102 protein-coding genes and 2 riboswitches are annotated in these 113,927 nt (G+C 71.5%); of the genes, 48 read left to right on the forward strand and 54 right to left on the reverse strand.

Going from position 1 to position 113,927, the window contains the following annotated elements:
* The 4 genes from AB0B57_RS27850 to AB0B57_RS27865 form a co-directional block, all read left to right on the forward strand.
* Positions 1 to 3,408: HNH/endonuclease VII fold putative polymorphic toxin (locus AB0B57_RS27850; protein WP_357075982.1), on the forward strand; the 3,408-nt coding region annotated here is incomplete at its 5' end.
* Positions 3,409 to 3,413: 5 nt separating this feature from the next.
* Positions 3,414 to 3,821: an Imm50 family immunity protein gene (locus AB0B57_RS27855; RefSeq protein ID WP_357075985.1), complete on the forward strand. Its 408-nt coding sequence runs from the start codon at positions 3,414 to 3,416 to the stop codon at positions 3,819 to 3,821.
* Between the two features lie 64 nt (positions 3,822 to 3,885).
* Entirely contained in the window at positions 3,886 to 4,158 is a 273-nt protein-coding gene (locus AB0B57_RS27860; protein ID WP_357075988.1) for a hypothetical protein, read from the forward strand.
* Positions 4,159 to 4,580: 422 nt separating this feature from the next.
* A complete protein-coding gene (locus AB0B57_RS27865; protein WP_357075991.1) occupies positions 4,581 to 5,057 on the forward strand; it encodes a hypothetical protein in 477 nt (158 codons plus the stop codon).
* Between the two features lie 18 nt (positions 5,058 to 5,075).
* Here AB0B57_RS27865 and AB0B57_RS27870 read toward each other — a convergent pair whose 3' ends face one another.
* Positions 5,076 to 6,170 (reverse strand): ROK family protein, encoded by a 1,095-nt coding sequence (locus AB0B57_RS27870; protein WP_357075994.1) that lies wholly within the window; start codon positions 6,168 to 6,170, stop codon positions 5,076 to 5,078.
* 50 nt (positions 6,171 to 6,220) lie between these two features.
* Between AB0B57_RS27870 and AB0B57_RS27875 the strand changes: the two genes are divergently transcribed.
* Positions 6,221 to 7,438, forward strand: coding sequence for an MFS transporter (locus AB0B57_RS27875; protein WP_357076289.1), 1,218 nt, complete (start codon positions 6,221 to 6,223; stop codon positions 7,436 to 7,438).
* A 69-nt stretch (positions 7,439 to 7,507) separates the two neighbouring features.
* On the opposite strand, the gene AB0B57_RS27880 is transcribed toward AB0B57_RS27875, so the two are convergent.
* Positions 7,508 to 8,893 (reverse strand): serine hydrolase domain-containing protein, encoded by a 1,386-nt coding sequence (locus tag AB0B57_RS27880; protein ID WP_357075997.1) that lies wholly within the window; start codon positions 8,891 to 8,893, stop codon positions 7,508 to 7,510.
* A 177-nt stretch (positions 8,894 to 9,070) separates the two neighbouring features.
* Here AB0B57_RS27880 and AB0B57_RS27885 point away from each other — a divergent pair, with 177 nt between their 5' ends.
* Positions 9,071 to 10,447 (forward strand): FAD-dependent oxidoreductase, encoded by a 1,377-nt coding sequence (locus AB0B57_RS27885; protein WP_357076000.1) that lies wholly within the window; start codon positions 9,071 to 9,073, stop codon positions 10,445 to 10,447.
* Here the strand turns inward: AB0B57_RS27885 and AB0B57_RS27890 are convergent, their stop codons facing one another.
* The 6 genes from AB0B57_RS27890 to AB0B57_RS27915 all read right to left on the reverse strand — a co-directional run bounded on the left by AB0B57_RS27890 (position 10,448) and on the right by AB0B57_RS27915 (position 17,443).
* Positions 10,448 to 10,924 (reverse strand): heme-degrading domain-containing protein, encoded by a 477-nt coding sequence (locus AB0B57_RS27890; RefSeq protein WP_357076003.1) that lies wholly within the window; start codon positions 10,922 to 10,924, stop codon positions 10,448 to 10,450.
* A 36-nt stretch (positions 10,925 to 10,960) separates the two neighbouring features.
* Positions 10,961 to 12,421: an SDR family NAD(P)-dependent oxidoreductase gene (locus AB0B57_RS27895; protein ID WP_357076006.1), complete on the reverse strand. Its 1,461-nt coding sequence runs from the start codon at positions 12,419 to 12,421 to the stop codon at positions 10,961 to 10,963.
* A 134-nt stretch (positions 12,422 to 12,555) separates the two neighbouring features.
* Entirely contained in the window at positions 12,556 to 13,461 is a 906-nt protein-coding gene (locus tag AB0B57_RS27900; RefSeq protein WP_357076009.1) for a siderophore-interacting protein, read from the reverse strand.
* Positions 13,462 to 13,488: 27 nt separating this feature from the next.
* Entirely contained in the window at positions 13,489 to 15,591 is a 2,103-nt protein-coding gene (locus AB0B57_RS27905) for an iron ABC transporter permease (RefSeq protein ID WP_357076012.1), read from the reverse strand.
* 2 nt (positions 15,592 to 15,593) lie between these two features.
* Positions 15,594 to 16,577, reverse strand: coding sequence for an iron-siderophore ABC transporter substrate-binding protein (locus AB0B57_RS27910; protein WP_357076015.1), 984 nt, complete (start codon positions 16,575 to 16,577; stop codon positions 15,594 to 15,596).
* A gap of 32 nt (positions 16,578 to 16,609) precedes the next feature.
* Positions 16,610 to 17,443 carry an ABC transporter ATP-binding protein gene (locus AB0B57_RS27915; protein ID WP_357076018.1) on the reverse strand — a complete coding sequence of 278 codons (834 nt, stop codon included), beginning with the start codon at positions 17,441 to 17,443 and terminating at the stop codon, positions 16,610 to 16,612.
* A 113-nt stretch (positions 17,444 to 17,556) separates the two neighbouring features.
* Here AB0B57_RS27915 and AB0B57_RS27920 point away from each other — a divergent pair, with 113 nt between their 5' ends.
* A complete protein-coding gene (locus tag AB0B57_RS27920) occupies positions 17,557 to 20,736 on the forward strand; it encodes a BTAD domain-containing putative transcriptional regulator (RefSeq protein WP_357076021.1) in 3,180 nt (1,059 codons plus the stop codon).
* Position 20,737: 1 nt separating this feature from the next.
* Here the strand turns inward: AB0B57_RS27920 and AB0B57_RS27925 are convergent, their stop codons facing one another.
* From AB0B57_RS27925 to AB0B57_RS27935, 3 genes are all read right to left on the reverse strand, one after another.
* Entirely contained in the window at positions 20,738 to 21,565 is an 828-nt protein-coding gene (locus tag AB0B57_RS27925) for an ABC transporter permease (protein ID WP_357076024.1), read from the reverse strand.
* Complete coding sequence (locus AB0B57_RS27930) at positions 21,562 to 22,542, reverse strand: ATP-binding cassette domain-containing protein (protein WP_357076027.1); 981 nt, start codon at positions 22,540 to 22,542, stop codon at positions 21,562 to 21,564. The genes AB0B57_RS27925 and AB0B57_RS27930 overlap by 4 nt, the downstream gene beginning before the upstream one ends.
* Positions 22,543 to 22,740: 198 nt before the next feature.
* Positions 22,741 to 23,208, reverse strand: coding sequence for a MarR family winged helix-turn-helix transcriptional regulator (locus AB0B57_RS27935; protein ID WP_357076030.1), 468 nt, complete (start codon positions 23,206 to 23,208; stop codon positions 22,741 to 22,743).
* A gap of 113 nt (positions 23,209 to 23,321) precedes the next feature.
* Here AB0B57_RS27935 and AB0B57_RS27940 point away from each other — a divergent pair, with 113 nt between their 5' ends.
* The 4 genes from AB0B57_RS27940 to AB0B57_RS27955 all read left to right on the forward strand — a co-directional run bounded on the left by AB0B57_RS27940 (position 23,322) and on the right by AB0B57_RS27955 (position 27,191).
* Positions 23,322 to 23,864, forward strand: a complete 543-nt coding sequence (locus AB0B57_RS27940; protein WP_357076033.1) for a DinB family protein — start codon at positions 23,322 to 23,324, stop codon at positions 23,862 to 23,864.
* Positions 23,865 to 23,904: 40 nt separating this feature from the next.
* On the forward strand, positions 23,905 to 24,516 hold the full coding sequence (locus AB0B57_RS27945; RefSeq protein WP_357076035.1) for a dihydrofolate reductase family protein: 612 nt from the start codon (positions 23,905 to 23,907) through the stop codon (positions 24,514 to 24,516).
* A 258-nt stretch (positions 24,517 to 24,774) separates the two neighbouring features.
* Positions 24,775 to 25,716, forward strand: a complete 942-nt coding sequence (locus AB0B57_RS27950) for a hypothetical protein (RefSeq protein ID WP_357076038.1) — start codon at positions 24,775 to 24,777, stop codon at positions 25,714 to 25,716.
* Positions 25,717 to 25,931: 215 nt separating this feature from the next.
* Positions 25,932 to 27,191 (forward strand): serpin family protein, encoded by a 1,260-nt coding sequence (locus AB0B57_RS27955; protein ID WP_357076292.1) that lies wholly within the window; start codon positions 25,932 to 25,934, stop codon positions 27,189 to 27,191.
* Between the two features lie 103 nt (positions 27,192 to 27,294).
* On the opposite strand, the gene AB0B57_RS27960 is transcribed toward AB0B57_RS27955, so the two are convergent.
* From AB0B57_RS27960 to AB0B57_RS28010, 11 genes are all read right to left on the reverse strand, one after another.
* Positions 27,295 to 28,104, reverse strand: a complete 810-nt coding sequence (locus AB0B57_RS27960; RefSeq protein WP_357076041.1) for a methyltransferase domain-containing protein — start codon at positions 28,102 to 28,104, stop codon at positions 27,295 to 27,297.
* A gap of 89 nt (positions 28,105 to 28,193) precedes the next feature.
* Positions 28,194 to 28,964 (reverse strand): ABC transporter ATP-binding protein, encoded by a 771-nt coding sequence (locus tag AB0B57_RS27965; protein ID WP_357076044.1) that lies wholly within the window; start codon positions 28,962 to 28,964, stop codon positions 28,194 to 28,196.
* On the reverse strand, positions 28,964 to 29,707 hold the full coding sequence (locus AB0B57_RS27970; RefSeq protein ID WP_357076047.1) for an ATP-binding cassette domain-containing protein: 744 nt from the start codon (positions 29,705 to 29,707) through the stop codon (positions 28,964 to 28,966). Before AB0B57_RS27970 ends, AB0B57_RS27965 begins: the two co-directional genes overlap by 1 nt.
* A complete protein-coding gene (locus tag AB0B57_RS27975; protein WP_357076050.1) occupies positions 29,704 to 30,723 on the reverse strand; it encodes a branched-chain amino acid ABC transporter permease in 1,020 nt (339 codons plus the stop codon). Before AB0B57_RS27975 ends, AB0B57_RS27970 begins: the two co-directional genes overlap by 4 nt.
* Positions 30,720 to 31,616, reverse strand: a complete 897-nt coding sequence (locus AB0B57_RS27980) for a branched-chain amino acid ABC transporter permease (protein WP_357076053.1) — start codon at positions 31,614 to 31,616, stop codon at positions 30,720 to 30,722. The genes AB0B57_RS27975 and AB0B57_RS27980 overlap by 4 nt, the downstream gene beginning before the upstream one ends.
* Positions 31,613 to 32,806 (reverse strand): ABC transporter substrate-binding protein, encoded by a 1,194-nt coding sequence (locus AB0B57_RS27985; protein ID WP_357076055.1) that lies wholly within the window; start codon positions 32,804 to 32,806, stop codon positions 31,613 to 31,615. The genes AB0B57_RS27980 and AB0B57_RS27985 overlap by 4 nt, the downstream gene beginning before the upstream one ends.
* A 48-nt stretch (positions 32,807 to 32,854) precedes the next feature.
* Complete coding sequence (locus AB0B57_RS27990; protein ID WP_088989969.1) at positions 32,855 to 33,259, reverse strand: roadblock/LC7 domain-containing protein; 405 nt, start codon at positions 33,257 to 33,259, stop codon at positions 32,855 to 32,857.
* 16 nt (positions 33,260 to 33,275) lie between these two features.
* Positions 33,276 to 35,666 carry a nitrate- and nitrite sensing domain-containing protein gene (locus AB0B57_RS27995; protein ID WP_357076059.1) on the reverse strand — a complete coding sequence of 797 codons (2,391 nt, stop codon included), beginning with the start codon at positions 35,664 to 35,666 and terminating at the stop codon, positions 33,276 to 33,278.
* 253 nt (positions 35,667 to 35,919) lie between these two features.
* Positions 35,920 to 36,402, reverse strand: a complete 483-nt coding sequence (locus AB0B57_RS28000) for a helix-turn-helix transcriptional regulator (RefSeq protein ID WP_357076061.1) — start codon at positions 36,400 to 36,402, stop codon at positions 35,920 to 35,922.
* 253 nt (positions 36,403 to 36,655) lie between these two features.
* Entirely contained in the window at positions 36,656 to 37,948 is a 1,293-nt protein-coding gene (locus AB0B57_RS28005; RefSeq protein ID WP_357076064.1) for a cytochrome P450, read from the reverse strand.
* 507 nt (positions 37,949 to 38,455) lie between these two features.
* Positions 38,456 to 40,810 carry an AbfB domain-containing protein gene (locus tag AB0B57_RS28010; RefSeq protein WP_357076067.1) on the reverse strand — a complete coding sequence of 785 codons (2,355 nt, stop codon included), beginning with the start codon at positions 40,808 to 40,810 and terminating at the stop codon, positions 38,456 to 38,458.
* A gap of 367 nt (positions 40,811 to 41,177) precedes the next feature.
* Here AB0B57_RS28010 and AB0B57_RS28015 point away from each other — a divergent pair, with 367 nt between their 5' ends.
* Together AB0B57_RS28015 and pdxY are read left to right on the forward strand one after the other, a co-directional pair.
* Positions 41,178 to 41,972, forward strand: coding sequence for a serine protease (locus tag AB0B57_RS28015; protein ID WP_357076070.1), 795 nt, complete (start codon positions 41,178 to 41,180; stop codon positions 41,970 to 41,972).
* A 137-nt stretch (positions 41,973 to 42,109) separates the two neighbouring features.
* On the forward strand, positions 42,110 to 42,961 hold the full coding sequence (pdxY, locus tag AB0B57_RS28020; RefSeq protein ID WP_357076073.1) for a pyridoxal kinase PdxY: 852 nt from the start codon (positions 42,110 to 42,112) through the stop codon (positions 42,959 to 42,961).
* A gap of 87 nt (positions 42,962 to 43,048) precedes the next feature.
* On the opposite strand, the gene AB0B57_RS28025 is transcribed toward pdxY, so the two are convergent.
* The 8 genes from AB0B57_RS28025 to AB0B57_RS28060 form a co-directional block, all read right to left on the reverse strand.
* Positions 43,049 to 46,387: a DUF87 domain-containing protein gene (locus tag AB0B57_RS28025; RefSeq protein ID WP_357076076.1), complete on the reverse strand. Its 3,339-nt coding sequence runs from the start codon at positions 46,385 to 46,387 to the stop codon at positions 43,049 to 43,051.
* A complete protein-coding gene (locus AB0B57_RS28030) occupies positions 46,384 to 47,097 on the reverse strand; it encodes a hypothetical protein (RefSeq protein WP_357076079.1) in 714 nt (237 codons plus the stop codon). Before AB0B57_RS28030 ends, AB0B57_RS28025 begins: the two co-directional genes overlap by 4 nt.
* On the reverse strand, positions 47,094 to 48,233 hold the full coding sequence (locus AB0B57_RS28035; RefSeq protein WP_357076082.1) for a DUF559 domain-containing protein: 1,140 nt from the start codon (positions 48,231 to 48,233) through the stop codon (positions 47,094 to 47,096). The genes AB0B57_RS28030 and AB0B57_RS28035 overlap by 4 nt, the downstream gene beginning before the upstream one ends.
* An 82-nt stretch (positions 48,234 to 48,315) precedes the next feature.
* The gene (locus AB0B57_RS28040) at positions 48,316 to 49,734 is read right to left on the reverse strand and encodes a PQQ-binding-like beta-propeller repeat protein (protein ID WP_357076085.1); all 1,419 of its coding nucleotides are present in this window, start codon (positions 49,732 to 49,734) and stop codon (positions 48,316 to 48,318) included.
* A gap of 143 nt (positions 49,735 to 49,877) precedes the next feature.
* Positions 49,878 to 50,924, reverse strand: a complete 1,047-nt coding sequence (locus AB0B57_RS28045) for a polysaccharide deacetylase family protein (protein ID WP_357076088.1) — start codon at positions 50,922 to 50,924, stop codon at positions 49,878 to 49,880.
* A gap of 470 nt (positions 50,925 to 51,394) precedes the next feature.
* Entirely contained in the window at positions 51,395 to 51,985 is a 591-nt protein-coding gene (locus AB0B57_RS28050; protein ID WP_357076091.1) for a histidine phosphatase family protein, read from the reverse strand.
* Positions 51,982 to 52,752: a CbtA family protein gene (locus AB0B57_RS28055; RefSeq protein ID WP_357076094.1), complete on the reverse strand. Its 771-nt coding sequence runs from the start codon at positions 52,750 to 52,752 to the stop codon at positions 51,982 to 51,984. The genes AB0B57_RS28050 and AB0B57_RS28055 overlap by 4 nt, the downstream gene beginning before the upstream one ends.
* A complete protein-coding gene (locus AB0B57_RS28060; protein ID WP_357076097.1) occupies positions 52,743 to 52,946 on the reverse strand; it encodes a CbtB domain-containing protein in 204 nt (67 codons plus the stop codon). Before AB0B57_RS28060 ends, AB0B57_RS28055 begins: the two co-directional genes overlap by 10 nt.
* Positions 52,947 to 53,003: 57 nt before the next feature.
* Positions 53,004 to 53,079, reverse strand: a riboswitch (cobalamin riboswitch).
* A gap of 289 nt (positions 53,080 to 53,368) precedes the next feature.
* Between AB0B57_RS28060 and AB0B57_RS28065 the strand changes: the two genes are divergently transcribed.
* The 4 genes from AB0B57_RS28065 to AB0B57_RS28080 all read left to right on the forward strand — a co-directional run bounded on the left by AB0B57_RS28065 (position 53,369) and on the right by AB0B57_RS28080 (position 57,467).
* Positions 53,369 to 54,247, forward strand: coding sequence for an amidohydrolase family protein (locus AB0B57_RS28065; protein WP_357076100.1), 879 nt, complete (start codon positions 53,369 to 53,371; stop codon positions 54,245 to 54,247).
* Between the two features lie 307 nt (positions 54,248 to 54,554).
* Entirely contained in the window at positions 54,555 to 55,562 is a 1,008-nt protein-coding gene (locus AB0B57_RS28070; RefSeq protein WP_357076103.1) for an ABC transporter permease, read from the forward strand.
* Positions 55,563 to 55,602: 40 nt separating this feature from the next.
* A complete protein-coding gene (locus AB0B57_RS28075) occupies positions 55,603 to 56,655 on the forward strand; it encodes an ABC transporter substrate-binding protein (protein ID WP_357076107.1) in 1,053 nt (350 codons plus the stop codon).
* Positions 56,655 to 57,467, forward strand: a complete 813-nt coding sequence (locus AB0B57_RS28080) for an ATP-binding cassette domain-containing protein (RefSeq protein WP_357076110.1) — start codon at positions 56,655 to 56,657, stop codon at positions 57,465 to 57,467. The genes AB0B57_RS28075 and AB0B57_RS28080 overlap by 1 nt, the downstream gene beginning before the upstream one ends.
* A 60-nt stretch (positions 57,468 to 57,527) precedes the next feature.
* On the opposite strand, the gene AB0B57_RS28085 is transcribed toward AB0B57_RS28080, so the two are convergent.
* Positions 57,528 to 58,250 (reverse strand): FadR/GntR family transcriptional regulator, encoded by a 723-nt coding sequence (locus AB0B57_RS28085; RefSeq protein WP_357076112.1) that lies wholly within the window; start codon positions 58,248 to 58,250, stop codon positions 57,528 to 57,530.
* Between the two features lie 8 nt (positions 58,251 to 58,258).
* On the reverse strand, positions 58,259 to 59,653 hold the full coding sequence (locus AB0B57_RS28090; protein ID WP_357076114.1) for an enolase C-terminal domain-like protein: 1,395 nt from the start codon (positions 59,651 to 59,653) through the stop codon (positions 58,259 to 58,261).
* A gap of 563 nt (positions 59,654 to 60,216) precedes the next feature.
* A riboswitch (cobalamin riboswitch) is annotated at positions 60,217 to 60,433 on the forward strand.
* A gap of 194 nt (positions 60,434 to 60,627) precedes the next feature.
* On the opposite strand from AB0B57_RS28090, the gene AB0B57_RS28095 reads away from it, so the two are divergent.
* Complete coding sequence (locus tag AB0B57_RS28095; RefSeq protein WP_357076295.1) at positions 60,628 to 62,946, forward strand: ribonucleoside-diphosphate reductase subunit alpha; 2,319 nt, start codon at positions 60,628 to 60,630, stop codon at positions 62,944 to 62,946.
* Positions 62,947 to 63,032: 86 nt separating this feature from the next.
* Positions 63,033 to 64,028, forward strand: a complete 996-nt coding sequence (locus tag AB0B57_RS28100) for a ribonucleotide-diphosphate reductase subunit beta (protein ID WP_357076298.1) — start codon at positions 63,033 to 63,035, stop codon at positions 64,026 to 64,028.
* A 350-nt stretch (positions 64,029 to 64,378) separates the two neighbouring features.
* Here the strand turns inward: AB0B57_RS28100 and AB0B57_RS28105 are convergent, their stop codons facing one another.
* On the reverse strand, positions 64,379 to 65,293 hold the full coding sequence (locus AB0B57_RS28105; protein WP_357076117.1) for a MerR family transcriptional regulator: 915 nt from the start codon (positions 65,291 to 65,293) through the stop codon (positions 64,379 to 64,381).
* 118 nt (positions 65,294 to 65,411) lie between these two features.
* On the opposite strand from AB0B57_RS28105, the gene eno reads away from it, so the two are divergent.
* Positions 65,412 to 66,677: a phosphopyruvate hydratase gene (gene eno / locus AB0B57_RS28110; RefSeq protein ID WP_357076120.1), complete on the forward strand. Its 1,266-nt coding sequence runs from the start codon at positions 65,412 to 65,414 to the stop codon at positions 66,675 to 66,677.
* Positions 66,678 to 66,807: 130 nt separating this feature from the next.
* Positions 66,808 to 67,305 carry an N-acetyltransferase family protein gene (locus tag AB0B57_RS28115; protein ID WP_357076123.1) on the forward strand — a complete coding sequence of 166 codons (498 nt, stop codon included), beginning with the start codon at positions 66,808 to 66,810 and terminating at the stop codon, positions 67,303 to 67,305.
* 111 nt (positions 67,306 to 67,416) lie between these two features.
* Here the strand turns inward: AB0B57_RS28115 and AB0B57_RS28120 are convergent, their stop codons facing one another.
* Positions 67,417 to 67,770, reverse strand: coding sequence for a TraR/DksA family transcriptional regulator (locus tag AB0B57_RS28120; RefSeq protein WP_357076126.1), 354 nt, complete (start codon positions 67,768 to 67,770; stop codon positions 67,417 to 67,419).
* A gap of 109 nt (positions 67,771 to 67,879) precedes the next feature.
* Between AB0B57_RS28120 and AB0B57_RS28125 the strand changes: the two genes are divergently transcribed.
* Together AB0B57_RS28125 and AB0B57_RS28130 are read left to right on the forward strand one after the other, a co-directional pair.
* Positions 67,880 to 68,470, forward strand: coding sequence for a TetR/AcrR family transcriptional regulator (locus AB0B57_RS28125; RefSeq protein ID WP_357076129.1), 591 nt, complete (start codon positions 67,880 to 67,882; stop codon positions 68,468 to 68,470).
* Between the two features lie 98 nt (positions 68,471 to 68,568).
* Complete coding sequence (locus AB0B57_RS28130) at positions 68,569 to 68,919, forward strand: DUF1330 domain-containing protein (RefSeq protein WP_357076132.1); 351 nt, start codon at positions 68,569 to 68,571, stop codon at positions 68,917 to 68,919.
* A 164-nt stretch (positions 68,920 to 69,083) separates the two neighbouring features.
* Here the strand turns inward: AB0B57_RS28130 and AB0B57_RS28135 are convergent, their stop codons facing one another.
* On the reverse strand, positions 69,084 to 70,031 hold the full coding sequence (locus AB0B57_RS28135; protein ID WP_357076135.1) for an ion transporter: 948 nt from the start codon (positions 70,029 to 70,031) through the stop codon (positions 69,084 to 69,086).
* A 50-nt stretch (positions 70,032 to 70,081) separates the two neighbouring features.
* Positions 70,082 to 70,918 carry an alpha/beta fold hydrolase gene (locus tag AB0B57_RS28140; protein ID WP_357076138.1) on the reverse strand — a complete coding sequence of 279 codons (837 nt, stop codon included), beginning with the start codon at positions 70,916 to 70,918 and terminating at the stop codon, positions 70,082 to 70,084.
* A 62-nt stretch (positions 70,919 to 70,980) separates the two neighbouring features.
* Here AB0B57_RS28140 and AB0B57_RS28145 point away from each other — a divergent pair, with 62 nt between their 5' ends.
* A complete protein-coding gene (locus tag AB0B57_RS28145) occupies positions 70,981 to 71,679 on the forward strand; it encodes a helix-turn-helix domain-containing protein (RefSeq protein WP_357076142.1) in 699 nt (232 codons plus the stop codon).
* Between the two features lie 94 nt (positions 71,680 to 71,773).
* Here AB0B57_RS28145 and AB0B57_RS28150 read toward each other — a convergent pair whose 3' ends face one another.
* The 3 genes from AB0B57_RS28150 to AB0B57_RS28160 form a co-directional block, all read right to left on the reverse strand.
* Entirely contained in the window at positions 71,774 to 72,631 is an 858-nt protein-coding gene (locus AB0B57_RS28150) for an NAD(P)H-binding protein (RefSeq protein WP_357076145.1), read from the reverse strand.
* 84 nt (positions 72,632 to 72,715) lie between these two features.
* Complete coding sequence (locus AB0B57_RS28155; RefSeq protein ID WP_357076148.1) at positions 72,716 to 73,432, reverse strand: methyltransferase domain-containing protein; 717 nt, start codon at positions 73,430 to 73,432, stop codon at positions 72,716 to 72,718.
* 126 nt (positions 73,433 to 73,558) lie between these two features.
* Positions 73,559 to 74,521: a helix-turn-helix transcriptional regulator gene (locus AB0B57_RS28160; protein WP_357076152.1), complete on the reverse strand. Its 963-nt coding sequence runs from the start codon at positions 74,519 to 74,521 to the stop codon at positions 73,559 to 73,561.
* Positions 74,522 to 74,941: 420 nt separating this feature from the next.
* Between AB0B57_RS28160 and AB0B57_RS28165 the strand changes: the two genes are divergently transcribed.
* The 3 genes from AB0B57_RS28165 (at position 74,942) to AB0B57_RS28175 (ending at position 79,407) form a co-directional block, all read left to right on the forward strand.
* On the forward strand, positions 74,942 to 75,604 hold the full coding sequence (locus tag AB0B57_RS28165; RefSeq protein WP_357076155.1) for a hypothetical protein: 663 nt from the start codon (positions 74,942 to 74,944) through the stop codon (positions 75,602 to 75,604).
* A gap of 119 nt (positions 75,605 to 75,723) precedes the next feature.
* Positions 75,724 to 77,721, forward strand: a complete 1,998-nt coding sequence (locus AB0B57_RS28170) for a Xaa-Pro dipeptidyl-peptidase (RefSeq protein ID WP_357076158.1) — start codon at positions 75,724 to 75,726, stop codon at positions 77,719 to 77,721.
* A 186-nt stretch (positions 77,722 to 77,907) separates the two neighbouring features.
* Positions 77,908 to 79,407 carry a phosphoesterase gene (locus AB0B57_RS28175; protein WP_357076161.1) on the forward strand — a complete coding sequence of 500 codons (1,500 nt, stop codon included), beginning with the start codon at positions 77,908 to 77,910 and terminating at the stop codon, positions 79,405 to 79,407.
* A gap of 106 nt (positions 79,408 to 79,513) precedes the next feature.
* On the opposite strand, the gene AB0B57_RS28180 is transcribed toward AB0B57_RS28175, so the two are convergent.
* Positions 79,514 to 80,095, reverse strand: coding sequence for a MarR family winged helix-turn-helix transcriptional regulator (locus AB0B57_RS28180; RefSeq protein WP_357076164.1), 582 nt, complete (start codon positions 80,093 to 80,095; stop codon positions 79,514 to 79,516).
* 114 nt (positions 80,096 to 80,209) lie between these two features.
* Between AB0B57_RS28180 and AB0B57_RS28185 the strand changes: the two genes are divergently transcribed.
* From AB0B57_RS28185 to AB0B57_RS28195, 3 genes are all read left to right on the forward strand, one after another.
* The gene (locus AB0B57_RS28185) at positions 80,210 to 81,835 is read left to right on the forward strand and encodes an LLM class flavin-dependent oxidoreductase (protein WP_357076167.1); all 1,626 of its coding nucleotides are present in this window, start codon (positions 80,210 to 80,212) and stop codon (positions 81,833 to 81,835) included.
* A 64-nt stretch (positions 81,836 to 81,899) separates the two neighbouring features.
* Entirely contained in the window at positions 81,900 to 82,517 is a 618-nt protein-coding gene (locus AB0B57_RS28190; RefSeq protein WP_357076170.1) for a helix-turn-helix domain-containing protein, read from the forward strand.
* A 44-nt stretch (positions 82,518 to 82,561) separates the two neighbouring features.
* On the forward strand, positions 82,562 to 83,890 hold the full coding sequence (locus AB0B57_RS28195; RefSeq protein ID WP_357076173.1) for an MFS transporter: 1,329 nt from the start codon (positions 82,562 to 82,564) through the stop codon (positions 83,888 to 83,890).
* Positions 83,891 to 84,317: 427 nt separating this feature from the next.
* Here the strand turns inward: AB0B57_RS28195 and AB0B57_RS28200 are convergent, their stop codons facing one another.
* Together AB0B57_RS28200 and AB0B57_RS28205 are read right to left on the reverse strand one after the other, a co-directional pair.
* Positions 84,318 to 85,013, reverse strand: a complete 696-nt coding sequence (locus AB0B57_RS28200; RefSeq protein ID WP_357076176.1) for an alpha/beta hydrolase — start codon at positions 85,011 to 85,013, stop codon at positions 84,318 to 84,320.
* Between the two features lie 81 nt (positions 85,014 to 85,094).
* Positions 85,095 to 85,517: an MmcQ/YjbR family DNA-binding protein gene (locus AB0B57_RS28205; RefSeq protein WP_357076179.1), complete on the reverse strand. Its 423-nt coding sequence runs from the start codon at positions 85,515 to 85,517 to the stop codon at positions 85,095 to 85,097.
* 153 nt (positions 85,518 to 85,670) lie between these two features.
* Between AB0B57_RS28205 and AB0B57_RS28210 the strand changes: the two genes are divergently transcribed.
* Positions 85,671 to 87,473 carry an acyl-CoA dehydrogenase gene (locus tag AB0B57_RS28210; RefSeq protein WP_357076182.1) on the forward strand — a complete coding sequence of 601 codons (1,803 nt, stop codon included), beginning with the start codon at positions 85,671 to 85,673 and terminating at the stop codon, positions 87,471 to 87,473.
* Positions 87,474 to 87,485: 12 nt separating this feature from the next.
* Here the strand turns inward: AB0B57_RS28210 and AB0B57_RS28215 are convergent, their stop codons facing one another.
* Together AB0B57_RS28215 and AB0B57_RS28220 are read right to left on the reverse strand one after the other, a co-directional pair.
* The gene (locus AB0B57_RS28215; RefSeq protein ID WP_357076185.1) at positions 87,486 to 87,659 is read right to left on the reverse strand and encodes a hypothetical protein; all 174 of its coding nucleotides are present in this window, start codon (positions 87,657 to 87,659) and stop codon (positions 87,486 to 87,488) included.
* 188 nt (positions 87,660 to 87,847) lie between these two features.
* Positions 87,848 to 88,567: a spermidine synthase gene (locus tag AB0B57_RS28220; RefSeq protein ID WP_357076188.1), complete on the reverse strand. Its 720-nt coding sequence runs from the start codon at positions 88,565 to 88,567 to the stop codon at positions 87,848 to 87,850.
* Positions 88,568 to 88,693: 126 nt separating this feature from the next.
* Here AB0B57_RS28220 and eccB point away from each other — a divergent pair, with 126 nt between their 5' ends.
* Positions 88,694 to 90,070, forward strand: coding sequence for a type VII secretion protein EccB (gene eccB, locus AB0B57_RS28225; RefSeq protein ID WP_357076191.1), 1,377 nt, complete (start codon positions 88,694 to 88,696; stop codon positions 90,068 to 90,070).
* A gap of 31 nt (positions 90,071 to 90,101) precedes the next feature.
* On the opposite strand, the gene AB0B57_RS28230 is transcribed toward eccB, so the two are convergent.
* The 4 genes from AB0B57_RS28230 to AB0B57_RS28245 are packed head-to-tail and all read right to left on the reverse strand — an operon-like array spanning position 90,102 to position 93,978.
* Positions 90,102 to 90,707 carry a class I SAM-dependent methyltransferase gene (locus AB0B57_RS28230; protein WP_357076194.1) on the reverse strand — a complete coding sequence of 202 codons (606 nt, stop codon included), beginning with the start codon at positions 90,705 to 90,707 and terminating at the stop codon, positions 90,102 to 90,104.
* Between the two features lie 54 nt (positions 90,708 to 90,761).
* The gene (locus AB0B57_RS28235) at positions 90,762 to 91,628 is read right to left on the reverse strand and encodes a carbohydrate ABC transporter permease (protein ID WP_357076197.1); all 867 of its coding nucleotides are present in this window, start codon (positions 91,626 to 91,628) and stop codon (positions 90,762 to 90,764) included.
* Positions 91,628 to 92,587 (reverse strand): sugar ABC transporter permease, encoded by a 960-nt coding sequence (locus tag AB0B57_RS28240; RefSeq protein WP_357076200.1) that lies wholly within the window; start codon positions 92,585 to 92,587, stop codon positions 91,628 to 91,630. Before AB0B57_RS28240 ends, AB0B57_RS28235 begins: the two co-directional genes overlap by 1 nt.
* Positions 92,584 to 93,978, reverse strand: a complete 1,395-nt coding sequence (locus AB0B57_RS28245) for an extracellular solute-binding protein (RefSeq protein ID WP_357076203.1) — start codon at positions 93,976 to 93,978, stop codon at positions 92,584 to 92,586. The genes AB0B57_RS28240 and AB0B57_RS28245 overlap by 4 nt, the downstream gene beginning before the upstream one ends.
* A gap of 116 nt (positions 93,979 to 94,094) precedes the next feature.
* On the opposite strand from AB0B57_RS28245, the gene AB0B57_RS28250 reads away from it, so the two are divergent.
* The 4 genes from AB0B57_RS28250 (at position 94,095) to AB0B57_RS28265 (ending at position 98,116) form a co-directional block, all read left to right on the forward strand.
* Entirely contained in the window at positions 94,095 to 95,132 is a 1,038-nt protein-coding gene (locus tag AB0B57_RS28250) for a zinc-binding dehydrogenase (protein WP_357076206.1), read from the forward strand.
* Between the two features lies 1 nt (position 95,133).
* Positions 95,134 to 95,955 carry a sugar phosphate isomerase/epimerase family protein gene (locus AB0B57_RS28255; protein ID WP_357076209.1) on the forward strand — a complete coding sequence of 274 codons (822 nt, stop codon included), beginning with the start codon at positions 95,134 to 95,136 and terminating at the stop codon, positions 95,953 to 95,955.
* The gene (locus tag AB0B57_RS28260) at positions 95,952 to 97,406 is read left to right on the forward strand and encodes a hypothetical protein (protein WP_357076212.1); all 1,455 of its coding nucleotides are present in this window, start codon (positions 95,952 to 95,954) and stop codon (positions 97,404 to 97,406) included. The genes AB0B57_RS28255 and AB0B57_RS28260 overlap by 4 nt, the downstream gene beginning before the upstream one ends.
* Positions 97,407 to 97,522: 116 nt before the next feature.
* Positions 97,523 to 98,116 carry a DUF2267 domain-containing protein gene (locus AB0B57_RS28265; protein WP_357076215.1) on the forward strand — a complete coding sequence of 198 codons (594 nt, stop codon included), beginning with the start codon at positions 97,523 to 97,525 and terminating at the stop codon, positions 98,114 to 98,116.
* A 227-nt stretch (positions 98,117 to 98,343) separates the two neighbouring features.
* Here AB0B57_RS28265 and AB0B57_RS28270 read toward each other — a convergent pair whose 3' ends face one another.
* On the reverse strand, positions 98,344 to 98,967 hold the full coding sequence (locus AB0B57_RS28270) for a helix-turn-helix domain-containing protein (protein ID WP_357076218.1): 624 nt from the start codon (positions 98,965 to 98,967) through the stop codon (positions 98,344 to 98,346).
* Between the two features lie 99 nt (positions 98,968 to 99,066).
* Between AB0B57_RS28270 and AB0B57_RS28275 the strand changes: the two genes are divergently transcribed.
* On the forward strand, positions 99,067 to 99,801 hold the full coding sequence (locus tag AB0B57_RS28275) for an SDR family oxidoreductase (RefSeq protein ID WP_357076221.1): 735 nt from the start codon (positions 99,067 to 99,069) through the stop codon (positions 99,799 to 99,801).
* Positions 99,802 to 99,861: 60 nt separating this feature from the next.
* Here the strand turns inward: AB0B57_RS28275 and AB0B57_RS28280 are convergent, their stop codons facing one another.
* Together AB0B57_RS28280 and AB0B57_RS28285 are read right to left on the reverse strand one after the other, a co-directional pair.
* On the reverse strand, positions 99,862 to 101,094 hold the full coding sequence (locus tag AB0B57_RS28280) for a hypothetical protein (protein WP_357076223.1): 1,233 nt from the start codon (positions 101,092 to 101,094) through the stop codon (positions 99,862 to 99,864).
* A 25-nt stretch (positions 101,095 to 101,119) separates the two neighbouring features.
* Positions 101,120 to 101,635: an NUDIX domain-containing protein gene (locus AB0B57_RS28285; RefSeq protein WP_357076226.1), complete on the reverse strand. Its 516-nt coding sequence runs from the start codon at positions 101,633 to 101,635 to the stop codon at positions 101,120 to 101,122.
* Positions 101,636 to 101,685: 50 nt separating this feature from the next.
* On the opposite strand from AB0B57_RS28285, the gene AB0B57_RS28290 reads away from it, so the two are divergent.
* On the forward strand, positions 101,686 to 102,177 hold the full coding sequence (locus AB0B57_RS28290; RefSeq protein ID WP_030336385.1) for a type II toxin-antitoxin system PemK/MazF family toxin: 492 nt from the start codon (positions 101,686 to 101,688) through the stop codon (positions 102,175 to 102,177).
* 83 nt (positions 102,178 to 102,260) lie between these two features.
* Here AB0B57_RS28290 and AB0B57_RS28295 read toward each other — a convergent pair whose 3' ends face one another.
* Entirely contained in the window at positions 102,261 to 102,902 is a 642-nt protein-coding gene (locus AB0B57_RS28295) for an NAD(P)H-dependent oxidoreductase (protein ID WP_357076229.1), read from the reverse strand.
* Positions 102,903 to 103,031: 129 nt separating this feature from the next.
* Here AB0B57_RS28295 and AB0B57_RS28300 point away from each other — a divergent pair, with 129 nt between their 5' ends.
* Together AB0B57_RS28300 and rox are read left to right on the forward strand one after the other, a co-directional pair.
* A complete protein-coding gene (locus AB0B57_RS28300; RefSeq protein ID WP_357076233.1) occupies positions 103,032 to 104,045 on the forward strand; it encodes an aminoglycoside phosphotransferase family protein in 1,014 nt (337 codons plus the stop codon).
* A 160-nt stretch (positions 104,046 to 104,205) separates the two neighbouring features.
* Positions 104,206 to 105,633 (forward strand): rifampin monooxygenase, encoded by a 1,428-nt coding sequence (rox, locus tag AB0B57_RS28305; RefSeq protein ID WP_357076236.1) that lies wholly within the window; start codon positions 104,206 to 104,208, stop codon positions 105,631 to 105,633.
* A 4-nt stretch (positions 105,634 to 105,637) separates the two neighbouring features.
* Here the strand turns inward: rox and AB0B57_RS28310 are convergent, their stop codons facing one another.
* On the reverse strand, positions 105,638 to 106,288 hold the full coding sequence (locus tag AB0B57_RS28310) for a GGDEF domain-containing protein (RefSeq protein ID WP_357076239.1): 651 nt from the start codon (positions 106,286 to 106,288) through the stop codon (positions 105,638 to 105,640).
* Between the two features lie 266 nt (positions 106,289 to 106,554).
* Between AB0B57_RS28310 and AB0B57_RS28315 the strand changes: the two genes are divergently transcribed.
* The 3 genes from AB0B57_RS28315 (at position 106,555) to AB0B57_RS28325 (ending at position 108,757) form a co-directional block, all read left to right on the forward strand.
* Positions 106,555 to 106,794: a DUF397 domain-containing protein gene (locus tag AB0B57_RS28315; protein ID WP_074309213.1), complete on the forward strand. Its 240-nt coding sequence runs from the start codon at positions 106,555 to 106,557 to the stop codon at positions 106,792 to 106,794.
* Positions 106,795 to 106,937: 143 nt separating this feature from the next.
* Entirely contained in the window at positions 106,938 to 107,825 is an 888-nt protein-coding gene (locus AB0B57_RS28320; protein ID WP_357076243.1) for a helix-turn-helix transcriptional regulator, read from the forward strand.
* Positions 107,826 to 107,914: 89 nt separating this feature from the next.
* On the forward strand, positions 107,915 to 108,757 hold the full coding sequence (locus AB0B57_RS28325; protein ID WP_357076245.1) for an SAM-dependent methyltransferase: 843 nt from the start codon (positions 107,915 to 107,917) through the stop codon (positions 108,755 to 108,757).
* A gap of 37 nt (positions 108,758 to 108,794) precedes the next feature.
* On the opposite strand, the gene AB0B57_RS28330 is transcribed toward AB0B57_RS28325, so the two are convergent.
* Positions 108,795 to 109,127 carry a helix-turn-helix domain-containing protein gene (locus tag AB0B57_RS28330; RefSeq protein WP_357076248.1) on the reverse strand — a complete coding sequence of 111 codons (333 nt, stop codon included), beginning with the start codon at positions 109,125 to 109,127 and terminating at the stop codon, positions 108,795 to 108,797.
* 145 nt (positions 109,128 to 109,272) lie between these two features.
* Between AB0B57_RS28330 and AB0B57_RS28335 the strand changes: the two genes are divergently transcribed.
* The 5 genes from AB0B57_RS28335 to AB0B57_RS28355 all read left to right on the forward strand — a co-directional run bounded on the left by AB0B57_RS28335 (position 109,273) and on the right by AB0B57_RS28355 (position 113,865).
* Entirely contained in the window at positions 109,273 to 110,205 is a 933-nt protein-coding gene (locus AB0B57_RS28335; RefSeq protein ID WP_357076251.1) for an NADP-dependent oxidoreductase, read from the forward strand.
* A gap of 125 nt (positions 110,206 to 110,330) precedes the next feature.
* Positions 110,331 to 111,395 carry a LacI family DNA-binding transcriptional regulator gene (locus tag AB0B57_RS28340; protein ID WP_357076254.1) on the forward strand — a complete coding sequence of 355 codons (1,065 nt, stop codon included), beginning with the start codon at positions 110,331 to 110,333 and terminating at the stop codon, positions 111,393 to 111,395.
* A gap of 2 nt (positions 111,396 to 111,397) precedes the next feature.
* Positions 111,398 to 111,601, forward strand: a complete 204-nt coding sequence (locus AB0B57_RS28345) for a hypothetical protein (protein WP_357076257.1) — start codon at positions 111,398 to 111,400, stop codon at positions 111,599 to 111,601.
* A gap of 98 nt (positions 111,602 to 111,699) precedes the next feature.
* Positions 111,700 to 113,190, forward strand: coding sequence for a protein kinase (locus AB0B57_RS28350; protein ID WP_357076260.1), 1,491 nt, complete (start codon positions 111,700 to 111,702; stop codon positions 113,188 to 113,190).
* 33 nt (positions 113,191 to 113,223) lie between these two features.
* Complete coding sequence (locus tag AB0B57_RS28355; protein ID WP_357076263.1) at positions 113,224 to 113,865, forward strand: histidine phosphatase family protein; 642 nt, start codon at positions 113,224 to 113,226, stop codon at positions 113,863 to 113,865.
* Positions 113,866 to 113,927 lie beyond the last annotated feature (62 nt).

Here is a 113,927-nt window from a genome sequence, read left to right on the forward strand (position 1 = left end):
GCCCAGACCGATGTTGAGTTGCCGGGTCTGCTTCCGCTTGTCCTCGGCCGTAGTCACGTGTCGTCGTATCGGGTGGGTCGGTGGTTTGGGCCGTCGTGGGCGTCGACGCTTGATCAGCGGGTCGAGGTCGACGAGCAGGGGGTGTGCTTCGTCGCCGAGGACGGCATGGTCCTGTCCTACCCGACACGCGGGGATGGTGGCGGGCAGGTCATGCCGGCGGCGGGTCCTCGTTGGCCGCTCACTCCGACCGCGGACGGTTTCCGGGTCGAGCAGCCGGAGACCGGTCGCGCCCTGCACTTCCGAACGGTGCCGGAGCAGCCTGAGCCGGAGGGCGGCGGTGGCCCTGTTCGGGTGTTGCCCCTGGTTGCCGTGACGGACCGCAATGGTCATCGGATCGACGTGGACTGGCGCGACGGTGTGGTCACCGAGGTTCGGCACAGTGGTGGGTATCGGATCGCTGTCGACACCCTGCAGGGTCGGGTGGCGGCGCTGAGTCTGCTCGACGCGGAACCGTCCGGTGGGGCCCGGACGCTGGTGCGGTTCGGCTACGACGAGGACGGTCACCTCGCCGAGGTGGTCAACGGGTCCGGGCTTCCCCTCAAGTTCGGCTATGACGATGACGGCCGGTTGGTTCGCTGGCTGGATCGTAACGAGCAGGAGTACCGCTACACCTACGACGAGCAGGGTCGTTGCGTGGCCGCGACCGGTTCGGGCGGGTACCTGTCCGCGCGGTTGCACTACCACCCGGTCGAGCGGACGACCGCGGTGGACGACTCACTCGGCAACAGCACCATCTATGAGCTGACCGGGCGCGGTCAAACGCATCGAGTCACGGACCCGCTGGGTCATGTCACGGCGTTCACCTGGGACCGGTTCGATCGGAAGCTGTCCGAGACCGATGCGCTGGGGCGGATCACTCGTTGGTCCTACGATGACGACGGCAACCTGGTCGAGGTCACCCGCCCGGACGGCAGCCGGGCGACGGCCGCGTACAACGAGCTACGTCAGCCGGTCGTGGTCACCGACGTCGACGGTGCGATCTGGCGCCGTGAGTACGACGAACGCGGCAACCTGACCATGATCACCGATCCCATTGGCGCGACCACCCGATACCGCTACGGCGAGAGCGGTCACCTCAGCGAGGTGACCGACGCCCTGGACAGCGTCCTGGTGGTGGCCACGGATCCGGCGGGGTTGATCAGTCAGGTCGCCGAGCCCACCGGCGCGGTGACGACCTACCGGCGGGATTCCGCCGGACGGGTTGTCGAGGTAACCGACCCCGTCGGCGGCACCACCCATCTCGGCTGGACCGTCGAGGGGCGGCCGGCGTGGCGGCGAAGTCCGGACGGGGTGAGCGAGGAATGGACCTACGACCCGGAAGGAAACCTGGTCACCCACACCGACCAGACCGGGGCGACGACCGAGTTCGAGATCGGCCCCTTCGACCTGCCGGTGGCGCGTACCGGGCCGGACGGCGCCCGGCTGACCTTCGCCTATGACACCGAGCTGCGCCTCACCGCGGTCACCAATCCGCAGGGGCTCGTCTGGCGCTACGACTACGACCCCGGTGGGCGGCTGGTCGCCGAGACCGACTTCAACGGCCGCACGCAGACCTACACGCACGACCCCGCCGGCCAACTCGTGGCCCGCACCAACGGCGCCGGGCAGACCATTGAGCTGGTCCGTGACCTGCTGGGCAACGTCGTGCAGAAGCGCACCGCCGAGGGCGTCACCACCTTCGGGTACGACCCGGTCGGCCGGCTGCTGCACGCCACCGCACCCGAGATCGACCTCCGGTTCGAGCGGGATCCGCTGGGTCGGGTACTCGCCGAGATCCGCGACGGGCAGACTGTCACCTCGTCCTACGACGCGCTTGGCCGACGGACGTACCGGCGTACCCCCGGGGGGGTCGACAGCGCCTGGGAATATGACCCCGGGCACCGGCCGGTGGCTCTGCACACCGGTGGCGCGACGGTCAGCTTCACCCACGACGCGGCTGGCCGGGAGACCCGGCGGGCGGTCGGCAGTCTCGCGCTGACCCAGAGTTGGGACGCCAACCACCGGCTGCTCTCCCAGATCCTCACGGCGAGCCCTGCCGTCAGCGACGTGCCGGACCTGGTCGCCCACCGCGCCTACCAGTACCGCGCTGACGGCTACCTGACCGGCACCGTCGACCAGGTCACCGGGGAGCGTCGGCTGGAGCTGGACCGGGCCGGCCGGATCACCGCCGTCCAGGCCGACGACTGGACCGAGCGATACGCCTACGACGAGGCCGGCAACGTGGCCAGTGCCGCCTGGCCTGGTGCGGACGGCGACGGCGACGGCGGCGCTCGGGGTGAGCGGGAGTACACGGGAACCCTGATCCGCCGGGCCGGGAACGTGCGCTACGAACACGACGCCGCTGGCCGGGTCACGCTGCGGCAGCGCAAGGAGCGTTCGACCAAGCCCTCGACCTGGCGCTACACCTGGGACAGCGAGGACCGGCTGACCGCCGTCACCACCCCGGACGGCACCCGGTGGCGCTACCGGTACGACGCGCTCGGCCGCCGAGTCGCCAAGCAACGCCTCGACGCCGACGATGGCGTGGTCGAGCAGGTCGACTTCGCCTGGGACGGCCCGCGCCTGATCGAGCAGACCCACCGCGGCGACGACGGCGACCGCACCAGCACCTGGGAATACGCCCCCGGTACGTTCACCCCGATCAGCCAGACCGACGCCTCGACCGACCAGGATGAGGTGGACCGCCGCTTCTACGCGATCGTGACCGACCTGGTCGGCACACCCACCGAACTGGTCAGCCCGGACGGCGCAATCGCCTGGCAACAGCGCACCACCATCTGGGGCATCCCGACCCACACCAGCACCACGGGTGTCGACTGCCCGCTGCGCTTTCCCGGCCAGATCCACGACCCGGAAACCGGCGCCTCGCACAACTACCACCGCTACTACGATCCGGTGACCGGCCGATACCAGTCTCCTGACCCACTCGGACTCGTTCCGGCCCCGAACCCCTACGCCTATGTTGACAACCCTACTGATCTCATCGACCCATTCGGTCTCGCGCCGTGTGTCCCATCCGCCCAGGTCGGCCGGAATGGTGCTCTGAACCAAGCGAAGCGTGACCTGGGTATACCGCGATCGCAGCATCCGGATGCAGTCAACCGTGTGCCGATGACGGACAAGTGGGGCAGGCGGATTCTGGACGAGAACAACCGGCCGATCATCACGCGGGAATACGTCTACACCAGACCGGACGGCAGTAAGGTGGTCATCCAGGACCACGCCGCTGGTCACCAATTCGACGGCGGGGTCGGTAACCAGGGTCCACACTTCAACGTCCGGCCGCCGGAGAATACGAGAACGGGACACGTTCCGGGGACCACCGACCACTATCCTTTTGTGAGGTAACGCCCGTGCCCACTTGGTTGGATTTAGTCGAAGACCCGCGAGGCGTCCGCTCCATCTACGGAGCGGACAACCCCCCTTCGTTGGAGAAGATCCTGTTGCACGAGGTTGTGCTCCAGCGGGATGGCCCGTCGGCCGTCCTGAGATTCGATCTGCCGGAGTTCCCGACGAATGCGCCGAGAAAATGGCGCGATCAGGGCTTCAACGTCGTGCAGGTCGGCCTGACGATGATTGGCATCAAGGACCTCTCCCTGGCGGGCTGGAACCACCGCGGTTGGGCCAGCATGGAACTGGCCTCGCAGGATGATTCGCTGATGCTGGAAGTCCTGTGGGGATCGGCTCGCATTCAGGTGCAGGCGGACGCGGCGGCCGTGACGTCGATATCGGCTTATGCCGGCGACCTGTCCCTTGAATAATCTCCGAACGTTATTGATATGGGCGCTTCTTCAGTGCCCGAGTCTTTGACAAGTTGGACTTTTCGTGAGTAGAGAGACCGAACACGTCTTCCGGGTCCGACTTGCCGGCTGGGGTATCTACGTCAGGATCCAGGCTGGACACTACTATCCGGACGGGGAACCATTCAGCGGTGCGTGGCTGAGTGGTAATGTCTTTCTTGTGGTGGACGAACCACACCTTGATGCTGGCGACCTTGAGATGATCAGGCTTGGTGTTCTGGATGTTGCCTCTGATATCGAGTCTCTCAAGCCTGGCGCTGCGGTGGTCGTAGTAGTGTCTTCGGTTACTTGGTCCTGACGCAATACCAACCGGAGGGCTTGCGGGCGGCCGTGATTGGATGGGTCAATAAACACTTCGGCCTCAGTCACCCGATGCCGGAGGTTTTCTACATTTCAGCTTCGGGCAGGTACGATTTTCTCTTAGCATAAGAGGGCTGCCACTAATTGGCCGATATCACGAAATCCGTCGCGGCGGGAGCGTCAGCGGAAGCGATGTGGAACGGTGAGGTTGCGCCGGTGCCCATTTGGTTGGATTTAGTCGAAGACCCGCGTAGCGTCCGCTCCATCTATGGAGCAAATAATCCGCCTTCGTTGGAAGAAGGTCCCGACGCACGAGGTTGTGCGTTCGTCCGCATTCGACGGTGGGGGCGGGCGGTGCCGGAACGTGGGCGGGCCAGAGGGCCGATACGCCGCCGTGGATGCCCGGCCTACGGTGTGCGGGTGATCGTGCGGACCGGATGGACCATGCCCCACTCGCCCGACGTGTTGTGGCCGGCGCTCTGCGACTCGCGCCTGGAGTTGCAGCCGCGCTGCCCGGTGTTCTACCTGGGGACGCCCCGACCCACGTCGTGCCGACTGCCCGACGGACCGGGCGAGGTCGGTGCCGCCCGGCAGTGCGTCTCCGAGCAGGGTGTGGTGCGGCAGCGGATCACCGTGTGGGAGCCGCCGGCCCGGTTGGCCTTCCACATGGAGTCGACGAACCTCCACTTCCACCGTTTCGTCGACCAACTCGGTGACCTGTTCGAGTTGACTCCGGTGAACGGCGGCACCCGGGTCATCCGGACCACGACGGTGACCGTCCGAGGGTTTGGCCGGCTCGCGCTGGAGCCGGCGCTCTGGGTCGGGCTGAAGTCGGTGCACCGCTTCGTGTTCCGCAACTGGCAGAAGATGGCGCTGTCGCCCCCTGCCGCGGTGTAGGCGCGGGGGTGCCGGCGGTCAGGTCGGGGCAAGCTCCGGGATGCCGTAGTGCTGGTCGAGGATCTGCATGGCGGCGCCCGCGGCGATGGCGTCCGCGCCGAGGCTGGACAGGGTCACCCGCGTGCTGAGCCAGTTCGCGCGTCGCGCATCCGCCGAGACGGCCTCGGTGACCGCCGCGAGATAGGTGTCCGGGTGTCGGAGGAGGTCCGCTCCCGCCAGCACCACGTGGGCGAGGTCGAGGGTCTGGAGCAGGTTGACGACGCCCACCGCCACGACACGGGCCGCGCGTGCCATGTCTCCGGCGTCGGCGGCGTGCTGGTGCACGATCTCCAGGCATCCGTGCCGGCCGCAGACGCAGCGGGGGCCGTCCAGGTCGACGACCGTGTGGCCGAACTCTCCCGCGTTGGTGTGCGCGCCCCGGTGGGCCGCACCGCCCAGCCAGAAGCCTCCGCCGATCCCAGACTCGATCATGATGAGTGCCGCGTCGCCGAACGTCGCGCCGTGTCGCCAGGCTTCGGCCGTGATCCCGGCGGTGACGTCCTTGTCGAGGTGGATGGGCAGGCCCAGGTGCTCCTCGGCGATCTCGCGCAGCGGCACGTCGTGCCAGTGCCGCAGGCCGTGAGCGCCGCGGACCAGGCCGTGGGCGTGGTCCAGTGGGCCGATCATGCCGATGCCGACGCCGGTGAGTCGGCCGCGCAGGTCGGCGTTGCCGGCCATCGCGTCGATGCCGGAGCGTAGGGCGTCGAGAAGCTGCGGCGGGGTGAAGTCGCCGGGCAGTGGGCTGACCGTGGAGTGCCGCACGGTGCCGGCGAGGTCGACCAGGACCAGCCGCAGCGTGCGCCGGGCGACGTGGGCGCCGATCGCGTACCGGCTGTCGGGGACGAGCTCGTAGACGACCGCGGGCTTGCCGACGCCCGGCCGCCGGACATCGGTGGGACGGATCAGGCCTTCGGCGCTCAGCCGGGCGATGACCTTGGAGACCGCCTGTGGGGTCAGGCCGGTGGCCTCGACAACTGTCGACCGCTCGAACCGTCGGGCGGTACGCCCCACCGCCATGACCAGCGCCTGGTTGTAGCCGCGCAGGAACCTGACGTCCGCAGTGATGCGAGTCATCTCGCCACCCTATTACGCAACGCTGTTGCTAAATTTTCTCGGTGATCGGAATGAGCAGCGGTCGACGGGTGGCGGCGCTTGTCGCCCTGGCACTGGGTGGCGTCGCTATCGGCCTCACCGAGTTCGTGGCGATGGGCCTGCTGCCCGACATCGCGCGCGATCTGCTCGCGCCGCAGTACGCCCAGTCGTCCTCGGGAGCGGTCGCGCGAGCCGGCTGGATGATCACCGCGTACGCGCTCGGCGTGGTCGTGGGCGCGCCCCTGATCGCCGCGCTGAGCGCGCGCCTGCCCCGCAAGAGGCTCGTGCTCGGACTGCTCGTGCTCTTCGCCGTCGGCACGGTCGGGTCCGCGATCGCCCCCACCTTCGACCTGGTGCTGGTGGCTCGGTTCGCGGCGGCGCTTCCGCACGGCGCGTACTTCGGAGCGGCCGGTCTGCTCGCGGCGACGCTGATGGGCCCCGGTAACGAGGCCCGGGGGTTCGCCACCGTGCTCGGCGGCCTGACCGTGAGCAACGTGGTCGGCGTGCCCCTCATCACGCGGCTCGGGCAGGCGGCCGGCTGGCGCGTCGCGTACCTGGTCATCGCCGGTGTGTTCGTGCTCACGCTGCTGGCGGTGCTGGCGGTCGTCCCGGAGGTGGCCGCGGCGGTCGACGGGTCGCCGGCCGCCGAGCTGCGGTCGCTGCGCACCCCGCAGGTCTGGTTGGTGGCCGCGACCGGCGCGGTCGGTTTCGCCGGGTTCTTCGCGGTGGACAGCTACCTCGCACCGGTCACCACCGACGTCGCCGGGCTCTCCGCCGCGACGGTGCCGTGGGTGCTTGTCGCGGTGGGTCTCGGCATGACCGTCGGCAACGCCCTGGGTGGCTGGTTCGCGGACCGTGACCTGCGGCGGAGCATGGTCATCGGGTTCGTCGCGATGATCGTGAGCATCGCCGCGTTCAGCCTCGTCGCGTCGACCCGGGTCGGTCTGTTCGTGGGCGCGTTCCTGGTCGGTGCGACGAGCCTCTACCTCGGCCCGGTCCTGCAGGCGCGCCTGATCACCGTCGCACCGGGAGCGCAGTTGATGGGTGCGGCGGTCAACCAGTCGGCCATGAACATCGCGAACAGCCTGGGCGCCGCCCTGGGCAGTGTCGCCATCGCCGCCGGGCTCGGTTATCTCGCACCCGCCCGGGTCGGCGTGGTCCTCGGGATCATCGGGTTGGCCCTGGGGCTGGTCAGCTTCGCCGTCGGTCGACGGACGCGCGAGCGTGTCCCCGCGACCGTCCCGGGCTGATCCCGAGGAGGCCGAGGTGCGCCGAGGTGGCCGGGCTGAACAGGTCCACACCTTCCGGTCGGCCGTCGCTCAGTTGACCTCGTTGGCGAGCAGGTCGCCGACCGCCGCACGGACCGGATCGGGATTCGACCAACTCCAGTTGGGGTGCGCGCGGTTGGTGAGCAGGGCGAGGACGAGCTTGCGGCTGGGATCGACCAGCAGGGACGGGCCGGCGAAGCCGGTGTGACCGAAGGTCCGGGCCGAGGTGAGCCGGCCCATGAACCAGCTCTGGTTGAGAACGACGCCGAGGCCGTGGGCGGCGGTCCGGTTGGGCCGTTCCGGGTCGACAGCGGGTTTTCCGGCGTTGTGGTTGGTCAGCATCCGGCGCACGGTCGCCGCGGCGAGGATCCGCCTGCCCTGGTGGGTGCCTCCGTCGAGGAGCAGCTGACCGATGGCCGCGAGATCGGTGGCGGTCGCGAAGACGCCGGCGTGACCGGCGATGCCACCGAGGTGGTTGGCGACGTCGTCGTGGACGGTGCCACGGAGCAGGCCCCGCGACGATCGGGCGTCGGTGGCGACGAGTCGACTGGCCCGGGCGGTGCCCGACAACCAGGTGTTGGGGTGGAAACCGGTGTCGCGCAGGCCCAGCGGACCGGTGAGGTTGCTCTTGAGCGCCTGGTCGAGCCGCTGACCGGTGACCTTCTCGACGATCTTGCCGGCGATCATGAGCCCGACGCTGGAGTAGCGGAACGTGTCCCCGGGCACGGCGCCGGAGACCAACCCGGTGGTGAGCACGGCGTTCCAGCGGGCGGCACTGTCGGCGAGGCCGGTGACCTTGGCGCCGACGGGCAGGCCGCTGGTGTGGGTCAGCAGCATCTCGACGGTGACGCGCTCGGTGCCGGCTCCGCCGAAGGCCGGCAGGTAGTCGCGGACCGGGGCGCCCAGGTCGACGCGTCCCCTGTCGACCTGCTGGAGCAGCAGGATGGCGGTGTACACCTTCGTGACCGAGGCGAGGTCGAAGATCGAGTCGGGGCGCATCGCGACCCGTTGGCTGGCCGGGAGGAGCTTCGGGCCGGCGCCGTAGCGCAGCGCCTCCCCGACGGCGGTGTGCACAGTTGTCTTCCCGTCGACCAGGACGACCGCGACGGCACCCGGAAAGCCCTTGTGCGCAACGGTCTGCGGTGTGGCGGGCAGGTGCCTGCGGAGCAGGGTCGTCACGCCCTGCGCGTAGCGGGCCTGGCCGGCCGGCCCGGCACCGCCACTCGGCGCCGCGGTGGCGCTCGGCGAGCCGGACGGGGCCGCGCTGTTACCGGCCGCGCCGAACCCCACCCGGTTGCCGGCGGCGTCGGTCGCGGTCACCGCGTCGCCGGGATCACCCGGGCCTGGCTTCGGCCCGCCGTCCGCACCGCAGCCGGTGAGGGTGGCGGTCGCGGCGGCCAGACCGGCCCCGAGCAGAGTACGACGCGCAACGGGCATGCCGGGAATCGTGACAGCTGACATCGACGTGCGCCAACCGAGCCTCCCCACCTCGGTCACGCTCATCCATTGGTCAACACATGGTCACCATCAGGACACGTTCGGTAAATGTGTGGTGCCTGTGCGACGATCGGCGGGCGTCACACCGAACGACCATCCATACCCTTGGAGAGCACGATGTCCCTCTCCCGCGCCCGCGTCTTCGCCGAGCTGAACGCGGTGCGACCCCCCGATCAGCCATCCCCGGTCCTGGGCAGGGCAGTCGTGGTCGGCGGCAGTGTCGCCGGCCTGCTGGCCGCCCGCGTGCTCTCCGACTACGCCGACAGCGTCGTCATCATCGACCGGGACGACCCGCAGGGGTGCGGCGCGCGTCCCGGCGTACCCCAGGGGACGCAGCTGCACGCGCTGCTGCCCGGCGGCTTCCTGCAGTTGGAACGGCTGTTTCCCGGCTTCCGCGACGCGGCCGTGGCGCGCGGGGCGGTCGAGGCGCCGCCCGCGGCCAGGCGCAACTACCTCGACGGTCGCCTGCGGGTCGTCGTCCCCGACGACGCCGACAGCCTGGCGGGCAGCCGGCCGCTCCTGGAGGGGCTGATCCGCCAACAGGTGCTGCGACTGCCCAACGTCAAGACGGTCACCGCCCGTGCCACGGGTCTCGTGTTCGACGACACCGTGGTCACCGGGGTCCGCTGCGACGTCGGCGGGTCGCCCGGTGTGGAGTGCGGTGACCTCGTGGTGGACGCCATGGGGCGGTCGAGCAGACTGTCGGCCTGGCTGGAGCAGGCCGGCTGGGACCGGCCGGTCACGCGGCGGATGACCGTGCACCTCAACTACGCGACGGCCCTGTTCCGCCGCCCGGCCGAGGCGGAGGCCGCGACGGTGGCCCTGGCGCTGCACACCCCGAAGATGTCCTCGGACGTGGCCGGCGCCGCGTTCTTCGCCATCGAGGACGGTCGGTGGATGGCCATGATGGCCGGCTACGGGGACCACCGCCCCGGCTCCACCGCCGAGGACTTCGTCCGTCGACTCCGGGAGCAGTTTCCACCCGAGTTCGGTGAGGTCGCCGGCCAGCAGATGCTCGGCGACGTCCAGACCTACCACCATGCCGACAGTCGACGGCGCGACTTCCACGCGCTGCGGCGGTTTCCCGGCGGGCTCGTCAGCGTGGGCGACGCCGTCGCGTCGTTCAACCCGGTGTACGGGCAGGGAATGACGGCGGCGGCCCTGCACGCGGCCTGCCTGTCGACGTACCTGCGCACCCGCCCGGATCTGACCGCCCCCGCACACGAGTACCTCGCGTTGCAGAAGGTCGTGGTCGACGCCGCGTGGTCGACGTCGACCTCCGCCGACCTGGGGCTGCCCCACGTCGACGGGCCCTATCCGCGCGGATACCGGATCACCAGTTGGGCCAGCCGGCAGATCATCGCCGCGACCGTCACCGACGTGGCGATCGCGCGACGGTTCAACCAGGTCGTCTCCATGCGGGAGCACCCACTCACACTGGCCAGGCCCGGCGTGCTCGTCGGCGCCCTACGGGCCAACCGACGCGCCCGTTGACTAGCGGGGTAGCTTGCGCAGGATGTCGACGACGAACCGGTGGTCGTCCAGCTGCGGAAGCCCGGACACACCGACCCAGCCCACCACGCCGGTGCCGCGTACGCGCAACGGCACCGCACCGCCAGCGGCCGCGTAGCGGGAGGCCGGCAGACCGAACTTCTCGGCCAGCGTCACCTGCTTGTCCTGGCACAACCGGGCCATGTAGAGCGACGAGTGCTCGAACCGCATCACCACCCGCCCCTTGCGTCGCAGCCACCCGTCGTTGTCCGCCGTCGACCCGGGCAGGCCACAGTGGAACAGCTGACGCCCGGCCCGCCACACGCCCACCGAAACCGGCAGCCGCTGCTCCCTCGCCGCGGCGACGGCGAGCTGCCCCAGCTCGTACGCGTCCGTCTCGGACAGGCCCGCGAGCTCCAGCTCGGTCTCCTCGCGCAGCAGCTCGTCAAGCGTCGGCCACGGTTCACGATCAGATGCCATGAGTCTTCTCCTCGTCGAAACTCGTCGTGTCGGTGCTCACCAGGCACAGGGCGCGTAGTCCTTCAGGAAACACCCGTACAGGTCCTCGCCCAGCTCGCCGCGGACGATCGGGTCGTACACCCGGGCGGCGCCGTCCACCAGGTCCAACGGGGCGTGGAAACCCTCGTCGGCCAGTCGCATCTTCGTCGGGTGGGGGCGTTCGTCGGTGATCCAGCCGGTGTCGACGCTCGTCATCAGGATGCCGTCGGTCAGCATCTCCTGTGCGCTGGTGCGGGTCAGCATGTTCAGCGCGGCCTTGGCCATGTTGGTGTGCGGGTGCCCCGGCCCCTTGTAGCCGCGGCCGAACTGGCCCTCCATCGCTGACACGTTCACCACGTACTTGCGGCGGGCCGACGCGGCGGCCATCGCCGGCCGCAGTCGACTGACCAGCACGAACGGCGCGGTGACGTTGCACAGTTGCACTTCGAGCAGCTCGACCGGGTCGACCTCCTGCACCCGCTGGACCCAGCTGTTGACCGAGTCGAGGTCGGGCACGAGACCACCGGCGTCGATGGCCGTGGACGCGGCGATCCGTTCCGGCGAGGCGGAGCCGCTGGTGAGTGCCAGCGCGGTGAGCGCGTGCGGGGTGAGCGCGGTGGACTGCGGCCCGGCGGTCAGGCTGCCCACCGGGCCGTTCTGGCCGTCCGGCTTGGCGAACGTGATCAGCTCGGGCAGGGGGCCGTCCGGCAGGGCCGCGGCCTCGGCGGCGATGAGCTGCGCGTACGCCCCGGGGGAGCGGCGGACGGTCTGCGCCGCGTTGTTGATCAGGATGTCCAGGGGGCCCTGGCTGCTGACGTCGTCGGCGAGGGCGATCACCTGGGCGGGGTCGCGCAGGTCGATGCCGACGATGCGCAGACGGTGCAGCCAGTCCCCGCTGTCGGGCATGGCGGCGAACCGGCGCACCGCGTCGTGCGGGAACCGCGTGGTCACCGTCGTGTGTGCGCCGTCGCGCAGCAGACGCAGCGCGATGTACATGCCGATCTTCGCCCGACCGCCGGTGAGCAGTGCGCGCCGGCCGGTCAGGTCGGTACGGGCGTCGCGGCGCTCCCGGTTGAGCGCGGCGCAGGACGGGCAGAGCTGGTGGTAGAAGGCGTCCACCTCGCGGTAGCGCTGCTTGCACACGTAGCAGCCGCGGGGGTTGTGCAGGAAGCCCGCCGTCTCACCCGCCGCGGAGGACGCGAGCGGGATGCCCTGGGTCTCGTCGTCGATCCGCCCGGGGGCGCCGGTGGCGGTGGCCTCCGTCACCGCCCGGTCGGCCGTGAGGATGGCGTCCCGCCGTTCCTCACGCCGCCTCTGCTTGATCACCTTGTAGAGCCGGGCGGTGGCCCGCTGCACCCGCACCACGTCCGGGTGGTCGGAGGGCAGGGCCTCCAAGGCCTCGAAGACACCGAGGCAGGCCTCCAGCCGATCGCGGTCGATGCCGCCTTGACCGTTTTCGGTAATGTTGTCCACCGTCATGTGTCTGTGTCTCGTCCCGTTTCCCGTGCCGGAACCAGCCGGCCCACCCCAAGTCCGACCCGAAACTGTACGCGGGGTCCGCGACGGACCCCGCGTACACCTGTCGGCCCCGGAGGCGGCAGGCGGCGTCGGTCTCAGGCCTCGTCGGCGCGGCCGAGACGCCAGTAGCCCATGAAGGCCACCGCGCGCCGGTCCAGGCCCCGCTCGGCGACCAGGTGTCGGCGCAGGTTCCGGATGACGCCGGCCTCCCCGGCGAGCCACGCGTACAGCGGTGTCACGGTCACCTCGTCGGGGACCTCCCACAGGATCTCGGTGTCGACGTCCACGTCCGCGACCGGCGCGGTGGCCGCCGTCGCGCCCGGGGCCAGCAGTTCCCCCGCCGCCACGGTGACGGCGGGCACCAGGCGGCTGCCGTGGGCGTCGTCGCCCCGGGGCAGCCAGCGCACCTCGACGCCGGGGGGCGCGGCCAACGGCAGCACGTCGTCGGCGTCGGGCACCTCCAGCAGGACGACGCCCCGGGCTTCGCGAGGCAGGCGTTCGCAGATGCTGGCGATCGCCGGCACGGCCGTCTCGTCCCCGGCCAGCAGCAGGCTGCTCCCGGCCGACGGGCGGAACTCGGCCCCGCCGTGGTCACCCTCGTAGGCGGAGTCCGGCCCGACGATGGCGATCTGGTCGCCCGCGCCCACCCGCCGCGCCCAGCGCGTCGCCGGCCCGCCGTCGCCGTGCAGCACCAGGTCGACGTCGACCTCGGCCAGGTGCGGTCGGACGGCCCGCACGGTGTAGGTACGGATCGGGGGACGTCGGTGCTCGGGCAGGGCCCGCCAGGTCGCGTACCAGTCCGCGCCCTGGGGAAGGTCCACCCCGCGCTCACCGGGCAGCGGCAACGCCAGCTTGATCCGCTGGTCGTCACCGTTGTCGGCGAAGCGGTCGAGGTCCGCTCCGGTGAAGGTCACCCGGGTGAAGGACGGGCTGAGTCGGCGTACGGCGCGGACGGTGACGGCGAACACGCGGTACGGCGCGATGGGCAGGGTCTCGGTCATGGTGCCTCTCTCGACTCGGGCCGGCGTCTACCGGGTGGTGCTCGCCACGGCGCGGGAGCGCCACAGCAGCCAGACGAAGTACGGTGCGCCGATCATGGCCGTGACCAGGCCGGCGGGGATCTGGGCCGGGGCGATGACCGTCCGGCCGAGGGTGTCGGCGATGCTGACCAGCGCCGCGCCGAGCAGTGCGGCCACCGGGAGCACCCGGGAGTGTCGTCCGCCGACGAGCGCCCGCGCGGCGTGCGGAGCGACCAGGCCGACGAAGCCGATGACCCCGACGGCCGAGACGGCGGTGGAGGTGAGCAGCGCCGCCGCGCCGAGCGCGATCAACCGGGTGCGTTCCAGCCGGACGCCCAACACCCGGGGGGTGTCGTCGTCCAGGGCCAGCAGGTCGAGTTCGCGACGGGCGGCGACCACGGCCGGGGTGAGCACCAGCAGCGCGATCAGCACCGGCAGCACCTGGGTGGGCAGCCGACCGTAGGTGGAGCCGGACAGCCAGGTCAGCGCCTTGCCGGTGTTCCACGGGTCGAATGCGACGACCAGGTAGGTGATGACCGCCATGCCGCCCTGCCAGGTGCCGAAGCCGATCAGCACCAGCCGGTCGGAGCTGAGCCCGCCGCGCCAGGCCAGGCCGTAGACGAGGGCGAACGCCAGCATCGCGCCGAGCCCGGCGACGCCGGAGACGGCCCACACCCCGGCCAGCGGCACGAAGGTGAGCAGGGAGACGGCGCCCAGCCCGGCGCCGGCGGTGATGCCGAGGATGCCGGGTTCGGCCAGCGGGTTGCGGCAGACCGCCTGCACGGTGGTGCCGGCGACCGCGAGCGCCCCGCCGGCCAGGACCGCCGCGGCGACGCGCGGCCACCGCTGGTCCAGCACAAAGGTGTACGCCGGCCCGGTGCTGCCGTTGACCCAGTTGACGACGTCGCCGAGCAGCACCCAGGTGTCCCCGGCGAGCATGCCGACCGTCACGGCGCAGACGGTCAGGACGGCGGTGACCGCGACGACGCCCCGGTGGAAGGCGGCGGAGCGGACGGCCGCGTGGCCGCCGGGCGGACGGCGGGTGGGGCCGGCGTCGCGGTGCCGGCGCGCCAGCCAGATGAGGATCGCCGCGCCGAACAGGGTGGTGACCACGCCGGTGGGGATGTCCACCCCGGCCTGCCCACCCAGCACGGCGCGCAACAGCACGTCCGAGCCGAGCACGATGATGACGCCGGCGATGCCGGACAACGGCAGCAGGACGCGGTGCCGGTGCACCCCCGGCACCACGGGGCCGAGCAGCCGGACGATCACCGGGGCGCACAGGCCGACGAAACCGACCGGGCCGGTGAGGGTGACGGCCGCGGCGGACAGCAGCACGGCCAGCACCACGACGGTGAGCCGGGTACGCCGCACGTCGAGGCCGAGCACGGTGGCGGTGTCGTCGCCGAGGGCGAGGATGTCGAGGCGGTGCCCGAGCAGTACCAGCACGACGATGGCGCCGAAGATCACCGGGGCGAGTTGGGTCAGCGCGCTCAGGTCGCTCTGCACCAGCGAGCCGTTGCCCCAGGCGAACAGCCCGATGGTGGCCTGCTCGAACAGGAGCAGCAGCAGGGTGGTCACCGACCCGAGCGCCAGCGCGGTCGCCGAGCCGGCGAGGATGAGCCGGGTGGTGCCGGCCTGCCCACCGGAGGACAACGCCAGCACCAGGCCGGCGGCGGCCAGCCCGCCGCAGAAGGCGAGACCGCCGGCGGGCAGCGCGGGCAGCGAGATGCCGAACGCGGCCACCGAGACGATCGCCAGGTGCGCGCCGGCGTTGACGGCGAGGGTGTCGGGGGAGGCGAGTGGGTTGCGGGCGATCGACTGCAACGCGGCGCCGGCGAACCCGAGCGCGACGCCGATGGCCAGCCCCGCGAGCAACCGGGGCAGTCGGGCGGCGAGCAGGACGCGGGCCGCCTCGTCGTCGGTGCCGGTGGCGAGCCGCAGCAGGTCCAGGGCGCCGACGTTCGAGGTGCCCTGGGTGAGGTGGACCGCGCCGACCACGAGCAGCAGCAGGGTCGCGGCGACGAAGACGACGGCGACGCGGGGCGCGGCCGGGCGTCCGCCCGGAGCCGGCCGGGTGGCCGGCTCCGGGCGTGGGGGTGCGCTCAGCACGCTCACACCGCGTACGTCTTGACGAGTTCGTCGAGGTACTGCTTGCCGGACAACGGCCCGCCGAAGGTCCAGATGCCGTTGGGCATCTTGTGCAGGTTGCCCTGCCGCACGAAGGGCAGCGACTTCCAGATGGCGTTTCCGGCGAGACCGTTGGCGAACACGTCGTCGCCGTCGGAGGCGCTGTAGAAGAGGCGCAGGTTCGGGTCCTTGAGCACCGTCATGCCCTCGACGTCGGTCTGGCCCAGGCCCCACACCTCGTCGGTCTTACCGGTCCAGGCGTTGGTGAGGCCGAGCTGGATGCCGATCTGGGAGACCAGCGCGCCCTTGCCGAACATTCGGATGCTGACGGTGCTGCCCTCCTTCCAGCCGTCGGCGATGGCGAACGGCCGGCCGGCGGCACCCGCGTCGGCGATCTTCTTCCTGCCGTCGGCGATGGCCGCGTCGAAGTCGGTGAGCAGCTGCTGCGCCTCGGTGGTCTTGCCGACCGCCTTCGCGATCATGGTGAGGTCGGTGCGCATCCGGCCGAGGTTGTCGGTGGCGTCACTGCCTTTGGCGACCACGACGGGCACGAACTTCTCCAGCTGACTCACCAGGCTTCCGCCCCGGTCGTCCTCCATCACCACGAGGTCGGGCTGGAGGGCGACGATCGAGTCGACGCTGGGCTCGCCGCGGGTGCCGACGTCCTTGACGCCCGGGTCGAGCTTCGCGGCGGTGACCCAGGTGCCGTAGCCCTTGGGGTCGGCGACACCGACGGGCATGACGCCCAGGCTGACAAGCATCTCGACCTCGCCCCACTCCAGCCCGACGACCTTTGTCGCCGGGGCCTTGAGAGTGACCTGCTTGCCCCGGCTGTCGGTGAGGGTGACCGGGCCGCCGGCCGCCGAGGGGGAGGTCTCGGGGGACGCGGCGGTCTCGGTGGTGCCGCAGGCGCCGAGCGTCAGCGCGGCCACGACGGCGAGGAGGGCGGTGATACGGGTACGGGTCATGACGGTCTTTCTTCTGCTGTGGATAGGGGTGTTCAGACCAGGGCGCGGATCTGGTGCCGCCCGACGGGGCGGGTGGTGACCAGTCCGCTGAGCGGATCGGTGGTCACCTCGATGCGGATCCCGTAGGTCGCGGTGAGGGCGTCCTCGGTGAAGACCACAGCCGGGGTGCCGGTGGCGCGGACCCGGCCCTGGTGCAACAGGACCACCTCGTCCGCCACTGCGGCTGCCTGGTTGAGGTCGTGCAGCACGACGCCGACGGCGACGCCGTGATCGTTCGCGAGGTCGCGGACCAGGTCGAGGATCTCCACCTGGTAACGCAGGTCGAGAAACGTGGTGGGCTCGTCGAGGAGCAGCACCGGAGTGTCCTGGGCCAGGCAGGTGGCCAGCCACACCCGCTGCAACTCGCCGCCGGACAGCTCGTCGACGGGGCGGTCTGCCATCGTCGCAACGCCGGTGACGTCCATGGCGCGGGTGATCGCGGCGGGACCGTGCGGGTCCTCCGCGCGCCAGCGCCCCCGGTAGGGGTGGCGACCGTAGCCCACGACGTCCCGGACGGTGACCCCGTTGGGCACCGGCCTGCTCTGGGCGAGCAGCGTGACCCGCCGGGCGAACTCCCGGGCCGCGAGGCTGGCGGCCGTGACGCCGTCGGCGAGGTGCACGGTTCCGGCCTCGATCGGGTGCAGCCGGGCCAGTGCCCGCAGCAGGGTGGACTTGCCGCTGCCGTTGGGCCCCACCAGGGCGGTCACGGCACCCGCGCGGAGGTTGATCGCGGCACCGTGCACCACCGGCACACCGTGATAGCCCAATTGGAGGTCGACGCCGGACAGGCTGCGCTCCCCGTTGACCGACGCCAACTCGCTCTGCATGAGGTTAGGCTAACCTAACCGAATGATGGCCTGTCAAGCTGGTCGCGGGCCCGTGGCCGGCCTGGCGGACCGGTGGGCGTCGGGTCCGTGCGCGCGTGGGGGATGCTGGGTCCGTGCAGATCGCGATCCTCCGCCCACTCGCCGTCGACGGCCGTCCCGTTCGGGGTGAACGGCTCGCGACGGTGATCCGCGCCCTGGCCGACGCGCGGGGGCGGGCAGTCTCCACGAGCCTGCTCGTGGACGCCGTGTGGGATGGCGCGCCGCCCGACGACGCGACCGGCGCCGTCCAGGCCCTGGTGTCCCGGGTGCGTCGTCTCGGGCTGCCCGTGGTCGCGGTGCCGGGTGGCTACCGGCTGCCCGCCGAGGAGGTCACCGTCGACGCGGTCGAGGCGCGGGCGCTCGTCGACCAGGCGCGGACCGTGTTCCACTGTGGCGACGTCCGTGCCGCCCGCGGCTTGGCCGATCAGGCACGTGCCCTGTTCCCCGCGGTCCCGGAGCTGGTCACCAGCGAGGACACCCGACTGTTCGCGGATGTCACGGCGCTGCGCGCGCAGGCGGCACTCGCCGGCGTGGGTGCCTTCGACGAGGTCGACCTGAGGCGGCTCGTCGCGCGTACGCCCCCGGACGAGCCGTCGGCCGCCCTGCTCGTCCGGGTGCTCGCCGCCCAGGGCCGCGAGGCAGAGGCGCTGGAGGTGGTCGAGCGACTCCGGGCCGAACTGGCCGACCGGTACGGCACCGACCCGTCGCCCGTGGTCACACAGGTCCATGTGGCGCTGCTGCGTGGTGAACTCACCGCCCCGCCCGTCGCCGCGGCGCCCCGGCAACCGCTGCGGATCGCGTTGCCCGCCGCCTGGCGTCGGCCGATGACCGCCCTCGTCGGCCGGGAGCGGGACGTGGACGCCGTCGCCGACGCGCTCGCCGAGACACCCGTGGTGACGATCGTGGCGACCGGTGGCGCGGGCAAGACCCGGCTCGCCGCCGAGGTGGCGAGACGCGCCGCGGCGGCCGGGCGGTCGGTGCGCGTGATCGAGCTCGCCGGCCTGCGCTCGCCCGAGGAGGTGCTGCCCACGGTGCTCGCCGCGCTGGGCGGTGCGGACACCACGGCGACCGGCGCCAACCTGGGCCTGGAGCGGCGGGTGCTCAGCCCCGAGGAGCGGCTGCGCGCCGTGGCGCCCGACCTCGACGGGCTGCTGGTGCTGGACAACTGCGAGCACGTCCTCGACGCGGTGGCGGCCGTCGTCGCGGACCTGGTCGCGGTGACGTCACCGGAGGTCGCGGTGCTCGCCACCAGCCGGGCCCCGTTGGGTCTGGCCGGCGAACTGGTGCACCGGCTGACCGCCTTGCCGGACACTGACGCGCTCGCGCTTGTCGAATCCCGGGCGAGGGCCGGCGGTGCGGTGCCGACCTGGGACGCCGAGCGGGTGCTGGCCCTGTGTCACCGCCTCGACAACCTGCCGCTGGCACTCGAGTTGGCCGCCGCGCGGCTGCGGCACATGCCGATCGACGACGTGCTCGCCGGGTTGACCGACCGGTTCGCGCTGCTCGACGACGCCCTACGCGGCCTGCCGGAGCGGCACGCGAGCCTGTGGGCGTTGGTCGACTGGAGCAGGGAACTGCTCGCCGTGGACGACCGCGAGTTGCTGCAACGGGTCGCGGTCATCCCCGCACCGTTCACCGCCGACCTCGCCGCCGCAGTCGCGCAGACCCCCGATGTGCGTCGCGGCCTGGCGAGACTCGTCGAACAGTCGCTGTTGACACTTGTCGAGGGGGACGGCCCGCCGCGTTACCGGATGCTCGAAACGGTCCGCGAGTACGGCGAAGCCCGGCTCGACGCGGCGGGTGCCCGGGAGCTGGCCATGACCGGCCTGGTCGGGTGGGCGCGGAAGGAGGCCGTCGCACTCGCCGGCCGCTTCGTCGGCCCCGACCAGGTCGACGCGCTGCACCGCTGTGCCGCCGAGCAGGACAACCTGGTCGCGGGCCTGCGGTGGGCACTGGGGCAGGACGACGAGCCCGCCGCGATCGACGTCACCACCGCGCTGTTCCACCTCTGGTCGGTGCGGGGCCTGCACCTTGAGGTCCTCGCCTGGGCGCGCGGGCTGCTGCACGTCGACGACCCGGGGCGACGAGCGCGATCGGCGATCCTGCGGGGGGCGGCCAGCGGCCGACCACTGCCCGACGCCGACCGACTCGCCTGGACCTGCGTGGTGATCAGCGTCAACGCCGGCATCAGCGCCGATCTGCGGTCCGCCGTGCTCGCCCGGCGGGCGCTGCGCACGGTCCTGGCCGAACGGCCCGCCGAGGTGTCGTCCCGGCTGACCGCCCTCGCCTCGGCGTTGCCCGGCTTCGACGCGTCCGACCTGGAGCAGAGCTTGAAGAGCGCGGCCGAGATGATCGCGCACCCGGACCCGTACGTGCAGGGGCTCGGGCTGTTCGCGCGCGCCGCGGTACGGGAGAACGGCGGCCTGCCGCAGGAGTCGATAGGTGACGCCGAGCAGGCGTACCACCGCTTCGAGGCCGTCGGCGACCACTGGGGCATGGCGATGGCGGCGGGTGCCGTCGGGCAGTTCCTGGTCCCGGGCGGGGACGCCCGGGCGGCCGAGTGGCTGCGGCGCAGCGTGCAGCACATGGAGTTGGTCGGCGCCGCACAGGACGCGCGCTCGATCCGGGTCCGGCTGGACGTGCAACTCGCCCTCACCGGTGACGCGGAGGCGGAACGGCGGCTGGCCGAGACGGCCACACCGGGTCAGTCCGAGCAGATGGACACCGCGCAGGCGCTGCTCGGCCTGGCGCACCTCGCCTGGCAACGCGAGCGGTACGACGAGGCGCTCGCCCGTGCTGACGATGTGACAGGTCTCCTCGCCGGCTGGGTCGGACCGCTGCCACAGCCCCGCGTGATGCTGCGGGCGGCCACGGCGGTTCTCTACCTACGGGTGGCCCAGGCCGGGTGGGTGTCCGGAACCGAGGCCGCCGCCCACTCGGCGGCGATGCTGTCGCTCGCCCGCGACGACGCGCTGACATCGAGGGACCTGCCGGTGATCGGGGCGTGGGCGTCGGGTGGCGCGGAACTCGCGGCGCAGCGGGATGACATCGACGCTGCCCGCGAACTGGCCGTGCTCGCGAAGCGGATCGGCACCCACATCGAGATGTTCTTTCCCACCGGCAGCAGCGAACGACTCAGCGCCATCCTCGGGGACGAGGAACAGCGTGAGCCGTTGCTGGCCGCGTGGCGCGAGCGGCCGGCCGCCGCGGCCGTCAGCCGGATCCGCGAGTTGATGGACGACCTGCTCGCGTAGGTCAGATCTTCTTGCGGTACGCGCGTAGCGCCAGCGGCATGAACACCGCCACGAAGCCGGCGCACCAGGCGAGCGTCCACCAGACGTGGTTGCCGAGTGGGGTGCCGAGGAACAGTCCGCGTACCGATGCCACCAGGTGGGTCATCGGGTTGACGTCCACGAACGCCTGCATCCAGCCGGGCAGGGTGTCGGCGCCGACGAACACGTTCGACGCGAAGCTCAACGGCATGATCAGCGCGAACATCACGCCCTGCACGGCACCCGCGGTGCGCACCTTCATCGACACCAGCACCGGCAGCCAGCTCAGGCAGAGCGCGAACAGCACCGCGAGCAGGCACCCGGCGATCGCCCGGAACAGGTCGGTCTCGATCCGGAAACCCAGCGCGTAGCCAATCGCGAGGGTCGACACCGTGACGATGACGTACCGGACGACGTCGCCGAGGACCGCGCCGACGAGTGGTGCGGAGCGGGGGATCGGCAACGAGCGGAACCTGTCGAAGATGCCCTTGGCGATGTCGGTGTTGAGGTTGACGCCGATCGCGATGGCGCCGGTGGCGATCGTCTGCGCCAGGATGCCGGGCAGCAGGAACTGCAGGTAGTCGTGGGTCGATCCGGCGACCGCGCCGCCGAAGACGTACACGAAGATGATGAGGAACAGCACCGGTTGCAACGTGACGTCGATGAGTGCCTCGGGCGTACGCCAGGTCTTGATCAGGCTGCGCTTGGCGAGCGCCAACGAGTGCCGGACCAGCCGGAACGGCCGCGGGTTCGGGGCCGTTGTCGACAGTGCGCGGCTCTTCGTGGGTGCCGTGTCGATCAGAGTGCTCATGCCGCGACCTCCGTGGGGCGGGTGGTGTCGTCGTCGGATGCCGTACGCCCGGTGAGGGTGAAGAACACCTCGTCGAGGCTCGGCAGGTGCAGGGAGAGTTCGGTGACCGCGATGCCGGCGACGGCGAACCGCGCGACGCTCTCGGTCAGGGCCGCGTCGTCGGTGACCGGCACCGCGAGCACACCCTTGCGGATCTCGTCGGCCTGCGCCCCGGAACCGACCTGGGTCAGGATCTCCGCGGTACGGGGCAGTTGCGCCGCGTCGGAGGGCCGGACCTCGAGGGTCTGCCCGCCGACCACCCGCTTGAGCCCGTCCGGCGTGTCGTGCGCGATGACCCGGCCGTGGTCGATGACCGTGATCGCGTCGGCGAGTGCGTCGGCCTCCTCCAGGTACTGGGTGGTGAGCAGCACCGTCGAGCCGTTGCCGACAAGCGAGCGGACCACGTTCCACATGTCCTCGCGCTTGGCCGGGTCGAGTCCGGTGGTCGGCTCGTCCAGGAAGATCACGTCGGGGGAGCCGACGAGGCTGGCGGCCAGGTCCAGCCGCCTGCGCATGCCGCCGGAGTAGGTCTTGGCCGGCCGGTTCGCGGCGTCGGTCAGGTCGAACCAGTCGAGCAGTTCGGCGGCCCGCCGCCGGGCACCGGTGCGTCCCAGCTCCAGCAGGGTGCCGAACAGTTCCAGGTTCTGCCGCCCCGTCAGGTCCTCGTCGACCGAGGCGTACTGGCCGGTGAGGCCGATGCTCTGCCGAACGCGCTCGGCGTCCCGTACCACGTCGAAACCGCCGATCCGGGCGGTTCCGCCATCCGGGGCGAGCAGGGTGGAGAGGATGCGTACGGCGGTGGTCTTGCCGGCGCCGTTGGGGCCGAGCACCCCGAGCACCGTCCCGCGGGGAACCGCGAGGTCCACACCCTGCAGCGCCCTCGTCTTCCCGAACGTCTTCACGAGGCCCTCGGCCTCGATCACCAGGTCAGCTGTCATGCGGACAGCCTGCACGGGTCGGCTGACACCGCCCCGACACGCCACCGACACCGGCTGACACCGGCAGTTCCGGCCCCGGCGGTTCCGGCCCCGCGCGGTGATCGACTCGACTTTGCGACAGACGCGGTATCCACCCGCCCCCGACACCGCGACTTCAAGAAAACCGAGTCGATCAAGCCGCGTACGCACGGACCAGGGTCAGGCCGCCGGACCGTCCGTGTTCCGGATCATCTGCCGGAGCACCTTCAGGGCTGTCACGTAGTCGGCGTCGTCGATCCCGTGGTGGATGCGGGCGCGGATCGCCGGAGCGTGCTGCTTGATGGTGAGGCGAGCCGCCTCGCCCGCCTCGGTGATCCAGAGTCGCTGCTGGTCGTCCCGCGTGAGCCAACCCCGGTCCAGCAGAACGCCGGCCTCGGCCTCCAGATCGTCCTCGGACCTCAGGTAGGTGCTCATCGCCATGTCAAGCTCCGGAATGGTCATGCCGTGACCGTCGGGTGAGATGTCGTTGCCCGACAGGTTGCGGAGCAACCAGAACTGGGGCTGGGTGAAGCCGAAATCGGCGTACCAGGCCCGCGTGAAGGCGATGAGTGCCTCATAGGCCACGCCGGTCCAGTACGCGGCGGGCTGGGTCGCGAGTTCGACGTCGGACAGGCGTTGGGTTGCCACGGGTGCCTCCTGGGGTGTTCGACTGAGCGCGACCCTAGAACCTCAAATCGTGGTGAGGTCAATGTCGAGACCGGCTGTTCCCGTGCACGAGCGCTACGGCGTAGGTTGCGGAAGTGACAAGAAGTGAGCGAATCGCGGACCAACTGGACCGGCACTGGCAGAAGAACCTGCGGCCGCGGCTGGACGACCTTACCGATGAGGAGTACTTCTGGGAGCCGGTGCGTGGCTGCTGGAGCATCCGTCCACGTGGCACGTCGCCCGCGCCGACGTCGGCAGGTCCGGGGGAATGGACGATGGACTCCGCGTCCCCTGACCCGGTGCCCGCGCCGGTGACCACGATTGCCTGGCGGCTGGCGCACATCATCGTCTCCTGCCTGGCCTATCGGGTCGAATGGCACTTCGGCGGCCAGGAGGCCGACTCTCTCGCCTACGCGGGGACCGCTGACGAGGCGCTGAAACAGCTCGACGAGATGTACGGGAGATGGGACGCGGGGGTCCGCGAACTCTCGGACGTCGACCTGGAGAACCCGCCCACGGTGGGTCCGGAGCGGTTTCCCATGGAGGGCATCGTCCTGCACGTCAACAGGGAGCTGATCCATCACGGCGCCGAGATTTCCCTGCTGCGCGACCTCTACCGCTGGCAGGACGGAGCGTGACGCTCCGTTCGGCGATTCTCTACGGGCAAAGGAGGGCCCGATGGGCCGCACGGTGTTGAGCATGAGCGTGTCGTTGGACGGCTTCGCCGCCGGCCCTGACGTCACCCGCGAACAACCGATGGGCAGAGGCGGCGAGCGGCTGCACGAATGGCTGTTCCAGGCTGACGGGGATCGCGGTGTGGCGGCAGACGGCGTCACCCCGGCCGGGGTCGACGCCGCGCAGGTACGAGAGCGTCATGCCACGACCGGCGCCGTGGTGATCGGCAATCGGACGTTCGATGTCGGTGTGGACCTGTGGCAGGACACCCCGTTCCCGGTGCCGTGCTTCGTGGTCACTCGCGAGTCACGCGACCCGTTGCGGATGGAGAGCGACGTCTTCACCTTCGTCAACGACGGACTCCACAGCGCGCTGCGCCAGGCGCGACAGGCAGCGGGCGACCGGAACGTCCTCATCATGGGTGGACCCACCACCGGACGAGAATTCGTCAAGGCCGGGCTGGTGGACGAGATCCACCTCCAACTCGTACCGGTGCTCCTCGGTGCCGGCACGCGCCTGTTCGACACCCTCGGCACCGACCACATCGAACTGGAACGCACCGCGGTGATCGAATCACCACACGTCACGCACCTGCGCTTCCACGTCTCGAGGTGACCGCTTGGCGTCGGCCGGTCGGCAGTGCGGACTCGACGTCCGCCGCGCAGACCGGCCGGCGCTCGCACGGCCGCGCCGATTGTCGAAGTCGCGATATGCTGGCGGTGGCAGAGCGCCTGCCCGCGCCCGATGTGGTGGCCCACGCCCGACCGCATGCTTGGGGCCAAGAGTCTCCGACTCCGCGCCGCTGTGTCGACTCCCGGCGTGCCGGCCACGCCGCCCGTTCGGTGGAGTGCGTGGGGCTGCACCGGAGGCGTCATGTCTGATCACCAACCACGGCGGACCCCCAGCCCGGGGCGTGCCCGCAAGCGCGCCATCCGGGAGCACGCCGCCCAGACCGGTGTCGCCTACTCGGTGGCCGCCCGCCACCTCGAGTCGGTGGGTCTACGGCCCGGCGAAACCCTCGCCAGGTACGGGCGGACGATCTATCCGATCGGGGTCGACCCGCATCGCCAGCTGCTCGTCGAACGCCGTGAGCGGCGGTCGTTCGAGGCACGGGTGTCGGACACCCGGCGGGCCGCGATCCTGCCACACGGTCGCGCGCAGCACCTCGTCGAGCGGTTCCCGCCCAGCCGTGGGCGTACGGGCAGTGGAGTGGGCGCGCTCTACCACGGCGAGGGCCGAGTGGAACTGCTCGCGATGGTGTACGTGGTGGTCGCGGCCGAGTCCCCGGGGCTGCTGCCCGCGGTGGGGGATCTCGCCTGGATCGCGGAGCTGGGCGAGGACACCGCGCTCGACACGGCCTGCGCGGACGTCGACCGCGAGGCCCGCCGGCTGCTCGACCAGGAGCCGCTGGCGCTTTGGTCGGGCATCCAGGAGGCGCTGACCGTGGCCGAACGCAGCGTGGACGGACAGATCCGCCAGGAGGCGATCCGGCAGACCGCGCTGCTGAGCACGATGATGACGCCGCGTCTGGGATACGCGGACGAGCCGTACGTGCCGGGGCTGCCCGTCACCGGTGCCCGGCAGATCCTCGACGCGCTGCTCATCGTCGCCGACGACGGACATGCGTCAGGCACCCGGGTGCGCCTGCTCACCCAGCCGAACGACGTGCGCTCAGGCACGATCATCGGTGCCAGGTGGGGATCAACTGGTCCGCCGGTGGGCTATCTCGTATGGCTGGACGGAGCGACCGCGCCGCTGTCGGTCTGCCCCGAGAATCTGATTGTCGTGGCCGGCCAGGAAACCATTCCCCGCTGAGCCCCACTGGCCTACGCGCGGACCGGCCGGGCTCCTGGGGAGGGAGCCGGGCCTGATGGTCGAACTGCGTTCGATGGCAGGCATGTCCAGGTTCTGGGTCCGCAAATGACCCGAACAACCACCCGGAGGCGCTCGCGCGTCCGGGACTGGAACCGGCCGGAACCCAACCTGCGTCGAACCAGTCACGAAATGATGAGCGGAGTGTGTACGTGTCCATGTCCCAACTAGCCACGAGCCTGCCCGCCCGGGTCAGCGCGGTCCTCCTTGCTGGCGCGGTCCTGCTGGCGGGTTGTAGCCAATCGACGCTGCCGGGCGACGCAGCGCGCATCGACGCAAAGCTCGTGGCTAACCTCGATCCCGACGATGCCCGGGCAGTGGGTCAGGCGGTCAACGCCTTCGGGTTCGATCTGTTCGGCGAGGCGGCGGACGGTAAGCAGAACACCATCACCTCGCCGCTGTCGGTGGCAGTGCTGCTGGCGATGGCCCTGGCCGGCACGGACGGCGACACGGCCACGGAAATGGCCAAGACGCTGCACCTCGATGACCCGCGCGACGTCAGAGTCGGCGCGCTGCTTCGGACGCTTGCCGATACCGACCAGGTCACGCTCTCGGTCGCCGACGCTCTCTGGGCCGATCGAGGCAAGCCGTTTGAGGAGGACTACCTGACGTTCGTGCGTCGCACCTTCGGCGCCACTGTGGAGCAGGCCGACCTCAGCTCGCCGGATGCGGCCGACGCGATCGACGCCTGGGCCAAGAAGAACACCAACGGGCTCATCCGTGGCATCGCCGCCGATCTGGGGCTGCCTGACCCGGACGCGGTCCTCGTTCTACTCAACGCCGTCTACTTCCTTGGTGAGTGGAAGACGAAGTTCGACCGCGCCGACACCAGGCCGCAACCGTTCACGCTTCCCGACGGCGGGAAGGTCGACGTGGCAACGATGCACCTCGACGACGAGGCGTTCGGCTATACCCAACGCGACGGGTACCGCATGCTGCGCCTGCCCTACGGCAAGCACGGTCGGTACGGCATGGAGGTGCTGCTGCCCGACGAGCGGAACACACTGGCCAACCTGCTCGGCTCGCTCGACGCCAGCCAATGGCGCGCCGCCGTCGACAGCCTCACCGAACAGACCATCGACGAGCTCACCCTGCCGCGCTTCGAACTACGGTGGAAGGGCGAACTGAACGGTCCGCTCCAGCGGCTTGGCATGTCCAAAGCGTTCACACCAGGCAGTGCCGATCTCCGACCGATGTCCCCCCTGGCTACGTCGCTGGAGAAGATCGTGCACAAGACCTACATCAGGGTGGACGAGCGCGGCACAGAGGCGGCCGCCGTCACCGGCGGGGCCATGGTCACCTCGGCGCGACTGAACCGGACCGTGTTTCGCGTCGATCGGCCGTTCGCCTTCACCATCTCCGACCAGCAGACCGGAGCCATCCTCTTCCTCGGCGCCGTCACTGACCCACGAACCTGAAATGGCATGACGCCGAGGCGGCCCCAACGCACATCTCGGCCTTGCGTACACGCCATAGGTGCGTGCGGCGGTCTCGATCGCGGCTCAAGGTTGACGCCCTCGGCTACCGACGGTGCGGATCACGGCCCCGCGTGGAGACGAAGTGGTACGACATGACGGCGAACCCGGGGTCGCGCAGCAGCCGGCGGAAGGCGTCCAGTTGCTGGGGCGACAGCCCCGCCGCCAGCAGGTCCGGCTCCAACTGGCGGGAGTTGGTCTCGTAGAGCGACGCCCCGGTCGACCCGCCGGCCCAGCTCTGCGAGTGGGTGATGGTGTCCACGTCGGTCAGCCCGGCGAGGGCCATCTCGGTGTGCACGTCCTGCGCCCAGCCCAGGTCGGCCCCGTGGTCCTCCAGGACACCCATCATGGCGTCCATGACCTGCGCGAAGAGCTTCGCGGCGTCGTCGGTCGGCGCGGTCAGCACCCGCTGCGGCGCGGTGCAGTCGAACTCCTCGACCACCAGCCACCCGCCGGGCGCGAGCGCGCCGGCGAGCGTGCGCAGGACCCGCCGCCGATCGGGGAGGTGCAGCAGCACCAGCCGGGCGTGGATCAGGTCGTACACGTCCCCGGGTGGCGCTTCGGTGCGCACGTCGTGCCGGCGTACGCGCAGGTTGCCGTCGGCCGTGAGGTGCGTGGGGTCGATGTCGGTGGCCAGCACGTGGCCCTTCTCGCCGGTCGCGCGGGCGATCCGCCGGGCCATCGAGCCGCCACCCGCCCCGACCTCCCAGCAGGCCGCGCCCGGTCGCAGCACCGGGCTGGCCAGGCGACGCGTCGTGATCGGGTCCAGGAAGGACTCCAGCGCCTGCATCTGCGGAACGGCGTCGGGTGCGCCGTTGTCGAACGTGTACGCGCCATCGCTCGTGGCGGTTGTCATCGGTGTCTACCTCTCCGAGAAGGGTCGGGTGACTCGAGATGGGTCGGGTGACTCAAGAAGGGTCGGGTGACTCGCGCGGGGTCGGGTGGCTAGGGGGTGTCGGCCCAGAGCCGGGGTGCCGCTCGGTTGGGTGGGGGTGCCGGGGCGGCGGCGACGCTCAACACCGCCGCGAGTGGTGCCGGATCGACCCGGGCCTCGGCCGTCGGCCGGTCGTAGACCACCCGGCCGTACTCCAGCACCGCCACCCGGTCGGCGATCTCGATCGCGTGCTGGAGTTGCTGCTCCACGAGCAGCACGGTCAGGCCGTCGGCGGCCAGACCGTTGACGAGTTCGCGGACCCGCGCCGCCAGGTCGGGTGACAGGCCCTCACACGGTTCGTCGAGCAGCAGCACCCGGGGTTGGCCGAGGAGCGCGCGGGCTATCGCCAGCATCTGTTGCTCACCGCCGGAGAGTTCGCCGCCGCGGTGGCGCAGCCGCGCCGCCAACCTGGGCAGCAGTTCGAGGGTGCGGGCCACCGTCCAGCCCTCGCCGCCGGGGGCGGCGGCCCGCCACGGCGCGGCCGCCAGGTGCAGGTGCTCGGCCACGGTCAGCCGGGAGAAGACCCGTCGGCCCTGCGGCACGAGACCGACACCGGACTGGGCGATGCGATGTGGTTGCCGACCGGCCACGTGCACACCGCCGATCTCGATGCGACCGCTGGAGGCTCGTACCAGCCCGGCGATGGTGTGCACGAGGGTGCTCTTGCCCGCTCCGTTGCGACCCACCACGGCCTGGATGCTGCCCGGGCGCACCCGCAGGCTGACCTCGTGCAGCACGATCCCTCCGCCGTAGCCGGCGCACAGCCGATCCACCGACAACATCAGGCCACCCCGTCGGCGTAGGCCTGCCGCACCAGCGGCGAGGTACGGATCTCGTCCGGCGTCCCGGCGGCCAGCGTCCGACCGTCGCGCAGCACGGTCACCGTGTCGGAGAGGGCGTACACCAGGTCCAGTCGATGTTCGACAAGTAACAGGGCGACCGCCAGGGGCAGCGCCTGGAGCACCTCGACCAGGCGGCCGACCTCGATGGCGGACAGCCCGGCCGCCGGTTCGTCCAGGAGCAGCAGGCGGGGGCGACCGGCAAGGGCCATGGCGATCTCCAACTGGCGTCGTTGCCCGTGTGCGAGGTGCCCGGCGGGCACATCCGCGACGTCGGCGAGGCCCATCTGGTCCAGCAGTGGGCCGGCCCGGTGTCGCGCGTCGCGCCCGCGTCCGCTCGGCCACCACCTGCGCTCGGGGATGACCCGCGGCAGCGCGGCCACCACGACGTTCTCCGCCGCGGTGAGCGTCGCGAAGACCGCGGGTCGTTGGTGTATGCGGTTGATGCCCCGTCGGGCCCGCGCCGCCGGCCCGAGCCGGCCGACGTCGCGTCCGGCGAGACGCACGGTGCCGCGCTGCGGTCTCGTGGACCCGCCGATCACGTTGAGCAAAGTCGTCTTGCCGGCCCCGTTCGGGCCGATCAGTGCGTGCCGCTGGCCGTCGTGAACGCAGAGGTCCACGCCGGCTAGCGCGGCGAGCGATCCGTACCGCACGCTGACATCCTCGGCGCTCAGCAGGCAGGTCATCGGTGTAGCTCCGGGATCGTGGCCTGGTCACGGGTGGGTGGTGACTCCGCCTGGCGCGACGCGGCACGCGGTGGGCGCGACCGGCCCCGGGCCCGGATGCCGCCGCTGGGCAGCAGGTAGACCGTCGCCACGAACAGCACCCCCAGCACCAGCGGCGCGTGGCCGGGCAGCACCCCGAACAACCAGTCCCGTACGGCGATGACAAGCGCCGCGCCCACCAGGGCGCCACCGACCGAGGCGGTGCCACCGATGACGACACCGAGCAGCAGCAGTGCGGACGTGTCGAAGCCGAAGTCGGCGGGGGAGATGTACTGCTGGGCGACGACCAGGAGCGAGCCGGCGGCACCGGCTATCGCCCCGGCGGCCAGGTGCGCGCCGGAGACGTAGAGCGGCACCCGGTGACCGCTGGCCCGCAGCCGCGTCTCGTCGTCCCGGGCGGCGCGCAGCAGCAGCCCGGCCCGGGTACGCAGCAGCACCAGCACCGCCCCGACAAGCGTGGCCACGACGACCAGGGCGTACAGGTAACGCGCCTGGTCGCTGGCGAGCGGCGGGAGCCCCCAGAACGGGCGGACCGCCGCGATGCCGGCCAGCCCGTCCGTGCCACCGGTCACCGACCGCCACCGGCCGAGGACGGTGACGGCGAGTTCACCGATGGCCAGGGTGATCATCAGGACGATCACCCCCCGGGCGTGCACGACGAGCGGCACGGTGAGCGCGGCCAGCACCGCCCCGGCGGCCGCCGCGACGGCGACCTGCACGACCCCGACGTCGGAGATCCGGCTGCCCACCACGGCGCAGGCGTAGGCGCCCGCCGCGTACGGCGCGGTCTGGCCGAGGGTGGGCATGCCGGCGACGCCGGTGAGCAGCGCCACGCTCACCCCGACCAGGGCCAGCGCCAACGTCCGGGCGAGGATCGCCGTGCTGTAGTCGTCGACCACCCAGGGCGCCACGACCAGGCCGACCAGGACGAGCACCGCGATGCCGATCCGCGCCCGCCGGAGCACCTCGCCGCTCATGCCACCCTCCACCTGCCGGCCAGGCCACGGGCCCGCACCGCGAGCACCGCCGCCATGGCGGCGAACAGCAGGAACGGCGCGGCGGACGGCAGCAGCGCCACTCCCAACGTCTGGATCTCGCCGATCGCGAGCGCCGCCAGCAGGGTGCCTCCCATCGACCCGAGACCGCCGAGGACGACGACCACCAGGGACAGCAACAGGACGGTGTCGGCGGTGTCCGTGCCGGGGCCGATGATCGGCGCGCCCAGGACCCCGGCCGCGCCGGCCAGCGCGCCGGCGGCGGCGAGCACACCGGCGCGGATCCGCGCCGGACTCACGCCCAGACAAGCGACCATCTCCGGGTCGTCGACGGCCGCGCGGACCAGCATCCCGGCCCGGGTGCGCCGCACCGTCAGGTAGAGGGCGGCGGCGATCACCGCGGCGACGACGATGAACACCAATCGGTACGCGGCGTAGCGGTGACCGGCGACCAGCACCGATCCCTCCAGGACGGCGGGCACCCGTACCTGCGGATCGTCGGGCCCGAAGCCGGCGACGAGCAGGCTGCCGCCGGCCAGCGCCACACCGAACGTCAACAGCGCCTGACTCAGGTGGTTACCGGTGGCGACCGGCGTGAGTAGCCCGGCCAACAGCACCCCCGCCGCGGTGGCGGCCAGCACGCCGACCACCAACGCCAACGCCAGGCTGGCCCAGCCACCGTCGAGCAGCGCCGCGGCAGCGTACCCGCCGATCGCGTAGAGCAGGCCGTGCGCCAGGTTGAGGATGTTGGCGACGCCGAAACAGAAGACCAGACCCGACGCGGCGACGAACACGAGCAGCCCGTAGGCGACCCCGTCCAGCGCCGGGATCAGGTACGGGTCGATCCGGTTCGCGCCGGCCGCCACCGCGATCACCGGCCGACGGTCGCGAGGTCACCCACGACGGTGTTGGACAGCGCGCGGCCGTCCTGGCGGACCTGCCGCAGGTACCACTTCTGCACCGGGGAGTGCGTGGCGGTGGAGAACTGCCAGGTGCCGCGCGGGCTGGCGATCTGGCCGAGTTGGCCGATGGCCGTGTTGATGGCCTCCGAAGTCGGGTTGCTCCCGGCGGCGCCGATCGCCCGGTCCAGCACCGCCGCCGCGTCGTACGAGGCGAGCGCGTAGGTGGTCGGTGAGCCGTCGTGCTTGGCCTTCCACGCGGCCACGAAGGCGCGGTTCTCCGCGTTGTCCAGGTCGGGGGAGTAGTTGAGCACCGAGAAGATGTCCCGCGCGGCGTCGCCCTGCGCGTTGAGCACGCCGCCCTCGGTGAGGAACCCGGCCGCGTACAACGGGACGTCCTTGATCTCGGACTGCGCGTACTGCTTGACGAAGTCCACGGCGGCGCTGCCAGCGTAGAACGTGTAGACGGCCGCCGCGCCGGAGGCCTTGATGCGGGCGAAGTACGGGGTGAAGTTGGTGGTGGCGGGGAACGGGGTGAAGGTGGTCTTGCCGTCGGCGTTGGCGAGTTTCCCGCCGATCTTGCCGAACGCGTCGGTGAACCCGCGCAGCTCGTCCCAGCCGCCCTGGTAGTCCGGGCCGATCGCGTACACCGAGCCCTGCACGTTGTCGCGGACGTGCTGGGCGATCGCGGCACCGGGCTCGTCGGAGAGGTACGAGGTGTGCCAGACCCGGGAGACGTCCTTCAGCTCCGGCCGCCCGTTCGAGCCGACCAGCGGCACCTTGGTCTCGTCGAGCAGCGGGGTGACCCCGGCGACCGAGCCGCCACCGACGATGCCGGTGAGCGCCGCCACCCGGTCCTGCTTGAGCAGCTTGGTCGCCGCCGGCACCGCGGTCTGGGCGCCGTTGCCCTCGTCGGCGATGACGAGGTCGACCTGGCGGCCGCCGAGTTTGCCGTCGTGGGTGTCCAGGTAGAGCTGGAAGCCGTCGCGGATCTCCGTACCGACCGCCTGGTACGTCCCGGACAGCGACGCGAGCAGGCCGATCTTTATCGAGCCGCCGGCGCTCGTGCCCGGCGCGTCGTCGCCGCAGGCCGTGCTGGCGGTCAGGACGACCGCGAGCAGGGCGGCGGCCAGGGCATGGCTGCGCCGAAAGGTGGTGTGAGGCATGTCTTCTCCAGGGGAAGTGGGTCTGCGGCGTGGGGGCGCCGGGGGCGGTCAGCGGCTGCGGGCGAGTGCCGCCCGGGCCGCGGGGGTCAGGGCGTCCCCGATCCGGTTGGCCAACTCGGTCATCTCGTAGGAGACCTTGCCGACGTCGCACTCCGGTGCGGCGAGCACCAGCAGCGAGGCGCCGTCGTTGAAGGCCATCGAGAACATGAACCCGCCCTCGAGCTGCGTGACGTTGGAGATCACCGCGCCGGCGTCGAAGAAGGCCGCCGCGCCGCGTAGCAGGCTGACCAGCCCGCTACCCGTGGCGGCCAACTGGTCGGCCCGGTCCGGGGGCAGGTCGCGGGTGGCGGCCACCATCAGGCCGTCACTGGAGATGGCGATCGCATGGCTGACCTCGCTCGCGCGCGCGGCGAAGTTGTCCAACAGCCAGCCGAGGTCCTGTTGGTCGCTCACATGGTCTCCTGTCGCGTCAGGTGTTGCCGAGGTTGATCGGGGTGCGTCTGCGGTTCGCCACACCCCGCGCGTACGCGGCCATCGCCGACGCCACCTGGGCCGGGTCGCGGTACTCGGACCGCTGTCGCTGCTGCGGCACGGTCACGCCGCCGGGCACGAGATGCCGTTGCGGCTCCCGTTTGGGCAGGCCGGAGGTGGTGGTCGTGGCAACTTCGGGGGCGTGTGCCTGGGCGGCGGTGCGCCAGGCGTCGTCGGCGGGGCTGGACCACTCCCGGTCGTCGGCGCGGTCGGCGACATCCGCCTGGAACCAGTGGTTGACCTGTTCGAAGATGAGCAGCTCCTCGGTGGGCGCGTCACCCCGGTCCGGGGGTGGGGGAGTCGGTCGGAACACCGGCGCCGCCGGCAGGGTCCGTTCGGCCGGCGGGCGTCCCGCGGTGGGTTCGGGGCGCCGCTGGTACGGCGGAGGTGGGCTGGCCGTCCGCGCCGCCCGCCGGGACAGCCGGCCGGGTGCGAGCAGGTACTCCTCCGGTGGCAGCGACCGCATGATCGCCGCCGGCAGCGTCGCCTCGGCGAGGGTGCCGCGTCGGGGACCCCGTCGCAGTTGGACGGTGGCGCCCAGCCGCTGCGCGAGCTGCCCTACGACGACCAGCCCCATCGCCCGGACGGCCGCCACGTCGATGGCCGGCGGGTGGGCCAGGATCTCGTTGAGCTGCTGCATCCGCTGCGGGGACAACCCCATGCCCTCGTCGCTGATCTGGACGATGACGCGGTCACCCAGGCTTCGACCGCTCACCCAGGTCTCGCTGCCGGGCGGTGCGTACGTCGTCGCGTTGTCCATGAGTTCGGCGAGCAGGTGCACGACCTCGTCGACGGTCTTCGCCGCCACCGCCACGTCTCCGTCGATCATGCCGAGCCGGATCCGCGCGTAGTGCTCGATCTGGGACAGCGCCGCCTGGAGCACCTGTTGCAGGGGGACGTCGCGCTGGCGTACGCGACCCACGCCGACGCCGCCGAGCACCAGCAGGCTGGCGTTGATCCGTCCCATCCGGGTGGCCAGGTTGTCCAGCGTGTACAGCTGGTGCAGGCGGTCGGGGTCGGTCTCGTCCCGCTCGACCAGGTCGACCTGGGCCAGCACCGCGTCGACGAGTCGCTGTTCGCGGCGGCTCAGGTGGATGAAGATGTCGGCGGTGTTGGCGCGCATGACGGCCTGCTCGGCGGCGGTCCGCACGGCGGCCTGGTGCACCGCGCTGAACGCCTGGCCCAGCTCCCCGATCTCGTCGTCGCTCGACGGTTCGAGGGCGGCGGTGGACTGCTGGCGGGCCAGCCTGTCCGGGTCGACGGCGGCGCTGCCCGGCTGCTGGAGCTGGGCCACCACGGCGGGCAGTTGTTCGAATGCCACGGCGTTGGCGGCGTCCCGGAGGCGACGCAGCCGCCGGGTGATCTGCCGGGCGACGGCCCAGGTCACCAGCGCGGTGAGCACCAGTGCCAGCAGGACGCCGGCCGCCTCGGCCACGGCCCGGCGACGCTGGTCGGCGTGCGCGGCCCGGACGTCGTCGCGGACCGCGGCGTCGACCCGCGCGCGCAGGTCGGCCAGGCGGGCCGCACGCGCCTGTGTGGTGGACACCCAGTCGGCGGTCTCCAGTTGCAGTCGCGACCCCGGCTGGGCCCGCGACACCTCGTCCTGCATCCGTTGCAGCGCGAGCGCGTCCTTGCCGGTGCCGGCCTGCTCCCACCAGAGGCTCCACTCGGGCGGGGCCAGGGCCAGGAACGACAGGCTCGACTCGGTGTAGCTGGTCCGGGCCGCGGTGATGTCCTGCTGCGTGGCGGGGGTCAGCTCGCCGCCCGCGACCGCGCGCAGCACGGCGACCTGCTGCTGACCGATCGCCTCCGCCGTCTTCGACAGCGCCGCCGAGGCCCGGATGCCGTCGGCGAGTTGGGCGTCGACCACGCCGTGCGAGACGTTCTCCCGCAGGCTGATCAGGTCGGCGATGGCGATCCGGTAGCTGAAGGTCATCGCCGACACCGAGGCGTGCGCCGCCGTGCGCACCTGGGTGCGCAGCGGGGCGAGGCTGGCCAGGGCCGCGTCGATGCGGCGCAGGAGGGCCCGGTTGGGGTCGGCATCGGCGGACAGCCGGTCCCGCTGTGCGCGATAGCGCGTGACGGCGTCGTCGGTGGCGGCCAGCTCCGCGCCGAAGGTGTCCTGCTGCTCCGGCGCGGGATAGGTGAGCAGGTCGGCGGCGGCGATCCGTTCGCGTTGCAGCCGGTAGGCCAGATCACCGGCCTCGGCACCGACCTGCGCGAGGATCCGCAGGTCGCTGGCACGTGCGGTCTGCCGTGCGCTCTCGGTCAGCGCGAGACCGGCGAAGCCGATCACGGCGACGAGTGGTGCCGCGACGATGAGGCGCATCCGCCCGGCTATCTTCCAGCCGCGTCGGCGGGTCGGGTAGGGTCTGGCCGCGTGGGACCTGGTGCTCGACGCCAAGATTGACTCCCACGACTCGTCGACGACGGTCTATTCGCACGTTGCCGAATGCAAGTCCCATTCGGCCGGAAGCCGCGCTCGTAGGCCAGACCTGGCCGTGGTACAAACTGCTCGTACCAGCATCTGTACCCAACGTCAGCGGCCGATGACACCGCGAGACGGGTCGGGGTGGGTGGGGTCAGCGCTTGTCGTCGCGGGGGTCGGCCGGCGGGTGCCGGCGCTGGGTGTCGTCCGGGTCGGCCGGTCCGTTGAGCACCTGACCGATCAGTTCCCGCAGCTCATCGATCGCGTCCACCACGGCTGCCGGGTCGCTCGCGTCGCGCCGGGCACGCTGGCGCGGCACCGGCCGGTCCAGCAGATCCGGCTCCGAGGCGCGAGGGCCACGGCGGCCGTCGGCCGCCAACTGCTCGGCCGCCACCTGCGGCCACAGTGCCGCGAGCCGGCCGCCGGTGTCGAGCACGTCGTCGCAGCGCTGCGCGAACTCGTGACTGCCGAACCGGCGACCCGACTCGACCGCTGCGACAGTTTCCCGGCTGAACCGCACCAGATCCGCCAGGGCTCGTTGGGTCAGGCCCCGTTTGACGCGGCAGTTGCGCAACTCCCAGCGGAACCGCTGACTGGCCGCAGAGTGAGCAGAGCTCGACGGGGACGTGTGCTCCATGCGCTCACCTTCGTGGCTACGGGAATCAGCAGCGGACGCCAGATCGGGATATGGCAATGAGCTGAACATTCATAGGGGGCAATTCTTAACCCAGGATGCGATGGGTGTGAAGACGTTCGCCGACCCGGATGTCGAGCACACTGCGAAAGATGCCCGCGGACCGTGGCCGGCGCCGAGTCGCGCCGGTGGGCCGGGTACGCGAGCGGTCGCGTACCCGGTCAGTGCGCAGGTGGCGGGCCGGGCCCGCCCACGGTCAGGCGACACGCGCCTCGGCGGGCGCCCCCGCCTGCGTCGCCGGCACGTCGGCGGACGCGGTGACATCGATGGTGGCGAGCAGTGTGTGGTGCGAACGAAACGCGACGTTGGGTTTGTACGAACGCCGTTGTTCGGAAGCCAGCTTCAGGCCGGGAATGGATTCGGCGAGCCTGGTGAGGGCGATCTCGGCCTCGAGTCGCGCCAGTGCCGCACCGATGCAGAAATGTGGGCCGTGGCCGAATGACAGGTGATTCCCCACATCCGCCCGGTGCGGATGGAACTTCTGCGGGTCGGTGAAGACCGCGGGGTCGCGGTTCGCCGCGCCGATCAACAGCAGGCAGCGGGCCCCGGCGGGAATCGTCACCGTTCCCAGCGTGACGTCTTGGCTGGTCACCCGGAGCCAGCCGTCGATGGCGGGCGCGAACCGGAGCGTCTCGGCGACGAACGCGGGGACGGCTCCCGGGTCCGCAGCGATCGCCGACCAGTGCCGCGGACTGGACAGGGCCTGGTCGAGCGCGTGCGCGAGTAGGCCGGCGGTGGTTTCGTGGCCCGCGACGAGCAGATTGAAGGCCAGGCTCGCCACCTCGGACACCGTCAGCACCGCGTCGTCGTCGTCCCGGTAGGCCAGGGTGCGGCCGATGAAGTCGTCGCCCCGGTGCCCACCGTCCACGCGCTGGCGGACCAGCTCCTCGCAGTAGTGCCAGAAGTCCAGCAGGCCCTGCGCCAGGCGCACCTGCTCGGCCTCGTCCGGGTGGCCCCAGAGCAGGGCGATCTGGCCGTCCGCCCAGCTCCGGATCCGCGCGATGTCGGCGTCGGGCACCCCGAGGATGTCCAGGACCACCAGCAGGGGAAGCTCGGTGGTGAGCTCCGGGACCAGGTCGACCCGGTCGCCCTGGCGGGCGGCGAGCCGGGCCACCAGCTGGTCGACCCGCCGCCGGACGATCGCCCCGTACTCGGCCTCGACGCGCTCGGCGGTGTTCGCGAAGGTCGCCCGGAGGGCCCGGCGGGTGCGGGGGTGCGCCGGTGGGTCCGCGGCGGCCGTGGTGGGTGGCGCGTCGAGCCGCATGAGCACGTTCATCGCCGCCGGGCAAACCTCGTAGACCGGGGCGAGGGTGAGGGCGTTGGCGAACGTCGTGGCGTCGGCGAGGGCGCGGCGGACATCGGCGTGTCGGCTGATCAGCCACAGGCCCAGATCCTCTGCGTAGTGCACCCCGTCGGGGTCGTCCAGAATACGCTGCCAGATGCTTGCCGGATCGGTGAGATAGGCCCCGGTGAACGGATTCAGCCGCATGGAACGCCTCCTGGTGAACGCGGCACGGAAACCGGCAGCGCCCCCATTCAGCGATCCACGTCAGTTGGGCCGATAATGGCGCGCATCTGCCTCAGGCTCTTTACGGTGCGCTGGGTGGCCGCGCAAGTCAAGATTGGTCGACATCTATTTATGGGTGTGCATAATTGCGTGTTGCAATGAGCGGGCCGGATCGGCCGGGTGCAAGTTGCGGCTCGGTCCTTGCCGTCGGTCGGGCCCGGCCGCCAGGCCCCGTCCCGGTGTCGCCGACAACGAGTCGATCGGGGATGGCCGCCGCGGAAACCGGCCAGGCCCGACCGCGGAATCGACTCCCCGCTCTCCCACCTGACCGGAAGAACGACCTCCGGTACGGCGGGTGACGCGCCGCCCGGCCGCCGGCTCCCGCGGCTGCGGCCGTACCGACGACGGCGCCCACCCGTCGCGGGTTGCGCCAACCCGGGCTGGCGCCCCCCGCGACGTCCTACCGTGACGACCCGGCCGCGTGCGGGGTCAGGGCGCCCACGGGGTGGCGACGGCCCAGGTGCTGTCGGCGGTCCACAACGTCGGCGTGTTGTACGCGTCGCCGCCGGTGCCGTTGCTGAGCCAGATCTCCGAGTTGTGGTGCCGCAGGTATCTGCCCCGGAAGTTGTACGACTCCAGCGACACGCCCGTGCCGGTCAGCCCGACGCGTGCGCACCAGGTGGCGTCGGCACGCAGGAGCGCCGAGCCGTCGTCCGGCGAGTTGCGGACCCGGGAGTTCTGGTGGCGCAGGTACTGCCCGGGAAAGTTGACCGACTCGAACGAGTAGCAGCCGGCGTCGGCCAGGCCGGCCCGGATCGTGTACGTGGCGTCGGCCTTGAGCAGGCTGGGGCTCGCGGCGTCGACCACGTCGGTGTAGGCAAGGCCGTCCCGGTGGCGCAGGTAACGGTTGGTGTGGCCGGGCGTGGTCACCCGCAACGACCGGCGGGTGTCGACCGGCAGGGCGACCGGCGCCGAACTGCCGATCGTCTTCGACGCGTTGATCAGGGCGGTGTTGGCGGTGCGGACCCGTGCCTGGTCCATCTTGACCACCTGCCGGTCGTAGGTGACGAACCCGTTCAGCTCCCCCTCCAGGTCGGTGATCTCCGTGTAGATCGAGGCGCTCAGCCCCTTGCCCAGCATCAGGTTCTGGCTGCCCTGCACCAACCCCACGTAGCGGTCCGTGAGCGCGGTAGAGCTGGTCTGCCACTCGTAGGCGAAGAAGCCGCCGCTCGGGCTGTACTCGTGCCCCGGCGTGTGCAGACCCAGGCCGCCGAACTCGCCGAGCACGGCGATCCGGCTGCTCGACGGCACGGGGGAGTCCGGCCCGAGGTAGACGTGCCAGTCGTCGATGTCGCCGTTGCCGGGGTCGCCGAGGGACTGGCAGCAGTTGTGCCCGCTGTGCGGGTTGACCAGGCGGGTCGGATCCTGGTTCTTGATGTTCTGGGCGACCCGCCGGGTGTCGGCGAGGGATCGTTCGCCCCAGCCCTCGTTGTAGGGCGTGTACGCGATCACGGCGGGCGAGCTGCGATGCTCGTCGACGATCTCACGTGCCTCGGTCTCGAACTGCGCCTGCTGGGCGTCGGTGGGGTTGATGTCCTGTGCGGTCAGGGACGGGATGTCCTGCCAGACCAGCAGGCCGAGCCGGTCCGCGTGGTAGAACCAGCGCTGTGGCTCGACCTTGATGTGCTTGCGCACCATGTTGAAGCCCAGATCCTTGTGCTTCTGCAGGTCGAAGGCGAGGGCGGCGTCGGTCGGCGCGGTGTACAGCCCGTCCGGCCAGAAGCCCTGGTCGAGGGTGCCGAGCTGGAACACGAACTGGCCGTTGAGTTTGGGGCGCAGCACGCCGTTGACCACGCCGGTGGTGATCTCCCGCATGCCGAAGTAGTGCAGCGTCCGATCCACAGTGGTGCCACCGCTGTTACGCAGCGTGATCCGGAGCTGGTAGAGGAACGGGTCGTCGGGCGACCAACGGCGCGCGTTGGGCACCGGCACGCTGAAGTCGGTGAAACCGCCGGCCGCCGATCCGACGACGGTGCTTCCGTTCAGGGCCTCGGCGAGCACGCTGTGGCCGCTCACCTCGCCCCGGGTGAAGACCCGGACCCGCAGGGTGTTGGTGGCGAGATTCGGGTGGACGTCCACGCTGGTGATGGAGGCGGCGGGCACCGGTTCCAACCACACCGTCTGCCAGATGCCCGAGCTGGGGGTGTAGAAGATCCCACTGGGTGTCTTGGTCTGCTTGCCGATGGCGGGCAGACTGCCGTTCTGCCGGCTGTCGGTCGGATCCCAGACCTTGACGACGATCTCGTTCACCCCGGCGGTGAGCTGGGGTGTCACGTCGAAGGTGAACGCGTCGTAGCCGCCGGTGTGTGCGCCGACCCGGACACCGTTGACCCAGACGGTGCTCTGCCAGTCGACGGCGCCGAAGTGCAGCAGGGTCCGCCGGCCCGACCAGTTCGCCGGGATGGTGACGGTGCGCCGGTAGAACAGGTAGTTGCGGTTGTCGTTGGCGGCTCGCTGGATGCCGGAGAGGGCGCTCTCCACCGGGAAGGGCACGTTGACCCGCTCGGGCAGGTTGGTGCCGAACTGCGGGGCGTCGTCGGTGGCCGACTGGCGCAGCTGCCACTCGCCGTTGAGATTGAGCCAGTCCGGTCGGGTCATCTGTGGCCGCGGATACTCCGGCAGTGGCGTGCCGGCCAGGGCCTGGCTGGTCCAGGGGGTGGTCAGTGGCGGTGTCTTGGCCGGTGCGGCCTGCGCCGGCGGGGCGGGCGCGGCGAGGACGCCGGCGACCAGGGCGAGGACGAGTAGCAGCGGCAGGGCGGGGCGGATGGGGACGTGTCGTGTCATGCCGTCTCCGGGGACGAGTCGCCCCGGGCGGTGCAGCCAAGCCCGGAGCGCGTGGGCGGTGGGCATCGGGAAGCGTTGACGATGGGACGGCGTCATCGACGGATGCCGGTGGGCTGGCCACGCGCCGAGGTCGGCGCGCGCATCAACATCCATCACTGCTTGTGCACCGTTATAGGGCCGTGGTGGCCCTGTCGTCAACGCTCGTGCGCCGGACGGCCGACGCTCCGCGCCGTGCTGCCGCGAGATCCATAGCCTCGGTGGTACGACTCAGAGAGGATGACCTTCGAATACACGTCGTTCAATATGCTGACCGCTATCTCGAATCGGGTGCGCTCACGAGGCGTGCCATCCTGATGCGGAGGAATGCATGGCTCGCTGGCGTACCCTCACCGGCCTGTTGGCCACCGCGTTGGCCGCGCTGACCGCGGCCAGCCTCACCCTCGCCGCACCGGCCGCGGCGGCCGACAACCCCATGACGCCGAACGTCGTCGGCGGCACCCGCGCCGCCCAGGGTGAGTTCCCGTTCATGGTGCGGCTCTCGATGGGTTGCGGCGGGGCGCTGTACAGCCCTCGGCTGGTGCTCACCGCGGCACACTGCGTGGGCTCGACCGGCACCAACACCAGCATCACCGCGACGCTCGGGACTGTCGACCTCCAGTCGTCCAGCCGGATCACCGTCCGGTCCAACTACGTCTACCGGGCCCCCGGCTACAACGGCGCCGGCCGCGACTGGGCGCTGATCCGGCTGGCCACCCCGGTCACCGGGCTGAGCACGCTGCCGATCGCCACCACGACCGCGTACGACAGCGGCACCTTCACCGTCGCCGGGTGGGGCGCCGCGCGGGAGGGCGGTGGCCAGCAGCGGTACCTGCTGAAGGCGAACGTGCCGTTCGTCAGCGACTCCACCTGCAACGCCAACTACGGCGGCGACCTCATCCCCGCCCAGGAGATCTGCGCCGGGTACGCCAGCGGCGGCACGGACACCTGCCAGGGTGACTCGGGCGGCCCGATGTTCCGCCGCGACGCCGGCAACGCCTGGATCCAGGTCGGCATCGTCAGCTGGGGCAACGGCTGCGCCCGACCCAACTACCCGGGCGTCTACACCCAGGTGAGCTACTTCGCCTCGTCGATCGCCTCCGCCGCGGCGAGCCTCGGCGGCTGACCGTACGACCGGACGGGCGGCCCGGACGACGATGTCCGGGCCGCCCGTCGTGCCGTCGGAGTGGGCGGCGAGTGGGCCACCCGACAGATTCGGCGGGCCGCGCGTGCGGCACCGACCGCAGCGACGATGATGGGCCGGTGATGATCCTGTCCATCCAGTCGTCGGTCGCCTACGGTCACGTCGGCAACTCGGCGGCGGCCTTTCCGCTGCAACGCCTCGGGCACGAGGTCTGGCCCGTCCTGACCGTGCACTTCTCCAACCACACCGGGTACGGCGCGTGGCGTGGGCCGATGCTGCCGGCGGCCGACGTGGCCGAGGTGATCGCAGGCATCGCGGACCGTGGGGTCCTCGGCAGCGCCGACGCGGTGCTCTCCGGCTACCAGGGCGACCCGGCCATGGGCGCGGTGATCCTGGACGCGGTGGAGAAGGTCAAGGCCGCCAACCCGGCCGCGGTGTACTGCTGCGACCCGGTCATGGGTGACGTCGGCCGGGGGATGTTCGTCCGGCCGGGCATTCCGGAGTACCTGCGCGACACCGTCGTGCCGCGCGCGGACATCATCACCCCGAACCAGTTCGAGTTGGACTTCCTCGCCGGCCGGACGACGACCTCGCTGGCCGAGGTGCTCGACGCGGTCGACGTCGTGCGCGCGACCGGCCCCCGCCACGTCCTGGTGACAAGCGTGTTGCACAGCGACCTGCCAGCGGGCTCGCTGGAGGTGGTGGCCGTCTCGGACGAGGGCGCCTGGGCGGTGACCACCCCGCTGCTGCCGATCAACCCGAACGGCGGCGGCGACGTCACCGCGGCGTTGTACCTCGCACACCTGTGCACCACCGGCGCACCCGCGACCGCACTGGAACGCACCATCGGCTCCGTCTTCGCCATCCTCGAGGCGACCCTCGCGGCGGGCACCCGGGAGATCCAGCTGATCGCCGCACAGGACGTGATCGCCGACCCGCCGGCCCGGTTCGCCGCCCGCCGGCTGCGCTGACGCCGGCGGGTCGCGAGACGCCGGCGCCGGGCCCGGACCACGCCGCGAAAGCGGTCAGTGGCCCGGGACTGGCGTCCCGAGCGGCGGTCAGTGGCCCGGGACCGCCCCGCGAGCGCGGGCGACGACCTCCTCGGGGCTCAACGGGGCCTTCGGGTGGTGGGTCAGACACAACGGGGTACGGACCTTGACGAACGAGAATCCCTCGCCCGCGGCGTAGAACTCGCCGCTGTTGAGCAGGCCGATGTCCGCCAGCCGCCCGCCCTTGGCCTCGGCGAGCTGCCGGGCCGCGTCGATCTGCGCGGGCGCGTTGAGCAGCCCGAAGAACTGCGTCGTCGCGTTGCCGGAGATCTGGTTGTGCAGACCCTTGGGCGCCTGGGTGGCGAAGACCAACCCGAGCCCGTACTTGCGGGCCTGCGAGGCGAGCGCGATCGAGCTGGCGGTGCACGCCGTGGTGCCGGTCGACGGCGCGAGCGTCTGCGCCTCGTCCATCACGAACAGCCCACCCAGCGGTCGGTCACCGGCGGGGTGCCGTTTGATCCACGCGAAGAGCGCCATCTGCAACTGGTTGACGAAGCTCTGCCGCTGGTGCTCGGAGGTGAGGCCGACGAAGCTGATCACCGACACCCGGGCCCGCCGACCCGGCGAGGGCGTCAGCAGCAGCCCCGGGTCGGCCGGCGCACCGACCCCACCGAAGAGCGGGTCGGTGACCATCGCCGCCTTGAGCGCCTCGGCCAACTCCTCGGCGAGCTTGCCGGCACGGGCCAACCGGCTGACCCCCTCGGGCAGGTCGGTGAGGAACTCGGTGAAGCCGGGCAGGCCCACCATCCCACTTCGCGCGTACGCCTGCAGGGCCTCGGTGAGGACGGCCTTGCCCTGCTGGGCGAGCCTGCTCGACCGGTCGACGCCGGCCCGTGGCGCGAGCGCCTCCACGGCCGAGCGGACCGCCTGGTCGAACTCGTCGGGCCAGTCCCGCAGTGAGGTGAAGTCGGGCAGTGGTTGGAAACTCAGCGGCCGGCCGGCGGTGACCCGGGGCGTCCACACCACCACCTCGGTGTGGGCGAGGTAGTCGGCGGCTCGCTCGGCGTCGCCGGGACCCCAGCCGCCCGGCGGTGCGGGCCACGCGTCACCGAGCCGGGCGAGGTCGTTGTTGGGGTCGAGCACGATCGCCGAGACCCCCTCGCGGGCGCACTCCTCGACCAGTCGACGGATCAGCACCGTCTTGCCCGAACCGGATCCGGCGAACACGACGGTGTGCCGGCGCAACGACTCCAGGGGCACCGTGAACGGGTGGCCGCCGTCGACGGTCCGCCCCAACCCGATGCTCCGACCGCCGGTGTCGGCCACGGGGTCGACCGCGTCAGCGGGTACGGCCACGGCGGCGGGGCCGGTCGACGGGCCACCAGCCCCGTCGGCGGCCGGCCCGCCTGTCGAACCAGCCTCGGCACCACCCGCCGGAGTCCCGGCGTCGCTCGACGCTGTCCCGACATTGTCCGACGTCGCCCCGGTGTCGTCTGACGTGGGCCCGTAGTCGTGCGGCCGCGTCCCGACGTCGCCCGGTGCCGGCGGCCCGCCGTCGCGGGGCCGCTCGGGCCCGGGCAGGACCGCCCGGAACAGCTCGGTGCCGCTGGCCGGTCGACGGGCCACCAGCCACTCCTGCAGGGCCGTGGACGGCTCGGTCGCCATCACCCGCAGCGCCGCGAAGACCCGCAGGTCCGCCTCCGGCACCGCGCGCCGGAGGCCGCCGGCCGCGTCGAAGCCGGCCAACACCTCGGTGGTACGCCGCCCGGTCGGCCACGGGCCGTTGCGCAGCAGGATCAGCCGCCGTTGGGGCAGGTCCCGGTCCAGTCCGGCGAGTGTGCACGCGGCCTTGACCCGGGCGGTCACGGCGATGGCGTTGGGGTGCGCGATGGCCCGGAAGCACCAGTGCGCCTCGTTCTCGGTGGCCTCGTCGAGCACCTCGATCAGCCGCCCGTGCAGCGCGGGCTTGCGCCCCGGCGGCGGATCGTACTTGTAGGTGGCCCCGGTCGGCGCCTGCTCGGCGATCCAGGCGGCCAGGCCGGCGGCGAGCAGCGGTGGCATGTGCTCGTCCTCGCGGGCCGGGTCGACGGCGGCCGACACGTCCGCGGCCTCGACCAACTCGGCGAACCGTGCGTCCAACTCGCGCAGGCGGCGCTCGTCCGTCGTCGGGTCGCCCGGCGTGACGCGCACGGCGGGCGCCGTCGGCGTCGAGTCCGTGCCGTCGATGAGCCGGTCGAGTTCGACCACCTCGTCGCGGTCGCGACACCAGGCGACATGGCGGTCCACCCGGCGCAGCAGGGCGCGTGGTGTCAGGGTGGGTGCGTCGGCGAAGGCGGCCGGGGCGATCGGCCAGGTGGGATGGGGTGGCACGAAGCGCGGACCCGCGAACGCGGCGGCGAGGCGCTTCGCCACGATCGCGTGCCCGATCTGCGGGGTGGGGATCCGGTCCGGCAGGGTCGCCGCACGGAACCGGTCACCGACCGGAGTGGGCGCCGTACGTGTCATCAGCACCCACGTGTCCGGCAGACAGGAGACGACGACGAGCGTGCGGCGGGTGATGTCGCGGAGTTTGAGCAGGCCGTCGGCGATCGGGCCGAACACCTTGGCCTGGCCGTCCTCCAGCCCGTCGTGGTGCTGCAGCATCGAGGTGCTGGTCTGGGCGAACAGCGTGTCGAGCTGGTCCACGGCGATGACCGTGGGGTCCAGGGTCAGCGCCATCAGCCGGGAGATGTCCTGCACGATCTGCTGCGGGGTGCGGGTGGCGGCGCTCAACCCCCACGCCGCCCGTGCGGCCGGGTCTCCCGGTTCGGAGATCAGGTGGGCGTACCCCACGTCCTGTGCCTCGAAGTCGACGGCACCGTGCAGGACGAGCGCCCGAGCGGTGTCCTGGGCGTCCCGCCCGACCTCCCGATCGCGTTCGCGCAGTGCCCGGACGAAGGCGTCGAGCTGTGTACGGGTCACCGGGGTGGCGCCGGCGACCGCGTCGCGGACCTCCACCGGGAGGCCGAGCTGGGGGGTGAGGCGGCGCAGGAACGTCTTCAGCTGGGTGCCCCAGCCGACGTGGGCGCGGCCCATCCCCTCCACCAGGGCCAGGGCGACGCTCTCCCAGAACGTCTTCCCACTGACCATGTCGACAAGGAAGAAGTAGCCGCCCTCACGCTGGATCCGTTCGCGGACCGCGCCGAGCAGGTGCGTCTTGCCGGCGCCCGCGCGGCCCTGCATGGCCACGCCGAGCGGCATGCTCGTGTCGTCGGTGCGGGCCCGCGCCACCCCGCGCAGGATCTCCGCGACCACCTTCTCGTGCAGCTCCGGCACGTTGTGCGGGCTGGGTCGCCAGACGTCGTCCGGAGTGACGGCCGGATTGAGACTCACCGCCTCCAGCGCGCCCCGCTGGTCGTCGGAGATCACGCGGGGCCGATCGCCAGGGCGTGGTTGTCCTCGTTCCCGATGCGGACGGCCGCGGCGCGGTCCCGTGCGGTCAGCGACTTGGTGTTCGCCACCGGGATGATGCGGACGTCCTCCCGGCCGACCATCGCCCGCAACGCGGCGTCCAGCGAGGCCCGGTCGGTGTCCGCGAGCCGGTCCCGCACGTCGGCGAGGCTGACCCACGCGCCAGGCGCGGTCGCCAGCTCCCGGTACGCCGTCCGAACCAGCGCCTCCAGGTCCGTCGCGGTCGTGTCCGTCGCGGTCACGTGCGTCGCGGCCGCCGTGGTCGGTGCTTCCGGTCGAGGCGCACCGGTCGCCGGGGCGGTGGCGTCGGTCTGCTTGAAGAAGTCGCCGTGACTGACCCGGAGCCGGTCCAGCGAACGGTGCAGGTTGGACAGCACGACGAACAGTGACCGGGTCGTGGAGCCGCCCTGCTTCGGCGGAGTGCCGAGGTGCAGGTGCCGGACCACCAACCAGCCCTCCTCGGTCAGCTCGTGGGCGAACGGACGGGTCGTCCGGTCGGTCTCGACCAGGCCCAGGTCGACGAGCTTCTTGTTGTCCTTACCGGTGAGCGTGAAACCGGCCAGCTCGTTCAGCTCGGTGTTGGTGAGTCGGCGCGCCTCCACCATCAGCACCACGAGGGCGTTGATCTGGTTCGGCGTCAGGTGCGGGACGTCCGCCGGGCTGGTCATGATCTCTCATCTCCGTGGGGGTGCGTGCCGCCCGCGCGTCGCCGGGCCAGCAGCCGACGGATCCCGTCGACCACCGCCGGCGCGTCGGTGAGCACCTGCTCGTTGGTGAAGCGGAGCACGTCCAGCCCGAGGAGTTGCAACTGCACGTCCCTCCGCCGATCGTTGGCGAAAGCGATTCGACCACGATGCTCCGGGCCGTCCACCTCGACCGCAAGACCCTCGACGGGCCAAAAGAGATCCAGCCGGTACGACGTGCCCAGCACGTGCCACTCGTAGGTGTGGTTCCACCGCCGTCCCCGCGCCCAGTCGTGTGGTGCGAGCGCGCGTTCCAGTGCCTGCTCGGCAGCGCTGTCGCCGCGTGGCAGGCCCGCGATCGGTGGCCAGGCCAGCACCGTCGGGGCCGGCCCGGCGGCCGTGGCCGTGGCCGTGGCCGTGGCCGTGGCCGTGGTTGTGGCGGCGGGCGGGTCGGTCGTGCCGGCCAGGTCGGTGAACCGCGCCGGCACCTGCATCGGCACCGACCGCACCCGGTCGGCGTGACGCAGCGGCCCGCCGACCAACCACACCGTGCAACCGCCGTGCCGCACGAGCCACTCGGCGGCGGCCACGAGCGTCCGCTCGGCATCCTCGCCCAGGTCGGGCAGGGCGAGGACGAGGACGCAATCCTCCCGGTCGTACGCCTCGGCGATCACCCGGGCGAGCCCGGCGGCGCGTACCCCCGGGGCGAAGCGGGACCGGGCGGCGGGCTGGCGCGGACCGCGCAGCGCACGCTCGGCGAGGTCCGCGAGAAACGGGCCGAAGTGCGGGGAGCGGGCGGCGGCACGGGCCGCGAGGGCGCGCACCGCCGCCGCACCGAGCGTGCCCTCGGTCTCGAGACGGCCCGCGTCGGGCAGCCAACCGGGGAACATCGCGCGCGCCGCGGAGTCCAGTTGGTCGAGGACGTCGGCCACGAGGTCGCCGAGCGAACCCACAGCCGTGGGCCGGTAGTGCACGACCGCCGGCGCCGCTGGCGGCAACGGGTCGAGTGCCACCCGCAGCACCTCGGGGTCGACGGCCGGCAGGTGACTGACCTGTCGCGTGGGCGGGGCGGCCCACCAGGCCCGGTCGGCCCCGCCGTCGGCTGGGACGGGGTGGGCCATGCCGGCACCCTACGACACCGGCGAACCCGACAGGTGCCCCGTCGACGCCGCCCGCCCTGCCGCAGCCGCGGCGATCGACGGCTCAGCGCAGGCGGCGGATGTCGCCGAACGCCCGGTAGAACCCACCCCGGCTGGACTCGCGGACCTCGGTCACCAGATAGCGGGCGCCCGGCTCGCGAATCCCCTTGGGGAACTGCACGCTCCAGTCGCGCCGGTAGCCGTCGGACAGCACCTGGACCCGCAGCCGCCCCCGGTCGTCCAGGCACTGCACCACCACGCCCGCACCCGAGTCGCTCGTCACCTCGACGATCGTCGGCTCGACCGGCCGTGGTGCCTGGCGTGGGGCCTTGACGTCGCGGACCTCGGGGACGTCGCCGGCCTGGGCCGCCCGGATCGCCGGCTCACTCGCGTCGATGCAGGCCAGGTGGCCGGCGGTGGTGACGACGTAGAGCCGGTCGTCGTGGTACTGCATGGAGTATGCCGACCCGCAGCCGGTGCCGAGCTTCCACAGGCGGGTGCCCGCCGCGTCGAAGCAGTAGATCGAGGACTGGCTGTCACCGGCGAAGACGTAGCGGCCGCCCTCGGCTGTGGCGCAGGAGAACACCGGGGCGTCGCACCGGTAGCTGCGTTCGAATCGGCCAGCCTTGGACAGCCGCACCACCTCGCGGGTGCTGGTCCCGGCGAACACGCTGCCGTGCTCCTGCCAGCCGAAGAGCACCGAGCCGGTGCTGGTGTGCCACAACTCGCGACCGGTGCGCCACTCGTAGCCGGTCACACCCTCGGAATGACCTTGGTAGACGGCATCGTTGTCGCACCGCACCATCCAGGCCGAGCCCCCGCGCCCGGGCCGACGCCACAGGAACTCGTCTTCGTGGTCGACAGCGGTGATCCCGCCGTTGGAATCCGACACGCCCAGGACGCCGTCGTGGATGTCCAGCCAGTAGATGTCGATTTCCGGGGCGATCGCGTACGCCACGCGGGGCATCTTGCCGGAGAGGTCGTAGACGTTGCCGTCGTCGCAGCCCGCGTAGACCCAGGCGTCGTCGGCGACGATGCACTTCACCCCGTCGGGAAGGCGGACCTGGCCGCGCACCCGGGCGTCGTGGTCGAGCGTGGTGATCACGCCGTGCTCGTTGCCGACCATGCAGTGCTGCCCGTCGACGAAGATGCCGAAGGCGGGGGCGCCGGAGTCGTAGCGCCAGAGCACCGGGGCGGTGCGGGCGGTGGAGCGGGTGCTGACGATCTGCCGTCGGGAGACGGTGCGCTTCTGGCGGACGCCGGGAACCGCCGGAGAGTATCCCTTGCGGACCTTCTCCCCGATCTTCTTCGCCGCAGCCGCTCGGGCCCGGGCGTTGTCCGGGTAGGCGCTGGCCTTGACCTGCCCCTGGTCGCCGATCCGGCCGTAGCGCACGGTCAGCGTGGCGTTGTCGACGATGACCTCGTAGAACTTGTGCGCACCGTCCACTTCGGACAGTTCGAGGTAGGTCGTCTCCTGGGACATGGGGGCCTCCGAGGGGATCAGCGAACGGCCTGAGCGGGCCGGCGCGGCGACAGTGCCCACACGCTAACCGCCACCACCGACACAATCGGCGGGCGCCCGGAGTACGCCGGGCACCCGCCGACACCGCGCCGGCCCGAGGGCGCTCAGCCCGTGGCGCAGGAGCGGATCTGCGGACGGGCGCCGCTGTTGCCGTTGGTCATCGTGGTGAAGCCGAAGGTGTTGCCGCTGCCGTTGGACCGCACGGTCATGACGGTGCCGCTGCTGTCCCAGGTGGCGGAGCCGTTCCAGATGGTGGAGACCCGCTGCGGCGCGGTGAGGGCCACGACCACGGTCCACGTGCTGGCGCCGCTGACCGTCACCGACGTGTTGTACCTGTCGCCCCAGACGTTCGTGGTCGTCGCGGTCGCGGTGCAGCCGCCGTTGCCCGGCGGCGGAGTCCCCGTGCCCGGGGGCGGGGTGCCGGTGCTGGGCGGCGGGGTCGTGCCGTCCGGGGCGACCGCCCGGCCGGTGGACGCCGAGATCATGCCGGGGCACAGGTTGCGGCTCGTGAGGTTGGCCATGATCTGCCCGATGGCGTCGCGGGTGTTCTGGATCCCGTCGTGCATGAGGATGACCTGACCGGCCTGGAGGCGGCTCGCGTTGGACACGATCTGGCTGACGCTCGCGCCGTTCCAGTCCTGCGAGTCCACGTCCCAGATCACCTGGCGCATGCCGAGTGACGACGCGACGGACTGGAGGGTGGAGTTGGTCTCCCCGTACGGTGGCCGGAACAACTGCGGCCGGACGCCGGTGGCCGACTGGATCGCCGAGTTGGTCTGGGACAGGTCGGACTGCATCTGCGACTGGTTCATCGAGGTCATGTGGGCGTGGTTCCAGCTGTGGTTGGCGACCCACATGCCGGCCGACACCTGCGCCTGTGCCGCGGCCCGGTTGTTCTGGACGTTCTGCCCGACGTTGAACATCGTGGCCCGTACGCCGTTGGTGCGCAGCACGTTGAGCAGTGCGCTGGTGGTGCCGGTGGGGCCGTCGTCGAAGGTGAGGCCGACGTAGCCGTTGCAGACGGCGGCGCTCGACGGGGCCGAGGTGGTGGCGAGGACGACGCCGCACATCGCGGCGGCGGTGGTGAGGGCGGCCAGCGCCGCGCGCAACCGCCTCGATCGCAGGGCCGTGCCGGGGGAGTCCTTGCTCATCTGATGCCCCTTCTCGCGGGCCGGACGGGCTCTGGAACGCGGGCAGCACGGTCCGGACAGGTGTGGGTGAGTGGGGAGGCCAAACCGGAGTCGATCGCATTGACCTCGATGGATCGGAGTATTGCAGCGAGATTTCCGATGCGTCAACAAGTTCCGGTAGTCCTCCGGAACACCGCAGCGCGCCCGTCCAGGGCTCGACCCGGTGCTCCAGGAGCCTGGACAGCCGGGCGCTGCGGTGGGTCGCTCACCTCAGCCGCCACGCCGACACCCGGGCTCGATCCGGAAAACAGCCGGAAGTATCGGTGCGCCCGCCCCGGGTCCGGCGGGCCGCGATCGACTCGGTTTCCTGATGTCGCTGCGGCGCACCGGCTCGGACACCGCGACATCCTGCAAGCCGAGTCGACCGAGCGATAACGGCCGCGAGGTCGGCACCGTGCGCGTCGACCTCCGCCGCAGCCGCGGGCGTCGGCTCAATCCGTTCGTGCCGCGCCCAGTCGTAGCTGCCAGCGGCTGCCCTGGCTGGTGAGCCGGACGATGGCCAACGGCTCCACGTCCACCTGTCGGTACGTCCCGAGCGGCAGGTCGAGGGCGTGGACCACCGCGACCCGGATCACCAGCGGGTGGGTGACCGCGATGACCCGCCCCCCACGTGCGCGCTGCCCGTCCAGCCAGCGACCGACCCGGTGCCGTAGTGCCGCGACGGACTCGCCCCCGTGGGGTGCGGAATCCGGTGCGGACAGCCACTCGTGCAGCGCCTGCGGATGGTCGCCGGCGATCTCCTCGAATGCCCGCCCGGTCCAGTCGCCGTAGTCACAGTCGGCCAACGCCGCCTCGATGGTGGGCCGCAGGCCGAGGGCGGACGCGGTCTGGGTGGCCGCCGCCGCCGGGCTGGACAGGCAGGCGTCGTCGGCGCCGAGGTGCCCGCGCCGGTCGGCGCCGGCCCGCGCGAGGGCGGCCCGCAAACCGCCCTCGTCCAGGCCGTCGCCGGCCCCGCCGAAGCGGGCCCGGCGCAGGGCGACGGTGTGACCGTGGGCGACCAGCCGGAGGCTGGTGGCGGTCACGTGCTCGGCAGTGCGGTGGCGGCCCGGCGGTGCTGGTCGTGGTGCATCAGGGCGGCGAACAGCAGGCCGATCCCGGCCCAGAGCACCACCTGGGTGCCGAGCGAGGCCAGCCGGAAGTCCCACAGCAGGGTTGCCGGGAAGTCGGCCGGGACCTCCTGGAAGGAGGGCATCACCACATAGGACACCACGCTGACCAGCAGGAACCCGCCAGCGGCCGCGGCGGCGCGCTGCCACGCGGGCGCCTGGTCGCCGACCGCCCGGTAGCCGAGGGTGCCGGCCCACACCGCCACCAGGCCAAGCACCACCATCAGCAGGTAGGTGACGGTGCGCTGGTTGATGGTGGCCGGGTCGCCGACGGCCGGCGGGTTCGCCGGATACTTCAGGAACGGCACGATCACCGCGCCGAGCAGCGCCGCACCGGCCAGCAGCAGGCCCGACCGGCCGTCGTCGTAACTGCGCCGACGGCGGGACAGCAGCACGTACGCGGTGGCCAGCAGGCCACCCATCGCGGCGCCGAACAGGCCGGTGGCCAGGAACAGCCCCCCGCGCTGGCCGGTCCGGCTGACCAGGGCATCCTCGTGGTCGTGCCCGCCGGTCGCGGGCTCGGCGTGCGTCGCGGCCTCCTCGATGGCGATGGCCGCCTCGACGCGCGGTTCGCCGGCGACGTAGGCGAATGCCCCGGCGAGCAGGCCGGCGATCAGGCCGGCGAGCAGCCCGCGGACGAGGACGGTGCGGAACGGGGGAGCGGTGGCGGACGTCAGTGGCACGGGACACCCAGCAGGTGCCGGCCGTCGTGCATCAGTTCGTGCAGGTACATCCCGCTGCGCGAGACGGCTCCCTGATCGAAGGCGACGAGGTAGGCCAGCAGGCTGAGCGCCACGACGGTCGCCAGGACCGTCCACAGCAGACGAGTGTTGCCAGCGGGATGCACCAACGGCTGGCTTGACGTGGAAGTAGACATATGACACGAACCTCCCCGGGGATGACGCGTCCCCATCGCAAGGCTGCGGACGACCGAGCGTCCTGGCTCGCGGCCCCGATGACGCTGGGACCGCTTACAGTGGCGCGACCGCGCCGGATTCACACCGGCTTCCCTCGCGTCGCCGCAGATAGTGGGTCGACGGTATCGGTGCCGCCGCAGGCGGTCAACCCGGCCGCGAGCGCGAAGCCGCCAAGTCACCATGGTGTGGGTATCGACAAGCGTGGATGTCAAAGATATGATGCTTGGTTGCGCCAAGGCACGCGCTCCGCAGCCCCATTGCCGGCTTGTTACGGCTAGCATGGTCGAACTGCCGGATCGGCTCCGTTGCGCCGAGCCGACCCGGACATCTGACCAATGAACGGGCGGGGTGAAAAGTACGTGAGCACGTCAGGGCATGTCCGATGACGACCAACGAGGCTGGGCAAGGCCAGGGCATCGTCGACGCGCACCATCATCTCTGGGTCCGGGCCCGGCACCCGCAGCCCTGGATCGATCCGCACACCATGGCCGCGATCGACCACGACTTCACCCCACTCGACCTCGCCCCGCTGGCCCGGGCCGCCGGAGTCACCCAGACCGTCGTGGTGCAGTCCGTCCCCGTCCGGACGGAGACGCCCGAGCTGCTGGGCATCGCGGCCGACGACCCCCTCATCGCCGGGGTCGTCGGCTGGGTCGACCTCACCGCCGACAACGTCGGTGACCGTCTCGCCCGGCTCCAGGCGGCGCGCGGCGGCGAGCGACTGGTGGGCATTCGCGACCTCGTCCAGTCCGAGCCCGACCCGGCGTACCTCGACCGCCCGGACATCCGGCGCGGCATCGCCGCGGTGGGCGCCGCCGGCCTGGCGTTCGACCTGCTGGTGCGCGACCACCAACTGCCGGCGGCCACCCGGCTCGTCCGTGACCTGCCCCAGATGCGGTTCGTCCTGGACCACCTCGGCAAGCCCTCGCTCGGGCGGGCCGGCCTCGGCGACTGGCCCCGCGACCTGCGGGCGCTCGCCGCCGAGCCCAACACGACGGCGAAGCTCTCCGGTCTGGTGACCGAGGTGGACGGCCCCTCGTGGACGACGGCCGACCTTCGGCCCGCCGTCGAGCACGCACTCCACGTGTTCGGTCCGGACCGGCTGATGTTCGGGTCGGACTGGCCCGTGAGTCTGCTCGCCTCCTCGTACCCGCGCTGGGTCGAGGCCCTCACCGAGCTGCTGGGCCCGCTGGGCGACGACGAACGGGCGGCGATCTGGCGACGGACCGCCCGCCGGGCGTACCGGCTGGAGACGCCCTGACGCCTCGTGGCCGGACGGGTCCCAGCTCGGCCCCTGTCGATGGGCTGCGGGAAGTGCCCGTTTGATCGGACGTATGCCTCCACCGGATCAGGTAACGACGACAACATGGCCGTAAGACCTTGGCAACATGCGTCAATGCTGGCAAGGTAACGCCTGATCGAGGGAAACATCCGACCTATCCCGACGGGTGGCGCGGGCAAGCGGCCGCGCTCCCCGCCGGGCAGGCTGGGTGGCTGAGAGGTTCCTGGTGCGCCGGGTGTTCCCCCGTCGCCGCGCCGGGGCCACGCTTGGGAGGTCAGATCCGACGATGAGCACCGTCGAGGCATCCGCCGGCACGCAGCGCGGCGAACTCAGCGACTGGTTCCGCGAACGGATCTCCCACGCCGTTTCCGAGTTGACCGCGGCGACGGCGCTCGTCGTCCTGTTCATCGCGTTGACCTTCGCCAGCCCCTACTTCCTGACGGCCGACAACCTCTTCAACATCGGCGCGCAGACCGCGGTGATCGCCATCATCGCCACGGCGCAGACGATGGTCATCATCACGAAGGGCATCGACCTGTCCGTGGGGTCGGTCGCCGCGCTCGCCGGCGTCGTGGGAGCGATGGTCGTCCGCGACCTCGGCTTCTCGGTGTGGGCGGCGACGGCTGTCGCGATCGGCGTCGGCGCGTTGGCCGGTCTGCTGAACGGACTGCTGGTCACCGTGGCCCGGATCCCGCCGTTCATCGCGACACTGGGCACGATGTCCGTGGGTCGGGGCCTGGTCTTCATCATCACCGGCGCGGTCGGCGTCTACGGTCTGCCCCGCTCCTTCCAACTGCTCGGCAACGGGGAGATCCTCGGCATTCCGTTCGCCGTGTTGATCACCGTCCTCGTCGCGGTCGGGGTCGCCTTCCTGCTCTCCCAGACCCGCTTCGGTCAGTACACCTACGCGATGGGCTCCAACCTGGAGGCGGCCCGCCGCTCCGGCATCCGGGTGGGGCGTCACCTGACCGGGGTGTACGTGCTGGCCGGTGTGCTGGTCGGGTTGGGCGGCATGATCGCCGCGTCCCGGGTCAACTCCGGCCAGCCGAACTACGGGATCTCGTTGGAGCTCGATGTCATCGCCGCCGCGGTCATCGGCGGCGCGAGCCTGTTCGGTGGTCAGGGCCGGATCGTCGGGACCATCATCGGCGCGTTCCTCATCGCCCTGGTGCGTAACGGCGCTGTCCTGCTCGACATCAGCATCCACTACCAGCAGGTGATCGTCGGCCTGATCATCTGGGCCGCCGTCTACTTCGACCAGTACCGCCGTCGGCGGCTGGAATCACGGGGTTGACATGCCATTCCGAGAGTCCGAACGAGGAAGGACACACACCATGGCGCACACCACCACCAGTCGCCGGGCACGACGGCCCGTTCCCCGCGTACAGGCCGTTCTGGCCGCGGCCGCCGCGACCGCTCTGCTCAGTGCCTGCGGCGGGGTCGAGGTCCGCGACGGCGGCGACGGCGCGACGAAGGCGGCGAGCGGTCCGTTGAAGCTCGCCGTCGTGCCGAAGGCCGTCGGTGCCGACTACTGGAACACCGTGAAGGCGGGCGCGGAGTGCGCCGCGCAGCGCGCGGGGGACGTCACCGTCCAGTGGGACGGGGTGACCGCCGAGACCGATGTCGAGGGCCAGGTGAACCTCATCCAGAACTTCGTCACCAAGAAGGTCGACGGCATCGTCTACGCGGCGACCGACTCCAGTGCGCTGGCGCCCGCCACCGACAAGGCGCTCGCCGCGAACATCCCGGTCGCGATGATCGACTCTGGCACCAGCCCGCAGCCGTCGAACGTGCCGCTGTTCGCCACCGACAACCGCGCGTCGGCCACCGAGGCGGCGAAGTTGCTCGCCACCGAACTCGGCCCCGGCAACCACCAGGTGGCGCTCGTCGAGTTCCAGCCGGGGTCGCAGACCAACACCGAGCGGGTGGACGGCTTCAAGGCCGGCCTCGCCCAGTTTCCGAACCTGAAGCTGGTCGGCCAGCAGCCCAGCCGCAGTGACGTCAACGAGGCACGACGCGTCACCGAGAACATCCTCACGGCCAACCCCAACCTGGCCGGCGTCTTCGCCGCCAACGAGCCGAGCGTGCTCGGCGCCGCGCAGGCCATCCAGGCGGCCGGCAAGTCCGGCAAGGTGGTCATCATCGGGTGGGACGCCGCCCCGGACGAGATCGCCGGGGTGCGCAGCGGCCAGATCTCCGCGCTGGTCGTGCAGAACCCGTTCAAGATGGGCTACTTCGGCGTCGACAAGATGGTCAAGCACCTGCGGGACAAGGCGCCGCTGGCGTCGGCGGACACCGGCGTCACGTTCGTCACGAAGGAGAACATCGACTCCGCGGAGATCAAGGCGGTGCTCGAGCCGAGTTGCGCCAACCCTCCGGTGCAGTGATGGGCGCGACCCCGACGGCCACCGCCGACAGTGACAAGCAGCCGACCGCCGACGAAGCGCCGGTGCTCGAAGCCCGGGGCATCGTCAAGCGGTTCGGGCACGTCGAGGCGTTGCGCGGTGCCGACTTCACGGTCCATCGGGGTGAGGTCGTGGCGCTGATCGGCGACAACGGCGCCGGCAAGAGCACCCTGATCAAGACGCTGTCCGGTGTCCACCCGCCCGACGAGGGCGAGATCCGGGTGGGTGGTCGTACGGTCCAGTTCTCCACGCCGGTCGACGCCCGGCGCGCGGGGGTGGAGACCGTCTACCAGGATCTCGCCGTCGCCGACGACCTCAGCGTGGCCGCCAACCTGTACCTCGGTCGGGAGATCCTGCGTTCCGGGCCGCTCGGCCGGCTGGGGTTGCTCGACAAACGCGCCATGCGGCAGGGCGCCGCCGCGGCCCTGGACCAGTTGGGTGTGCGGATCCCCCGGGTCACCACCCCGATCGCGATGTTGTCCGGTGGGCAGCGCCAGTGCGTCGCGGTGGCCCGCGCCATCATCTGGGCGACGAGCGTGGTCATCCTCGACGAGCCCACCGCGGCGCTCGGTGTCGTGCAGACCGGGCGGGTGCTCGACGTCGTCCGGCGCGCCCGCGATGCCGGCATGTCGGTGGTGCTGGTGAGTCACAACATGCCGCAGGTGCTGGAGATCGCCGATCGGGTCGAGGTGCTGCGGCTCGGCCGTCGGGCGGCCCGGCTTCGTGCCGATGAGGTCACCACCGACGACCTGGTCGCGGCGATGACCGGCAGCACCGGCGCGGATCGGGACTAGGGAGTGTGTTTCGGAAGTGCTGGCTGGCCCAGCACTTCCGAAACACTCCGGGGCGGGTGCTCAGAACCGCGTCGGCTCGACGGTGGCGTCGGCGTCGTCGGGTTGCCCGTGCAGCGACTCCTCCACCCCGATCAGGTGGTTGGCCATGCGGATCCGCGCGCGTTCCGGGTCGCGTGCGACGAGGGCCTTGAGGATCGCGACGTGCTCGTCGTGGGTACGCCGGTCCGCGCCCTCCTCGTGCAGACTCCGCCAGAGCCGCCCGCGTAGCGTGCGCCCGGCGAACGCCTCGATCAGGCCGACGAGCACCGGATTGTCGGCGTGCACCGCGATGATCCGGTGGAACGCGATGTCGATCTCCATGATCCGTTCGTGCTCCTGCGGAGACCGTCCGGCGATCCGGGCCGCCTCGTCGAGCAACTCCGCCGCCTGGGCGAGGGCCTCGTCGGTGATCCTGGTCGCCGCCAGGCGGGCGGCCTCGCACTCCAGCAGTCGTCGGACGATGTGGATGTGCCGGGTGTCGCCCTGGCCCTGGAAATCCACCACGAAGCCCATCGGGGCCAGCAGTTGCGGCGCGTCGAGGTTGGTGACGTAGGTGCCGTCACCCTGGCGGATGTTGACGATGCCGAGGATCGACAGGGCCGACATCCCCTCGCGCAGCGAGCCCCGCGAGACGCCGAGCGACTCGGCGAGATCCTTCTCGATGGGCAGACGGTCCCCGGGCTTGAAACGCCCTTCGAGGATCATCCGCTTGATGCCGTTCACCACCTCGTCGGTGCGCGACATGACACCCCCTAGCGGCCGGCGGGGGTGGCCGCCCCACCCGCGATCACGTACGGCTTCGGAGATGACACGGTAGTCGGGTCTGTCGCCGTCCAGTAGGTGCCGTCCGGGAACCGGTAGCGCTCGACCGACTCGGGGCGCATCCGGGTGGAGTAGCCGGGCTGGTGGGGCAGGACGTACCCGCTGCCCGTGCCGGTGTCCCGGATGACGCACGGGTCGGTGAAGTGCTCGTGCAGGTGGTCGACGAACTCGGTGACACGGTTGGTGAGGTCGCCCGAGATCGCGACGTAGTCGAGCACCGACACGTGCTGGACCATCTCGCACAGGCCGACACCGCCGGCGTGGGGGCACACGGGGATGTCGAACTTCGCGGCGAGCAGCAGCACGGCGACGATCTCGTTGATGCTGGCCAACCTGCCGGTGTCCAGTTGGCAGAAGTCGATGGCCCCGGCCTGGAACAGCTGCTTGAACATCACCCGGTTGTGGCAGTGTTCGCCGGTGGCGACGCCGATGGGCGCGACCGCGCGACGGATGGCGGCGTGGCCCAGGATGTCGTCGGGGCTGGTCGGCTCCTCGATCCACAGTGGCTCGAACCGCGCCAGGGCCGTGACCCACTCGATGGCCTGACCGACGTCCCACACCTGGTTGGCGTCGATCATCAGATTGCGGTCCGGGCCGAGGATCTCCCGGGCGATGCCGCAGCGGCGGATGTCGTCGTCGAGGTTGGCGCCCACCTTGAGCTTGACGTAGCCGTAGCCGGTGTCGACCGCCTCCTGGCACAGCCGGCGCAGCTTGTCGTCGCCGTAGCCGAGCCAGCCGGCCGAGGTGGTGTAGGCGGGGTAGCCGGTCCGGTCGAGCTCGGCGAGACGGGCGGCCTTGGTGCTCTCCTTGGCGCGCAGGATGGCCAGTGCCTCGTCCCGGGTCAGCGCGTCGGACAGGTAGCGCAGGTCCGCGATGTCGACGAGCTGCTCGGGGGACATGTCGACGAGCAGCCGCCACAGCGGCTTGTCGGCGACCCGGGCGACCAGGTCCCACGACGCGTTCAGCACGGCGGCCAGCGACAGGTGGACGACGCCCTTCTCCGGGCCGAGCCACCGCAGTTGGGAGTCGGAGGTGAGCAGGCGGTAGACCGCGCCCATGTCCGCCGCCATCGTCGCGACGTCCACGCCGACGAGGCGCTGTGCCTGATGGACCGCCGCCGCTACGACGATGTCGTTGCCGCGACCGATGGTGAAGGTCAGACCGTGGCCCGCGAGTGGCGCGCCCGTGCTGTCGACGCCGTCGGTGTGCAGGACGACGTAGGCCGCCGAGTAGTCGCCGTCCTTGTTCATGGCGTCGGAGCCGTCAGCGGTCAGGGAGGTGGGGAAGCGGACGTCCTCGATGGTGACGGCAGTGATCTGCGGCATGCGCTCCTCGCCCGGCTAGGCTAAAGATCAGATGATCTCTGCGAGTATACGGAGGGCTAATCCGGCACGTCAACGACGTCGATCACCTGTGAATCCAAGACATCCAATGTTTCGGTCCCGATGCGAATGCGTCAGCGCGCTGTCCTCTCGGTCGCCGCATCCGGCCCACGGGCCTCGGCAGCGGCTGCGGCGAGATTCGTGGCGCTGGTAGACACTCTGCGGCGCGACGGCACGTCGTCGTTCACGGACTGTTGATGTGCGCCCGGCGGGATTGGGATATTGCTGCGAGAAGTGGATAGTGCGCGCGGAAGATTGGATGTCCACTTCAGATTCTGACATTGATGGCCGGAAATAAATAGGGATCCTTACGTCTGAAGACTTAATACATCACACCTTTCCGCATGGCGGCACCTGCTCGATGTCACGTCCGCGCGGGCGTGGGCTGCCGCCCGCCGGCCTGGTTCGGCGCGGGTCCGGGCGAGCCGGTGACGACCATCACCAGTCACGGCGCCGACACGCCCGGGACCGACATGTGGGGTGTGACAACCGCAGCGTCCCTATATATGGTGTCGAGCGCAGCTGGTTCGGCCGTTCATCCCGAGCGGTCGAGGCAAGAGGGAACCCGGTGGAAATCCGGGACTGTCCCGCAGCGGTGAGTGGGAACGACAGCCGTCATGAGCACTGGGCCACCAATCGGTCTGGGAAGCGACGGCCAGTAGGAGACCGGCGACCCGGTCGTGCCCGCGAGTCCGAAGACCTGCCAGCGCGCCGTGCACCCGCACCCGGGTGGGCGGCGGTCCGAGGCCGCGTGGGACGGCCGACGCCACCTGACCCGCGCCTGCCCGGCGTGGCGTCCGCCGGTGTCTGTCTCCACGCGTCCGAAGGCCATCAGGTCTCGAACTCGCGAGGAGTGAGTGGTGACAGTCACCGAGGTAGTCCCGGCAAGCGGCGACGCGGTCCTGCGGCGGACGCCGATGCAGGTCCGCAAGCGCAACGGCACCACCGAGTCCGTGGACGTCAACAAGATCGTCCGGGCGGTCGAGCGGTGGGCCGACGACCTGACCGACGTCGACCCGATGCGCGTCGCCACCCGCACGATCAGCGGGCTGTACGACGGCGCGACGACTGCCGAGCTGGACCGGCTGTCCATCCAGACCGCAGCCGAGATGATCGGTGAGGAGCCGCAGTACTCCCGCCTCGCGGCCCGGCTGTTGTCCGGCTACGTCGACAAGGAGGTGCGTCGGCAGGGCGTCACCTCGTTCAGCGCGGCGATCCGGGTCGGTCACGCCGAGGGCCTGATCGGGAACGACACCGCCGCGTTCGTCGCCGCGCACGCCGCGATGCTCGACGACGCTATCGACACCGACGGCGACCGGAGGTTCGAGTACTTCGGCCTGCGCACGGTGTACGACAGGTACCTGCTACGCCACCCCACCAGCCGGCTGGTGCTGGAAACCCCGCAGTACTGGCTGCTGCGGGTGGCGTGCGGGCTGTCCCAGACGCCGGACGAGGCGGTCGGCTTCTACCGGCTGATGTCCAGCCTGGCCTATCTGCCCAGCTCACCGACGTTGTTCAACTCCGGCACCCGGCACACCCAGATGTCCTCCTGCTATCTGGTCGACTCTCCGCGCGACGAGTTGGACTCGATCTACCAGCGGTACGCCCAGGTCGCCAACCTGTCCAAGTTCGCCGGCGGCATCGGCATCGCGTACTCCCGGGTCCGGTCCCGTGGGGCACTGATCCGCGGCACCAACGGGCAGTCCAACGGGATCGTGCCGTGGCTGCGCACACTGGACGCGAGCGTCGCCGCGGTCAACCAGGGTGGCCGACGCAAGGGCGCGGCCTGCGTCTACCTGGAGCCGTGGCACCCGGACGTCGAGGAGTTCCTGCAACTGCGGGACAACACCGGCGAGGACGCCCGCCGCACCCACAACCTGAACCTGGCCAACTGGGTCCCGGACGAGTTCATGCGCCGGGTCGAGGCCGACGAGATGTGGTCGCTGTTCGACCCGCACGAGGTGCCCGAGCTGCCCGACCTGTGGGGGGAACGGTTCGACGCCGCCTACCGGCAGGCCGAGGCGCAGGGTCGCCACGTGCGGCAGGTCCCGGCGCGGGAGCTGTACGGCAAGATGATGCGCACCCTCGCCCAGACCGGCAACGGGTGGATGACCTTCAAGGACGCCGCGAACCGGCTGTGCAACCAGACCGCCGAGGACGGCAACGTGGTGCACCTGTCCAACCTGTGCACCGAGATCATCGAGGTGTCCAGTGACGCCGAGACCGCCGTGTGCAACCTCGGCTCGGTGAACCTCGCCGCCCATCTCACCGACGGCGGCATCGACTGGGACCGGCTGCGCGCCACGGTTCGTACCGCGGTGACCTTCCTCGACCGGGTCATCGACATCAACTACTACCCGACCGTGCAGGCGGCGGCGAGCAACCCCCGCTGGCGGCCGGTCGGACTGGGGCTGATGGGCCTACAGGACGTCTTCTTCGCGCTGCGACTGCCGTTCGACTCCCCGGCCGCCCGGGAGCTGTCCACCCGGATCAGCGAGGAGCTGTACCTGACCGCGCTGGAGACCTCCGCCGACCTGGCGCGCCGCTTCGGCGCGCACCCGGCGTACGCGCAGACCCGGGCCGCGCGGGGCCAGCTCCAACCCGACCTGTGGGGTGTCGAGGGTACGCAGACCGCGCGCTGGGCCGCCCTGCGGGAACGGGTCGCGGCGGACGGGCTGCGCAACTCGCTGCTGGTGGCGGTCGCCCCGACCGCGACCATCGCCTCGATCGCCGGGTGCTACGAGTGCATCGAGCCGCAGGTGTCCAACCTGTTCAAGCGCGAGACCCTGTCGGGGGAGTTCCTCCAGGTCAACACCGCCCTGGTCCGCGAGCTGAAGGCCCGCGGCCTGTGGACTGACCGGATCCGCTCGGCGATCAAGCGGGCGGAGGGGTCGGTGCAGGACATCGCGGAGTTGCCGGCCGGCGTCCGGGAGTTGTTCCGGACCGCGTGGGAGCTGCCGCAGCGGGCGCTTGTCGACCTGGCCGCCGCCCGCGCCCCGTTCATCGACCAGTCCCAATCGCTGAACTTGTTCCTGGCCGCGCCGACCATCGGCAAGCTCTCGTCGATGTACCTGTACGCCTGGAAGGTCGGGCTGAAGTCCACGTACTACCTGCGCTCGCGCCCCGCCACCCGGATCCAGCAGGCCACCGTCGCGGTGCTCGCCCCGGTGGCGGCCGACGCGGAGGCGCTGGCCTGCTCGCTGGAGAACCCCGAGTCGTGCGAGGCCTGCCAGTGACAGCCGCCGACACCGGCACAGTCGACGCCAGCACCACCGACACGAGCACCACCGACACGGGCACCACCGACACGAGGACCACGCACATGCTGCTCGACCCCGGGATGGACCTCACCCTCCGCCCGATGCGCTACCCGCACTTCTTCGACAGGTTCCGCGACGCGATCCGCAACACCTGGACGGTGGAGGAGGTCGACCTGCACGCCGACCTCGCCGACCTGGACAAGCTGTCGCCGGCCGAGCGGCACCTGGTCAGCCGGCTGGTGGCGTTCTTCGCCACCGGTGACACCATCGTCGCCAACAACCTGGTGCTCAACCTCTATCAGCACGTCAACAGCCCGGAGGGTCGCCTCTACCTGTCCCGGCAGTTGTTCGAGGAGGCCGTGCACGTCCAGTTCTACCTGAACCTGCTCGACACGTACGTGCCGGACGAGACCGAGCGGTTCGCCGCCTTCGCGGCCATCGAGAACATCCCCTCGATCCGCCGTAAGGCCGAGTTCTGCTTCCGCTGGATCGACTCGCTGAACAACCTGCGGGAGCTGCGGACCCGCGACGACCGGCGGACGTTCCTGCTCAACCTGATCTGCTTCGCCGCCTGCATCGAGGGATTGTTCTTCTACGGCGCCTTCGCGTACGTCTACTTCCTGCGCTCCCGCGGGCTGCTGCACGGCCTCGCCTCCGGCACCAACTGGGTGTTCCGCGACGAGTCCATGCACATGGCGTTCGCGTTCGACGTCGTCGACACCGCCCGCGCGGAGGAACCCGACCTGTTCGACGACGACCTCGCCGACCAGGTCCGGCAGATGCTCACCGAGGCCGTCGAGTGTGAGGTGCAGTTCGCCGAGGACCTGGTGGGCCAGGGGGTGCCCGGTCTGACGTTGAGCGACATGCGGGAGTACCTCCAGCACGTGGCCGACCGCCGCCTGGCCCAGCTCGGCCTCGCCCCGCACTACGGGTCGAGCAACCCGTTCGCCTTCATGGAGTTGCAGGACGTGCAGGAGCTGTCCAACTTCTTCGAGCGGCGCGTCTCGGCGTACCAGGTAGGGGTGGCCGGCACCGTCGCCTTCGACGACGACTTCTAGGGCGGACGGTCCACGCGTTCCGGTCTCTCCGATCATGGAGTTGTGGTGCCTGATTTGGTGTCGTGCAGGCACTTTGTCACCCACCACAACTCCATGATCGACGAGGCCGGGTGGGGTTGGCGCGCCCGGTAAGTCGGGCAGACGAACTGTTCGCCGCGATGCGGACGCTTGATGCGCACTGGACTCGGGCACTTGACCAGCGTGGCGTTCAGGCGGCTGCCTCGAGTTCACGAGTCAGAGCGAATGCGGTCAGCTCGATTGGTCGTTGGGTGTCGTGGCGGACGCCGCATCGATCATGTTGCAGAAGTAACGATGGACGCTGAGCAGTGCGGCGAGTTCGACGACGATTGCTAGGCGGCGACCGATCCGGGGGCCTGGCGTCGCTTGGTGAGCCACCGCATCACGTGCAGCGGATGCGACGCCGGGTCCGGAATCGGGTGGAAGACGTGTTCGATCTCGCCGTCGGCGATGATCAGCGTCAACCGCTCGTAGAGCGTCATGTCGCCGGCGGTGCGGGTGGGCAGCCGTAGCGCGTCGGCCAGGGTCAGCCGCGGGTCGGGGATCAGCGGGTAGGGCAACCGCAGCCGGTGCACGAGTTCCCGCTGGTACCCGGTCGACTGCGCGGACAGGCCGTACACCCGGGCCGCGCCGGCCGCGCGGAGTTCCGCGTGGTGGTCGCGGAACCAGGCGGCCTGCTCGGTGCTGCCCCGGGCGCCGTGGACCTCCAGCAGCCCGTTGGGCAGGTCGACACCCGGCCGCCCGGTCAGGGGGTACACGAAGACGACGGTGCGCCCGGCACCGAGGGCGCCGAGATCGACCGGGCGGCCGTCGGTGCCGTAGAAGGACAGGGGTGGCAGGCTGGTCCCGACCAGTGCGGCGGGGTCGGCACCGACCGTGTCACCGCCGGGCACGACCTGGGTCGCGGCCGCGTCGAGTCGCGCGTCCAGGGCCTCCCGCTGGGCGGTCAACCGACCGATCCGCTCCTGGAGGTTGGTGATGGTGCTGCGGTAGGTGGCCACCGCCGCCGCGCACACGTCGGCCTCGTCGGCGCCACCGGCGATCGACTCGACGAACGGGCGGGTCTCCTCCACGGTGAGGCCGAGCGCCATCAACTCGCGGATCTGGGCCACCAGCCGCACCGCGATCGGGTCGTACTCCCGGTAGCCGTTGCCCAGTCTCCGGGGCACGACCAGCCCGGCCGACTCGTAGTACCGCAGCGCCCGGACCGTGGTCCCGGTCCGTCGTGCCAGCTCACCCACCCGCATCCCGCGACCCTAAACCCGCACCCTGGGGTACGGGTCAACGTGTCCATCGTCGCGGTGCCACGGCCGCCGTTTCCTGCCAGTCTGGCTGCGAATAGGCGTCGTGAGCAGGGAGTGTGTGATGACGGCAATCAGCCGGGTACGCGGTCGGCAGATCCTCGACAGCCGGGGCAACCCGACCGTGGAGGCCGACGTGGTGCTCACCGACGGGTCGACCGGCCGGGCCGCCGTGCCGTCCGGGGCGTCGACGGGGGCGAACGAGGCGGTCGAGCTGCGCGACGGGGACCACACGCGTTTCCACGGCAGGGGCGTCACGACGGCGGTCGCCGCGGTGAACGGCGCGATCGCCGACGCGGTGCTCGGGCTCGACGCGGAGGACCAGGCGCTGATCGACGAGACGATGATCGCGCTCGACGGTTCGAAGGACAAGAGTCGACTGGGTGCCAACGCGATCCTCGCGGTGTCCCTGGCGGCGGCCAAGGCGGCGGCGTCGGCGCACCGGCAGCCGCTCTACCGCTACGTCGGTGGCGTCGGGGCCCGCCTGCTGCCGGTGCCGATGATGAACATCATCAACGGCGGCGCACACGCCGACAACCCGCTCGACTTCCAGGAGTTCATGATCGCCCCGGTCGGGGCGCGGACGTTCGCCGAGGCGGTCCGGATGGGCTCGGAGGTCTTCCACACCCTCCGCAGGTCCCTGGCGGCGGCCGGGCACAGCACCAACGTCGGTGACGAGGGCGGCTTCGCGCCGACCTTCACCGACGCCGACGAGGCGCTGCGTTTCGTGCTGAGCGCCATCGAGGACGCCGGGTACGAACCCGGCACCGACCTGACGATCTGTCTCGACCCGGCCAGCTCGGAGTTCTTCCGGGACGGCCGCTACGACTACGTCGGCGAGGGGCGTCAGCGCACCGTCGAGGAGCACATCGACTACCTGGTGGACCTCGTCGCCCGATACCCGATCAGTTCGATCGAGGACCCGATGGCCGAGGACGACTTCGCCGGCTGGAAGCGGCTGACCGCGTTGGCGGGGGAGCGGGTGCAGTTGGTCGGCGACGACGTCTTCTGCACCGACGTCGACCGGTTGCGCGATGGGATCGGGGGCGGTTACGCCAACGCGATCCTGGTCAAGGTCAACCAGATCGGCACGCTCACCGAAACCCTCGCCACTGTGGACGCCGCCCACAAGGCGGGCTACCGGGTGGTGCTGTCCCACCGTTCCGGCGAGACCGAGGACACCACGATCGCCGACCTGGCCGTGGGCGTCGGCTGCGGCCAGATCAAGACCGGCTCGCTGTCGCGCTCCGACCGCACGGCCAAGTACAACCAGCTCATCCGCATCGAGGAGGAGCTGGGCGACCGAGCCGTCTATGCTGGGCGCCGCTGAGAAGCCCCATCCGCCGCGATCTTGCACTTTCTGTCCCCACACGACGCACATTTGCCGGCGTTTCGGCGACCGAAACTGCAAGATCGGCGCGGGTGGGGGCGGGGCCTGATCTCTCGGAGGACAACTGCTGATGGTCGACATCACCGTGCGACCCATGACGGACGCCGACGCCGACCGGGTCCTGGCGATCTACCAGGTGGGCCTCGACGCCGGCAACGCCAGCTTCGAGGTCACCGCCCCCACCTGGGCGGCCTTCGACGCGGCACGGTTGACCGGGCACCGCTTCGTGGCCGTCGACCACGACGGCGGCGTCGTCGGCTGGATCGCCGTCTCGCCGACCTCGACCCGCGCGGTCTACGCCGGCGTTTTGGAGCACTCCGTCTACGTGGACCCGGCCGCCCAGGGCCGTGGCGTCGCCCGCCTGCTGCTGGACGCACTGATCACCTCCACCGAGGCCGCCGGCATCTGGACCATCCAGTCCGGGATCTTCCCGGAGAACGCCGCCAGCCTCACGCTGCACCAGCGGGCCGGGTTCCGGGTGATCGGCGTACGCGAGCGGGTCGGCCGCCACCACGACCGTTGGCGTGACGTCGTCCTGCTCGAACGCCGCAGCCCGGTCGTCACCTGACGAGCCCACGCCGCGCCGACCGGGACCGGTTCGTCGGTCGGCGCACCCCCGGTCACTCGGCCGCGTACACCCTGCTGTCCCGGGTCGCCGATTCCGTGTGGACGGGCGCCGTCACCGTCGGCTGGCGCAGGCGACACACGTCCGCGCCGACGGGCGGGCGACGAGCCGGTCGGCGGGGATCGCTCGGGAGCACCGTTCGCAGCTGCCGTAGCTGCCGTCGTCGATCCGCCGCAGCGCGACGTCCAGCTCCGCCAGACGTCGGCGGGCCGCGTCCAGGACGGCGGTGAGCTGCGCGCGTTCGAAGGCGATCGTGCTGCCCTCGGGGTCGTGCTCGTCGTCGGCGTTCGACGCCCGAGACGCCTCGAAGAGGCTGCGCAGGTCACCGTCCAGGGCGGCGGCCTGCGCCTCGGTCTCCTCACGCAGTCGCAGCAGTGCCTCGCGAACCGTGCCGGAGTCGCTGGTCATGGCCACTCACCGTACTGCGGAATGACCGTGATCACATCGCTGGCATTCCGAGACGACCGGTCATATCGTGGTGGTGTCAGCCAGCACCCGAGCGGAGGAGCGTCACGACATGCCACGACCCAAGTCGCCGGCCTCCGCCGGGACCAGGCAGCGGTTGTCCGACGCCGCGTTGGATCTGTTCCATCTGCGTGGCTACAACGGGACGAGCGTTCAGGACATCGTCGCCGCCGCCGGGGCGCCCAAGGGCACCTTCTACAACCACTTCGCCAGCAAGGAGGATCTCGCCCTCGACTCGGTGGCGAGATACTCGGCGGCGATGGGGCTGGAGATGCTGGACGAGAAGTGGGGCGGGACACCGCGCGAGCGGATCATCGGCCATCTCCGTTACATCACCGGCCTCGGCGACACCATGGGGGACCGCGGGTGTCTGCTCGGCAACTTCGCCAGTGAGATCCCGGCGCACAGCGACGTTCTGCGCACCGCCGTCGACGCCGGCTTCGGCCGCTGGGTCGCCGCGCTCGCCGTGACGATCGAGCAGGCGCGCGCTGCCGGTGAGGTGCACGGTGACGAGCCCGCCGGTGGCCTGGCCGGCTTCATCGTCTCCAGCTACGAGGGCGCGGCGGCGCGGGCGAAGGCTTCCGGTGACCTGACCGCCCTCCACGAGTTCCTCGCGATCACCACGACGCGGATCCTCAGCTGATCCGCAGCAGGCCGCCTGTGGCGGTGCTTGCCAATTTCAAGACGACCGGTCGTACTTCTGCGCCCGGAGACCCAATCACCCACCCTGAGGAGTGCGACATGAGCACGTACCTGATCAACCACCTGCGTATCCCCGGCGGTGTGCCGACGGAGGAATCCCTGCGTTACCTGGAGCAGGTGCAGGCCACCACCGAGCCGTACGGCGCCAAGTGGCTCGTCCTGGACGCCGAGGTGCAGGTCATCGAGGGCAGTTGGCCCGGCTCGGTCGTGCTGATCGAGTTCCCGGACGCGGAAACCGCCAGGACCTGGTACAACTCGCCCGAGTACCAGGCCATCCTGTCGCTGCGCGTCGATCACACCATCAACGACCTGATCCTGGTGGACTCCGTCGGCCCGGACTTCACGGTGGCCGGCTACGCGCGTCAGATCCGGACCCTGCTCGGCCAGTGACAACCGCGCGCTGACCTGCCGTCCGACGATCCCCGCGTACGCCACGGTGTACGCGGGGATCGGCTACCTGAAGTTGCGGGTGTGCAGGGCGGAGAGCGCGGCGGCCTCGTCGGGCCGTAAACCCGGCCGCGCGCCCGAGGGGAATACGGAGCGGGATGGTCGGATCACCGTCTGGTACGGGTGCCGTCCCGGTGCGGCCGTCCGTGCCCGTCGTCCCGGTCGATCCGCAACTCGCGCTCCAACTCGGCGATGACCGCCCGCAGGTCGTCCAGCCGTTGGGTGAGCGCGATGCGGTCCACCTCGTCCGGTACGCCGTCGCCGTCCTCGTCGTAGTCGGGGGCCAGTCGTTCGGTCATCTCCAACCGGCGTGCCTCCTCCATCGAGTTGACGATGACGGCGATGAGGATGTTGAGCAGCAGGTTGACGGTGATGACCACGTAGCTGACGTAGTAGAGCAGCGTCCACGGTGAGATGGCCATGCCCTGCTCGATGAGGTCCGGCAGCGTCTCCAGCGACAGCAGTACGAACAGCGTCAGCAGCGACCTGCCGATGTCGCCGTACTCGTCCGGGTACCTGCTGCCGAAGATCAGCCAGCCGGCCATGCCGTAGACGTAGAGCGTCACCACGGCCAGGGCGAGGAACCCGGTCACGCCCGGCAGGCTGCGCCACAGCGCGGAGACGATGGTCCGCAGGCCCGGTGAGAACCGCACCAACCGGACCATCCGGGCGACCCGCACGACCCGCAGCAGTGCGGGGTCGCCGTGCAGGCCCGGTATGAAGATCGCCGCGATCACCACGAAGTCGAAGACGTTCCAGCCGTGCCGGAAGAAGTCCTGTGGACGCCTGCCGTACGCCGCCAGCCGGATGCCGATCTCGACGACGAAGACGGCCCGGAAGAACAGCTCCAGCCAGTGCAGGGCGGTGCCCGCCGGAGTCAGGTCGTCGTACGTCTCCAGGCCGAGGACGACCCCGTTGGCGAGGATGACCACCACGATGACGATCTCGAAGGGGCGCGACCCGGCGAGTCGGGCGCAGTGCGCGGCCCAACGGGATCGGTGCCGCTCGGGTGGGCCCGGCTCACGCCGCTGGGCGGGCACGGGGCTGGCGGGCATGCCCGCCAGCCTAGCCAAGATCAATGATTGCGGGCGACTGTGTGATCCGCTCAGGCGTGGCTCGTCCGCTCCGGCGTCACCGGGGCCGCGAAGAAGTCGGCGAGCGGGTCGACAATTCTGGGGTACGCCCGGTTGATGGCGTCATGGCCGCTGCGCGGGATCGTCAACGTCCGCGCCCGCGGCAGTGCGCGGGCCAACGCCTCGTTCTGACCCGGGTAGTAGGGCGGACCGTCGGCACCACAGGCCAGCAGCACGTCGGCCCTCACCCCGGCCCACTGGCTGGCCGGGCCGTCGTGCGCGCGGATCAACGCCGATTCGTCGAGCGTCAACGGCAGCAACTCGGCCATCGTCCGGCCGATCGGGGTGCGCATGAACGCGCGGATGATCGCGATCCGTACGCCGAGCGGGAGCTTCCCGGCCGCCATCTGTGGGTTGATGCCAGCGGCCGTGATGGCGAGGGCCCGGGCGATGTCACCGGCCCGCAGCGCCGCCTGGGCCGGTGCGAGCCACGCCGACGGTGGGCCGCCATCGATGCAGACCGCGGCGTCGTAGAGGGCGAGCCGGTCGACCGGCAGCCGGAGCGCTGCCTCCAGCGCGATGAAACCGCCGGAGCTGTGGCCGATGACGTTGCCGGACCCGGTGTGCTCCAGCACCACGGCGAGGTCGTCGATCTCCTGATCCAGGGTGTAGGGCATCGGCCTGGGTGGTGCGTCGGCCCGGCCCCGCCGGTTGTAGAGGTGCACGGTGAACCGGTCGGCGAGCGCCGTCGCCAGCCGGCGGTAGACGTCGATGGTGACACCGCCGCCGTGCACCACCACGATGCCGGGACCGTCTCCCGTGGAGTGCAGCACGACGCTCGCGCCGTCCCGTGCCCTGATCCGCTCCATGATCGTCCACCCTTCCGCGACGACAACAACTGCGAACGACGTTTGCAGTTTACAGTAGATCGGTGAGCGACGCATCCCCGAGAGCCGACGACGGCGACTCCGCTCGGCAGACGATCTGGGGCAGGCCCGAACGCGGCAGCCGTGGCCCCGCTCCGGCCCACAGCCGGGACGCCATCGTCGTGGCCGCCATCGCCCTGGCCGACAGCGAAGGGCTTGCCGCGGTGTCGATGCGCGCTGTCGCCGGCGCGCTCGGCACCGGCGCGGGATCCCTCTACCGCTACCTGTCGTCGCGCGACGATCTCCTGGACCTGATGACCGACCGGGTCGTGGGGGAGATGCGTCCGTATCCGGAGGCCGAGGGAGACTGGCTGGACTCGATGCTGCTGTTGGGTCGCCGGCAGTTGGCGCTGCACCGTGCGCACCCGTGGCTGATCGAGGTGAGTCACCGGACGTCCGGCATCGGTCCCGAGAGCCTGGCCTGGTTCGACAACTGCATTCGGATCCTGGAGCCGGTGCCAGCCGCTGTCACCGCGAAGTTCGAGGCGATCGCGATGATGAACGGCGTGGTGACCCTCTTCGCCCGCAGCGAGGCCGCCTCCGGGGCGTTCAGCTTCGCCGGTGCCGACCTCGCGGCGTACCCGCACCTGGTCGCGGCGTTCCGCCAGCCCTCCGCGCCCGCGCCCCGAACGGACCTCTTCGAGCGGGCCCTGCGCAGTCTGCTGAGCGGTCTGCTGCTCGCCCCGCCGTCCGAGGCGGGCTGACGACTCACCGACGCGGGCAATCGCGACGCCGCCGACGTGTTGGCCGAGCTCAGCGGCCAGGGGGACGAGGCGGAGTAGACGCCGAAATCCGGACTCAGGCTCGCGCAGCCCGGATGGCGTCGCGCAGCGGGGTGCTCGGCCGACCGAGCAGCCGGCTGAGGTCGTCGCTGTCGGTCGCCAGCTCACCGAGGGCGATCGAGTTGTCGAGCGCGGCGACGAACCCGGCGGTGCCGGCGTCGAGCCCGACGTTCTCCAGGGTCGAGGCCAGCTCGGCGGCCGACAGGTCCCGGTGGACGACGGTGGTGCCGGTGACCTCTGTGACGGCCTCGGCCAACTCGTCGAAGGTGAACGCGGTGCCACCCAGTTCGTAGACGACGTCACCGTCCGCCGGGCGGGTCAGTGCCGCGACGGCGGCTCCCGCGTAGTCCGCCCGGGTCGCGGCGGAGATCCTGCTGCCACCGGTGGCACCGAGGATCGTGCCGGTCCGCAGGTACTGCGGCAACTGGTCGGTGTAGTTCTCGACGTACCAGCTGTTGCGCAACACGGTGTGGGTCAGACCCGACGCGGCGAGGACCTCCTCGGTGGCCCTGTGCTCCGGGGCGAGCGGGTTCGTGGTGGTGTCGGCCTTCAGGATGCTCGTGTAGATCAGGCGCTCGACCCCGGCGAGCGTGGCCGCGTCGATGACCGCGGTGTGCTGCGCGACACGCTGACCGGGAGTGTCGCCGGAGATGAGCAGCAGGCGGCGTACGCCGGCCACGGCACCGGGCAGCGTCGACGGGTCGTCGTAGGTGGCCTCGCGGATCTCGACCCCGCGCGCGGCCAGGTCGGCGGCCTTCTCCGGACTGCGGACGATGGCGGCGATCTCGGTGGCGGGTACGCCGGAGTCGAGCAACTGCTCGATCACCAGGCGGCCCAGCCGGCCGGTGGCGCCGGTGACGGCATAGGTGGGCACGGGAAACCTCCGGTCGGGCGATGACAGATGGGACCCGGGAGGGCGTACCCAGGAATTCGTCAGCGATGTCTTCGCGGAGGGTGATCACTGAAGACGTTGGGCGAGGAGGTAGCAGCGTCGACTGGGGTATTCGGTCGGGACCGGTTGCCGGATTGTGGTTGCCCCGATGGTGAAGCCGGCGGTCTCCAGGTCGCCGATGACAGTGTCGGGAGCGAGAAATCGGAAGGTGAGGTCCACGGCGGCGTCGAACAGCGTCGTGAGGTGGTTGGCGGTCCCGCTTGGGAACCCGGGTGCGTCGGTGTGGAACGCGATGAGCAGCCAGCCTCCGGGCCGCAGCGTTCGGGCGAACTCGCGGCAGGCCGCGCTCCTGTCCGTATCGGTGAGGTGGATGATCGAGTACATGGCGACCAGACCGCCGAAGGCGTCGTCACCGGCGGGCAGGTCGAGCAGCGATCCGACGGTGAAAATGATGTCCGGCGCTGCTGTGCGAGCAACGTCGATCATGTGCGGTGACACGTCGATGCCGATGACGTCAGGGTGCCGGGCGGCCAGATAGCGCGTGATGTGGCCCGGTCCGCAGCCCAGATCTGCGATCGGGTCCGCACCGGCCAGGTCGAGGAAGGCGCGCAGCAGGCCACGGTCCAGTGCCTTGTGGCCGAGTTCGTCGCCGAGTCGCGCGGCGTACTGGGGCGCGACCGCGTCGTAGCTGGCCCGCACACTGCCGGAGAAGTCCCGGTCCGAAGGGGGTGGGTCCGGTTGTGCGGTCGGGTGGCCCTGGTCGCCGTGGTTCATGGCGGTCATCGGCCGTGGATGGCCGGGCGACGGTGGCTGCCTCGCCCACACTCGGCGCTGAACCCGACGCGGGTCTGGTCGGTGTCCTGCCCGCAGATGGTGGTCATCTCGCCGTGGCGGGGACCCTTGCACGTCTCAGGCATGCAGCGTCTCGCGGGGTGGCACGCCGTAGCTGGCGTGGTAGCGGGCGGTGAACCTGCTGTGACTGGCGAACCCCCATCGACTGGCGATCGCCGACACCGTCTCCTGCCGGGGGTCGGCGCGCAGCAGGTCGTGGTGCGCCCGAGCGAGCCGGATCCGACGCAGGTACGCCATCGGGGTGGTGCCGCGATGACGACGGAAGGCCAGTTGCACCGCCCGCAGGGAGACGCCGGCGGCAGCGGCGACGTCGGCCGCGCTGATGTCGCGGTCGGCGTACTCCTCCATGAAGGTGATCGCTCGCCGCAACGTGGCGGTGCTGGCGTCGTGTCGGTCGGCGGCTGTCGGTTCGGTGAACGCGGTGTTCGGAAAGACCGCGAGCGCCGCCGCGGCGAGCATCCGCGCGGCGTTGCCGATCACCAGCGGTTGCGCGCTGGCGGTCGGGCTGTTCAACACGACATCGCTGACGAAGCTTGTGGTGTTGCGCCACTGCCGGGCGAGCGCCGCGTCGGCGGGACCCAGGTCGGTGAATCGGATCCGACCGGGCCGCCGGGCCGGCGCGGCGGTGGCGACCTGCTCCAGAACCGACAGATCCAGTACGCAGAGTTCCACCTCGCCGGGATGCCAGCGTACGGTGCACGGCTCCTCCGGTTTGGTGACGAGGAAGACCTCACCGGGGCCGAAGCGGTTGGCCGATCCGGCACAGACGCGATCGACGCGGGCGGTGCGGGTGCGGCCGACGACCAGCCCGTCGAGGGTGGTGGCGCCGATGTCGAGTTGCCCGGTCTGGCGGGTGGTCGCGAGGGCGAAGGGACCGGCGTCGACGCGGTGATGAGTGAGCCGGAACCTGTTCCTGCTGTGCAGGCGCAGTCTCGGGTCGTACGTGGCGGACAGGAACTCGTGAATGGCCACCGGGTCACGGCTGTCGAACTGTCGGGTCTGTAGGGGTGTTGACGTCATCCGCTGTCTCCGTCCGGTGGAGGTACCGCCGGGTGGTGAACTGGTGCCGACGGCCAGATCGGGACGTGCCAGGGGTGCTCGGCGGTGACCCGGTGTGTGACTGGCCAGCGGTGCAGTGAGGTGGAACGTCGCGAGCGGGACGGCAGCGACCGGTGGAGGTGGCGTCGTGTCGGGCTCGGTGGGGAGCGGGATATCTGTCGATGGGAATGTCACCATACGACAACCGCCCTCGGTCGTCCGACGAATCGCCGAGGTTGTCGGCAGGCCGACTTCGCTTTCCGACTAACCCGTCGGCGGATTTTGCGTCTGCTGTCCTAGCCATCGTCGTGGGCGACAGCGAAATCTTGTTCATGATTCTCCGGAGGCGTCGCCGGGCGATCGGGCCGCCGCCGGGTGACCGGCCTACGAAAGGGGTGAGCTTTGGACAGTACCGATCCTGACCGCGTCGTTCGACTGGCCGTGGCGGAGGCGTTGGCGCGGGTGGCCGACGGGGACAGCCTGGGGCTGGGCGAGAGCGACGCGGTGCAGCGACTCGGGGCCGATCTGCGCGAGGTGCTGCGCCGTGCGCTCGACAACCGGGTGCCGCTGACCACACCGGACTTCGTCGACCTCTGCCGTGATCTTGGTCTGAGCCGTGAGGCGTTCGACCTGCTGGGGCACTACCTGATGACCGCGTTGCTGACCCACCACGTGGGGCCGGACGCCCTGATCCGCGTCGGGGTGCTGCTCGGCACCGTCGGGCGTTACCTGCCGGGTGCCCGCCCGGTCGCGCACCGCAACGAAGGCCCGGCGCCGCGCCGACGCGACGTGCGCGCGGACAACAGCGTCGTCGGCCGGTACCGCCGCGCGAAGCTGCCCGAGCACCTTCCCAACCCGCCGAGCTGGACCTGCACCGGATGTGGGCGTGAGTGGCCCTGCGCCACGAAGCAGAGCCAACTGCTGGCCGAGTTCGGCGGCGCGCGCACCGCCCTCGCGGTCTACCTGGGCTCCTGCCTTGTCGCCGCCGCCCAGGATCTGCCCACCGTGCCGCTGCCCCGGGTCCGGCTCCGGTTTCTCGGTTGGCTGCCCCGCGCCCGGATCTGAGCAGGCCGCCCGGCCGCCCGGAGACTTTTGTCCGGCACCGGGTCCGCCGTGGGCACTAGGCTAGACGAACATCGATTCGACGAAATGTGATGCGTGTGTCGCTCTCCGAGAGGACATCGATGAGGTTCACGCCGTTGTCCGTCGGCACCCGCGCACGGGTCGCCGCGCTCCTGGCCGGCCTGCTGGTGGCGGCACTACCCGTGACCCCGGTGGTCGCGTCTCCCCGGGTAGCCGCCCCGACGGCGGCCGAGGCGGGAGCCCAGCCCCGCCCCCGTCCGCCGCACGTGGTGGGCGACCAGACCGTTCCCGCCTACTCCTACGCCGACGCGATCCGGGAGAGCGTCTGGGTCCAGACCCGCGCCGACAGTGACGGCGACGGGGTGCCCGACCGGGTGGCGGTGGACCTCGTCCGGCCCCGGGAGGCCGCCGCCGCCGGGGTGCGGGTGCCGGTCATCATGGACGCCTCGCCCTACTACCTCTGCTGTGGTCGCGGCAACGAGGGCGAGACCAAGACGTACGACGCGGCCGGCGTGATCGCCAAGGTCCCGCTCTTCTACGACAACTACTTCGTCCCACGCGGGTACGCTTTCGCCGCCGTGGACCTGGCCGGCACCGCCCGGTCGACCGGCTGCGAGGACGTCGGCGGCCCGGCCGAGGTGGGCAGCGCCACGGCGGTGATCGACTGGCTCAACGGGCGGGCTCGCGCGTACGACGCCGCAGGGCGGCCGGTCAGCGCCACCTGGAGCACCGGGCAGGTCGGCATGATCGGCAAATCGTGGGACGGTTCGGTCGCCAACGGCGTCGCCGCCACCGGCGTGCCGGGGCTGGCCACCATCGTGCCGATCTCGGCGATCTCCAGCTGGTACGACTACATGCGCTACCAGGGGTCACTTGTCGCCACCGACTACCCCGGCTACCTGCACTCGGCCGTCAACGGCCGCCCCGACGAGGCCTGCGCGCAGATGCTGGCGCGGCTGCGCGCGGACAGCGCCGAGGAGACCGGTGACTACAACGGGTTCTGGGCGCGGCGCGACTACCGGCCCTCGGCCGGCCGGGTCCGGGCCAGCGTCTTCGTGGCGCACGGCCTCAACGACCTGAACGTCACGACCAACCAGTTCGCCCACTGGTGGCAGGAGTTGGCCGAGCAGGGTGTGCCCCGCAAACTCTGGCTCCACCAGACCGGCCACCAGGACCCGTTCGACGTTCGACGCGCCGAGTGGGTGGCCGCCCTGCACCGCTGGTTCGACTACTGGTTGCAGGGGCTGCGCAACGGGGTGATGGACGAGCCGCGGGTCGACCTGGAGACCGCGCCGGGCCGGTGGACGACGCAGCGCGACTGGCCCGCCCCCGGAACCCGGGACGTGCGGGTGGCCCTCGGCGTCGGCGACGGCGTGACCGGCACCCTCGGCGGGCGTGGCGCGCGGCCGGGTCAGGAGCGGGCGTACGTCGACGAGTCGCTGTTCGAGGACGAGTTGGTCGCCGCGCCGAGCACCGCGACCGCCGGGCGGTTGGTCTTCCTGTCCGGCGTGCTGACCACCGCGCTGCGGATCTCCGGCAGCCCGTCGGTGCGGCTGCGGGTCCGGGTGGACCGGCCGACCACCCAGCTGACCGCCCGGCTTGTCGACTATGGCACCGCCGAGCGGATGATGCTCGCCGGTGCGGGGGGTCTGCGGACGCTGGACACCGAGTCCTGCTGGGGTGCCTCCACAGATATCGACGACGCCTGTTACCGGGACACCGAGGAGGTCACCGAGGTCTCCGACCACGCTGTGTTGGCCCGGGGGTGGCTCGATGCCGCGCACCACCGTTCGCTGCGGTTCACCACGCCGCTGCGGCCGGACCGCTGGTACACGGTGACCATCCCGCTCAACGCGTACGACGCGGTGGTGCCCGCCGGGCACGTGCTCGGCCTGGTGTTCGGCCAGAGTGACCCGCAGTTCACCGAAACCACCGACCGCGACGCCACCGTTCGTGTCGACCTCGGCCGCAGCGCGCTGACTCTTCCGGTCACCGGTCGCGCCAAGCTGCCCGCCATCGATGTCGCACCGCCGGTGGTCACTGCGCCGGTCGACCCGTCGGCCGCCCGGGCGCCCCACGACACCCGGCAGGTGCCCTGACCGGCCCGGCGGGATCGGGCACGAACTGCGGTCGAGCGGTGACCCGCTGCTATCGTCAACAGGTCTTTTGGCAGGTCAGGCCTGGGTGTTCATCGTGGACCCGCTCTCCGTACGACGGATGTTCACGACGTTCTTCAAGGCTCCTTGATCGAAAGAGCATTCGCTTGATCGAGGAGAGGCCCGCAGGTGCGAGACAAGCAACCCGAAGAGACCGAGCACACGCAGTTGTCCCGGCGCAAGCTGGTCAAGTACGCGGGCGTCGGCGCGACGCTGGCGGCGGCCAGCCCGCTGGTCGGTGCCAGCGCGGCGTGGGCAGACGAGGACCGTCGGCCGGGCGCCGACCGGGGCAACTCCAGGAACCGGGTGTGGCGCGCCGGTGACCACCACGTCCACTCCGAGTACAGCGGCGAGTTCGACACCACCAAGAGCCCGATCGTCTTTCACAAGGGCGCCGACGCGGTCTACCCGATCGTCACCAACGCCATCATGGCGAAGAACTTCGGCCTGACCTGGGCCATGTGCACCGACCACGGTGGACCGACGCACTCCAAGGTGAACATCGAGCAGGCCTACCCCGACCTGCTGCGGTCGCGCAAGCTGGTCCCCGAGGTGCTGCAGTTCTGGGGGATGGAGTTCGACGCGCCCTCGCTGGACCACCACACGCTGATGATCCCGCGCCACGACGACGAGGCGAAGCAGCTCTTCGAGTTGGAGAGCCGGTTCGCCAAGTACGACGCGTTCCCCACCGACCCGGCCCGCGACACCGAGGCCAAGATGGTGGAGTTCCTCAAGGTCGCCCGGGGCATGCCGCACAAGCCGCTGGTGATCGCCCACCACGCGTCCCGCTCGGCGCCCGGGCTCGGCGTGTACGGCCAGGACACCCCGCGTGAGTTCCGCAATGGCAACAACGCCGCACCGGACGTCTACATCGGCTTCGAGGGCGCACCCGGCCACCAGGCCGGCCCGCTCAACGGTGGCAAGCGAGGTGGGTACGGCAACCACCCCACCTACGGCGGCTTCGACCAGATGACCGCTCGGGTCGGCGGACTGTGGGACTCGCTGCTCGGTGAGGGGCGGCGCTGGTGGATCACCGCGACGTCCGACTCGCACGTGCACTGGACCCGCGGCGGCTCCGACTTCTGGCCGGGCGAGTACAGCAAGACGTACGTGCACGCCCGTCAGGACTACGGCGACATCATGGACGGTCTGCGCAACGGCCGGATCTGGGTCACCACCGGCGACCTGATCCGCACCCTCGACGTCACCGCCACGTCCCAGGGCCGGACCGCCGAGGTGGGCGAGACCATCACGGTCAGCCGTCGTAGCCGCACCGATGTCGAGATCGAGGTCAGGTTCCGTCCGTTGGGCGGCGTGAACGCGAACGGGGACCGTCCCGAGGTCCGTCGGGTCGACCTGATCGTCGGCCAGATCACCGGCCCGAGCGCCAACCTGGACGCCGACACCAACCCCACCACCAAGGTGGTGGCCCGTTTCGGCCCGCGGGACTGGCGGCGTCAGGGCGAGGAGTACGTCATCCGGCACACGCTGCGCAACGTCGAGGCCGACACCTACGCGCGGGTGCGGGGCACCAGCACCGACGAGGCCGAGCCGCTCGCCGACGGGCTGGAGAGCCCGTGGGACGACCTGTGGTTCTACTCGAACCCGGTGTTCGTGCACGTGCGCTGATCCCACGCTCCGGGCACCGCGGGTCCGGCCGGCTGCGCTCGACGTACCACGTCGGGGGAGCCGGCCGGACCCGCGTCGCGTTCCCTCCCGGCGGCGGTCCGCCGGGTCAGTCGGCGCCGCGGCGACGGCCTCGGGGCGTGGCGGCCCGGCCGCCGCCTCCGGCCTTGGTCGCGGTCTGGGTCGGCTCGGGTTGCACCTGCGACACCACCTCGCAGAGGTCACGCAGCGGGTCCATCGCCTGGGCCGAGCAGGCGACCCGCTGCAGCAGTGCGCGCAGCGTCTCCGACTCGGTCGGCGTGAGTGCCCCCAGCAGGTGTGACTCGACGTGCCGCAGCGCCACGCGCCGTTGCTCCCAGGCGGCGCGGCCGACGTCGGTGACGTCGACCAGCCGGTTGCGCCGGTCGGCCGGGTCCGCCCGACGGGCGACGAACCCGGGCCGTTCCAGGTCGTCGATCAGGTACGTGAGGACGGTGCGGTCGAGGCCGAGCTCCTCCGCGATCGCACCCTGGTTTCGCGCCGGACCGGTGCTCGCCGCGGTGAGCACCTGGTAGCCGCGGGGGCCGCCGGGGAAGTCGCTGAGCGCGTGCTCGGCCGCCCGGACGTAGCCACGGAAGACGATCCCGAGCATCCAGCCCAGGTCGTCGTCGAGCGGATCGGGCCGGTCCGGCCGGTGGGGGGCACCCGTCATCCCCCGACAATAGCGCAGTGACGAAGACCTTGTTGGCGGAAGATGTTCTGTCTGACATAAGGTTATGGTCACGACGCATCGTTCGAGGCGTCGGGTGAATCGGGAGGCGCACAGATGAGCGACTACGGCCACGACCTGGTCTTCGGATCGTTCGTCACCCCCAGCGGTGACAACCCGGCCCGCACGGTCGACCTCGCCGTCCTGACCGAGCAGGTCGGGCTGGACCTGGTCACCTTCCAGGACCACCCGTACCAGCCCGCGTTCCTCGACACCTGGACCCTGCTGAGCTTCGTCGCGGCCCGGACCAGTCGCGTGCACGTGGCGGCGAACGTGACAAACCTGCCCCTGCGCCCACCGGCGGTGCTCGCCCGCAGCGTGGCCAGCCTGGACCTGCTCAGCGGCGGCCGGGTCGGTCTCGGCCTCGGCGCGGGAGCGTTCTGGGACGCCATCGAGGCGATGGGCGGCCGACGCCTGACCCCCGGCCAGGGCGTACGCGCGTTGGAGGAGGCCGTCGAGATCATCCGCCAGGTCTGGGACGCCGAGACGCGTGGCGGCGTCCGTGTCGACGGCGAGTTCTACCGGGTGCGAGGCGCCAAGCGTGGGCCGGCGCCGGCACACGCGGTGCCGATCTGGTTGGGCGCGTACAAGCCCCGGATGCTCCAGCTCACCGGTCGCCGCGCCGACGGCTGGCTGCCGTCGCTGGGCTATCTCCAGCCGGGCGACCTGGCCAGGGGCAACGCGACGATCGACGACGCCGCGCGGGAGGCCGGCCGGTCACCGCAGGACGTGCGCCGGCTGCTCAACATCTCGGGGCAGTTCTCGGCCGTCGGGCGCGGAACACTGAACGGGCCCGCCGAGCAGTGGGCGCGGGAACTGACCGAGCTGGCGCTGGGGGAGGGTGTCAGCACCTTCATCCTCGGCAGCGACGATCCCGACGACCTGCGCCGGTTCGCCGGCGAGGTGGCTCCGGCGGTTCGTGAACTGGTCGCGGCCGAGCGCGATCGCGGTGCGGCGCCGGAGTCGGGAGGTGCGCCGGAGTCGTCGCGCGCATCTGAGTCGTCGCGTGCGTCGGAGTCGGGGCGTGCGCCGGAACGTGCGCCGGAGTCGGCGGTGCGACCGAGTCGGGCGACCGTGGCCGGGGGAGCGTTCGCCGTGGTGCCGACCCCTGATGACGGCGTGCGGCGCAGCGACCAGCAGGCCTGGGACGAGTCGACCCGGCCGACCGGGCCGACGCCCGACCCGGAGCGCACGTACACCCCGCACGAGCAGGCCACCGGCGCGCACCTGGTGCAGGTCCACGACGGCCTGCGTGCCGAGCTGGCCCAGATCCACGACCTGATCGAACAGGTGGCCACCGGTGAGATCGACGCCGGTGCGGCCCGGTCCCACATCAACACGATGACCATGCGGCAGAACCGGTGGACGCTCGGCGTCTACTGCGAGTCGTACTGTCGCATCGTCACCACCCACCACACCATCGAGGACCAGTCGCTCTTCCCCCGGCTGCGGGCGCGTGACCCCCGACTCAGCCCGGTCGTCGACCGGCTGGAGCAGGAGCATCACGTCATCCACGACGTGCTGGAGGGCGTGGACCAGGCCCTGGTCGCGTACGTCGGGTCTCCGGACGGTCTCGCCGAGCTGCGGGCGGCGGTGGATCTGCTGACCGACGCCCTGCTGTCGCACCTGAGCTACGAGGAGCGTGAGCTGGTCGAGCCGTTGGCACGGTTGGGCATCGCCTGATCGTTTCGGCCCCCGCGCCGTGGCAGGGGTTGCCGCACCTAATCTGAGAGACTACTTTCGAAACATGTCTCTCAAGAATCCGTACGGGGATTTCGAGATCACCGAACCGCAGGCGTTGCGGGCACTGGCCCATCCGGTGCGGCTGGCGATCCTCGAACACCTTCAGCGACACGGCCCCGCCACGGCGACCGGGCTCTCACCGCACGTCGGCGCCACGCCGTCGGTGGTCAGCTGGCACCTACGGCACCTCGCGACGTTCGGTCTGGTCACCGACTGGGATGGCGCCACCAGCAAGCGGGAACGCTGGTGGCAGGCGACTGCCCGGGGCTTCCGTTTCACCCCTACCGACAGCGTCGAAGGGCAGTCCGCCAGCCACCAGCTGCGCGGCGAGATGTTCGCCCGGAACGCCGACGCGCCCCAGCAGTGGCTGCTGCACGAGGAGCCCCGGTTGGACCCCGAGTGGCGCGCTCTGGCCGGCATTGCCGACACCCGATTCGTGGCCACCGCCGACGAGCTGCGGCAGCTCGAGGAGTCGATCGAAGAGCTGATCGCCCCGTACGTGCGGCGCAAGGAGGAGGCGTCTCCGGACGGCGCGCGGATCGTCCGGATGCTGCGCTACCTCCTGCCCGAGGCCGGCGACGACGCCTCGGCCGCGTCCGGCGACGCCCCGGCCGCGTCGTGAACACCGCCGGCACCGACACCGCGAGTGCACCCGGCGCTGAGGCCGTGCGCGCCACCGGCGCCGAGGCCGTGCGCGCCACCGGCGCCGAGGCCGTGCGCGCCACCGGCGCCGAGGCCGTGCGCGCCACCGGCGCCGTGCCCCCGCCGGCTCTGCTTCGCGACCGGCGGTTCCGCACCTTCTGGTTCGGGCAGACGATTTCCGACTTCGGTGATCGGATCAGCGAACTGGCCCTGCCACTGATCGCCGTCACCCTGCTCGCCGCGACCCCCGTGCAGGTCAGCGTCCTCACCGCGTTGATCTGGCTGCCCAACCTGCTGGGCCTGTTCCTGGGCGCGTGGGTGGACCAGCGCACCCACAAGCGGCGTCTCCTGATCATCGCGGACCTGCTTCGGGGCGCGGTGCTGCTCAGCCTGCCGCTGGCCTATCTGTTCGGCGCGGTCACCCTCAGCCAGCTCTACCTGGTGGCACTGCTCACCGGCTTCGGTGCGGTGCTGTTCGCGATGGCACGTCAGGCGTTCTTCGTGGCCCTGGTGCCGCGATCGGCGTACGTCGACGCGAACAGCAAGCTGAGCATGAGCCGGTCGCTGTCGTTCATCGCCGGTCCGGCCGTCGGCGGTGGACTGGTCCAGGCGCTGAGCGCCCCGGCCGCGATCGTCGTCGACGCGGTGTCCTTCCTCGGCTCCGCGCTGCTGCTCAGCCGCATCCCGGTGACCGAGGTGCCTCCGCCGCCACGTCGGACGTCCACCCTCGGCCTGGTCCGCGAAGGGCTCGTGCTGGTGCTGCGGCATCCGGTGCTGCGTGCCGCACTCGGCTGCACCAGCACCGTCAACTTCTTCACCTTCATCTCCGGCGCGTTGCTGGTGCTCTACGCCAGCCGCGAACTCGACCTGTCGGCCGGCGCGATCGGCGTCGCCCTCGGATTCGGGGCAGTCGGGGGGCTCGCGGGCGCGGCACTCGCACCACGGATCTCACGCGCCATCGGCCTGGGCCGTACCGCCATGATCGGCGCGGTGCTCTTTCCCGCGCCGCTGGCATTGACCGCGCTGGTGTCCGGCCCCACCTGGACGAAGGTGGCCGCGCTGGCGGCCATCGAGCTGGTCTCCAGCGTCGGGGTGATGCTGATGGACGTCAACCTGAACGCCCTGCTCACCGCGGTGACACCCGACGACGCGCGAGGACGCCGTGCCGGCGCGTACAGCGCGGTCAACTACGGTATCCGCCCGCTCGGCGCGCTGGTCGGTGGCGCGTTGGGCACCACCATCGGGCTGCGACCCACCCTGGTCATCGCCGGCCTGGGTGGCGTGCTCGCCGTGCTGTGGTTGCTCGCGTCACCGATTCGCCACATCAGGACCCTGGACGACCAGACGGCATGATCGACCTGGGCTGGCTCGCCCGGCCGTTGCCCGGACGCTGGGCCGCCGTTGCTCGGACCCGCGGCTGCCCGGACCTTGGGCCGCTGTTGCCCGGGGCGCTGGTCACCGCATCGACCCGGTTGGGGATCGGCCCGCCAGCGCGATCGGAGGCGGTGCCGGAGAAGGCACCACCCGGACGAGCGATGCCTGTGAGTCATCATTATGACTCACAGGCATCGCGCTGATATCGGTGCTGGACCCGCGGGCTGCGGTCGGTGTCCCGGATAGCCGTGGTCGCTGTGCGCCGCGGGCCGTGGTCGGTCGGTGTGCGGCGTGGGCTGCCGTCGTGGCACGTGAGCTGCGTCGACGACCGCTCGTCGGCGACGAGGCTTGGCAGTGCGGCCACCAGCGACCGTTTCCGGTGGAGGCCGGGCCGGTGTCGCGCCGGTCAGCTGGTCTCCGCCAGCAGCAGGCCGGCCAGCTCGGTGGGCTGGGAGATCATCGGCCAGTGACCGGTGGCCATCGTGACAAGTCGCCAGTGGTCGCTGGTCAGCAGCTTGGCCACGGTGTCGTTGGGCTCGGGCCCGTCGAGCAGGCACTTGATGTACGTCGCCGGGAGGTCGCCCAACGGCCGGGTCAGCACGGCCGGCTCGCTCAGCGTGGCACCCGGGTGCGGCGTGGAGCCGTCGATCAGACGGGCCACCTGCTCGTCGGTGAGCCCCTGACCGTCGAAGTCGGCCGCACCGAGCGGCGGCCAGTAGCCGCCATTGGCAGTGATCACCGACTCCAGTGCCGCCGGCCCCTGCCACCACTCGGACATGAACGACGCGCCGTCGACCGGCACCTCCGAGTCGACGAAGACCACCCTGGTCAGCCGGTCACCGATCCGCTCGGCGGCCTGACCCACCGGGATGCCCGAGTAGCTGTGCCCGACCAGCACCACGTCGCGCAGGTCGCGGCGCTCGACCTCGGCGACGATGTCCTGCACGTGGGTCTGCTGGCCGGCGGCCACACCCTGCTTGTCGGCGAGGCCGGAGAGAGTCAGCGGGTAGGTGTCGTGCCCGGCCGCACGCAGTGACGGGACCACCTCGTCCCAGGCCCACGAACCCAGCCACGCCCCTGCCACCAACACGAAATCAGCCATGGCCGGCACCCTAGCGCCGCCCTGTGACAGCCCGGCGGTTAGCCACTGCGACACCTGGTCTCGGACGGGCACCGCCAGTGCTCAGCCGGTCGGCGGTGCCGGGGGACCGACCAGGGCGGCGAGCCGTTTCGGGGCCTGCACGCAGTAGCTCTCGGTGAGCAGCTCGCCCACCTCGTCCCAGTCGGTGTCCCGGTCCAGGAGCACGCCCAGCACGTTCGGGCCCCAGTCCGGCTTGTAGAAGGGATGTCCGCTGGCGAGGAGCCCGGCGATCTCGTCGAGTGGCGACCGGAAGACCAGCCGGCAGGTGGGACGGGCGGGCGCGGCGGCCCGGCCGTGCGTCACCTGGCGGTCGGGGTCGACGGTGTGCACGTGGGCGAAGGTCCGCTTGCGGATCCGCCAGCGGATGCCCACCCACGCGGGCTCCTCGTAGGTCTCCGGCAGCCCGAGGCAGATCGGCCGCAGCCGGTCGAGGATCTCGGGCGGGACGTCTCCGGGTTCGGTCACGGGCAGCGACGGTAGTCGGGTGGTGTGACAAGTTCCGCTCGTCGACGGCCTCCCCGCCCGGTGGTGCGCGCCCCGTCGATCCGCGAGGATGGGCGTGGTGATCCTGGGCCGTCGTCCAGGCCCACCCCACCCCCGTGCCCGTTGAGGAGTGCCGTGCCGTCCATCCTGCTCTCCCGCCGCGACCTCGACTTCCTGTTGCACGACTGGCTGAAGGTGGGTCAACTCGTCGAGCGACCCCGCTACGCCGAGCACTCCCGGGAGACCTTCGACGACGCCCTGGACCTCGCCGAGCGGGTGGCCACCGAGCAGTTCGCCCCGCACAACCGGGCCGCCGACCTCGCCGAGCCCACCTTCGACGGGCAGCGGGTGCGGCTCATCCCGCAGGTCCGCGCGGCGCTGGACAGCTTCGCCGAAACGGGCCTGCTCAGCGCCGGCCTGGACGCCTCGGTCGGCGGCCTGCAACTGCCGCACGCCGTCGCGGCGGCCTGCTTCGCCTGGTTCCAGGCCGCGAACGTGGCCACCTCGGCGTACCCGTTCCTCACGCTGGGCAACGCCAACCTGTTGCTGGCGCACGGCAGCGCCGAGCAGGTGGACACCTACGTCCGGCCCATGCTGGAGGGCCGGTTCTTCGGCACCATGTGCCTGTCCGAGCCGCACGCCGGCAGCTCACTGGCCGACATCACCACCCGCGCCGAGGCGCAGGCGGACGGTACGTACCGGCTCTTCGGCACCAAGATGTGGATCTCCGGCGGCGACCACGAGCTGGCCGAGAACATCGTCCACCTGGTACTGGCGCGGATCCCCGGCGGGCCGCCCGGGGTGAAGGGCATCTCGCTGTTCATCGTGCCCAAGGTGCTGGTCGGTGCGGACGGTTCACTCGGCGACCGCAACGACGTGGTGCTGGCCGGGCTCAACCACAAGATGGGTTTCCGGGGCACCACCAACACCCTGCTCAGCTTCGGCGACGGCGCGCACACCCCGGGCGGCCGCGCCGGTGCGGTCGGCCACCTGGTCGGCCCGCCGCACCAGGGCCTGGCGCAGATGTTCCACATGATGAACGAGGCCCGGATCGGGGTCGGGGCCGGCGCCACCGCGCTGGGTTACACCGGCTACCTCAAGAGCCTGGCGTACGCCAAGGAGAGGCCGCAGGGCCGGCCGGTCGGCGCGAAGGACCCGGCCGCGGCGCAGGTGCCGATCATCGACCACCCCGACGTACGTCGGATGCTGCTGGCCCAGAAGAGCTACGTGGAGGGGGCACTGGCGCTGGTGCTCTACTGCGCCCGGTTGCTCGACGAGCAGCAGACCGCCGACGCCGACGCCGACCGCGAGCGCGCGCATCTCCTGCTGGACGTGCTCACGCCGATCACCAAGAGTTGGCCGTCGCAGTGGTGCCTGGCCGCCAACGACCTGGCGATCCAGGTGCTCGGGGGTGCCGGCTACACCCGCGATCACGACGTGGAGCAGCACTACCGGGACAACCGGCTCAACCCGATCCACGAGGGCACCCACGGCATCCAGGCGTTGGATCTGCTGGGCCGCAAGATGACCATGCGGGGCGGTGCCGGTCTCACCGTGTTGACCGCGACGGTCGGCGACACCGTCGAGCGGGGCCGAAAGGCCGGCGGTGAGGCGGCCGATCTGGCGGACCGGCTGGCGGGTGCGGTGGACCGCATCACCGAGGTCACCGGTCGACTCTGGGCCGACGGCGATCCGGTGCTGGCACTGGCCAACGCCAGCACGTACCTGGAGGCGGTCGGGCACGTGGTGATCGCGTGGATGTGGCTGGAGCAGGTGTTGACGCTGCCGCCGGAAGAGGAGGGCGACGCGTTCCACGCGGGCAAGCGGCAGGCCGCACGCTACTTCTTCAGGGTCGAGTTGCCCCGTACCGGCCCGCAGTTCGACCTGCTGGACAGCCGGGACCGGACGACCCTCGACATGCGCCCGGACTGGTTCTGACCGGGCTGGCCGTCATCGTCGGCCCTGGTGCCGCATCGCCTGCCGCCCCTTGACCACGCCGAGGATGATCACGATCACCAGCGCGATCAGACCGATGATGATCAGCCAGCGGACGGCCTCGAGGATCAGCCCGAGCAGGATCAGCACGCCGGCGACCACGCCGACGACCCAGAGCAGTGCACGCATGTCCACCTCCGGTAACCGGCCGCGCCTGGTGCGGCGGGCACGAAGGTCACCTTCCCGATCCGGCCGCCACCATGCCCGCCCGAGGTGAGAAGCGCCTCTGATCGACTCGGGTTCCTTGATAGCGCGGTATCCGGGACGCGGGGTCGGCCCGATTTACAGGAAACCGAGTCGACCAAGGCCCGGCGGGCTCAGCCCCTGGTACGCGCCACGTAGACCGTGTTGGCGGACTCACCGCCGGTGAGCGGGTTGGCGAACGGCACGACGTGTGCCCGTACGTCCACGAAGACCTCGGCGAGCGCCGCGGTGAACTCGGTGTCCGGCGGGTCGTCCGACCAGAGCGCGAACACCCCCTCGGGACGCAGCAGGGCGGCCAGCCGGCGCAACCCGGCCGGCGGGTAGAACGCCGCGTGGCTGGGGTGCAGGACGTTGCGCGGGGAGTGGTCGACGTCGAGCAGCACGGCGTCGAACCGCCGGCCGGGCACCTCGGCGTCGAAGCCGGTCGTACCGGCCACCGCCGCGAAGAAGTCGGCCTGCACGAACCGGGTCCGTGGGTCCTCGGCGAGCCCCGCCGCGAACGGCAGCAGGCCCCGGCGGTGCCAGTCGATCACGTCCTCGATCGCCTCCACCACCAGCAGCGAGCGCACCCGGGGGTCGCCCAGCGCCGCGCAGGCGGTGTAGCCCAGCCCGAGACCGCCGACCACCACGTCGAGCGAGTCACCGGTCACCTCGGCGAGGCCGAGCCGCGCCAACTCGATCTCCGCGACCGGGAACAGGCTGGACATCAGGTACTCGTCGTCGAGCTTGACCTCGTACACCTCGACCTGGAGGGCCGGGTCCCGGCGTCGGCGCAGGCTGATCGCGCCGATCGGGGTCTCCCGCCAGGCCAGCTCTTCGAAACGCGCGCCCACGGGTGCCCTCTCGCCGCCGGATTCGTCCCCGGATGGTACCGGTTGCCCCGGGCCGGCCACGCAGGGTCCACGCGACATCGACGCAACGCATATTCTGTGCCCGGCCGATCCACCGGAGGGACTCTCATGCCGTCGCGGCAGGACCAGCTGCACTCCTACCAGTTCAGCGTGCAGCGGGCGGTCGCCGCCCTGGTCATGCGGGAGACCGACCCGGCGCAGTCACCGTTTCGGCGGCTGGCCGGCGCCGGCCTGGCCAGCGTCCTGGTCGCGGCGATCGCGCTCGGCGGTTTCGCGCTCTACGGCCTGTTCGCCGGCGGCGGCAACGGCTGGCGCGACCCGGGTGCGGTGATCGTGGAGAAGGAGTCCGGTGCCCGGTTCGTCTATCGCGAGCAGCGGCTGCACCCGGTGCTCAACTACGCCTCGGCGCTGCTGATCGTCGGCGCGGACCAGTCGAAGACCGTGCTGGTCTCCCGACGCACGATCGACGGTGTGCCGCGCGGGCTGCCGCTGGGCATCGCCGACGCGCCCGATTCGCTGCCCGCCCCCGGCCGGCTGGCCACGGCGGCGTGGACCGTCTGCTCGACGGCCCCGGCCGGCGAGGCACCCCGCTCCGCGCTGCTGATCGGCACCGAGCCCGACGGCGGCCGACTGCTGGGCGACGAGGCGTTGCTGCTGCGGCACCCCGACGGCGGGCTGCACCTGGTCTGGCACCAGCGGCGCTACCTCGTGCGCGATCCCAGCAGGGTGCTCGCGGCGCTCGCCACCACCCGCGCGCAGGCGGTGGCGGTGGCGCCCGCCCTGCTCAACTCACTGCCCACCGGCGCCGACCTCGCCCCGCTCGACCTTCCCGGCCTGGGGCAGCCCGCGACCCGGGTGGCGGGCGCCACGGTCGGCACTGTCTACCTGGTGAGCAACTCCGGTGGCGGCCGGCAGTACGCGGTGGCCGTCGACGCCGGCCTGGCCGGCATCACCGAGTTGCAGGCCGGGCTGTTGCTGGCTCGCACCGGGCAGGGCGAGCCGGTGCCGATGACGTTGGGCCGTTTCGCCGCCCTGCCCACGGTGCCCGACCTCGCCCCGAGCGGCGTCACCGCCCCACCGCCGACCCCGCCCCGGCTCGCGGCCGGCGACGACGGTGCCCTCTGCGCCCGCGTCGCCGACGACGGTGGGGTTGCCGAGGTGCGCTGGGGCGTACCGCTGCGGGACCTGGCGGCCACGCCACGCACCGCGCCCGGCGGCGACGCGGTGCTGGCCGACCACGTGGTGGTCGAGCCGGGTCGCGGCGCGGTGGTCGAGGCCGCCGCCGCGCCCGGCGCGTCCGGCGGCGCGGTGTCCGTGGTCACCGACCTGGGCCGACGGTACGTGTTGGCGGACCGGGAGGTGCTCCCGATGCTCGGCTACCGCAATGTGCGCCCGTTGCGGCTGCCGGCCGGGCTGGTCAGCCTGGTGCCCGCCGGGGCGACCCTGGACCCGGCCGCCGCACGGGCCGTCGCCGCCGGAGACTGAGGGTGACCCGGCCGATCGGGGCCGGCCGGTGTCAGTCCGCCGGGCGGCGCAGGATCGTCACCGCGAACGCCGCGTCGTCGCGCCACGGGCGCAGATCCCAGGTGGCGAAGCGCTGCTCCACGCGCAGCCCGGCGGCCACCGCATCGGCGTCGAACGCGGTCAGCGGGTAGCCGCGCTCGGTGCCGAAGCCCACGGTCAACACGCCGTCGGGTCGCAGGTGCGCCGCCACGCGGCGCAGCACGTCCGGTTCGGTGCCGACGGCGACGAAGGCGAGCACGTTGCCGGCCAACACCGCCGCGTCGAACGGCTCGGCCTCACCCAACGCCGGTAGATCCAGCTCGGCGAGGTCGGCGACCAGCCACGTCGGGCCGGGATAGTCGGCGCGGGCGGCATCCACCAGCGCGGGGTCGGCGTCCACCCCGACCACCGTGTGCCCCCGCTCGGCCAGCGCGGCACCGACGCGGCCGGTGCCGCTGCCGGCGTCGAGGATCCGTGAGCCGGGCGCGACCAGAGTGTCCACCAGGCGGGCCTCGCCGGCCAGGTCCGCGCCCTCGGCCGCGAGTTTCCGAAACCGGTCGATATACCACTGCGAGTGCTCGGGGCCGGTGTCGGTCGCCCAGCGGGTCGGGTTGGCCATGTGGCCACCGTAACCGGGCCGGTGGGGGTGCGGCGGGGGACCCGGGGGAGACGATCATCCCTTCTCCGCGCCGCTGGTCAGCCCCTCGGTGAGCAGCCGCTCGCTGGCGAAGAAGAGGATCACGATGGGCAGGGTGAGCACCACCGACCCGGCCATCAGCACCGTCTTGGGCACCTCCACCCCGTCGGCGAGCAGGGACAACCCCAGCGACACCGTCCACCTGTGGGGTTTGTCGACCAGGAACAGCAGGGCGAAGAGGAACTCGTTCCAGGCGATCATGAAGTCGTAGAGCGCGACCGCCATGATCGACGGCATGGCGAGGGGCAGGCTGACGCGGCGGATGATGCCGAGCCGACCGGCGCCGTCGATGGCGGCGGACTCCTCCAGACTGACCGGAATGGTCTCGAAGTAGTTCCTCAGCATGTAGACCGACACCGGCAGCGTCTGCGAGATGTAGACCAGCACCAGACCGAACAGCGAGCCGCGCAGCTCGGCGAGGCTGAACACCACGAACAGCGGAATCGCGATGACGATCGACGGAAACAGGTAGACCGCCAGGAACAGGAAGTCGACCTGCCGCCGGCCGAAGAACCGCAGCCGGGCCACCGCGTACGCGCCGGGGATCGCCACCACCAGAGTGAGCGCGGTCGCCGTGACCGCGACCAGTCCGCTGTTGCGGATGAAGATCAGGAACCCCTGGCCGCCGTCGTCGGTGGCCTTGAGGACCTCGGCGTACGTGGCCACCGTCAGCTCGCCGAAGCCGACGAGCAGCGCACCCGGGTCGAGCAGCAGCTGCTCGATGGGGCGCACCGAGAGCACCAGCATGTAGTAGAAGGGGAAGACGGTGACCACCAGGAACACGGCGATCACCAGGCGGCGCAGCCAACGCAGGCTCACCGTCTCGACCACGTCCCGGTCCATCAGCCCACCCTCCGTCCGAAGAAGCGCAGATAGATCACCACGAACACGATGAGCACCAGGGCCAGCACGACCGCCTGCGCGGAGGCCGCGCCGATGTCGGTGCGAGCGGTGAGGAACTCGTACACCCGCACGCTGACCACCTCGGTGCCGGCGGCACCACCGGTGAGCAGGTAGACGTCGTCGAACTTGTTGAACGTCATGATGAAGCGCAGCACGCCCAGCAGGGCGATCACCGGCAGCAGTTGCGGCAGCAGGATGTGCCGGAAGCGTTGGGTGGGTGTGGCGCCGTCGACCCGGGCGGCCTCCTCCAACTCACCGGGCACCGCCTGGAGCCGGGCCAGTAGGAACAGGAACGCGAACGGGAAGTACCGCCACGCCTCGAAGACGATCACCGTGGTCAGCGCGGTCGACTCCTGGGACAGGAACGGCACCGGGGCGTCCCAGCCGAGCAGGCGCTGGCCCCACGCGTTGACGATGCCGAGCTGCGGGTCGAGCATCACCTGCCACACGAACGTCACCGCGACCACCGGCGCCACGTACGGCAGCAGCATGGACGCCCGCACCAGCGTGCGGCCCCGGAACGGTCGGCGGACCACCAGGGCGGCCACCAGACCGAGCAGGATCGACCCGACCGTACCGCCGATGCTGTAGATCAGCGTGACCCACAGTGTCTCGGCGAAGCCGGGGGTGTGCAGCACCCGGTCGATGTTGTCCATCGTGAAGTCGCCGAACAGGCCAGTCTTGCGCAACGTGGCGAGCCGGACCCGCTGGAAGGCGAGCACCACGGTCCACACGATCGGGATGCCGATGACCGCGATGGTGACGAGCAGGGTCGGTGCGACGAGCGCGAGCCCGGCCCGGGACTCGCGGCGGCGCAGGGTCAGTGGGCGACGGCGGCCGGGCCGTCCCGGCCGGTCCCGGGTGGGGGAGCGGCCGGTCTCCGGCGCGGTGGTGGTCAATTGACGCCTGCCTTGATGGCCTCGACGTCCTTCTTGGCGCGGCCGGCGGCGGCCGCGGCGTCGGACTTGCCGGAGTAGACGTCACTCAACGCCTTGGGCACCGGTAGCTCACCGAGCATGGCACCGACCAGCTTGCCCTGCCCCTGGGTGAGCCCCCAGCGCTGGAAGGTGTCCGGGCTGCGGCGCAGGTCGGCGAGCACCTCGTCGCCGAACACGTCCGCGAGGGGCTTCTTCGCGTCCACACCGGCCTGGCTGGTGTTCCAGGCCGTCAGGTACGCCTCGGGCTCGGCCGGGGTGCCCTTGCGCACCGGGAAGCGGCCCTCGGGGGACATGCCGAACCAGCGCGGGTAGCCGTCGCCGAGCATGTACTCCACGAAGGACTTCGCCGGGTCGGCCGCCGCGCCGTCGAGCACGGCCCACGAGCTGATCTCGCCGTACTGCGCCGGTTCGGTGCCGTTCGGGCCCTTGATCGCGGTGACGAAACCGCTGTTCTTCGCGAGGAACGACGGGTCGGACTGGCACTGCGGGCAGGTCGGCTTGGCGTCGTTGCGCAGCCCGGCCAGCTCGTCGAGGATGAACGGCGACCAGATGACCATGGCCGCCTTGCCCGCGAAGTAGGTGGCCCGGGTGGTGTCCACGTCCTGTGCGCCCTTCACCGAGCTGGTGCGGATCAGGTCGCCGTAGAAGCGGAACGCCTCGACGCACTGGGGTGAGTCGAGGGTGACCTTTCCGGAGTCGTCGGTGAGCTGGCAGCCGTTGGCCAGTGCCAGGTGCTCGAAGGTCTGCTGGGTGAACACGTCGCTGGACGAGGTCGCCGCGGTGATCCCGGCGACGCCGCCGGTGTTGAGTCTCGCCGCGGCGTCGGTGATCCGCTCGTACGTGTCGGGGGCGGGCAGGCCGGCGGCGGCGAACAGGTCCTTGCGGTAGACGAGCAGCTGCCCCCACCCGTCGCTGGGCACGGAGAGTTGTTTGCCGTCGTCGGAGGTCAGCTCCAGCGCTCGGGGGGAGAACGTCTGCTTGCCCAGCTTGTCGACGACCTCCGCGTTCGCCGAGGCGTGCAGCAGCTCGTTGCCGGCGAGCGTACGGATGCCGGCCAGGGAGACCGAGCCGACCACGTCGGGCAGGTCGCCGGCGGCGGCGTTGGCGGCGATCAGGGAGGGGAACTGGTCCTCGTTGACGGTCACGAGGTCGACCTGGATCCCGGTCTTCGCGGTGAAGTCGGCGATGATCGCCTTGGTGGCGGTGACCCGGTCGGCGACGTCTTCCAGGCTCCAGACGGTGATCTTTTTGCTGTTGCTGTCCGGTTCGTCGTCGCCGCAGGCCAGCAGGGAGGACGCAGTCAGTGCCATGATCAGGGTGGTGGCGAGTATCCGCCTCGGAGGTGCTGACATCGGTGGCACTCCTCTCGAAGGGTACATGACGGATTCAACACGTTCGATAGATCAATAACAAGACATATTGCGATTTTTTGCTATCCTGGAGCTCCAGTGCTACCGGGATGTGACGCATGGGCAACTGGGTTGTCTCTCTCGCCGGGCCTCGACGGATCAGCCTCGAGCCCTGCCCGCCAGATCCGCTCGGCCCCGGCCAGGTCCGGGTCCGCACCTGCTACTCGGGCATCTCCGCCGGCACCGAGCTGACCCTCTACCGGGGCAGCAATCCCCGGCTCAGCAAGGACTGGGACGACGCCGCCCGGATGTTCGTCCCCCGACAGACCCCGGTGCCCTATCCGCTGATCGGCTTCGGCTACGAAGAGGTCGGCGAGATCGTCGAGGTGGCCCCGGAGGTCACCGACCGGCACCCCGGGCAGCTCGTCTGGGGCATCTGGGGGCACCGGGCCGAGGCGGTGCTCGGCGCCGAAGCGGTCCGTCCGCTCCCCGCCGGGCTGGATCCGCTCGCCGCGGTCTTCGCCCGACCCGGCGCCATCGCGCTGACCGCCGTGCTCGCCGGTGACCTGCACCTCGGCGACTGGGTCGGCGTCTTCGGGCAGGGCGTCATCGGGTTGCTCGCCACCCGACTCGCCGTGCTCTCCGGAGCGCGGGTGGTCGCCGTCGACCAGATGCCCGACCGGCTGGCGCACGCCGCCCGCTACGGCGCCCGATCCACCGTGGACGTCGGCGTCGAGTCCGCCGCCACCGTGCTGCGGCACCTCACCGCCGGCCGGGGCGCGGACGTCTGCCTGGAGCTGTCCGGCACGTACCCGGCGCTGCACGAGGCGATCCGGTCCACCGCACACGCCGGCCGGGTCGTGGCCGCCGGCTTCTACCAGGGCCAGGCCGACGCGCTCGGCCTCGGCGAGGAGTTCCACCACAACCGCATCCAGTTGGTGGCCGCCCAGGTCTCCGGTCCCACCCCCGCGCCGAGCATGGCCGGCCGGTGGACCGGCGACCGGGTCGCGCAGACCTTCATGGATCTGGTGGCTGAGCACAGCCTCGACCCGATGCCGCTGGTCAGCCACATCGTCGACGCCAGCGCCGTCGCCGACGCCCTCGCGCTGCTCGACCGCGGCGCCGGTGACGTCCTCCAAGTGGTGTTGAGGTTCTGAGATGACCACCATCGCGCTGGCCTGCCAGGAACAACTCCTGCCGGGCACCGACCTGATCCAGAAGTACGCCCTCGCGACCGCCCTCGGCTACCAGGGCATCGAGCTACGCGGGCGCGGCGAGTTGGCGTTCGCCCGCCGCCTGCCCGAGCTGCGCCGAGCCCGCGCCGCCGGGGTGGTGATGCCCACCGTCTGCGTCGAGATGGACCACTTCATCGGCGACTTCGACCCCGCCCGCTCCGGCGACGCCGTCGGTAACCTGCGCTCGCAGCTCTCGGTGATCGCCGAGCTGGGCGGCGTCGGGGTGATGACCCCGGCGGCCTGGGGGATGTTCTCCCGGCGGCTACCACCGTTCGAGCCGCCGCGTCCGCCGGCCGGCGACCGGCAGGTCCTCCTCGACGCCCTGGGCGAGCTGGGCGAGCACGCCAGGGCCGAGGGGGTCAGCCTCTTCCTCGAACCCCTCAACCGGTACGAGGATCACATGGTCAACCGTCTCGACGAGGCGGTCGCGCTCTGCGCCGCGCTCGGGCTGCCGTCGGTGCGGGTGGTCGCGGACACCTTCCACATGAACATCGAGGAGGACGACATGCACCGCGCCCTGCGTGCCGCCGCGCCGTACCTCGGGCATGTGCAGGTCAGCGACTCGAACAGGTTCCAGCCCGGCGCCGGGCACCTGGACTGGCCGGCGCTGGTGCGTACCCTGCTGGAGCTGGACTACCGGGGCTGGTTGGCCCTGGAGTGCCGGCTGCGCGGCGACCCGGTCCGGGCCCTGCAACAGGCCGCCGCGGTCCTGCGACACGCGCTGCCCCGGCGGGCCGCCGCATGACCGCCGGTGCGAATCCGACGCGCGTCGACGGGACCGTCGAAGGCGACCGGACGCGCGTCGACGCCGAGGTCCACCCGACCCGCGCCGACCCGACCCGCGCCGCCGCCGGCCCGGCTGGTGTCGGCGGCCCGGCCCGCACCGGCGGGCCGACCGACGCGGCCGGGCTGCGTCGGCTCGCCGTCGACACCCTCGACGCCAACTGGGAACACGACCACACCGTGCCCTCGCGCACCCTCTACCCGCACCAGTGGAGTTGGGACTCCGCGTTCATCGCGATCGGGCTGGCCCAGATCCGGCCCGAGCGGGCCTGGCAGGAGCTGGCGAGCCTCTTCCGGGCGCAGTGGGCCGACGGTCGGGTGCCGCACATCGTGTTCAACCCGGCGATGCGGGTCGGCGCGTACTTCCCCGGCCCGGAGCTGTGGCGCTCGGCCAGCGTCGAGGGCGCACCCGCCGTGGACACCTCCGGCCTGGTCCAGCCACCGGTGCACGCGCTCGCCGCGTTGCTGGCGTACCGGCGGGCGCCCGACCCGGCCGGCCTGGCCGCACTGCGTCGGCTCTATCCCGCGCTGGTCGCCCAGCAGCACTACCTGGCTACTCGACGCGACGTGGCAGGTGACGGACTGGTCTGCATCGTGCACTCGTGGGAGTCCGGGTTGGACAACAGCCCGGCCTGGGACGAGCCGATGGCCGCGGTGCCGGCGGAGGCGGCCGTCATGCGCGCGTACCGTCGGCACGACACCGCGCACGCCGACGCCGCGCACCGCCCCACGGACCTGGACTACGCGCGCTACCTGGCGATCGTCGCGGCCTACCGGGACCACGACTACGCCGACCGCTCGCTGGCCGACCACCACCCCTTCCTGGTGGAGTGCCCGCTGTTCAACGCGGCGTTCGGGTCCGCCGAACACGCCCTCGCCGAGATCGCCGTGCTTGTCGACGCCGACCCGGGGCCGCACCGGGCTCGCGCGGCCCAGATCACCGAGGCGCTGCTACGACGGCTCCACGACCCCGGCACCGGGACGTTCCAGCCCCGTGACCTGCGCACCGACCGGCTCATCAGCGCCCGTACCGTGCTGGGGCTGGCGCCACTGATCCTGCCCGACCTGCCCGCGCGGCAGGCCGACGCGCTTGTCGCCGAGGCCCGGTCGGCGCGCTTCGGCGTGGCCCGCCGGATGGACCGGCCGTTACCCACCTACGACCGCACCGCACCCGACTTCGAGCCCCTGCGCTACTGGCGTGGGCCGAGTTGGCTGAACATCGGCTGGCTGGTCCACCGAGGGCTGCTCGCGCACGGGCACCCGGAGTTGGCCGCCGGGCTGCGCCACTCCATGATCGACCTGGTCGGCGGGGCCGGCTGCCACGAGTACTTCCACCCGGACACCGGCGCCGGGCTGGGCTCGCCGGCGTTCAGCTGGACCGCCGCGCTGCTGCTCGACCTGCTGGCCGACTGAGCCCGCCCTCGACGCGTACCAGGTGGTGGCGTGCCCGGTCCCGCACCTCAACTGGCGACAACCTGCCGCACTGGTGGCGCAGTTTGTCGCGGCCGGGCGGGGGTAACCGCCCGGACGTGACCGACCGCGACGGGTTCCCGTACTTCATCGACGCGGTGTCCCGCCGGTCCGGCCTGCCGACCGAGCAGGCCGCCGCACTCGCCCGCGCCGTACTCCAGACGTTGGCCGAGCGGGTGACCGGCGGCGCGCCCGACGACCTCGTCGGGCACCTCCCGAACGAGGTAGACGGCTACCTGGCCGGTCCGGCCCCGGACTTGGGTGGTCCGGTCTCGGACCTGGCTGGTCCGGCTCCGGACCTTGTTGGTCCGGCCCCGGAGGTGGCCGGGGCGGTCGGTTCCGTCCTGGACCCGGCCAGCTCGGCTCTGGAGCCCGCCGGAGTGGTCGGCCCGGATGGTGGCGAGGACGGGCTGGATACCGGGGTGGGCCTGGATGTGGGCGGCGCCGCTGCGGCTCCTGCGCCAGCGGGCGCCGGTCCGGCGGAGTTCCTGCGCCGGGTGGAAGAGCGCGCCGGAGTGGATCCGGAGACCGCCCGAGCAGGAACCGGCGCCGTCTTCGGCACGTTGCGCTCGGCGATGACCGTACGGGAGTTCCGACAGTTGGTGGCACGACTGCCACGCGACGGCGAAGGCGGAGTCGCGTACCGGCCCTGACCCGAGACGGTGCCCTCCGGCCCGGTCCGACCTGGCCTGGTGCGAACCGGCCGCTGCGGCCCGGCCCGGTGCGGGCGCGGCGCGGCGCGGCGAGATCCACCCGTGTTTCTTGAAGTCGCGGTGTCGCGGCGACCGGGACACCCCGGGTTCCTGTAACCCGAGTCGATCATGGCGGGTCGGGCGCGGGTTGGACCGGATGGGGAAGCCACCGGTCGTCCGGGACACGGTCATCGCGCCCCCGGGTGGGCGTTGACGGTGTCGTCGCCGAAGGCGGCGGTAAACGCTTTCGCGATCAGCTCGGGCAGCTCGCTTCGTCCGTCGTCCTCGGCCCAGCGCATCACCGCCGTGTGCATGGCGGCGAGGCAGGCACTCGCCGCCGCCTGGACGTGGAACGCCACGTCGGGGTCGGTGTCGGTGGCGTCGTCCCGGACGGCGGCGACGATGGCCTGCTGCAGGGCGTACTGGTTGTCCAGGTGTTTGGCCCGCAGGGCCGGCGTCGAGATCATCAGGCGGAGGCGGGCGAGCAGGAACTCCCGCTGGCTGCCACCGGTGAGTGTCGCTGCCGATTCGATGAGCGCGCCGCCGATGCGCCGGACCAGAGGCTGCGCGGCGGGCGCCGCGGCGATCCGCTCGGCGAAGAGTTGGCCGTGCTGGTCGAAGAGGACCAGGTCCTCTTTGGTGGGGAAGTGCCGGTACACGGTCATCGGGGACACCCCGGCGGCCTCGGCGACGTCCTGCACGGTCGTGGCGTCGTAACCACGCTCGCTGAACAGCCGGATCGCCTGCGCCTGGATCGTGCGCTGGGTGTCGGCTCGTCGTTGGGCTCGCAGTGTTGAGCGTTGGTCGGGCACGTGATAGACACTACCTCAGTGAGAGTCACTACCAGATTGGTGGTGGCTAACAGTTTGGGGTGGGCTGGCATGGGTGATCTGACCGGGAGGACGGCTCTCGTGACCGGAGCATCGCGCGGCATCGGCCAGGCGATCGCGATCCGGCTCGCGGCGCAGGGCGCGATGGTTCTCGTGCACTTCGGCACCGACCAGGGCGGTGCAACGGCGACTGTCGACAGGATCGAACGTGCCGGCGGCACCGCGCTCGCCGTCCGCGCGGAGCTGGGCGTGCAGGACGACGTGGCGACGCTCTTCGCTGGGGTCGAGGCCGGTCTGGCCGGGCGGCCACTCGACATCCTCGTCAACAACGCGGCGACCGCGCCGGCCGGTCCGCTCGGTGCCACGACGCGGGCCGAGTTCGACCACCTCTTCGCGGTGAACGTGCGAGCGCCGTACTTCATCACCCAGCGGGCACTGGCACTGCTGCGCGACGGTGGTCGCGTCATCACGATCTCGTCGGTGGCGACCCGGATGGCCAACCCCACTCAGACGTCGTTCGCCATGACGAAGGGCGCGGTCGAGACGATGAGCATGACCCTGGCCAACCAGGTAGGGGTTCGGGGCATCACGGTGAACGCGGTTGCTCCCGGCGCCACCCGGACGGCGACCAACGGGTCGGTCTTCGAGGCGCCGGGCCTGGCCGAGTTCATCAAGGGTACGACCGCGCTCGACCGGCTCGGCGAGCCCGACGACGTCGCCGAGGTGGTCGCGTTCCTCGCCTCCGACGGCGCACGCTGGATCACCGGTCAGGTCATCGACGCCAGTGGCGGCCTGTTCCTCGGCCCGCGCACCTGATCGCGGCCATCGTCCCGCCATTCACCGGGGAGCATCGGTCGGCCCGGCCCACCCCCGCGCTCACGTCGTGGAGTCGTCCAGGTCCTCCGGGTCGGTGATCCAGGCGGAGAACACCGGCACCCCGTGCCACGGCCCGGTGGTGCCGTCGGCCCGGGTGTCGGTGGCGACGGCCACCACGGCGTACGGATGGCCGAAGCGCAGCTCGGCGGTGCGGGCGAGGCCCTCCGGTGGCAGGCTGACCAGCCCGAACATGCCGGTCACCGCGGCCGCCTCGAAACCGTACCGGTCGTACCGGGCCACCGCCGTCTGTCGTGCCTCGAAGCCCCGCACCGGTCGGGCCAGCGCCTTCGCCAGGGCCAGCGTGGCCGCCGGAAAACCCAACGCCGGAGCGCTCAGGTCATGCTCACCGCGGGCCGACCAGCAGGGGAGTATCGCCTGGTGTCGCTCCTCGCGGCCGTCGGGGGCCCGGGTCCGGACCCGTTCCTCGCGTACCGTCCACAGCGCGGTCTCGCCCAGCGGCAGGTCGAACAGCGAGCGGCTGCCGGCCGGTGGCGAGCCGTCGGCCGCGCCGGCACCGAGGTCGTACGCGACGGCCAGCACCTCGGCCGGCGACACCTGCGGTGCGGCGGCCACCGACAGGACGACCAGCCCCGCGCCGGCACTGCTCTGGGCCGGCGCGGCGTGCACGATCACGTCACCGACCCGCGTGCCGGACACGATGGCGCACCGGTGGCCCTGGCTCGGGCTGCGCAACACCCGGCGTAACCCGCGGGCCCAGGCGCTGCCCGCACCGAGTGCGCGGGCTTCGGTGTGGTCGAACGGGGTCGCCCAGGAGATGCGGGTGGCCAGCGCGCTGGCCAGGGCGAAGACCACCTCCGGGCTGACCTTCAGGGGAAACGTGTCGATCAGGCCGTCGGTGTGCTCGCGCGCCCAGGCGTCCAACCCGGCCTGGTCGGGCAGCGCACCCACCTCCGTCGTCGCGGGCAGCGCGGCCCGCCACCCGGTCGACCCGCCGTGGCCCTGGCCGGGCAGGTGCCAGAGCGCGGTCGCCGAGGCGACAAGCGGATGCGGCGCGTCCAGCAGCGTCCGGGCGACCTCGGCCGCGCTGGCCAGGTCGGTGCCCAGAGCGCGAGCCAGCTCCTCGGCGGCGGGGTCGGAGGCGTCGGCCCCGGTGGCGCAGACCGCGAGCAGCAGCCAGGCGCCGAGCGGGGAGGCGACGTGGTGCCGGTCGCCGATCGTGGCGTGCAACCGCGCGGCGTACGCGGAGAGCGGCCCGTGCAGATCGGTCGTCATGCCCCTACTCTGCCCGCCTGCTCGCTCACGACCACAGCTCGAACGGCTCGTCGATCTCCTCGCCAGCCAGGAAGGGCGTGATCAGCCGGGGGAGTTGCCCGGGGTAGAACCGGTCCCGGCTGGCCACCACCTCCGCAAGCGGCCACCAGCGGAAGGCGAAGTAGTCCTCCACCTCGTAGTCGAGCCGGTGCGCCTCGTCCACGTCCGGGCCGGGGCCCGCCAGTCCTACGGTGACCACCACCTCGTCCTGGACGTGCCGCACCTGACGGTGCAGGAAACTCGCCCGTCGTCGCCAGGTCGGCATGCCCACCTGGTCGGCGGTGACCACGATGCCGGTCTCCTCGCGTAGCTCGCGCACCGCCGTGTCGCGATAGGTCTCCCCCTGGTCCATGCCGCCGCCCGGCAGCTCCCACCAGGTGCCCAGCCGGGGATGGTCCGGGTCGTGGGTGTGGAACAGCAACACCCGATCGGTGTGGTCGATGACCACCACCCGCACCGCGCGTCTCTGCAGGATCGGTAGGTCGCGGGGAAGATCGTCCATCGGCCCAGTCTGTCGCAACCCGCGGTGCGGCGGCGGGTAGGCTGCCCGCCGTGGCTGGTCTGTTGAGGAATGTCGCGGCTCGCATCTCCCGGGTGGGCGCGGTGATTCCGTCGCCCCGGCGTACCGGGCCGGCTCCCGCACAGGTGGCCCGCCGCCGTCAGGTGAGCGCGTTGCAGCGACGGGAGCTGACCTACGCCCCGGAGCGGGACGGTCAGGCCGACCCCGGCGAGATCGTCTGGACGTGGGTGCCGTACGAGGACGACCCCCGGCAGGGCAAGGACCGTCCGGTGCTGGTCGTCGGGCGGCACAGTCGGACGCTGTTCGGGCTGATGCTGTCCAGTCAGAGCGAGCGGGACGGGCAGCGGCACTGGTTCGCGCTCGGGCCGGGTGAGTGGGACCGCGACAACCGGCCGAGCTGGGTCCGGCTGGACCGGGTGCTCACCATGCGCGAGGACAGCATCCGCCGCGAGGGTGCCGTGCTGGACCGGCCCCGGTTCGACCGGGTCGGGCAGGCGCTGCGCGCCGGCTACGGCTGGCGCTGACCGCGCCCGGACCGGTGGCGAACGGCGCATCAGGCTGCCCCAGGAACGGGGCAGCTCGATAGGGACGCACCTGGTGGTCGTGCCTACTCGCGCCCCGCGACCGCTGCGCCCCGCGCGTCCGGCGGCGGGTACGGCTGGTCGGCGAGCAGCCGGGCCAGGTGCGCGGTGTTGAGCGCCAGAGCCTTCGTGGTGCGGCCGGTCGTGTCCGGCTTGGGGCCGACGTCGCGGTAGTCCACCGTGTGCAGTGCCTCGCCCACCCAGTAGGTCGCGGCGGCGGCGGCGAGGGTGAACCCGACCTCGTTGAGCGCCTGCTGCACCTGACCGATGGTGTGGTGCGCACCGTCCTCGTTGCCGACGACGGCGACGCCGGCCACCTTGCCGTAGGTCAGGAGCCGACCCTCGGCGTCGGTCTCGGACAGCTCGGCGTCGAGGCGTTCGAGGACCATCTTGCAGACGCTGGCCGGCTGACCGAGCCAGATCGGCGTGGCGATGACGAGCACCTGGGCTGCCAGCAGTTTGGCGCGGATCGCCGGCCAGCCGTCACCGCTGCCCTCGTCCGTGGACACCCCGAAGCGCACGCCGTGATCGACGACCCGGACCAGTTCGCCCTCGACGCCCTGCGCGGCCAACTCGGCGAGCACCTCCCGGCCGAGTTGCTCGGAGCTCGACGGCGCTGGTGAGGGCTTGAGGGTGCAGTTGAGCACGAGGGCGCGAATGTCCGCCACGTCGGTTCCTCCCGGCAGTTGTCTGGGCTGCCGCTGTCCCATACCCGGTCAGCGGAACCCAAACATCCATGAACGTGGCGGCGAAGCGATTGACGAGACGACGTTGAGCCGTATATTCAGCCGATACTGATGACCGAGGACGTCACGCGGCGGGTGGCCGAGCGGGTTCGTGCGAGTTTCGGCCTGCGGCTGTCCACGATGCAACGGGTGACCCACGGCGCCGACCAGCACGCCCGACTGTGGCAGGCATCCACCGTCGAGGGCGCCCGGTACGCGGTCAAGCTGAGCGGCGGCGGCACCGCTGCCGGTCTGGCCGTGACGGCGTACCTGGCCGGGCAGGGTGTGCCGGGCATCGCCGCGCCGGTGCCGACCCACGATGGACGGCTGTCCGTGGACCACGACGGTCACCGTCTCTCGGTGGTGCCGTGGGTCTCCGACGAGCGGGCGGTCGACGGCTCGATGACCACGGCGCACTGGCGTGGGTACGGCGAGGTGCTGGCCGCCGTGCACGCGGTGCCGGTCACCGACGAGTTGAGTCGACTGCTGCCGGTGGGCGGCGCGGCGTACCCCTCGATCGTGGCCGCGACCCGCACGATGGCCGAGCGGCTGCGCGACCCGGACCCCGCCGGCCCGGTGGTCGCCGACCTCGCGGGGGTGTGGTCCACGGTGGCCGACCGGGTGCGGACTCTGCTCCGTGAGGTCGAGCGCCTGGCCGTCGACCAGCAGGATCGGCCCGTGCCGTTCGTCGTCTGTCACGGCGACCCACACCTGGGCAACCTGCTGCTCGGCGCGAACGGGCGGGTCTGGTTGATCGACTGGGACGACGCGGTGCTCGCTCCGCGCGAGTGCGACCTGATGTTCGTGCGCGGCGGGGTGCTTGCCTTCGCGCCGATCACACCCGAGCAGCAGCGGGCCGTCCTCGCCGGCTACGGCACGACCGACGTCGACCCGGCGCGGGTGGCCTGGTTCCTCGCGGTGCGCGCGCTCGACGACCTCAGCGACTGGACGCGCCAGGCGGTGGACGCCGACGCCGAGGCGGCCGATCGGGACCGGGCGGCGCGGATCGTGCACGGACTCGTGTCGCCGGTGGGTCTGGTCACCCTCGCCGTCGCGGCGCTGCGCGATCTCGGTGCGCGTCGCTGAGCGGCGACCGCGTCGGGGTTGGCGGGAAAAACAAGGGCAAGGAGGTCATCCCCTCCCTGCCACTCCCAACATATAGCGCACCGGGGGCCTTGCGGCAAGACCCGGGTGGTGCAGCAGAATCACCAGCCGAAGCCCAAATCCGGGAAAATCGGGGGATTCTGTGATCGATGTAATCATTGCCGGCGGTGGACCGACCGGCCTGTGGTTGGCCAGCGAGCTGCGGCTGCAGGGGGTCCGTCCCCTCGTGCTGGAGAAGGAGGCCGAGCCGACCAGGTATGTCCGCGCGCTCGGCCTGCACGCGCGCAGCATCGAGGTGCTGGACCAGCGCGGCCTGCTGGAGCGGTTCCTCGCGCTCGGCACCCGACACCCCGTCGGTGGCTTCTTCGCCGCCATCCCCAAACCGTCGCCGGGCGGGCTGGACACCGCACACGCGTACGTCCTCGGCATTCCGCAGACCAGCACCGACCGCCTGTTGGCCGAGCACGCCAGCGCCGTCGGCGTCGAGATCCGGCGCGGCAGCGAGCTGGTCGGGCTGAGCCAGGACGCCCACGGGGTGACCGTGGAGCTGGCCGATGGCACGCGGTTGGGCGGGCGCTACCTCGTCGGCTGCGACGGTGGCCGCAGCACCGTACGCAAGCTGCTCGGCGTCGGCTTCCCGGGTGAGCCGTCGACGGTCGAGACGCTGCTGGGCGAGATGGAGGTGGGGGTGCCGCCGGAGACGGTGGCCCAGGTCGTGGCCGAGGTCCGCAAGACCCACCTCCGGTTCGGTCTCGGGCCGCTCGGCGACGGGGTCTACCGCGTCCTCGTCCCCGCCGAGGGGGTGGCCGAGGACCGCGCGGTCCCGCCGACCATCGAGGACTTCACCGACCAACTGCGGGTGTACGCGGGCACCGACTTCGGCGTCCACTCGCCGCGCTGGCTGTCCCGCTTCGGCGACGCCACCCGGCTGGCCGAGCGTTATCGGGTCGGGCGGGTGTTGCTGGCCGGGGACGCGGCGCACGTCCACCCGCCGACCGGCGGGCAGGGTCTCAACCTCGGTATCCAGGACGCCTTCAACCTTGGCTGGAAGTTGGCCGCCGACATCAACGGTTGGGCGCCGGAGGGGCTGCTGGACACCTACCACTCCGAACGACACCCGGTGGCCGCCGACGTGTTGACCAACACCCGCGCGCAGATGGAGCTGCTGTCGCCCCAGCCCGGCCCTCGGGCGGTGCGCCAGTTGTTGTCGGAGCTGTTGGACTTCGAGGACGTCAACCGGTACCTGATCGAGAAGATCACCGCGATCGGGGTCCGCTACGACGTCGGCGAGGGCCACGACCTGCTCGGCCGACACCTGCGCGATGTGCGGCTGCGGCGGGGGCGTCTCTACGCGCTGATGCACGCCGGTCGCGGACTGCTGCTCGACCAGAGTGGTCGGCTCTCGGTCGCCGGGTGGGCGGATCGGGTCGACCACGTCGTCGACACCAGCGAGGAACTGGACGTGCCCGCGGTGCTGCTCCGGCCGGACGGCCACGTGGCGTGGGTCGGCGACGACCAGACCGATCTGCTCGGTCAGCTGCCCAGATGGTTCGGCGCGCCCGCCACCTGAACGGTCAGCGTTCCACCAGGCGGGCGCTGTCGACCAACTGTCGGGGCGACCGGGCGCCGCCGAGGCTCTTCGCCTGGTACATGGCGGCGTCGGCGCGGCTGAGCGCGTCGGTGAGCTGGGCCGGACCGGTCACCGGGGCGAGCCCGACGGACGCGGTGACCCGGACGCTGGAACCGCCGAGCCGAATGGGCGCGGCGACGGTTTCGCTGAGCCGGCGGGTGGCGTGGTCGATCCAGCGCCGGTCGACGGTGGGGGTGGAGAGCAGCCCGGCGAACTCGTCGCCGCCGAGGCGGGCGACGAGGTTGTCCCCGGCGAAGCCGGCGAGCCGCTCGGCCACACTGATCAACACCTGGTCGCCGGCGGCGTGCCCGTACTGGTCGTTGATCTGTTTGAAGTCGTTGAGGTCGAGCACGACGGCGATCAGCGGTTGGCCGGCCGCGTCGGTGAGCAGGGCGGCCGCCAGGCGGTAGAAGGCGCGCCGGTTGGGCAGCCCGGTGAGCGGGTCGTGGCTCGCGGCGTGCCGCTCGGCGGCCAGCTCGGCCTGGAGGTGCCCGATCTCGACCTCGGCGCGCAGCGCCCGCCGGCGCAGTTGCCAGGAGGAGAGCAGCGCACCGGCGGCACAGATGCCGGAGGCGACACTCATCGGATCCGGCACGAACCCTCCCATCGCCTCGACCGCCTCCAGCCTCTCCGCGACGCGACGTGCCGCGTCGGGGCCAACGTTTTGCCTGATGGTTGCCCCTGTGGGGGTAACGCAAAGTGAACGGATGGCCACCGATCACGTGCGTTATCATGCTCGCCGTCCGATGCAGATGCAATAGCAGATGCACGTGCATGAACGTCCAATGTCGTTGAAACACCCCTCGCCGTCACCGCTCCTCCCACGGCCACCGGCGGGCTCGTGAGCAGAAAGACGCCTCCATGCAGCAGCCACCCAATGGCGTACCGATCCATCAGTTGCCCCCGCTGAGCTGGCAGAAGAGCCGCCGGAGCAACCCCAGCGGCAACTGTGTCGAACTCGCCGAACTGCCCGGGGGAGCGGGCATCGCGGTCCGCAACTCACGACATCCGGAGGGGCCGGCACTGATCTATACGGTGGACGAGATCGCCGCCTTCGTGCTCGGTGCGCGCGACGGCGACTTCGACCATCTGATCAACTGACCGTTCGTCGTCCGCAGCGTCCCGGCGACGAGACCGAATCGCCGGTGCGGAGGAGTTCACCTCACTGTCGGTCCATGGCATGCTTACACGTCGGCCGGGCCGGGGCGCCCGGTCACCGTGGGTCGGTGTCCGGAGGTCCGCACGTGTCGATGGTTCCTGCCGAGGGTGGCCCGACGACCGGGCCGACCGTGCTTCGGATGCTGCTCGGCGCCCAGTTGCGCCGCCTGCGGGAGTCCAGCGGGGTGACCCGGGAGGGCGCCGGCTGGGAGATCCGTTCCTCCGAATCCAAGATCAGCTGGATGGAGCTGGGTCGGGTCGGCTTCAAGGAGCGCGACGTGTCCGACCTGCTGACCCTCTACGGCGTCACAGAGGAACACGAGCGTGACGCTCTGCTCAAGCTCGCGCGTGACGCCAACAGCCCCGGCTGGTGGCACCGTTACGGTGACGTGTTGCCGACCTGGTTCCAGTCGTACCTCGGCCTGGAGGCCGCGGCCGCGCTGATCCGCAGCTACGAGGTGCAGTTCGTGCCCGGCCTCCTGCAGACCCGGGAGTACGCGAGGGCGGTCGTGCTGCTCGGGCACGGCGCGGCCGGTCCAGGCGAGATCGACCGACGCGTCGCCCTGCGGATGCAGCGCCAGCAGTTGCTTCGCCGGGACAGCCCGCCGCAGCTCTGGGCGGTGGTGGACGAGGCGGCCCTGCGTCGGCCGATCGGCGGCCCCATGGTCATGCGTGGCCAGCTCACCGCACTCATCGAGGCGACCAAGTCGCCCCACATCCGGCTCCAGGTCATTCCGTTCGCGGCCGGGGGCCACGCCGCCGCCGGGGGCGCCTTCACCATCCTGCGTTTCGGTGACCAGGAGTTGCCCGACATCGTCTACATCGAACAACTCACCAGCGCCATCTACCTCGACAAGCGCGACGACCTGGATTACTACGCGGTGGCCATGGAACGACTCTGTGTCGAGGCCGAGCCACCGGAGCGTACGGCGGAGATTCTCGGCCGGCTGCTGGACGACCTCTATCCCGCCTGATCGCCGACCGGGGCCGCGGCCCCGCCTGCCGTGGCGCTAGCATGGTCCACGATCGACGACAGTGGACAGACGTCATTGCGGGAGCTGCCTTGACCACCGACGCCACGGGCACGACGGCCGGCTCGCCGAGTGACCGGATCGACACCTCGGTGGCGCACCCGGCCCGCCGCTACAACTACTGGCTGGGCGGCAAGGACAACTTCCAGGCCGATCGGGAGTCCGGCGACGCGGTGGCGGAGGCTTTCCCGACCATCCGCACCGCCGCCCTGGAAAACCGCCGGTTCCTGCGGCGGGCGGTGGACTACCTGGCCCGCGAGGCCGGCGTCCGGCAGTTCCTCGACATCGGCACCGGCATCCCGACCGCCAACAACACCCACGAGGTCGCCCAGGCCATCGCGCCGGAGACCCGGGTGGTCTACGTGGACAACGACCCGATCGTGCTGGCCCACGCCCGCGCGCTGCTGACCAGCTCGACGGCGGGTGCCACCGCCTACATCGACGCCGACCTGCGCGACCCGCGGCGGATCATCGCCGACCCGGAGCTGAGACGCACCATCGACCTGTCGCAGCCGGTCGCCCTCATGCTTGTCGCGGTCCTGCACTTCGTGCCGGACGAGGACGATCCGTACGAGCTGGTGCGGCAGTTGCTCGACGCGCTGCCGGCGGGCAGCTTCCTGGCCGCGTCGCACGCCACCCACGACTACCTGCCACCGGAGATCGCCCCGGCGGCCAGGGCGGGGGCCCGCAACGGCGGCCCGCACGGGATGATCAGCCTGCGCACCCGGGATGAGTTCACCCGCTTCTTCGCCGGCCTCGACCTGGTCGAGCCGGGCGTCACGTCGGTCGCCGATTGGCGGGCGCAGAGCGAGCGAGGGCCGCGGCCCTCGGCCGCCGAGGTGAGCATGTACGCCGGGGTCGCCCGCCTGCCCTGACCCGGCCGGCGTCCGCCCCGAGCGCGGGCGCGGGCGTTCAGTTCTCCGGGGCGTCGTAGCGGGCCCGAGCGGCGTGCACCTCACCGATGTGCGTCTCGGCCCACGCCTTGATCGCCCGCTGCACCGGCAGCAGGCTCTCGCCCAGCGGGGTGAGTTGGTAGTCGACCCGGGCCGGCACGCCGACGGTCACCGACCGGCTGACCAGACCGTCGCGCTCCAGTTTGCGCAGCGTCTGGGTGAGCATCTTCTGACTTGCCCCGGCCACCGTGCGGGCCAGTTCGCTGTGCCGTCGCGGCCCGTCGGCAAGCGCGCTCACCACCAGCGTCAACCACTTGTCGCTGAGCGTCGCGAGCAGTTCGTGACCCGGCACTCGGCCAGGAAGGCGTTGTAGGAACGCCGGTCCCGCTCGCGGCGCTCGCCGGCGGTCATGGTGGCCATCGTGTCCCTCCCGGGTACCCAGGGCACCTCGCGGTGCCTTCTTCTCGCCGGATGCTAACGCTTCTAGCGTCGTTGGCATGAGAGCTGTGATCGTCCGCCGGTTCGGCGGCCCCGAGGTTCTGGAGATAGCCGACCGGCCCGAGCCGGAGCCGGGAGTCGGGCAACTGCGGGTGCGCGTCGCCGCCGCCGGCGTCAATCGGATCGACCTGTCCACCCGCAGTGGTGCGTTGACCGCGGCCGGCCTGCTGCCACAGGTGCCCGTCGTGGGGCTGGGCTGGGATGTGGCGGGGACGGTGGACGCGGTCGGGCCGGGAGTACGACGGTTCGCGGTGGGTGCCGCGGTGATCGGGCTGCGGGACCTGCTGTCCGCGCCCGGAACCCAGGCCGAGTGGGTGGTGTTGGACGAGGGGGCGGTGGCGCGTGCCCCGCGTACCGTCGCCCCGGAGGTCGCGGCGACGCTGCCGTTGATCGGTCTCACCGCGACCCGGTCGCTCGCCCTCACCGGCCTGGACGCCGGGCGCACGCTGCTGGTCACCGGCGCGGCCGGCGGGGTGGGTGGGCTTCTGCTCGAACTGGCCGCGTTGCGCGGCATCCGGACCGTCGCCGTGGCCGACGCGCGGGACGAGGAGGTGGTCCGTTCGCTGGGCGCGGACTGGTTCGTGGCGCGGACCGACCGGCTCGGGACGGCGGTGCGCGCGGTGGTGCCGGGCGGAGTGGACGCGGTGGTCGACGCGGCGGTCGTCGGCGTCGGCGCGCACGAGGCCTTGCGGGGTGGGGGAGTGTTCGTCGCGCTCGTGGCGCCGTTCGCCCCGCCGCCGCTGCGCGCCACCCGGGTCGTCGTGCAGGAGGTCCACGCCGACGGTGCCCTCCTGGCCGAGCTGTCGGCGTTGGTCGACAGTGGTCAGCTCAGCCTGCGGCTGGCCGGTCGGCTGCCGCTGACCGACGTGGCGGCGGCACACCAGCGGCTGGCCGCCGGGGGGTTGCGGGGGCGCCTGGTGCTGGAGCCCTGAGGCCGACGCCGCCGGCCGCCGTGCTGGCCGGCGGCGGCGTTCTCCGGATCCACGTATTGACCGACGCCGACTGGTCGAGCTAGTCTCTGTATCGATACAGACTGAATCGATACAGAGAGGTGCCGGTGAAGCCAACACTGCAAGCCGTGGCCGACGCCGTCGGCGTCTCCCGCAGCACCGTGTCCAACGCCTACAGCCGCCCCGACCAGCTCTCGGCCACCCTGCGCGAGCGGATCCTGGACGCTGCCCGGCAACTCGGCTACCCCGGTCCCAACCCCACCGCACGCTCCCTGCGCCGGGGCTTCGTCGGGTCGATCGGGGTGCTGTTCACCTCCCGCCTGTCGTACGCCTTCACCGACCCGTTCGCGGTCCGCTTCCTCGCCGGGGTCGGCGTGGCCGCCGAGCGGCACGGCACCAGCATGCTGTTGGTGCCGCTGCCGCCGGCCGTGACCGACGCCCGGCGGGCGGTGGAAAACGCCGCGGTCGACGGGTTCTGCGTCTACTGCGTGGCCGACGAGGAATGGGCGTTGGACGTGATCCGCGCCCGCGGGTTGCCGTTCGTCAGCACCGCCGCCCGCGACGACGCCGGCTCGGACGAGCGGTTCGTCGGCATCGACGAGCGGGCCGCCGCGCACAGTGTCGCCGCGCACGTCGCCGGGCTCGGCCACCGTCGGGTGGCGCTGCTCGCCGATTCCGTCGCCCCCGTCGCCCCCGCCGGCCCGCTCCGCCTGTCCGGCGTGCACGAGGCGGGGCACCCCACCACGCGGGGCCGGCTCGCCGGATTCGCCGACGCGTTCGCCGAGGTCGGTGTCGAGTGGGCCGAGCTGACCCTGCTCAACGCCCCGGGCAACAGCCGGCAGGCGGCAGCCGCCGCCGTCGCCGGCCTGTTCGACTCACCGACGCCACCGACCGCCGTGTTGGCCGGCTCCGACGTGCTTGCCCTCGGTGTGCTGGACGCCCTCGAGCAGCGGCCGGGCAGCAGCCGGCCGGCCGTCTCGGTGACCGGTTTCGACGACGTCCCCGAGGCCGCCGCGGCCGGTCTCACCACGGTCCGGCAGCCAGCCGAGGAGAAGGGCCGGATCGCCGCCGAGCTCCTGCTCGACCCGCCCGCGGACGCCGCGGCCGGCCATGTGTTGTTGCCCACCGCACTCGTCGTCCGGGACTCCACCGGACCTGTCCCGAGGAGTTGACCATGGAACTTCCCAGCGGATACGTCACCGCGCTCGACGCCATGAACCGGCACGTCAACTCGGCCCGACCGGACGCCCCGGTCCAGGTCGAACGCGTCCGTCCGGCCCTGCTCGCCCCGACCCGGCAGGCCGCCGCCGTCGCCCTGCGCCGGCTCGCCGACCGCATCCAGCCGCGACCGCTGCCCGCCGCGCCGCCCTGCTCCTGACCTGATCGAAACTCATTCCGGCACGCACGGGACGAACAGTGTGGGTCCGGGCACGCAGGGTGGTCGAGGAGGGCGCGGCCAGGCAGACTGGTGAAGCCATGTCGCCTTTCACGCCCACCCTCCGTCTGCACGACCGCTACGTACTGCACGAGCGGATCGGCCTCGGTGGCATGTCCGAGGTGTGGCGGGCCGACGACGACGTGCTCGGCCGACCGGTCGCGATCAAGGTTCTCGCCGGGCAGCTCGCCGCCGACCCGCAACTGCGGGCCACCATCCAACGCGAGGCCCGCGCGGCCGCCCGGCTGACCCACCCCCACGTGACCCAGGTGTACGACTACGCCGAGGCGACCCTGGCCGGCGGCGTCGTGGTTCCGTACCTGGTGATGGAGCTCGTCGACGGCCACAACCTGGCCGACCGGCTGCGGACCGGGCCGCTGCCCTGGCCGGAGGCGGTCCGGGTGGCCGGGCAGATCGCCGCCGCGCTCGCCGCCGCGCACCGCATCGGCGTCGTGCACCGCGACGTCAAGCCGGGCAACGTCATGCTCACCGACACCGGCGCCAAGGTGCTCGACTTCGGCATCGCGGCGCTCGGCGGCCTCGACAGCCAGTCCGGCGAGCCGCTGATGGGCACACCGGCCTACTTCGCCCCGGAACGGCTGGCCGCCGGTCCGCCCGACCCGGCCAGTGACGTGTACGCCCTCGGTGCGCTGCTCTACCGCACCCTCACCGGGCAGGCGCCGCTGCCGGTGCAGAGCTGGGAGGACGCGCTGGAGGTGCACCGCCGCGGCACAGCGGTGCCGCCGCTGCGGGTGCCCGGCCTCCCCGCCGACATCGCCGCGTTGACCCTCGCCTGCCTGGCCGCCAATCCGGCCGACCGGCCCAGCGCCGCGCACCTGGCCCGCCGCTTCGGCGCCGGCCAGCCGGTCGAGCCGCCCACCGAGCTGCTGCGCGTCTCACCGGCGCACCCGCCCACCGAGCTGCTGCGCGTCCCACCGGCGGCGCACCCGCCCACCCTGATCGACCGCTCGGCGGCCCGCCCCGCCCCGGTCGCCGCCGAGCCGCCCCGCCGTCGGTCCCGCCGGCCTCTCGCCGTGCTTGTCGCGGCCGGCCTCGCCGTGCTCGTCGGTGTCGGCGCCCTGCTCGCCGAGGGCCCCTTCGGCACACCGAGCGCGCCCAGCTCGCCGCAGGTGGCCGCCCCGCCGTCGACCGCCGCCCCGAAACCCGCGCCCACGACGCACTCGCCGACGCCGGCGGCGCCCTCCTCGCCCCGACCCAGCGCCAGCACCGCGCCCCCGACCGCCGGGCAGCAGGTGCCGGTCAGCCTCCGGGAGGTGACAGGCGAGTTCGCCGCCGTCCTCGCCGGGGCGGTCGCCCGCGGCGACGTGGACCGCAAGACCGCCGAGGATCTGCGCGATGACCTCGCCGACCTCAACCGGCACACCAGGGACCGGTCCAGGCGCGTCGCCGACCTGCGCGGACGCATCGCCGAGTTGGTGGAACGCGACCGCCTACCCGCGCAGACGGGTGCCCAACTGGACGCTCTGCTGACCCGGGCCAGCGACTTCTCCGTCGGCCGTACGGACGACTGATAACGCTGTCGATGCCGCTGGCATGATGTGCCGATGCGGACACGTCTGATCTTCGTGCGACATGGCGAGTCGCTCCACCAGCTCGAAGGAATCGTGGGCGGGCCACGGGGCTGCCGGGGCCTCACCCCCCTCGGCCACGAGCAGGCACACGACCTGGCCAACCGGCTCACCCGTGACGTTGCCGCCGACGGGCCGGTGGCGGTCTACTCGTCCGTGCTGCGCCGAGCCGTCGAGACCGCGCAACCGATCGGGGCGGCGTTCGGCGTCCGACCGGTGGCCGACTGTGGCCTGTGCACCTGGCACACACCCCCGTACGCCGACGGCCTGCCGACCGCCCGCTTCCGCACCGAGCACGCGGTGGCCGGTGGCGGGGTGTTCCGGCCGTTCGAGGAGGGCAACGAGAGCTGGGCGGAGCTGGTGGTCCGGGTCAGCCGCGCGATCATGGAGATCGCCCATCGGCACCGGGGCGCCACTGTGGTGCTGGTCGGCCACAGCGAGACCGTCGAGGGCGCGTTCCACGCGCTCGCCGCGCAGCCGATCTTCCGGGCGTTCGACCTCGACGTGCCCCCGGCGTCGATCACCGAATGGACAAGCGACCACGACCCCGGCGGTTGGCCGCCGGCCCGTTGGACTCTGCGTCGCTTCGGCGACGTCGGCGGGTGGGCCAGCGCGTGATCCATGGGTGTCGCCGGCACGGCGTGGTCAACCACCGCGTCGCGACGGTCGTAGTCTCAGCG

It is taken from the genome of Micromonospora sp. NPDC049101 (assembly GCF_040648675.1).
Lineage (GTDB): Bacteria > Actinomycetota > Actinomycetes > Mycobacteriales > Micromonosporaceae > Micromonospora.

Bases quoted from the DNA above. Each gene is read 5' to 3' on its own strand.
- AB0B57_RS28010 (WP_357076067.1), bottom strand. From the start codon at position 40,810: ATGACACGACACGTCCCCATCCGCCCCGCCCTGCCGCTGCTACTCGTC.
- AB0B57_RS28180 (WP_357076164.1), bottom strand. From the start codon at position 80,095: ATGACGGGTGCCCCCCACCGGCCGGACCGGCCCGATCCGCTCGACGAC.
- AB0B57_RS28315 (WP_074309213.1), top strand. From the start codon at position 106,555: ATGCAGCAGCCACCCAATGGCGTACCGATCCATCAGTTGCCCCCGCTG.
- AB0B57_RS28015 (WP_357076070.1), top strand. From the start codon at position 41,178: ATGGCTCGCTGGCGTACCCTCACCGGCCTGTTGGCCACCGCGTTGGCC.
- AB0B57_RS27965 (WP_357076044.1), bottom strand. From the start codon at position 28,964: ATGTTGTCGGTGGATCGGCTGTGCGCCGGCTACGGCGGAGGGATCGTG.
- AB0B57_RS28005 (WP_357076064.1), bottom strand. From the start codon at position 37,948: ATGCGGCTGAATCCGTTCACCGGGGCCTATCTCACCGATCCGGCAAGC.
- AB0B57_RS28170 (WP_357076158.1), top strand. From the start codon at position 75,724: ATGAGGTTCACGCCGTTGTCCGTCGGCACCCGCGCACGGGTCGCCGCG.
- AB0B57_RS28255 (WP_357076209.1), top strand. From the start codon at position 95,134: ATGACCACCATCGCGCTGGCCTGCCAGGAACAACTCCTGCCGGGCACC.
- AB0B57_RS28140 (WP_357076138.1), bottom strand. From the start codon at position 70,918: ATGGAGCGGATCAGGGCACGGGACGGCGCGAGCGTCGTGCTGCACTCC.
- AB0B57_RS28260 (WP_357076212.1), top strand. From the start codon at position 95,952: ATGACCGCCGGTGCGAATCCGACGCGCGTCGACGGGACCGTCGAAGGC.
- AB0B57_RS28355 (WP_357076263.1), top strand. From the start codon at position 113,224: ATGCGGACACGTCTGATCTTCGTGCGACATGGCGAGTCGCTCCACCAG.
- AB0B57_RS28100 (WP_357076298.1), top strand. From the start codon at position 63,033: ATGCTGCTCGACCCCGGGATGGACCTCACCCTCCGCCCGATGCGCTAC.
- AB0B57_RS28160 (WP_357076152.1), bottom strand. From the start codon at position 74,521: ATGACGTCAACACCCCTACAGACCCGACAGTTCGACAGCCGTGACCCG.
- AB0B57_RS28040 (WP_357076085.1), bottom strand. From the start codon at position 49,734: ATGTCCCAGGAGACGACCTACCTCGAACTGTCCGAAGTGGACGGTGCG.
- AB0B57_RS28135 (WP_357076135.1), bottom strand. From the start codon at position 70,031: ATGCCCGCCAGCCCCGTGCCCGCCCAGCGGCGTGAGCCGGGCCCACCC.
- AB0B57_RS28230 (WP_357076194.1), bottom strand. From the start codon at position 90,707: ATGGCCAACCCGACCCGCTGGGCGACCGACACCGGCCCCGAGCACTCG.
- AB0B57_RS27870 (WP_357075994.1), bottom strand. From the start codon at position 6,170: ATGACTCGCATCACTGCGGACGTCAGGTTCCTGCGCGGCTACAACCAG.
- AB0B57_RS28335 (WP_357076251.1), top strand. From the start codon at position 109,273: ATGAGAGCTGTGATCGTCCGCCGGTTCGGCGGCCCCGAGGTTCTGGAG.
- AB0B57_RS27895 (WP_357076006.1), bottom strand. From the start codon at position 12,421: ATGACGGTGGACAACATTACCGAAAACGGTCAAGGCGGCATCGACCGC.
- AB0B57_RS28300 (WP_357076233.1), top strand. From the start codon at position 103,032: ATGACCGAGGACGTCACGCGGCGGGTGGCCGAGCGGGTTCGTGCGAGT.
- AB0B57_RS28155 (WP_357076148.1), bottom strand. From the start codon at position 73,432: ATGACCGCCATGAACCACGGCGACCAGGGCCACCCGACCGCACAACCG.
- AB0B57_RS27900 (WP_357076009.1), bottom strand. From the start codon at position 13,461: ATGACCGAGACCCTGCCCATCGCGCCGTACCGCGTGTTCGCCGTCACC.
- AB0B57_RS27925 (WP_357076024.1), bottom strand. From the start codon at position 21,565: ATGAGCACTCTGATCGACACGGCACCCACGAAGAGCCGCGCACTGTCG.
- AB0B57_RS28120 (WP_357076126.1), bottom strand. From the start codon at position 67,770: ATGACCAGCGACTCCGGCACGGTTCGCGAGGCACTGCTGCGACTGCGT.
- AB0B57_RS27880 (WP_357075997.1), bottom strand. From the start codon at position 8,893: ATGCCCGTTGCGCGTCGTACTCTGCTCGGGGCCGGTCTGGCCGCCGCG.
- AB0B57_RS27885 (WP_357076000.1), top strand. From the start codon at position 9,071: ATGTCCCTCTCCCGCGCCCGCGTCTTCGCCGAGCTGAACGCGGTGCGA.
- AB0B57_RS28280 (WP_357076223.1), bottom strand. From the start codon at position 101,094: ATGACGACCGATCTGCACGGGCCGCTCTCCGCGTACGCCGCGCGGTTG.
- AB0B57_RS27950 (WP_357076038.1), top strand. From the start codon at position 24,775: ATGTCTGATCACCAACCACGGCGGACCCCCAGCCCGGGGCGTGCCCGC.
- AB0B57_RS28090 (WP_357076114.1), bottom strand. From the start codon at position 59,653: ATGCCGCAGATCACTGCCGTCACCATCGAGGACGTCCGCTTCCCCACC.
- AB0B57_RS28035 (WP_357076082.1), bottom strand. From the start codon at position 48,233: ATGGCCCACCCCGTCCCAGCCGACGGCGGGGCCGACCGGGCCTGGTGG.
- AB0B57_RS28185 (WP_357076167.1), top strand. From the start codon at position 80,210: ATGAGCGACTACGGCCACGACCTGGTCTTCGGATCGTTCGTCACCCCC.
- AB0B57_RS27890 (WP_357076003.1), bottom strand. From the start codon at position 10,924: ATGGCATCTGATCGTGAACCGTGGCCGACGCTTGACGAGCTGCTGCGC.
- AB0B57_RS28000 (WP_357076061.1), bottom strand. From the start codon at position 36,402: ATGGAGCACACGTCCCCGTCGAGCTCTGCTCACTCTGCGGCCAGTCAG.
- AB0B57_RS28285 (WP_357076226.1), bottom strand. From the start codon at position 101,635: ATGGACGATCTTCCCCGCGACCTACCGATCCTGCAGAGACGCGCGGTG.
- AB0B57_RS28200 (WP_357076176.1), bottom strand. From the start codon at position 85,013: ATGGCTGATTTCGTGTTGGTGGCAGGGGCGTGGCTGGGTTCGTGGGCC.
- AB0B57_RS27955 (WP_357076292.1), top strand. From the start codon at position 25,932: ATGTCCCAACTAGCCACGAGCCTGCCCGCCCGGGTCAGCGCGGTCCTC.
- AB0B57_RS27985 (WP_357076055.1), bottom strand. From the start codon at position 32,806: ATGCCTCACACCACCTTTCGGCGCAGCCATGCCCTGGCCGCCGCCCTG.
- AB0B57_RS28125 (WP_357076129.1), top strand. From the start codon at position 67,880: ATGCCACGACCCAAGTCGCCGGCCTCCGCCGGGACCAGGCAGCGGTTG.
- AB0B57_RS28245 (WP_357076203.1), bottom strand. From the start codon at position 93,978: ATGTCAGCACCTCCGAGGCGGATACTCGCCACCACCCTGATCATGGCA.
- AB0B57_RS27915 (WP_357076018.1), bottom strand. From the start codon at position 17,443: ATGCAGAGCGAGTTGGCGTCGGTCAACGGGGAGCGCAGCCTGTCCGGC.
- AB0B57_RS28070 (WP_357076103.1), top strand. From the start codon at position 54,555: ATGAGCACCGTCGAGGCATCCGCCGGCACGCAGCGCGGCGAACTCAGC.
- AB0B57_RS27930 (WP_357076027.1), bottom strand. From the start codon at position 22,542: ATGACAGCTGACCTGGTGATCGAGGCCGAGGGCCTCGTGAAGACGTTC.
- AB0B57_RS28130 (WP_357076132.1), top strand. From the start codon at position 68,569: ATGAGCACGTACCTGATCAACCACCTGCGTATCCCCGGCGGTGTGCCG.
- AB0B57_RS28215 (WP_357076185.1), bottom strand. From the start codon at position 87,659: ATGCGTGCACTGCTCTGGGTCGTCGGCGTGGTCGCCGGCGTGCTGATC.
- AB0B57_RS28085 (WP_357076112.1), bottom strand. From the start codon at position 58,250: ATGTCGCGCACCGACGAGGTGGTGAACGGCATCAAGCGGATGATCCTC.
- AB0B57_RS28075 (WP_357076107.1), top strand. From the start codon at position 55,603: ATGGCGCACACCACCACCAGTCGCCGGGCACGACGGCCCGTTCCCCGC.
- AB0B57_RS28115 (WP_357076123.1), top strand. From the start codon at position 66,808: ATGGTCGACATCACCGTGCGACCCATGACGGACGCCGACGCCGACCGG.
- AB0B57_RS28095 (WP_357076295.1), top strand. From the start codon at position 60,628: ATGCAGGTCCGCAAGCGCAACGGCACCACCGAGTCCGTGGACGTCAAC.
- AB0B57_RS28045 (WP_357076088.1), bottom strand. From the start codon at position 50,924: ATGAGCAAGGACTCCCCCGGCACGGCCCTGCGATCGAGGCGGTTGCGC.
- AB0B57_RS27975 (WP_357076050.1), bottom strand. From the start codon at position 30,723: ATGAGCGGCGAGGTGCTCCGGCGGGCGCGGATCGGCATCGCGGTGCTC.
- AB0B57_RS28345 (WP_357076257.1), top strand. From the start codon at position 111,398: ATGGAACTTCCCAGCGGATACGTCACCGCGCTCGACGCCATGAACCGG.
- AB0B57_RS27875 (WP_357076289.1), top strand. From the start codon at position 6,221: ATGAGCAGCGGTCGACGGGTGGCGGCGCTTGTCGCCCTGGCACTGGGT.
- AB0B57_RS28080 (WP_357076110.1), top strand. From the start codon at position 56,655: ATGGGCGCGACCCCGACGGCCACCGCCGACAGTGACAAGCAGCCGACC.
- eccB (WP_357076191.1), top strand. From the start codon at position 88,694: ATGCCGTCGCGGCAGGACCAGCTGCACTCCTACCAGTTCAGCGTGCAG.
- eno (WP_357076120.1), top strand. From the start codon at position 65,412: ATGACGGCAATCAGCCGGGTACGCGGTCGGCAGATCCTCGACAGCCGG.
- AB0B57_RS28350 (WP_357076260.1), top strand. From the start codon at position 111,700: ATGTCGCCTTTCACGCCCACCCTCCGTCTGCACGACCGCTACGTACTG.
- AB0B57_RS27995 (WP_357076059.1), bottom strand. From the start codon at position 35,666: ATGCGCCTCATCGTCGCGGCACCACTCGTCGCCGTGATCGGCTTCGCC.
- AB0B57_RS27945 (WP_357076035.1), top strand. From the start codon at position 23,905: ATGGGCCGCACGGTGTTGAGCATGAGCGTGTCGTTGGACGGCTTCGCC.
- AB0B57_RS27970 (WP_357076047.1), bottom strand. From the start codon at position 29,707: ATGACCTGCCTGCTGAGCGCCGAGGATGTCAGCGTGCGGTACGGATCG.
- AB0B57_RS28060 (WP_357076097.1), bottom strand. From the start codon at position 52,946: ATGTCTACTTCCACGTCAAGCCAGCCGTTGGTGCATCCCGCTGGCAAC.
- AB0B57_RS28190 (WP_357076170.1), top strand. From the start codon at position 81,900: ATGTCTCTCAAGAATCCGTACGGGGATTTCGAGATCACCGAACCGCAG.
- AB0B57_RS28030 (WP_357076079.1), bottom strand. From the start codon at position 47,097: ATGACCAGCCCGGCGGACGTCCCGCACCTGACGCCGAACCAGATCAAC.
- AB0B57_RS28065 (WP_357076100.1), top strand. From the start codon at position 53,369: ATGACGACCAACGAGGCTGGGCAAGGCCAGGGCATCGTCGACGCGCAC.
- AB0B57_RS28250 (WP_357076206.1), top strand. From the start codon at position 94,095: ATGGGCAACTGGGTTGTCTCTCTCGCCGGGCCTCGACGGATCAGCCTC.
- AB0B57_RS28105 (WP_357076117.1), bottom strand. From the start codon at position 65,293: ATGCGGGTGGGTGAGCTGGCACGACGGACCGGGACCACGGTCCGGGCG.
- AB0B57_RS27960 (WP_357076041.1), bottom strand. From the start codon at position 28,104: ATGACAACCGCCACGAGCGATGGCGCGTACACGTTCGACAACGGCGCA.
- AB0B57_RS27910 (WP_357076015.1), bottom strand. From the start codon at position 16,577: ATGACCCGTACCCGTATCACCGCCCTCCTCGCCGTCGTGGCCGCGCTG.
- AB0B57_RS28235 (WP_357076197.1), bottom strand. From the start codon at position 91,628: ATGGACCGGGACGTGGTCGAGACGGTGAGCCTGCGTTGGCTGCGCCGC.